This is a genomic window from Psychrobacter sp. Pi2-52 (assembly GCF_904846705.1).
GTDB lineage: Bacteria > Pseudomonadota > Gammaproteobacteria > Pseudomonadales > Moraxellaceae > Psychrobacter.
Window position 1 is genome coordinate 1 of the sequence record NZ_CAJHBS010000006.1, and the last position, 115343, is coordinate 115343.

Here is a 115343-nt window from a genome sequence, read left to right on the forward strand (position 1 = left end):
TTCAGTAATTCAGTAATTCAGTAATTCAGTAATTCAGTAATTCAGTAATTCAGTAATTCAGTAATTCAGTAATTCAGTAATTCAGCAAAAAACTAAAGTATCAGTACGCTGGCCAATCCTAAAAACGACATAAAGCCGACGATATCTGTGACGGTCGTTAGGATAACCGAAGCAGATAGAGCAGGGTCGATATTCATCCGTTTTAGCATCAGCGGTATGCTGATCCCCGAGACATTAGCCGCAGTCATGTTGATCGCAATGGCAAAACCAATGACGGCACTGATCTTAATATCATGAAACCATAACTGAGCAATAAACGCCATAATTATTGCCCAGATGATACCGTTTATCGCGCCCACCCACAGCTCTTTATTTAATAGCCAGACACGGTTAGAACCACCGATTTGCCCCATTGCCATCCCGCGGATAACGACCGTTAGCGTTTGCGAGCCAGCAATACCGCCCATACTGGCGACCACTGGCATCAATATCGCTAATGCCACAACTTGTGCTAGTACTTCTTCAAACTGTCCAATCACTGCTGCTGCCAATAGGGCAGTACATAAATTGATACCTAGCCAAACGCTACGGCTTTTAGCACTGGTTAGGATAGGGGCAAACAGCTCTTCATCTTGGCTAACACCAGCGAGGTTTTTCATGGTGCTGTCGACATCATCTTGGATAATCTCCATGATGTCCTCGCCGTTTAGTTGACCAACCAGCTCACCATGGCTATTGATGACGGGGGCAAAACGAATGTCTTCTGAACGAAAAATCGCGGCGGCATCTTGAATATCCAAGCGATCATTAATTGTAATGGCGGTATCAATCAGCTCTGAGACCAATGTATTCTGTTTATGCTTGATTAAATCCACTAGACTCAGTAGTCCCAGCAATTGCTGGCTTTGATCGACAACGAGCAGCTCTTGGCTCTCGTCATCGAGCAGGTCGTCGTTTTCACGCAGCCACTCTTGCACATCAGCTAGATAGATATCATCCCTTATCTGGATAATATCGGGATCCATATAGCTACCCACTTCCCAGTCGGCGTAAGTATCAAGCTTATTGACTTGGACCCGAGTCTCTTCGTCGAGCGTTGCCATAACTGAGGTACGTACGCTCTCAGTGACAGTGTCCAAAATCTCAGAGATATCTTGAGCATCAAGATCTTGGGTGAACAAAGAGATTTCTTGAGAAGAAATGTTCTCCATCAATGGCTGACGTGTATCGACATCTAGCTCGGCAAGCACCTCACCTTTGATATGTTCTGGGACTTGCGCCCAAATCAACAGACGGTTTTGAGTTGGGAAGGACTCTAGTAGGTTGGCAATCTCATATTCGGACTGCTTTTCCAAAAACTCTGTAATGGCCTCGTATGCTTTATCAGCAACCAAACCCTGCAGATACAGAAGCTTATATTCGGCACTATATTCAGCCGAGTTATAATCTCCTGACAGCATGGCGGTTCGTTCCTGATTGGGCGTCGGGGTAGGCATAAGTGTTCCAAGTTTTTACAGTCAGTTTTTTATAGTATATAAAGAACAATAACAATGACGATTATAACAATCGCCTTTTGCGCAGTCTAAAGCGTGTTTTCGCAAGCGTTTTACTTAGGTGTTTATTACTCAGGTGCTTAAATGTTTTGGTTAAGATCAACGCTTGCCCAGTAACGCTCGGATATTGGCCAAATATTCATCAGCAACAGCTTCTGGGTCTTTGGTCGCTTTTTTCTTTTTCGCTTTGGCAGGCCAGTCAATATGATCTTCAGGTAGCTCATCCAAAAATCTTGATTCTGAGGTAACTCGCATCTGACCACCAGCACGGCGCTGGGTCGCGAGCGTCAATGTCAGCTCACGACGCGCACGGGTAATGCCCACGTACATCAGACGGCGCTCTTCTTCGACCGTTTCACTCATGATAGAGTTGCGATGCGGCAGCATCTCTTCCTCAAGCCCCATGATATAAACAAAATCAAACTCCAAGCCCTTTGCCGCATGCAAGGTCATCAAGTTGACTTTGTTAGTGTTCTCTTCTTCTTGCTGTTGCTCAAGCATATCAAGCAGAACCAGCTTACGAATGATGGTATCAATCGTTCGGTCTTCATCTTCTTCAGCGCGATTAATCAAGGACTGAATACTGGTGTACAGCATATCGATATTATCAATACGGTTTTTTTCTTGTTGCGGCGTTTTGGCATCGCTACGGACAAAGTCAATATAACCTGTCTCATCAATCATCTGGCGTACGATCGGCACAGGGTCTGGGTGTTGATCCAGCTCACGCGTATAGTGCTCGATGAATTCACCAAACTCTTTTATCGTACCATAAGCCTTTGACGGCAATACATGAGTCAGACCAGCGTGGGTACAAGAGGCCAGTAACGATATGCTGTGCTCTTGCGCAAACAAACCAAGTTTTTCTAGCGTGGCTGGTCCCATACCGCGCTTAGGTGTATTGATAATACGCAAAAACGCACTGTCATCCTCAGGGTTCAAAATCAGACGCAAATACCCCATGATGTCTTTGATTTCACTACGCGCAAAGAATGACTGACCGCCTGATAATTTATAAGGCACTTGCAGTTGACGTAATTGTGCCTCTAGCATACGTGCCTGAAAGTTACTGCGGTACAGTACGGCATACTGTTCCCACTCATTGCCAAAACGCAGCTTATGAGTGACGATTTCTTTGGCCACGCGCTCCGATTCATCATCGTCATTACGGCAGTTAATGATGCGGATTTTTTCGCCTTGACCTTTATCTGACCACAGTTTTTTCTCGAATAAATGCTCGTTATTTAGAATGACGGCGTTGGCCGAGGTCAAAATACGCGTGGTTGAGCGGTAATTTTGCTCAAGCATAACGATTTTTAGTTTTGGAAAATCTTCTTTTAGCAGTGCCATGTTTTCAGGCTTTGCCCCGCGCCATGCATAGATAGATTGGTCATCATCACCAACCACGGTAAAGCGACCTTGCGGCCCAACCAAGTATTTAATCATTTCGTACTGGGCGGTATTGGTATCCTGATACTCATCGACCAATAGATAACGAATACGGTTTTGCCATTTGTCTCGCAGTTCTCTATTTTCACGCAATATCTTGGTTGGCAAGACGATCAAGTCATCAAAATCGACGGCATTATAAGCACGCAAGTTACGCTCATAAAGTGCATATAACGTGGCAAAAATCATGTCTTCTGGATCGTCTAACGTTTCCATCGCCTTATCAGGCTCGACCAAGTCATTTTTCCAATCCGAAATCATTTTGATGGCTTTACCCACCAACTCGCGACTTTCAGCGCCACTCAAGTTGTCACGCATCATCAGCTCCATCAGCAAGCGCTTACTGTCGTCGCTGTCCATGATGGAAAAATTGCCTTTTAGCGGAGTATGAATCAGCTCATAGCGCAAAAACTGTAAACCAAATTGGTGAAAGGTCGATACCGTTAACCCGCGCATTTTTTCGCTTGGTAGCAGTTTGCTTACCCGCGCTTTCATCTCACGTGCCGCTTTATTGGTAAAGGTTACGGCGGTGATGCGCTCAGCTGGCATGTCACATTCTTGGATTAGGTAAGCAATCTTACGCGTAATCACAGAGGTTTTGCCGGAGCCCGCACCTGCAAGGACAAGTAATGGACCAGATACGTAGAGCATGGCTTCTTGTTGTTTGGGATTGAGTTGACTCATAACGTGACCTGTAAGACAAAAGCAAAAAAGAGGGTAGCGCTGATATGACAAAGATAGATAAACGCAGCGCGCATCATCAACATTCGTATCATTGCGATATTTTAATAATCTTTATTATAAGAATAATAGAATTTAAGGTTTGATGATGGCATATCATAAAAATCTGGTGGGTCATTATAAAGCAAAAATGCTCACTTTGGGGGAGGACTTAGGTGATGAAAGTAGGGTATTTGGACACTTGATTTTTGACAAATAGCGTGGCAGTGTTTGCTCGTAGCCAAAAGTACGGATTTGGGGTTAATATAAGGTAAGGTCTATATCATAATTCATAGTAAAAAAAACACATTTTTTTTACACAGAAAGTGACCGTTCAATACAGTTAAAAACTAGCTTTTAGGCACTGATATGCGTATAGTACATAAATAATTTATGCCAGTTGTCACGTCATTGTTGACCACGTGTAATGAGCTATTAAATCAATTAAGTAAGCAGTCAGATATGATATTGATTTAATACGTTGATCTTACGTTGTTAGAAGATGCGTTGGGCGACCAGCCTTTATCCGCGCGCATACCGGAATCTCTACAGTTGGTCACGTCTGACATCGTCGTCAATAAGCTTGATAATTGGTTGTTACCAGCAAAATACCTAACATGTGACTCAATGACAGTTACTTAAACACAGTGACAGTTGCTGAAGTGCAGTGACAATTACTTAAATAAAGTCACTTTTTAAATAAAGTCACTTTGTGTTTTCGTCTGCGTTATACCTGTCGCAACATGGCCTGAGTGGGTCAGTGCTTGCGCTGTGTCTAACACTCGATTGGGTGAGGAGCACGTATTATCATGTCTGCTTTTAATTGGTCAGCCATTGCTTTTATCTTAGCCGCCATTGGGCTAGTTGTCTTTATGCTGGTCGTACCGCGCTTACTTGGCGGTCGCTCTCAAGGCTCACAAAAGGAAGAAGTATTTGAAGCGGGTGTTGTCGGATCTGGCAACGCCCGTATTCGTTTGTCTGCCAAATTTTATTTGGTCGCAATCTTCTTTGTGATTTTTGATTTAGAGGCGTTATATCTCTACGCTTATGCTGTGTCAGTACGAGAAGCAGGCTGGCTTGGCTTTGCCGCCGCTGGCACGTTTATCACTATTCTGATTATCGGTTTGATTTATGAGCTGAGCTTGGGTGCGATGAACTGGGCACCTGCTGACAAGCTACGCAAAAAAGCACGCTTATATGCGGCGCCTGCAGGCTTTAACTTAGCAGACATCACCAAGTTTGATGGTGCTCATGAGCTAATGGTCGATCCGACAGGTAAAGTACCCGCGCAGTCATCCGGTCAAATCAATGTCTCAAACAATATTGAGACCAATCGTCGTCATCTACAAAACATCGATCATATTAATACCACGGGTAACGTTACTTCTGTGGATTTTGCGACGTCTGCTCAGCAGGACAAAACTGAACGTTAATAGCAGTTGATGCTCAGCTTATAGCGTTTGTAAAAACGGGCAGAAAAGCATGAAAGCGTCAGTTCTGTTTGTATTAATGATCGCTGATGATTAGCCACTTATTAATAATAAAATTATGGTGACAGCGCGAGCAAGATGATTGCCACGCCAAGCCTAATATGAAGGTTGTATGTTATGAAATACACATTAACAAAAGCCAACCCCGATGCAGATACCTATCCTGCACAGACCAGTCAAACGGTCAATGATCCTATCGAAGATGAAGTGAATAAAAACGTCTTTATGGGTCGTCTCGAAGACCTCGTTCATTCAACAGCAAACTGGGGGCGTAAGAACTCACTTTGGCCATTTAACTTTGGTACCTCTTGCTGTTATGTTGAATACGCTACTACCTTAACCGCCGTTCATGATTTGTCACGTTTTGGGGCAGAGGTTATTCGTGCTTCGCCTCGTCAGGCGGATGTCATGATCGTCGCTGGTACTTGCTTCGTTAAGATGGCTCCTGTCATCCAGCGCCTATATGAGCAAATGCTTGAGCCAAAATGGGTTATCTCTATGGGTGCCTGTGCCAATTCGGGCGGCATGTATGATATTTATTCTGTCGTACAAGGTGTCGATAAGATTATCCCTGTTGATGTGTATGTGCCAGGTTGTCCGCCGCGTCCAGAAGCGCTTATTCAGGGTTTGATGTTGTTACAAGAATCTATTACTAAAGAGCGTCGTCCGCTGGGTATCCATGTCAATGAGCAGGGTATCTATCAGCCGCAAATGACGCCTGAGCGTGACCGCAAGCAGGCAGATCGTATTGCTGTCAAAAACTTGCGCAGCCCAGACAGTATTTAAGTTTTAACAGCATTTAGACTTGTAGCAACAGTTTCAATATTTTATGTGCTTATCATAGTTCGGTTATGATTAACATAGCTCAGTTATGGTTGACATAGTTCGGTTATGACTAACATAGTTCAGTTATGATTAATGAAGGAATACATCATTCATGGTCACGGTAGTCGAAAACATAGATCCTAAGATCAAGCCCGTCCCAGCAGTCATCACAGAGCTGGAGCAAAAGTATGCTGGTAAATTTGTCGTGCAGCAGACTGTGGATGAGATTCCAACGGTTTGGGTGGCGCGTGCTGATTTATTAGATATTCTTTTATTCTTGCGCAAACTGCCTAAACCTTACGTCATGCTATTTGACTTGTCAGCGATAGATGAGCGTTTGCGCCAGCATCGCGCGGGTTTGCCTGACAGTGACTTTACAGTGTTTTATCACTTGATGTCGCTTGAGCGCAATAGTGATGTACGTATCAAGGTCGCGCTGAGCGAAGACGATGTCAATGTACCGAGCGCCACCAATATTTGGCCAAATGCCAATTGGTATGAGCGTGAAGTGTGGGACATGTTCGGTATTGTCTTTACAGGTCATCCGCATTTGACCCGTATTTTATTGCCAAAATATTGGGAAGGTCATCCACTGCGTAAAGAGTACCATGCGCGTGCGACTGAATTTACTCCGTACTTCTTGAACACCGCTAAGCAGCAATACGAGCAAGAAAACCTGCGTTTTGTTCCAGAAGAGTGGGGCATGAAGCGTTCGGGTCGCGATGAAGACTTTATGTTCTTGAACATCGGCCCTAACCATCCCTCTGCTCATGGTGCCTTCCGTTTGGTGCTACAGCTTGACGGTGAAGAAGTCGTCGACTGTATCCCTGATATCGGCTATCACCATCGCGGTGCAGAAAAGATGGCTGAGCGCCAAACTTGGCACTCATTTATTCCCTATACCGACCGTATCGATTATCTGGGCGGCGTAATGAATGAGCTGCCGTACATCATGTCGGTCGAAAAGTTGGCTGGAATCACCATTCCACCACGTGCTGAAACCATTCGCGTAATGATGAGTGAATTTTTCCGTATCACCAATAACTTACTATTCGTCGGTACGTTCATTCAGGATGCGGGCGGTATGACCCCTGTATTCTATATGTTTACCGATCGCCAAAAAGCCTATGACGTTATCGAAGCCGTGACTGGCTATCGTATGCATCCTGCTTGGTTCCGTATCGGTGGTACGGCTGCTGATCTGCCACGTGGTTGGCAGCGTTTGGTGCGTGAGTTCTTAGATTGGATGCCAAAACGCTTGGACGAATATGTCAAAGCGGCATTGCAAAACAGCGTACTCAAAGGCCGTACCCAAGGTGTTGCTCAGTACAATGCCAAGCAAGCACTTGCTTGGGGCGTAACTGGCGCTGGTCTACGCGCTACAGGCGTTGACTTCGACCTGCGTAAAGCGCGTCCATATATGGGCTATGAGAATTACGATTTTGAAGTGCCAGTTGGCTACAATGGAGATGCTTATGATCGTTGTATGGTAAAAGTCGAAGAGATGCGTCAGTCATTGCGTATTATTCGCCAGTGCATGGATAACATGCCACAAGGCCCTTACAAAGCGGATCATCCACTAGCGGTACCACCGCCGAAAGACCGTACATTAAATGATATCGAAACGCTTATTAATCACTTTATCTCAGTATCTTGGGGTCCTGTGATGCCAGCGGGCGAATGTACGACGATCGTTGAGGCGACTAAAGGTCTGAACAGTTATTACATCACCTCAGACAAGGCCACGATGAGCTATCGTACCCGTATTCGTACGCCGACATTTGCGCATTTGCAACAGATGCCATCGGTCATCAATGGCTCGCTAGTTTCTGATGCCATTATGTACCTAGCATCGATTGATATTGTGATGGCGGATTGTGATCGTTAGAGCCGCTGCTTCATAAGTATTTGTTCATCAATATATTATTGCCTGATGGCACACCAAAATGCTGTTACTTGTCAATATAACCACAGTTTTAATCAGACTGATATTGGCTTGTGATAGAGCAGGATGAGTGAGGAAAGACAGAAGATTATGAAAATTGTTTCCGACAAAATGCCAAAAGTAGATGTGGAAAGCATTCTCACTAGTGATGAAATCGCTGCCATTCATGAGTTTATGCACCATTACCCACAGGCGCGTGCCGCCTCGCTAGATGCGCTAAAAATCGTGCAAAAGCGTAACGGCTGGGTTGATGATGCGCAAGCAAACGCCATTGCCAACATCTTAGACATCCCGATGTCAGATATGGATGGGGTTGCGACTTTCTTTAACCGTATTTATCGCCAACCTGTCGGTCGCCATGTGATTCTCATATGTGACTCAGTAGCTTGTTATTTGACAGGTTATGAAGCGCTGTCAGCTGAAATCAGATCACAGCTGGGTATTGAGTATGGTCAAACCACTGCTGATGGACGTTTTACCCTATTACCAATTTGCTGCTTGGGCAACTGCGATAAAGGGCCAGCGGTACTGATTGATGAAGACACTTACGGCCCTGTCCAGCCATCTGAGGTCGCGCAATTATTGGAGCTATACGCATGAGTTTAACGATTTCAGAGCAAATTGCTCGTCGCGGTCAAGGCCAAGCGCCAAGCCAGCTAAATGCACAGCGTGTTCCAATTTACGGTGATAAAGCGACAGCCACTAGCGAAACCAAGCCATTGACGTGGCGTTTGGCGCATCATGATGCGGTGCTTGATTTAGCCACTTATGAATCTCTAAAAGGCTTTACGGGTCTAAAAGAAGCGCTATCTAAGTCGCCTAAAGACGTCGGCAATATGATTAAAGCGGCCAATGTCCGAGGTCGCGGTGGTGCAGGCTTTAACGCTGGCCTAAAATGGTCGTTTATGTCGCCGCCGGATGGTTTGCCGCGTTATCTCATCTGTAATGCTGATGAAATGGAGCCGGGCACATTCAAAGACCGTTTGCTCATGGAGCGTCTACCGTTTCAGCTTATCGAAGGTATGCTAATTACCGCTCATGCGATTGGCGCCACTGACGGTTATATCTTTATCCGTGGAGAGTATATCTTGGCCGCTGAGCGTTTGGTCGCTGCTATCGAAGAGTGCTTGGCCAACAATCTCATGGGCGACAACATTTTAGGCTCAGATTTTAGTTTTAATCTGCATGTGCATACGGGCGCTGGACGTTATATCTGCGGTGAAGAAACAGCGCTAATTAATTGTCTAGAAGGCCGCCGTGCTAACCCACGTACCAAGCCACCATTTCCACAAATTTCTGGTGCATGGGGTCGTCCAACCGTTGTTAACAACGTTGAGACTTTGTGTAATATGCCAGCGATTTTGAATCATGGCGTTGAGTGGTATCAGTCGTTATCTGAAATCAAAGGCAAAAGTAAAACGCCGGGCACCAAACTATTTGGCTGCTCAGGATTGGTCAATGACCCAGGTCTGTGGGAATTACCGTTTGGCTATACGGCACGCGAAATCATTGAAGATTTAGCAGGTGGTATGAAAGATGGTAAAACACTGAAAGCTTGGTTACCGGGCGGCGCATCGACTGACTTTTTGACCGCAGAGCATTTAGATGTAGTGGTAGATTTTGACACCATTCAAAATGCGGGTAGCCGTATGGGTACTGGTCTGATTATGGTTGTTGATGAATCACAAGACATGGTGCCATTACTGCGTAACCTTGAGATTTTCTTTCAGCGCGAGTCATGTGGTTGGTGTACACCATGCCGTGATGGTCTGCCATGGGGCGTTAAACTGCTTACCGCCATCAATGATGGTGAAGGGCAAGTGGGCGATGTAGAAAAACTAGAAGGCCTGACGCGTGACTTATGGATTGGTAAAACATTCTGTGCGCATGCCCCAGGGGCGATGGAACCACTAATGAGTGCGATTAAATATTTCCGTCCAGAGTTTGATCAAAAAATCGCGCAGGCGGTTGGTGTCGATGTTATTGATGCTGCAGCCAACCAACAGCCAGTAGTGAAATAAGGAGAGCGGCATGGCAGTCATACATATTGATGGAACCACTGTCGAAGTAGATAGCGCAGATAACTTGCTACAAGCCTGCTTATCACTCGGCATTGATGTGCCGTATTTTTGTTATCATCCAGCCCTTGGCTCAGTAGGCTCGTGCCGTCAGTGCGCGGTCAAGCAATTCCAAAATAAAGAAGATATGGAAGCAGGTCGTGGTCGCCTCGTCATGTCATGTATGGTCGCTCCTGGCGATGACATGTACATCTCGGTCACTGATGATGAAGCCAAAGCATTCCGCAAGTCGATGGTTGAATTACTTATGACAAACCATCCACATGACTGTCCAACTTGTGAAGAGGGTGGACATTGTCATTTGCAGGACATGACTTACATGTCAGGTCATAGCCGTCGTCGCTATCGCTTTACCAAACGCACGCACCATAACCAAGAGCTTGGTCCATTCATCGCGCATGAGATGAACCGTTGTATCGCTTGCTATCGTTGTGTACGTTTTTATAAAGACTATGCGGGTGGTGAAGATTTGGGTGTTTATGGCTCAAATAATCGTGTTTACTTTGGTCGTGATAAAGATGGTCAGTTTGAAAGTGAGTTCTCAGGCAACTTAACCGAAGTTTGCCCAACCGGTGTGTTTACTGATAAAACCCACTCTGAGCGCTATAACCGTAAATGGGATATGCAGTATGCGCCAAGCATCTGTCATGGTTGCTCAGCTGGTTGTAATATTTCACCGGGCGAGCGTTATGGTGAATTGCGCCGTATCGAAAACCGTTATAACGGCGAAGTAAACCGCTATTTCTTATGTGACCGTGGCCGCTTTGGTTATGGCTATGTCAATCGTGATGATCGTCCAACCCAAGCGCTTGAACGTATCAATGATAAGCATGTCAAAATCAATATTGACTACGCACTTGATGAAACCATCAAACGTATCAAAGATAAAAAAGTCATCGGGATTGGCTCACCGCGTGCCAGTTTAGAGACCAACTTTGCGCTAAAAAATCTCGTTGGCTTTGATAACTTTTCAACAGGTCTGAATCATCAGCAGCAAGCACTGGTCAATAAATGCATCGAAGTGCTTAGCACTGAAGGCATTTATAACCCTAGCATGACCGATATCGAAACGCATGATGCAGTGCTCGTATTAGGTGAAGACATCACGCAAACTTCATCACGTGTTGCGCTGTCAGTACGTCAAGCCGCAAAAAATGAAGGCTTGAAAATGGCAGCGGCGCTGCAAACGCAACCTTGGCTTGCTGAACCAGTTAAGCGTATCGCTCAAGATGCGCTAAGCCCAGTCTATGTCATCGATGTAACGCAAACTAAGCTAGAAGATATCAGTAAAGTGAGCGTAGTGGCGACCCCTGAAGACATCACTAAGCTTGGCTTCAAGGTTGCTGATGAGATTGCTAATTTCGCTGATGATTTAGCAGACATAGCAGATCCACAAGCAGCTGAACAAGATGCTGATACAAGTACTGAAACTGACGGTATGCAAGCATTGGCGCAGCAAATCGCTTATGACTTGATTCAAGCTGATAAGCCTTTAGTTGTCTCGGGTAGTAGCTTGTCTTCTACCGCATTGATAGAAGCAGCAGCACAGATTACCCAAGCATTGACCCAAAAACGCGCAGCAATTAAAGCGACTGAGCAGCAGCAGGTCGAGGCACATAATGCCAAAGTACAGGCAGCCCAAGCAAAAGCGGCTAATGACCAGCCTGAAGAAGACCAAGATTTATCTGCTAAGCCAAACAAACCTGAAACAGGCGTAAATACAGAAGCGCAGGATGATGTCGAGCGTGAGCCTGCTGAAAACCTTGAGTTAAAAGAAGTAAATAACAAGTATCAGGCACAAGCAGGTATCTATCTAACGGTTCCTGATGCCAATAGCATGGGCGTTTGTATGCTTGGCGGTCAGTCAGTTGAAGAGCTGCTAGCCACTGATTACGATGTGGTTGTGGTTGCAGAAAACCAGCTAACAGATGCGATTGATGCCAATAAATTGACGCAGCTACTGACTGATAAAACGGTCATTGCATTAGATCATCAGCTCCTTGATTGGCATAAAGACGTTGATATTGTATTACCAGCGGCTAGCTTTGCAGAAGCAGATGGTACATTGATATCGGCTGAAGGTCGTGCGCAGCGCTTTTTCCAAGTTTACGATAACGAATACTACCATCCAATGAGCAGCATTAAAGAAGGCTGGCGCTGGATACATGCTGTGCATAGCAGCATTGAAGGTCGTGATGTCGACTGGACGCAGCTAGATGATGTTATCAATGCATTGATTGCCACCCATCCTAAACTTGCAGGTATCAAAGGCGCTGCGCCTGATGCTGATTACCGTATAACGGGTCTGAAAATCGCGCGTCAACCGCGTCGTTATTCAGGTCGTACTGCTATGCGTGCGCCAATCTCAGTGCACGAGCCAATGCAGCCGAAAGATTTGGACACTGGTCTGACCTTCTCAATGGAAGGTTATAGCGGTAAAGAAACGCCAAGCTCGATGATTCCTTTTGCCAATGTGGCAGGTTGGAACTCACCGCAAGCATGGAACAAATACCAAGACAAAGTCGGCGGTCATCTGAAAAATGGTGATCCAGGTGTGCGTTTGTTCGATCAGCTAGAGCGCCTAGCCACTCGTCAATATGTGGCGCCAGAAGCGATGTCTTCGAATACAACTGACTTGCAGCAAGGCCAAGCGAAACTGGTACCAATTCATAATATCTATGCCAGCTCAATGATGGCATCACGTAGCCCAATCGTCGCAGAGCAACTACCCGTTGCAGCATGGCGTATCGGTATAGACGATGCCAAAGACTGGAATATCGCTGCTGGTGATTACTTGGCGATTGAAATCGATAAGCAACAAATTACCTTGCCAGTACAGCTGGTCGGTTATTTGGCAGAAGGCTGTATCGGTTACCCCGTTGGGCAGGTGAGTATCATTCACCCATCAATGCCAGCATCGGTACGTAAAGTGGATGCACCAGTAACGATGATGGGTAGCATGGCTAACGATATGATTAATGATAATGACACAGCGCAAATAAACGCAGCGCCGATCACCACACAGGAGGTGTAATATGCAAGTTACCCGTATTATCCCTGATGTGCCAAGCTTTTTGGCCGGCAGTATGAGCTTTGATACTTGGTCTATTCTGTTTTTGGTGGGTCAATCGCTAGTCATCTTTTTGGTCGTGGTATTGGTTGCCGCGATGATGATTATCTATGAGCGCCGTATGTTGGCCTTATGGCAAGATCGTTATGGTCCAAACCGTGTTGGGCCTTTTGGTTCACTACAACTAGTCGCTGACATGCTCAAAATCTTTTTTAAAGAAGATTGGACACCAAACTTTACCGATAAGTTTATGTTCACCTTGGCACCTGCGGTCGCAATGTTTACTGCCTTGGCCTCATTTGCCATTATTCCTATCTCGCCAACGCTTGGCGTGGTTGATTGGGATATCGGTATTTTGTTCTTCTTTGCCATGGCTGGTATTGCTGTCTATGCGGTGATGTTCGGTGGTTGGGCGTCTGCCAATAAGTTCTCGCTACTCGGTGGTTTGCGCTCAGCTGCACAGACAATCAGTTACGAAGTGTTTTTGGGTTTGTCGTTGATGGGCGTTGTTGCCTTGACCGGCTCATTTAACTTGCGTGCCATTGTCGAAGCACAAGCAGACGGCTGGTATATCATTCCGCAGTTCTTTGGCTTTTTGACCTTTGTCGTGGCTGGTGTGGCCGTTACGCATAGACATCCATTTGACCAACCAGAAGCAGAGCAAGAACTGGCTGAAGGTTATCATGTTGAATATTCTGGCATGAAGTTTGGTATGTTCTTTATTGGTGAGTATGTCAACGTTGTCTTGATTTCTGCCTTAATGACTTGCTTGTTCTTTGGCGGTTGGCTTGCGCCGTTCAATTTAGATATTCCATTTATTCCACCAGCTTTTTGGTTCATGATTAAAACGCTGTTCTTTATGACCATGTTTGTTTTGGCTCGAGGCTCACTCATGCGTCCGCGTTATGATCAGGTGATGAACTTTGGCTGGAAAGTATGTCTGCCCGTAACCTTAATCAATCTGTTGATTACTGCTGCGGTCATTTTGATCTTTTCCCCAACGTTATAGTCATTACTAGCCATCACTGATGAACTAGGGTAAAGCTGATAAGGATAATAATCCCATGTTTACTACCATAAAAAAGACCGTCATTGGTATATTTACCATTGTCCGCAGCATGTGGATGGTCAATAGTCATGCGCTCAGACCGCGTGATACCATTCTTTATCCTGAAGAGCCGGTACCTGTACCGCCGCGTTTTCGTGGACGTATTGTCCTAACGCGTGATCCTGATGGAGACGAGCGCTGTGTCGCTTGTAACTTGTGTGCGGTGGCATGTCCGGTAGGGTGTATCTCATTACAAAAAGCTGAGCGTGAAGACGGTCGCTGGTATCCAGAGTTTTTCCGTATCAATTTCTCACGCTGTATCTTTTGTGGATTGTGTGAAGAAGCCTGTCCAACGACAGCGATTCAAATGACCCCAGATTTTGAACTGGGTGAATATAAGCGCCAAGATTTGGTCTACGAAAAAGAGCATTTGCTAATTTCAGGACCAGGTAAATACCCTGATTATAACTATTATCGTGTGACAGGTATGGCGGTAGCAGATAAACCAAAAGGCGCAGCACAAAATGAGTCTGCACCGATTGATCTAAGGAGCTTGCTACCATGATGAATATTTTGAACCATCCTGAATTGGCTGGGTTTTATTCACTGGCGGCAGTGGCGATATTTGCCAGTCTGCGCGTAGTGACCCAAGCCAATCCGGTGCATGCTATTTTATCGATGATTGTGTCGTTGTTGGCAATTGCTGGGATATTTTTTGTATTAGGTGCGCCGTTTGCGGGTGCGCTAGAGATTGTTGTTTATGCTGGTGCCATTATGGTGCTATTTGTTTTCGTTATCATGATGCTTAATTTGGGCATGAGCAATGATGAGCGCGAAGAGCGTTGGCTCGATGCTGGTACTTGGGCGATACCGACAGGATTGACGATAATCATTGCCGTTGTGCTCTATGCAATGATTGGTCTTAATCACGATGAAGCGGTCATGATGGGTGGCACGACTATCTCTGCCAAAGCAGTCGGTACGGTGTTATTTACCAAATACATTATGCTGGTTGAAGTAGCAGCATTGCTATTATTGGCAGCCTTGGTCGCCGCTTATCATTTAGGTAAAGAGACAGTCGACGATGAGGTCATCGGTAACGATAGCCAAAACTTCAAGCCAAGCGTAGGCAGTATCAAACAATACGACAATGATAGTACGCTTACACAGCATGACGGCGTAGAAATGGCTAAGCCTTACGAATATAAAGATGTTGACCCGCATGACTATGTAGGTATGAAGGTTGGCACGAAAGCAGGTGCGAATAAAGTTACGCGTAAGGAGTCAGACTAATGGTACTAGCAGCAAGCGTGGCACAAGATGTGTCAAACGTGCCGTTTGCCCACGAGGTGGCAGGCTTAGTACAGCCAGTTGCTGAGGCGCAGAATGTACTGGGTATGATACCCATGAGCCATGGACTGATTTTGGCAGGTATTTTATTTGCTATCGGTCTGTGCGGCGTCATGGTACGTCGTAACTTCTTATTTATGCTAATGAGTCTTGAGATCATGATGAACGCGGCAGCACTAGCATTTGTAGTAGCAGGCAGTCGCTGGGTCGATCCAGACGGACAGATTATGTTTATCTTTATTTTGACCTTGGCCGCGGCTGAAGCGTCAATTGGTCTGGCAATATTATTGCGTTTTTATCATCAGCGTGGGCATCTCGATGTCGATAGCGCCAATGAGATGAAAGGATGATGTCATGAGTTTATTACCATTAACCTTTATATTCCCGCTCATTGGCTTTTTGATTTTAGCCTTTATGCGCGACAAATTATCAGAAACGGTCGCAGCGATTGTTGGCGTGGGTAGCATGCTGCTCTCAGCATTATGCACGCTAGTGGTTAGCTATACCTTTTTGACCACCAACCCAGCTGGAACGGTAATTGAAGTTCCGCTGTGGACTTGGTTCCAAGTGGGCGATTTTGCCCCACATTTCGGTTTGAGCTTTGATGGTCTTGCATTGACCATGACAGGCGTTATCACTGGGATTGGCTTTTTAATTCATCTGTTTGCCTCTTGGTATATGAAAGGCGACACTGGCTTTGCTCGTTTTTTTAGCTATATGAACTTGTTTGTGGCCAGTATGTTGTTACTGGTACTCGCAGATGACTTATTTCTGCTATATCTTGGTTGGGAAGGCGTGGGTATCTGTTCGTACCTATTGATTGGTTATTATTACCATGATAGAGCCAACGGCCGTGCCGCGATGAAAGCCTTTACCGTCACACGTGTCGGCGATGTGTTCTTAGCCTTTGGTTTGTTTTTATTATTCCGCGAGTTCGGTACGCTTAATATTCAAGAGATTATTACGCGTGCGCCAGAAGTGTTTGATATTAATAATCCAACGATGATGCTTACCACGATGATGTTGGTCGGCGGCGCGATGGGTAAGTCAGCGCAGTTGCCACTACATACATGGCTTGCTGATGCGATGGCAGGTCCAACACCCGTATCGGCATTGATTCACGCGGCAACAATGGTGACGGCAGGTGTTTATTTGATTGCTCGTCTACATCCATTGTTTGAGTTGACCCCAGGTATCTTATTATATTGGGTTGGCGGCGTAGGGGCATTGACGTTGGTTGTTGCTGGATTCTGTGCACTCGCGCAAACAGACATCAAACGTATCCTTGCTTATTCGACCATGAGTCAAATTGGCTATATGTTCTTAGCGCTTGGCGTGGGCGCGTGGCAAGGGGCAATCTTCCACTTGATGACGCACGCCTTCTTTAAAGCATTGCTGTTCTTATCATCAGGTGCGGTCATCCTTGCGGTACATCATGAGCAAGATATCTTTAAGATGGGCGGTCTACGTAAAAAGATCCCATTGGTATTTTGGTGTTATATCATCGGTGGCGGTGCACTCGCTGCCATACCTTGGGTTACCGTTGGTTTTTATTCTAAAGAAGCAATTCTTTGGGAGACGTATGCGACTGGACACTTAGTACTATTCTACATGGGTGTATTCGGTGCTTTCTTAACCGCGATTTATACGTTCCGTATGATTTGGATCATCTTCTTTGGTGAAGAAAAAACCCATGCGCACAAGCTATCAGGGGTGTCGTATTGGTTGCCTTTGACCGTATTGCTAGTGCTATCTACAGCCGTTGGTGCTTGGATTACGCCACCATTAGATGGTGTATTGCCAGAGAGCGTTGGCCATCTATTAGAAGTTGCCGGTCAAGCGCATGCTAAGCACACCGCAGAGTATATCGCGATGGGTGCCATGGCAGCAGGTTTGATATTGGCAGCACTGTTGTATGTCGTCAATAAAGGTCGCTTGCTTACTAGCTTTAAGCGCTCACGTATTGGTGGGGCACTATATCACTGGTGCTACCATGGCCTAGGCTTCGACGCGCTATATGATGTAATTTTTGTAAAACCCTTTTTATTCATCGGCCGCTTATTAAAAGCCGACCCTATCGATAAAACGTGGTTGCTGTTACCTAAGCTGGCCTCAGCTGGTAATAAAGTATTGTCTGCGACACAAACAGGGTCTCTTCGAGGTTATGCCACAAGCTTTGGCTTGGGTATGGCTGTATTGCTGGTGCTGGTAATGATGACGGTGGTGTAAAGATGATTGAGTTACAACAAACGTGGATGCTACCAGCATTAATTGCAATTCCTTTTATTGCAGGATTGCTATGCTGGGTAGTAGAGCGATTTAATAAACGTCTGCCGCGCTGGATTGCCTTGATCGGTATGATGTTGACCTTTGCTTTGTCGTTGGTACTTTGGCAGCAAGGTAATTTTAGCGGTATGAGTAAGCAGGTTATCGCGCCAGACGCTGCAGTGCCTTGGGTAGCAGAATTTAGTGTGCCGTGGATACCAAGTTTTGGTATTAGCTTTCACTTAGCACTAGATGGTTTGTCACTGATGATGGTGGCTCTAACAGGTTTGCTTGGTGTGGCAGCTGTTGCTTGTTCGTGGAATGAGATTCAGCGCCGCGTTGGTTTCTTCCATTTGAATTTGCTATGGAGTTTGGGCGGCGTTATCGGGGTTTTCTTAGCGATTGACTTGTTCTTATTCTTCTTCTTTTGGGAGATGATGCTGGTTCCTATCTATTTCTTGATCGCGATTTGGGGTCATGATGTGGTTGGCAAAACCAAAGAATACGCCGCAACCAAGTTCTTTATCTATACCCAAGCGTCTGGGCTTATCATGCTCATTGGTATTTTGGTATTGGTCATTATCAGCTACGCCCAAAAAGGGGTAGTGAGCTTTAACTATAATGACTTGCTCGGTACGTCACTTGGCGGCTGGGAATATCCAATCATGCTGTGCTTCTTCATTGGCTTTGCGGTGAAGTTGCCAATCATTCCTTTCCACGGCTGGTTGCCAGATGCGCATGCGCAGGCACCAACAGCAGGTTCGGTAGATTTGGCAGGTGTTTTGATTAAAACTGCTGCATATGGCTTGATTCGTTTTGTGTTGCCGCTATTTCCAGCAGCGTCACAAGAGTTTGCGCCGATAGCAATTACCCTAGGTACGATTGGTATCTTCTACGGTGCATGGCTTGCATTTATGCAGACTGACATGAAGCGTCTGCTGGCGTATACCAGTATCTCGCACATGGGTTTTGTGGTACTAGCAATTTATGCTGGAACATTGCTCAGCTTACAAGGTCTGATGATTCAGATGCTTGCTCATGGCTTGAGTTCAGCCGCTCTATTCATCATGGCAGGACAGTTGTATGAGCGTCTGCATACACGCGATTTGACCTTGATGGGTGGTATGTGGGGACAGTTCCGCTACTACGCACCGATATTGATGTTCTTCTGTGCCGCGTTGCTTGGTATTCCAGGGACAGGTAATTTCATTGGCGAGTTCATGATTTTATTTGGCTCATTTGCTCAGTATCCAGTATTCGTTGTTTTTGCGACATTCAGTTTGGTATTAGCAGGTCTTTACTCATTGATTTTGATTCATCGCGCACTATTTGGTGAAAACAATATCGCCGCATTGGCAGAGCGAGAGACTAAGTCACATGGCTTACCTGCACGTAAACTAAAAGATTTGGGCAAGCGTGAGCTGTCATTACTACTGATGTTAGCTGCTGGTTTGGTATGGCTAGGACTGTATCCACAGCCGTTCCTTGATACCTCAAGTCACGCAATGCAGTGGATTAATAACGCATATATATACAGTCAAGTGACACAGGTAGATGCGTCGCAGCTGCTTGATGTAATGGAGGCACGTTAAGTCATGAATGATATTAAGATGAATGATTTGATAGGATTGTTGCCTTACGCGCCGATTATCGCCGTAGTGATTACGGTATTGACGGTTATGATCGCGATTACCTTTAAACGCTCGCATATGGTCACTGGTACGATTACAGTGGCAGGCTTAAACATTGGTCTATTTACCCTTATCGGGCAGATGATCGGTGTGATTGACAGCGGATCTATCGCGCCAAACGCTGAGCAACTATTTGTTATAGATAACTTTGCTCAGTTTAATATGGTGGTGATTTTTATCTGTGCCTTGGCTTGTTGTACGCTGTCTTATGCGTATCTGGCCAATCTCAAAGACAATAAAGAAGAGCTGTATTTGCTCATGCTGCTATCGACCATTGGTGCATTACTAATGGTAAGCGCGCAGCATATGGCGTCATTCTTTATGAGCTTAGAGATGCTGTCAGTACCGTTATATGGTTTGCTCGCTTATACTTACAAGCGCAACCAGTCGCTTGAGTCGGGATTGAAGTATTTGGTATTGTCGGCGACTGCATCAGCGACGTTGCTGATGGGTATGGCCTTTATCTATGCAGAAGTAGGCTCACTAGCATTTAAGCCAATCAGTATGGTACTGGGCAATATCTTTGAGTCGCCACTACTGATATTGGGCGCGGCAATGATGATGTTTGGTATCGCCTTTAAACTCTCAGCTGCTCCTTTCCATATGTGGACGCCAGATGTTTACGAAGGTGCACCAGCGCCTATCGCTACCTTTTTAGCATCAGTATCAAAAGTGGCGATGATGGCACTGGCCGTGCGTTTCTTAATCGATACTGCTTTGCTGGCATTGCCATCAGTGCAGATGCTATTGATGGTAATGGCCACTTTATCTATCTTGGTAGGTAACTTATTGGCAGTACGTCAAACTAGCCTTAAGCGTCTACTCGGTTACTCATCTATTGCCCATATGGGTTATGTGATGATCGTGATTGTCAGCATTGGCTCGGCCGCTGATAGTATCTCTAGTATGTATATGGCGGTTTATGCCTTTACCTCTATCGGTGCCTTTGGTGTAGTGACGTTGATGTCGAGTCCGTATCGCTTATCTGGTGAAGCTGATGAGTTGACGCATTATCAAGGGCTATTCTGGCGTCGTCCATTATTGACAGCTGTCATGACTATCATGATGTTGTCATTGGCTGGTATTCCGTTGACGGCAGGCTTTATCACTAAGCTATTTGCTATCTTAGCTGCGGTACAAGGCACCAACTGGTTCTTGGCTGCGATGATTATCTTGGGCAGTGCGATTGGTCTATTCTACTACTTACGTGTGTTACTCACGCTGTTCAAACGTCCTAAGCAGTTCATCGAGTTTGACGTGTCTGGGCAATGGGGTATTCGTACCGGTGGTATCATGGTCATTGCTGTGACGGCGATTATTCTATTCTTTGGTATCTTGCCAAATAGTATGATTGAGTGGGCAAGTTTGGCTCGCATTTGGTAATGTCGCTGAGTTAATACAACAGATAAGTCGCTGCGATCTATCTGTTGTTACGGTTAAAGAACCAAGATGCGCCAGCTTTATGATAAGCTTGGCGCATCTTTTTTTATGCTTACCTTTTTGGTATTTATCTTCTTTTACCTATCAAAGGTATCTTATAAAAATACAGTTTAATAAAGTATAAGTGACGAATAATTATGAGTGATAATATTCAAACCGTAACGGTGCTCAGCAAAACCACGTGGACGCCAAATTTATTTAGCTTTACCGTCAGCCGTCCTGATAGTTTTAAGTTTACAGCGGGGCAGTTTGTACGTTTAGGTGTCAATCCTAGTCAATTAAAATATTATCAACAGATTGAGGCAGGTGATGAAACTGCTGATAGTGCATTGAATGAAGATGTTTTTCGCGCGTATTCGATTGTCTCTTCACCATTTGATGAGGTAATAGAGTTTTTCTCTATCGTAATTCCTGACGGTGCATTTACCTCGCAATTGCAGCATTTACAAGTGGGTGATGAACTGCTGCTTAATACCATGCCATTTGGGTTTTTGACATTAGCACGTTACCAAAAACCATTACCAAAAGACTTATGGCTGCTAGCAACAGGGACTGGTTTAGCACCATTCTTATCGATGCTGCAAGATTTAAAGACATGGGAAGATTACGAGCACATTGTATTGGCTTATAGCGCACGTTCGCTCGATGAACTTGCTTACGTTGAAAAAATAGAGAGCCTACAAGAAGACTTCGGCACGCTGGTTGATAATCCAGCAAAGCTTATCTTTATCCCAATCGTCACTCGTGAGCCTGTCGAAGGTGCATTGTCAGAGCGTCTGCCAAAGCTACTGCTAGAGGGCACGTTGCAAGAGCGTGCGGGTATCGCATTAGATATCGATACTACGCATGTCATGCTATGCGGTAATCCAGATATGGTAGAAGATACTAAAGAGGCGTTAAAGACATTGGGACTGGTAATGAATCGCCGCGGTGAGGGTAATATTGCCGTAGAGAACTACTGGTAGTTCTCGACTTTAATAAGAAAACGCTGCATCTATAAGGCCAATAACCTCTAAGATGCAGCGTTTTCTTATGGGATAAAACGTTGTCTTATGGGATGAAACATTAGCGACTTACTCTTGGCTTGGTTCAGTCGCATCGTCTACAGGGTTAATAGGGCCTTGCATCAATTCAGGATCATCATCATCACCGATGATATCTTCGTTACTGCTGGCCGCCAGTAAATCACGATAGTTGATTTGAGCCTTCAAAATCATTTGCTCTTCTTCTAGCTCGCCATAATTTATCTGTACCTTGTGCAAAGTACTCATGATTTTCTTATTGTTTTTTAACCAACGATGGATATCGAGATAAATCACTTCGTCTTTTGCGCGAGCAATATTGACGTACGACAGAATAAATCCCAAAGGGTCTTTTTTGAGGACGCTATGATAAAACCAAATCGCAAGTTTGACGCCTTGGCGTTTCATGAAAGACTCGCAGCGCAGATTTAATATATCGGTATAAGTTTGCTGACCAAACACAAAGCGCTGCACATTGCGATCGAGCTGAACGTGAACTAGGCTAAAGTTACTTGCTACCTCGGCATAGATTCCGCCTGCATTGACAGTGCAGTACAAACGAAACCAATCCTCATGCATCTCGACACGTAGCTCTAAAATGGCTTTTACATTGTCGGTGACGAATTTTTGTAGTGCATCATTAACGTAAGTCTGTGCCACTGGCAATGACAACTCATCTTCGAACTTGTCCGTCGTCTTATTATAGATATCTTTAACCGATTGGGCGATACGCTCCCAACCACTGCCGAATGACTCGTCAAAACGATAGCCAATACTCTCGAAGAACTCATCAAAATTGTCTGAATTATTCACGTTATCAAAGTCACTCAAACTTATTATCCTTATAGGGCGCGTCATTCAATCGGTGACGTAAAAATGGCTAAACAAACTTTGCATGCTATCGTTAATTTGAACGAAAGCTAATCATCTATAATTTCTAAATATCTACGACCATTAGTAATTTTTATACTGATAGGTAGCAAAAGCGAAAAACTGACCTCTGATACTGGTGCATAGTGAATCTACATTTACTGTGCTGCTTAATCATCTGCCGTGCCTAATCAACACGATGCACAGTTTTGATTGTTGCAAAGTATCGTGCTACTAATGCTATTATGCTAAAGCAGTATATAACAAATACAGTGGCTTCAAAATGAACACATGCGTTTTATAGCAATTCATTTGGTATAGACAGTGTTTCATCTGTCCCATGGATTCTCAAATGCATGTTTTTCAATCAGCGGATAAGGTTACCAATACTGCATGGCAGATGTCAAAATGTCGTCTCAGTGCTTATACTGGCGACATAATTCTATGTCATGTTATGATAGCGCCAGTATAAATCATGCCCATCGTTACAACACTTGTTAAATAGTGCTTTGTACTGATGTGCTCACAAGCTGAGATTCATTGTGGCCTATATAAAAGACTCACAGAGCTATCATTTTTCGGCGCAAGCGCCCAAGCGCGATATAAGCTTGCCTGTCGCTATTGGCATTGCGGTGGCTGTTCATGTGCTGATTATTTTTGGGATTAGCTTTTCTATAGGAAAAGACCCAGCTGCTATGATGCAAGATGTGGCAAAGGTGCTGACCGATAACATGCAGCCCAATGAAGATGTGCACTTTATTGCCAACGCTTCACAAGAGGGCGGCGGTACAATAGAAGAGCAGCTCAGACAAGAGAACAATCAGTTAAGTGCAATGTCTGCTGAGCAAATGAGTGAGACTCAAGATATCGTTAATTTACAGCGTAAAGTACGTCAGCAGCGTTATCAAGAGAGTTATCTGCGTACGACGTTAAGTTGGCGTCAGGCCACTGTAGAGTCGGATAATGACAGCGAGCAAGCGCAAGATGATGCAATGGCGCAAGAAGAGCGGCTACGTAAGCAGATTGCCACCTTAGAAGCTCAGCTATCTCAGCGTCAGCAGGTCTACGCAACCAAATCCAAAGTCGTGACGATGGATAGTAATTCGACCACACGGGGTGCGGCAGCCGATTATATCAATACATTCCGTGAGCATGTCGAGCGAGTGGGCAACTTGCATTATCCTGTACAAGCGCGTGCTCAAGGCATTACGGGCGAAGTACGGCTAATGGTTATCATCAGTAACGACGGCAATATCAAGGCCATTCGTTTGCTTGAAAGCTCAAACTCTACGATATTGGATGAAGCGGCCAAGCAGTCGGTACGACAAGCAGCACCCTTTGGTAAGTTCACCGAAGACATGAGCGATATCGTTGAGCTGCGCTTGATACGTACTTACCGCTATAGTGATACAGTCGAAGTAACGTACTAAGGTTAATGTATTCATGCACTAAGAAGATAGGTGCTAAGAAGACAAGCACTAAGAAAAAAGCTACTGAAATTAAAGTTACTGAAATTAAAGTTACTGAAAAAATGTCACTGAAAACACAACTGTTAAGAATAACGCTTAACGCACTATTTTTTATAATCACAGATATCCAAGTTCATAACACACAGCTATAAAATAAAGAGTCAGTATGGAATTTTTAGGTTTTACCGTAGATGTCGCTACCTTAACGAGCAATGCCCTAGAGTTGGTCATTAAAGTCGCTTTAGCAATACTTATATTTATCGTTGGACGTTGGCTTGCCAAAAAAGCAGTCGCTTTTTCCGATCGCTTGATGACGCGTAGCCATCTGGACGAGACAGTTGCTAGTTTTTTAAGTCGTCTATTGTATGGCGTGCTACTGGTCGTAGTGATTTTAGCTGCACTTAGCAAAGTCGGTGTACAGACTACTTCGGTCGTCGCAATCTTAGGTGGTGCCGCTGTTGCCGTTGGTTTGTCACTAAAAGACCAGCTATCAAATTTTGCCGCTGGTATTATGATTGTGACGTTTCGCCCGTTTGTACGCGGTGATTATGTACAGATTAGTAGCTACACAGGTACGGTGACTGAGATTACCTTGGTTAATACCCATCTGACGACCATTAACAATCACGATATCATCATTCCTAATAGCGATATCACGACTTCACCTGTGGTCAATTATACAGCGCTACCCAATCGCCGCGTCGATATCACCGTCGGTATTGGCTATGATGCTGATATTAAAACGGCTAAAGACGTGATGCTAAGTCTGGCAAGAAATAACCCATTGGCTTTTACTGATCCTGAACCTATCGTACGAGTGACCAATCTAGGCGATAATTCAGTAGATCTTACCCTAAATGTCTGGACAACCAATGCCGACTGGTGGTCGATGCAATGCGAGCTACTAGAGCAATTCAAGCAAGCTCTAGATGATGAGAAGATTGAGATTCCATTCCCGCAGCGCAGTGTCCATGTTAAAGGCTTAGACCATATGATTAATCAGATGGGTCAAGCGCAAAAGTTGCCATTAACTAAAGATTAATGAGTAGCTGCTTAATAGTTAAAAGACTGTTTAATAAAGCAGTGCTAGTTTAGACATAAGGATTTGGTAGGTTTAGGCCTGCCAAAATCTCAATTTCAAAGTACTCCATCTCATCTTGCTCAGCTTGTCCGAGTTCATGATCAAAACCTAGTAGGTGTAGCACGCCATGCACTAGCAAATGGCTGATGTGCTGCGCCACTGTTTTGTCCTGTTCAGCCGCTTCACGTACCATCACTTCATGACAGATAATCAGTTCTCCAAGAGGCAGTGTTGGCATCAGCTCAATGACTGCAGCAGGTAATTCGCTTGGATAAGACAAAATATTGGTCGCATAGTCCTTGCCGCGTGCTTCTAGATTCAACGCACGACCTTCGACGTCATCAGTGATATATATATCCAATGTTTTAGACTTTTCCTGCCACAGCTCAGGATCGATATCTGCAAAATAGGGTAGGGTCAGACCATTATTAATACGACCGTCTATATAATCCAAAGTCGCCATCATGACTGATAATAAATGCTCGCGATTATAAAAAGTATCTAATATTTCATCATCAATACTGTCGGTCGCACTGATATCAAGGGCTGCTAAGCTGGCATGATTGCTAGCGATCTTGTCGTCAAAATTAGTATTGTCAGGTTGGCTCATATTGCTGTCCTTTTTATTATAAATGTGTTTCTAATGCTGCATCGTCTAGGTGATTTATTTGCCAGTTTTTTACTATAAAAGTAGTTCAATCACTGTTTATCTTATCGCTAAATTTTTGGCTAATAAATAGAGGCCAATGTATAGAATGTATAAAGGCTACTATAGCTAAGTTACTGGTGGGCGACTAGTAGCGAAAGAGCTAAATTCAATAAACTGTCGGTAAGAAAAAACCGGACTACTTTGAGTAATCCGGTTTTCTTATGCAAGATAAATGCTTATAGCAAATGATTGTAATTCAATAATTAGCTTGATTATTACAGATTGGCTGCTGCATTAGCGACGGCTTGTCTACGCTCTTGTTCTTTAATACGTTCAAACTTACGTTTTTCTTCTAAAGCCATTTGCTCTTCATCAAATACGTCATAGGCTTCAACAATTTGTTGTACCAATTGATGTCGTACGACGTCTTTTGAATCAAACTTTGTGATATGAATCTCTTCGATATCCTTTAGAATATCCATTGCTTGTGCCAAGCCTGACTTATGACCACGTGGCAAATCCACCTGAGTAATATCCCCAGTGATGACGGCACGTGAGCCAAAGCCCAAGCGGGTCAAAAACATTTTCATCTGTTCAGGCGTGGTGTTTTGCGCTTCATCTAGAATGACAAATGAGTTATTTAAAGTACGACCGCGCATATAAGCCAGCGGTGCCACTTCGATAATCTGACGCTCAATCATTTTACCGACTTTCTCAAAGCCTATCATCTCATATAGTGCATCATATAGCGGCCGTAAGTACGGATCGATTTTTTGGGTCAAATCACCTGGCAAGAAGCCCAGTTTTTCGCCAGCTTCTACCGCTGGACGCACTAGCAAAATACGCTCAATCTCATTACGCTCAAGCATATCGACGGCACATGCTACTGCTAGATACGTTTTACCCGTACCAGCTGGCCCAATACCAAATGACACATCAGAGCTCAGGACGTTTTTTACGTAACGCTGTTGATTGCCCCCACGCGGAACGATGCGACCCTTACGTGTACGTAAACTGATGGGCGTAAACTCGCTAGCCTCATCCAAGTCTTCATCATATTCCATGTCATCGTGATCTTGCTCGTCTTCTTCGATGTCTTCATCACGAGAGAGACTAGATTGGATGATAAGGTGCAGCTCTTCTGCACTGATGTCTTTGGTGTTCTGCGCTTCATCTACCATTTTGTAGATAATACGTTCACCGCGTTCGACATTGGTCACATCGCCACTCAGGCAAAAATCACCTTGGCGTTGCATGATTTTAATATCGAGGCGTTCTTGGATATATTTCATGTGATTGTTGTATTCGCCAAGCACGGTTTTTAGCTGTGCTGGGGTCAATGATTCAAACTTTATACGGCGGCTCATGGAATCAGTCAAGCGATTATCCTTTTATTGTGTACCCGACGCTATGATTTGGTTTTAATTGCGTGACGGGTTGCAGAGATAAAATAGTTAGTGGCGTTACAGTGTTTAGGTGATACAAAGATTGTAGATGATAAAAATGACGGCGATATTATTGTTGTTTTTGTGGAAAGTCGTAAATGAAAGTAATGAAAAGTCTTGCCTTCATTATGGTAGAGAATTTTTAAATTTCAAGCCATACATCAGATAGATAACGCTGTTTTTGTATGCGGATTGCAACTGTTACAGCGATTTTCTATAGATTGATTTGATGTTGCTATCAGTTTTATATAATTCATCGCTACCCATCGTATGATAGTGCTTTAATAAGATTAAGATTTTTGAGTTTTATGAATATAAACCTCGTTTATGATGAGAGTAAAGAAACGATTTGTCTACGGTTAAGACCACGGCATAATAGACAATTTGTGGTAATCTATGGGCGATACCATAGGTTGCTGCAACCCATCTAATAACAGCAGCGACATGATAAAAATTATAAAATAACGTCAGTGACGAGCGGCTATCTATCATTAATAAATTGCTTGTCCAAAAAAGTATACTAGGAAAATAACAATGCAAGATACTGATTCACATTTATCCAATGCTGGCAGCATACCTAAAAAGTTCGACAGCATCTCTAAAAACAAAGAAGCGATAACCGACCAGCAAGTGCTTATCGCAGGTGGTGGTCATGTTGGTTTGTCTTTTGCATTGCTATTGGCCCATCACGGTATTGCGAGCACCTTATTAGAAAAAAACAGCTATCCAACCATCAGTCCAACGGATGACAGTACTCGTAGCCATTATTTGGACAGTCGCAATACGGCGTTATCACGGCGCACGGTACAAATATATCAAGAGATTGGACTGTGGGATGAATTACAAAGTCATGCTTGCCGTATCGATACCGTGCAGATTAGTGAGCAAGGCAGCTTTGGGCGTGCGCAGCTGAATAAAGCAGAGGAAAAGGTCGAGTCATTTGGGCAAGTCATCGAAAACGCTTGGCTGGGGCGTAAGCTTTTATTAGCCGCACAGCAGGAGCCGTTAATTACCTTGATAGATAATGCCAATGTGACAACTGTCCAGCAGCAGACCGATAGTGTGACACTTAGCTTTAATTACAACGATGAAGCCGAAAACGAGCAGCAGCTTCAAGCTAGCGTATTAGTCGCTTGTGATGGGCGCGATTCTACAGTACGACAATTGCTAGATATCGGTACAACCATGTATGACTATCAGCAAACGGCCATCGTCGGCGTAGTAGAGACAGATACGCCACACGAGCATGCAGCGATTGAGCGTTTCAGTCCAGCTGGCCCACTTGCCGTGCTCCCACTGACCGATCCAGAGGGCGATGGCAACGATGAGTATCAACACGGTTACAGGCGCTCTGTGGTGTGGGTATGCCCAACAGGTGAAGAAATCAGGTACTTAGAAGACGACGCCCATTTCTTGCAGACGCTACAGCAAGCTTTCGGTCAACGCGCTGGCAAGTTTACCGCTGCTGGTCGCCGCGGCGCCTATCCATTGACTCGCGTACTAGCGGATAAGCAGGTAGAAGGGCGCTGCGTCATTATGGGCAATGCGGCTCATACCCTGCATCCTGTAGCAGGGCAAGGCTTCAATCTCTGTATGCGAGATGCGCATGTGCTGGCACAAATGCTAAATGCACAAGTACTTAAAGGCGCAGATATCGGTGATGCACAGTTATTAAAGCGTTATGAGAAAGCACGTCAAACCGACCAGAAGCGAGTGATTCGTTTTTGTGATGCGGTAGTACACGGCTTCACGCATCCTAACCCCGCGATTAAGCTGGCACGAAACATGGCGTTATTGGCCTTTGATAAATTGCCAAATATCAAGCCACTAGTCGCCACTTATGCGATGGGTCTAAAATCATAGCGCTATAGTTAAATCCTCTTTAAAAGAGTAACAGCGTTAACCTCGCTTGAAGTATTGCCTATACATCTGCACTGGTTGCCTTGTCTCTCTTTTAAACTGAATCAACTAACTGTAATTAAGATTGATAATAAGCATTCTAATATTGAACAATATTGAGAGACACCTTATGAAAAACAACCATACGCTGATTATCGGTAGCGGTATCGTTGGTGCAACGCTTGCTCTCAAGCTGGCGCAAGATAAAATGCCAGTGACGTTGATTGATGCTCGTCCTGAGCGTGATGAATCAGCTTGGCAACATGTACTTAGCAAACGTGATGCACGTGTCTATGCACTTAGTATGGCTAGTATTAATCTGCTCAATGACATTGGCGCTTGGCAAAAGATTGCTAGCTCTGAGCGTAAGGCTGATTACTCGCAAATGCAGGTGTGGCAACTGAACGGCATGGGTGAGTTATTATTTGGCGAAAGTGAAGATATTGGCGCCGAGAATAATAGTGGTAAAAATTATGAGCCTACATTATTAGGTAGTATGGTTGAGCCTGCTGTTATCGAGCACGCATTATGGCAACGCTTGCACGAAGCTGATGTCAGTGACTATCTGACCCTTATCGCTGGTCACAAAGTTGTCAATATGGATTGGCTAGGGGCGCAGCAAGGCTACCGTGTAACTTTAGACAATGGCGAAGCGATTGATGCGCGTCTATTAGTTGGCGCTGATGGGCGCGGTTCATTTGTCCGTCAGCAAGCAGGGATTGGCGTAGATACACTTGACTATAATCAAACTGCCATCTGCTGTGCGATTCAGACTGAGAAACCGCATCAGGCAACGGCACGTCAAGCTATGCTACCGACGGGCACACTGGCACTATTGCCATTAGCAGATATAACCGATATTGATAAGGCAAGCCCGCAGCATTGGCAGTCAATAGTATGGACATTGCCACGCAATCAAGCATTGGCATTGATAGAGGAAGAAGATCGATTTATCGCTGATAAGTTAGCAGCTGCTAGCAATTACGAGCTGGGTGCGATTAATCAGATTGAGTCTATCGCTAGTTTTCCATTAGCGGCACAGCAAGCGAAAAGCTACGTCGCTGATAACTTGGTACTTATTGGCGATGCAGCTCATGGCGTACATCCGCTGGCGGGTCAAGGGTTGAACCTCGGTATGCTGGATGTGACAGTATTATGTGAGCAGCTAAAGCATGACTTTACCCGTAGTGGCGGTACGCTTTGGGGAAGTAATCAAACGCTACGTCATTATGAGCGTTCGCGCCGTCCGCATAATAGCCTAATGATGCACAGCTTTTCTGCGCTTAACTGGTTATTTGCAGGGTCGCTTGCACAAGTGCGTCCTGTGCAGCAGATACGTAATGAAGGCATGTACCGAGTCAGTAAAATAAAACCATTGATGCGCTTGTTTGCTAAGCAGGCGAGTGGGGTATAAGTAATCGTAACTTTTATTAAATGATAAGAATATTTTGATGAAGCATATTTTAATTGATTATGAAAACATTCAGCCTAAAAGCTTCGATAATGTAGAGGTGAATGAATGCCATGTATGGCTGTTTTTGGGTATCAATCAGCAGAAGAGTTTACCTCTTGAATTGGTTGAAAACTTGCTCAGGTTTGATAATGAAAATGTGCACATTATTAAGATGCAACATGCAGGGAAGAATGCGCTAGATTTTTACTTGTCTTTTTATCTTGGCAAAATCTCTGAAATTGATCCTAGTGCTGATGTTTGTATTTTAGCAAGAGATAGTGGTTATGATATCTTGGTTGAGCATCTCAATAGTGCTTATGATGGTATGAAAATCATGCGGTTAGAAAATGCTAATCAGCTAACTGTGGCTTACGAGTCAAACATAGAAAGTGCATCAGATATAAAAAAAAGCCAACTTGTCATCGAAGATAGTCATCATGTTTTGTGTGATGACGTTACTAGCGTTGCCATGGACAATAAGAAATCTTTAGCGCAAAGCCTTGAAGAGAGCGTTCCCAAATCGGTTATACATGAGTGTTATGTATTGGTTTTTGATAGCATTGTCAATCGTAAGGTTTTTTTACCGAGCTATAAATCCAACCTATTGTACTCGATAAAGAAGTACGTTCCAGTGAAAGTACTAGAGAGATTCAATAGTACTGAGCAAGATTATATTTTTGAACAGGTTTTTGGAAAGTTTATCAAAGCAGGACTTATTAGACTTGATGAAAATGGAGAAAAACTAAGTTATAAAGTAGACAGTCAAGGAATATTAGATTTAGTCACTGATCAAGTTTTACGAAGTAAGGCAAAAGAAATTGATGGATTGAATAATGTGATAAAGCAAAAACTTGCAAGTTATCGCCAAGCAAATAGTCAGGATCAAATTGATTTAGTTGTAACGTACCTCAAAAAGAAGGACATAATAAAACAAGATAATAAAGCTATCTATTACTCACCTTTCGATAATATCAAAGGAAATTCGAGTAAACTTTCACAAGATGATAATAAGAATAGCAAAGACTCTGCTACAACATATCAACGTGCAATAGCACAGCTAAAAAGTAGACCAGCAGGTACTCGACCATCCAAAAAGTCAAGTTTAATAAACTATCTTAAAAGCTATCTACGTAATGAGGACACTAAAGCAATTGATAAGCTAGTTAAACAGATGGTTAGTAATAAAATAATCGTAATATCAAATACGAATAAGCTGATCTACAAAATATAGCTTAGCCAAGCGCCGAAAAGAACACCATCAGTACTGGCGAGACAATGTTAATCAAAAAGCCAAAGCTAATCGCTAGTGGCACGACTTTTAGACCACCTGACTGCTGAATGATAGGCAAGGTAAAGTCTAAACTGGTCGCGCCGCCAAGCCCAACCGCAGCGGAGGGGTATTTGCGCATAAATACCGGAATAAAGATTAACGCAAAGAACTCGCGTACCAAGTCATTAAACAACGCGACACTACCCCAAACCGCGCCATAAGCATCGGTCATGACAATCGCTGATAGCGAGTACCAACCAAACCCTGACGATAGTGCTAAGCCTTTCGTCCATGACACATCAGTAAATAGTAGTGCAAAGATAAGCCCACCCGCCAATACCGCTAGCGTAAAGATGACACTCATTTCTACGCCGCGTTTATTCAGTAGTACTTCTTTTAAGGTGATGCCCGATCCTTTTAAGCCTATACCGACCAGTAAAATCAAAATCATCAGCATGACAGTCATAGAGTTTTCAGGCGGCATATAATCAGCAGGCAAGAAATAGCCAATCACCATCCCGATCACCACACAAACCACTTGCGCCAAGCTACCTCGAATGCTCACCCGATGCTCTTTAGATTTTACGCTTGGTTTTTTGGCATGCCACGGGCGCAGATGATCGAACAACATCAGCCCAAATAAACCTGAACCAATCGTCAGTATCGATAATACAGTGACATATAAGGCAATTTCACCCAACTGATTACCTAGACCTTCTACCTGAGACAGCTCAATACCGATCAACGCTAGGATAATAAATACCAAGTATGATAGACCTTTGTCGGCCAATTTTGTCATAGTAGGGTTAGACGGAATGGCAAAGCCAATAAACATTGGCATTAATACCAGAACAAGGGTGACTAGGCTTTCCATGATAAAGGGCTCGCAGCATTTTTAATAAGGCGTTTTTAAGAAGCTGAAGATTGTACCATATAAGGTTAATAGTATTGATATGAGCCACTGAGATTCATTGTAAATCATCGCTCATTGTTGGCTAAACTGGAAAAACTGGACGATTATAATGATGTTAATAAATATCTTTTTCAAAATGTTTGAACGTTTTTGAGCGCTTGGTAATTCTTTACCTTATAAACTTTTGTTGCTACATTAAAGTACTGAAAATATTTGGCTAAACTCATGTCGCTATATCAGCTCAAAACTCAGTTTCAAAATCAACTACGCCCGATAAGTAATGCGCTGGTTGAGCAAAATGTTACCGCTAATCAAGTGACAGTATCCGCTGTTTTATTAAGTATCGGTACTGCCTATATCATTGCCAAACCAGCGGCTGAACAGCAGCGGCTGTGGCTTTTATTACCATCATCATTGTTTGTACGTATGGCACTCAATGCCATCGATGGCATGATGGCCCGTGAACATGGCCAGGCATCAACGCTAGGAGCCGTGTTAAACGAGGTAGGTGATATGGTTGGCGATACGGCTCTATTAGCGAGTCTGGCGCCTCATATTCTGACCCCTCATATCAATAACAAAGAACGGCAAACGGTAATAGCCAACTTACCAACGAATATATCAACTTCTCAGCACCATATCACTGCTCTGATCGCGCTTAGTATTGGCACCGAGCTGTTGGGCGTTACTAGTAATACCATGTTAGGTGTTCGTGCTAACCAAGGGCCTTTGGGCAAAAGCGATCGTGCCTTCTTATTAGGTATGCTTGGTGCATTTATGGGCATTAGAGCCAAAGCGCCAGTAAGTATTAAAGGGCAGGTGGCTTTACCTGCTATCAGAATGAGTCAATTATTTATATTAACAGAGATAATGCTACTAAAGACCTGTCTCAATCGACTACGTTATATGACAGAGTTATACTTAATGCGTAACCCACCTCAGCTGCGATCCGTACTGGGTGAGTCAACAAACAACTCACTATTTCTTACTGTTGTTTTACCAAGTACTTCTACTGATAACGCTCGCCCATTGGAGTTCAAAGAAATGCCAACCACAACCGTTGATAGTCAAAAATTCGAAGAACAGGCCAGTGTTGGTTTTGACTTGCCCGCATCTAAAATCATCAATGGTGAGAGCTGTTATAACGCTTATGATGGCACGGCTATTTATTATCGCTATTGGCTAACGATGCCTTTAGAAGACATGAAAAAATCAGCTATCAAGCAAGCCAACCAACCGTTGCGCCAAGTTATCTTATTGCACCGAGGGCATGAGCATTCGGGACGATTGGCAGAGCTGGGAGAGCAGTTTGCAAAAGCGGGCTATCAAGTATTTGCTTGGGATGCGCGCGGTAATGGGCGCTCAGGTGGTATAAAAGATCATGCAGAGAGTGTCACGGAGCTTGAGCGAGATTTAGAGGGTTTTGTGCAATTGGTGATTGGGCAAACAGGCATTGCTATCGAAGATACACTGATTGTCGCTAGCAGTATCGGCGCGGTATTGGCAGCAGCATGGGTACACGATTATGCGCCTAATATTCGCGGGATGATACTTGGAACACCTGCGCTCAGTATTCGCTTGTATTTGCCCTTTGCCATACCGTCATTGAAGGTGGCGCGTACGCTAGGTCTGATGTCACGTGTCAGCAGCTACGTTAAAGCACAAGTACTGACCCATGATAAAGACGCGCAGCAAGCCTACAATGCTGATCCGTTAATCTCCAACAGTATCTCGACCGACTTACTCATCGACACTCATGCAACGGGTCAGCGTTTACTTGATGATGCAGGTGCCATTACCGTACCGACGTTCGTCTTGTGTGCGGGCAAGGATTATGTGGTCGATAAGCAGGCTGAGCGCACGTTTTATGAAGCGATTAACACACCGATCAAACGCTGGCAGTTGTATCCAGACAGCTATCATGCAATCTTTCATGAGACCAATAAAACCGATGTATTCGCGGACTGTATTGAGTTTGCTGAGCAAGTATTTAACGCACCAGTCCAAGCACCTGATTTGAGTACCGCTCACTTAAACAGTGCTAGTAAGGATAAAGTGGATCGTTTGGCGATTAAACCATTCAATCCAAACTTTGCAATTACCCGTTTTGCGATGCAAAAGTTCGGTCATGTTAGCGATGCGATTGCCACAGGGCTGGAGCATGGATTTGATTCAGGTCATTCGCTAGATCATGTCTATTATAATAAACCCAGCGGTCAGAATAAGTTTGGACAGGCGGTCGATAAGTTTTATTTAAACAATATCGGCTGGCAAGGTATTCGTATTCGCCGTGAGCATATATTGGAGTTGGCACGTGAAGCATTAGCCGACATTAGGACTACCAAGCAAAAAAACGCTGAGCCATATCAACCGAAATTATTAGATATCGCTAGTGGGCATGGTTTTTATGCGTTTGATCTGCTGACAGAATTTACAGATTTGTATGCTGAATTGCGTGATTATGAGATGCATAATATTCAGGCACTGCAAGCAAAAGCACAGCAGTTAGTGATTGCTGATCGAGTAGTGACCAGTCAGAAGGATGCCTTTGATCCTTCCAGTTATATCAATGCACATACGAATGATACTAGTACCGATACTAAAAAATCAGATCTTGCTATTGCTTCAGGGTTATTTGAATTATTCTCTGATAATGCGCTACCAGCGACAGCTTTGGCAGGTATTCATGATAGTTTAAAATCGGGCGGTTATCTGATTTATACCAACCAACCTTGGCACCCTGAGCAGGAGTTTATCAGTAAAACATTGAACAATCACCGCGGTAGCAGTTGGGTGATGCGCTGTCGCTCGCAAGCGGAGATGGATCAACTGGTTGAGCGTGCAGGCTTTAAGAAAGTCACGATGCGTATCGATCGCTTTGGTATTTTTACCGTGTCATTAGCGATTAAAACTGCACAAACTGATGATGAGTGATAGATGAACAATGAGCAGGTTAAACCTTATGAACGTGTTCAGCTGTTTTCAGGGGGAGGGTCACGTTTCGGTTACTATTTGGGCAGTTATGCAGCCTTAGTGTCTCATGATTTAGCGCCAGATATTATCGTCGGTACTTGCGGTGGTAGTTTGTCTGCTTACTTAGTACAACTTGCGCCTGACCCCAAGGATTTGCAAGCGCTGATGTGTAGTCGTGAGTTGTATCGTGTCATCACTGCCATCAGACATGTCGCGCCAGATGAAGCCAATAAACGTCTAAAGCTGCGTTATATGACCCATGCACTCAAACGTTGGCGGTTATCAAAGCAAAAGGATAACGGACAAGGCCAACGGCAAGCAGACAGCTACGAGCGACTGTTAAATGAGCTACAGCAGTTGGCAATGTTTCGTATTGATAACGAGCAGTACTGGCTAGATGAGCTGTCGAGGTTTGCTGCTAGTGATAGTGGTAGCGCTGCTGATAAAACAACGCCAGAGATAGCTATCATTGCCAGTCGATTGTATCAAGCATCTACTGATGGCTTATATAATGAAAAAACCACACTGCAAGAGTTGTTATTTGCGCCGCCGTGCTTAGCAAATTTACCAAATTTCGCATCAGGTCTGGCCGACGGGCAAATGACATCACCTGCGCACACATTCGCAAACGGACGCATACACCCTTCTGTAAAGGTGCAGACGCAATGGGATTTTGCCCCAGTGATCCGCGCTTCTATGGCTGACATGTACTATCTACCGCCAACACATATCACAGAGCTTGGCTGGTGCTTGGGAGGTGTGATCAATCTGACACCGATTGAGCTAGCCTGTCAGTTGGGCGACAGCGTATTTGCAGAGACTAAGGCAGGTTATGACGCATGGCTAGCTGCTCCCGCGATTCAGCGTGTTTTTGGTTTTGATCCTAATAGGCGATTGGCAGCAGTACACGGTTATCAACCAGTCAGTGTGTCGGCGCTCACTGAAACCATTAATAAAAACCGTCAGCTACATTGGTTACCATTTGCCGATAATGAACAGCAGTTAGCAGGTCAAAATGTGCAAAAGCGGTTTAACCTAAAGCAAATGACTGTTGAGCTAATACACAGCGACTATGACGGTTTTGTGCAGCAAATGCAGGCGCAATGGCAATATGGCTATCAGCGTACGGTCAACTATATACAGCAACATAACTTATGAAGACTCTCGTAGAAGACACCACTAAAAACTATGCGCCGCATATCATTATCGTTGGTGGTACGAGTGGCCTTGGCTTAGCATTGGCGTTGCATCATCAGACGCTTGGCTGGCAGGTGAGCGTTGTTGGTAGTAGCGCAGCAAAGATAGCCGATATCAATAGCCAGCATCCTGCTATCGTAACTTATGTGTGTGATTTAACTGAACCAAATCAAACGCAAACGTTATTAGACAATTTGTCAGGTATTCCATTTCAAAGGCTGATCTATAGTGCTGGTAGCTATACCAATGAGCGTATCCATCACTTAAATCAAGCAGATAGCGACCAAATGCTAGCAATTAATTTACAGGCATTTGAGCAGGTTTTTAGATGGGCAAGTGATCAGTTAAAGCAGCAGTTAAAACAATCACATCAGGCGTTGGATTTGACTGGAAGTGACAGAACTAGCCTCATCTGTATTGCCTCTATCGCAGGTACGATGGATTATCCTTATGCTAGCCTTTATGCAAAAAGCAAACGTGCAATGATTGCTACGGCTAGCGCTTATCGAGCAGCACTTGCGCCTTACAACATCCAAGTGAACTGTATTGCTTCAGGCTATATCAATACTCAAGCACTACGTGATTTAAACGATGGCGATGCTAGCCATAAGCCATTTATCATGAGCACGCAAGCAGCTGTTGTTCGTATTATGCAAACGATTAACGATGATGTAGAACTAGCGATATTTCCACGCTCGATGCGCTATATTACGAGTGCCTTAAATCATTTGCCTAAGCCTGTGCTCAATTGGATATTGCGCAGTAAACTAGATAAAGCCAGATAGTATGTCTATCAATATTCTCACTAGATTTAACCAAACAACCAGTAGAGTAGGGTAAATACTGGCACTCCAATCAGCAAACTGTCTATCCGATCTAATACCCCACCATGACCAGCGAGCATCGTTCCGGTGTCTTTCACCCCGTGCTGGCGCTTAAAGGCTGATTCTAATAAGTCTCCAAATATACCGCTTACCGCCAAGCCATAGGCAGCTAATAGACAGACCCACCAAGTAAAAGGAGTGAGCCAAAGACCTAATACTGATGCCAACATTGCCGCAACTAAACTGCCAAAGACAGCACCTTCAATGCTTTTATTGGGGCTAATAATCGGCGCTAGACCTCGTTTAAACAGCTTACGTCCAAGCAGTCTTCCGCATAGATATTGGGCAATATCATTAAACTGACTGGCAAATAATACGAAGAGTAAAACACCATATTGTTCGCGTTGCCAGGTCAGTTGCTGCAAGATAATAAGGCTAATAATGAGTGAGAGGAAAGTAACACTCAGTAGCAGGTCTAAGAAGTTGAGCCGCGTATAGTGTTGAGTCAGATTGAGAGAGGTTTTCGCTAGCAGGGGAGTACTTGGCTGTAAACCTTGCCCTTGGAGTTTATAAATGAGCACGGCTTTACTGCGTAAACACCATAGGCGTTTAATCTCGTAGCTGCCGCGTAGACCAATTAATATAAAAAATAAAATGAGCAGCCATTGATAGGGATATGCTTGCGAATAAGAACCTGGCGTATCGTGCGTTATTTTTGCAATCACATAGCAAGTGCAGAGCGCGGCTAACATCAACCACCACGAGCGGGCTATCAAGTAGATTTTTGGCAAACGTTTGCGCAGACGAGGTACGGCAAGTACACTCCAAGCCAAACTGACGATTATCATTAGGGCAATCACAAACACAATATCAGAAGCCATACCGTGGACACTCAAAGAAGAGGTAATATTTTAAGCCTATCCATAATGATAGCTTAAATGCCTCTTTAACTATAGTGTTAGATATCCTCTTGATGGGTTTAGTTATTATCTGTCGTAGGCTTAAATATGGTCAGTAACAGGTATCGGATAACGCTCGTCTTCTATAACGTGCGAAAAGGAGTTAAGCGTAGCGTCTCTCCGTGGCAAAATGATACTGGTCAAAGGCGTTTCAGCTAAGTTAGGATAATCCTCACGGTAATGCCCACCGCGACTCTCAAAACGCTGATAAGCCGATTGAACAATCATCGCTGCTAACGCTAATTGCCTCGCCAATTGAAAAATGGCAAGCTCACTGTCAGTAGTAGGGGCTTTACTACTCATATCAGGTAGCATGATCTCAGTATGTTCGATTGACTCTTGCCACTGCTCAATTTGTCGCAATGCTTGCTCTAACTGTTTGGCACTACGTGTGATGCCCATATTGGCGGTCAAAAGAGCTTTCAATGCTATAGTTATCTCTGCAATAGCTACTTCAGAATGAAATGCTTTATCAGCCTTATAAATTGGGAGTGATAACTGCTTGGAAGATGGCAAGATGACAAATTGCGTGTTTTCTAGTGTCGGATATTGCCAAATATCGGCAGCTAACTGATGCAGTCCATAAGAGGCTGTCGTATGTGGCTGCGGTATTTTTTCTAAAGCTTCAGCCGTTTTCTCTAAAGCCTCTAAGTTCTTTAAGCGATCCAATTTTGTTAAGTAACATGGCAAATTAGCTGCGATGTTGCGACCAACCACCACACACTCCAACAATGAATTGCTTGCTAAGCGGTTGGCTCCATGCAGCCCTGTATAAGCAACTTCACCTGCTGCATACAGCCCTGCAATATCGGTCAATCCATTGGCATCAGTCACCACGCCGCCACAACTATAATGGGCAGTCGGAGCGACCGGAATAGGGTCTGTGGTCATATCTATGCCGAGTGCTAGCAGCGTCTGATAAATCTGCGGGAAATGCGCTTGTATGAATGCAGCTGGCAAGTGACTGACATCAAGGTGTACATAGCCAAGTCCGTTACTACTAATCTGATTGGCTATTGCTCGAGCGACGATATCGCGTGGCGCCAATTCAGCGCGCTCATCAATATCTAACATAAAGCGCGCGCCAGTCTGCGGACAATACAGTCGTCCACCTTCACCGCGTAATGCTTCAGATATCAAAAAGCTGCTGTCATCTAATGCCAGACCCGTTGGGTGAAATTGAATAAATTCTAAATTTGCCAAGCGGCAGCCTGCTTGCCATGCCATCATGACGCCATCACCAACACAGACATTAGGCGCGCTGGCACGCTTAAATAACTGACCTAAGCCACCACTAGCGAGTACGACAGCTGAACTATGAATGGTGAGTTGGCGCTTATTTACATGATCAAAGACCAACGCCCCTCGGCAATGTCTAATCTCGCTATCGTTTATGCTAAAAGAGGAGCTGCTAATCAGAAGTGAAGTCAGTAACTCTAATGCTTCATGATAAGGCAAGATAGTGATATTGGCCGCAGTCTGTGCTTTGATGTTTAATGCGTCCATCACGTGTTGACCCGTTGCATCATCCGCATGAGCCACACGTCTACAGCCATGACCGCCTTCTTTAGTCAAGTGTAAGTCACTGGTTTTTAAGACTGAAAAATCAGGTGTATTATCATTTTCTTTAGTTAAATTAGATTGAGTAAATGGCACACCTTGCTCGCATAGCCACTGCACCGCTTGCTGTCCTGCACCCAAGATACGAGCAGTATTGTCCGTCGCACACAATCCTGCACCAGCGATTAAGGTATCAGCGACATGATCAGTCACAGAGTCCGCCGTGTCTAAGCTAGCTGCGATACCACCTTGAGCGTAGTGACTTGAGCACACCTCAAGTGCGGCTTTGCTTAAAACAGTGATATTCAGTGATTTCGGCAGAGATAGCGCGGTGCTCAAGCCTGCCAGACCAGCCCCAATAATAAGAACATCAGTTTTTATCATATTACTCATATCACTGCTGCTCCTGTTATTTTCATAGCGAGTGGTGCTGGGACGATCAACTGAATGCGACTGATTCATGCTAGGCTGCCCCAACGTTAGCGAACAGCGCACGGTCTTTTACAATGTCGCCACTGGCGGCTACGCGTTGCTTTTGCGCTTCAGCAAAATCGAGCATCCGTTGTAATGGTTTCTTAGCTGCTACTGCCAGCTCAGGTGTCATTAGCACTTCACCGCTTTGATTGGTTAAGCACTGTTCAATCCCTTTTAGACCGTTCATGGCCATCCAAGGACAAAACGCGCAGCTCTTACAGCTTGCACTCTCACCAGCAGTTGGTGCGGCCAAGAATTGCTTGTTTGGTGAGCGTTTTTGCATCTCGTGCAATATGCCCAAATCAGTAGCGACGATAAAGGTATCAGCATCCATCTCATACGTTGATTGCAAAAGTTTGCTAGTCGAGCCGACCACATCAGCTAGTTCAACTACGCTATCAGGTGACTCAGGATGTACCAAGACTTTGGCCTCTGGGTGTTCCTCTTTTAATTGCAAAAGTTCAGTGGCTTTGAATTCGTTATGCACGAGGCAAGACCCTTGCCAAAGCAGCATATCTGCACCAGTCTCACGCGCGATATATTTACCCAAATGACGGTCAGGCCCCCAAATGATAGGCTCGCCTTGAGCATGTAAGTGACGGACGATATCGATACCAACGGATGAGGTCACTACCCAGTCTGCGCGTGCTTTCACGGCTGCGCTCGTATTGGCATACACCACAACGGTACGCTCAGGATGAGCATCACAAAATGCGGAAAACTCATCAGCAGGGCAGCCCAAATCAAGTGAACACTCGGCTTCCAAATCTGGCATCAGTACGGTTTTTTCCATACTCAATATTTTTGCCGATTCACCCATGAAGCGCACACCAGCGACAACCAATGTTTGGGCATCATGGGCTTGACCAAAGCGTGCCATCTCAAGCGAATCGCCGACACAGCCACCCGTTGCCAATGCCAAATCCTGTATAAAAGGATCGACATAGTAGTGTGCTACCAGTACGGCATTATTCTCTTTCAGTAGCTTCTTGATATTTTCTTCGACCACGATGCGTTCAGCGCGAGGCAAGTCTGCTGGCATTTTAGCCTTGGCATATTCAATGTTCATCTGAGTGGCGATGCGATTGTCCGTACTCATGATAGGTGCGTCGTAAGGATATTTTTTCATAATGGCAGCCTTTGTTGGTGCAATAACGATAAATGTGTGTGCTAAAAAATGGGTAATTAGACATAACAAATTTATAGGTTATCTTAATTATGCTCATTTTGAGCATAATTACAAGTGGTTTTTTATACTCAATAAGTCAAAAGATTAGGTTTTAGTGCTCAAAGCGATGTGCAATTAAGCCGTACTGAGCTTAAAAATAGTGCTAATTTATGCATCTTATGACTATTTATCGCCATTGATTTTTCATACTTACAACCACAGACTATGATAGTTTTAGATTCGAGCTATACTAAGCCATACCAAGGCTATTAACCCCAATAGCCTTTCACATTTCAGAGAAAAAGGATAATTCCCAAAGCCATGACGTTGTCTTATTCACATGCGCACCAGCAAGGTAGCGGCACGACAGAAGTGGTCGCCGTATTGGTCGCTATCACCGATCATATCGCGCGCGTTCTAACCGTTGACAAAGGTAAGCTGTTGCCAAATGGGCCACTTATGCCGCTACATCGCTCGCTACAAGCGGGCGTACGTCAGTGGGTAGAGGAGCAAACGCAGCAACCGCTTGGATATTTGGAGCAGTTATATACCTTTGTCGACACCAATAGACGCAACATCGACGGCCATGCGTTGGTGTATGTGAGTTATTTGGGTTTGGTGCAAGAGACGCAAACGCAGGCACTCCAAAGCAAAGCGCTATGGCGAGATTGGTATGATTATTTCCCGTGGGAAAATCATCTGGACGGTATGCCTAGTATTATTATGGACTTTATCGTGCCTGCGCTACTCGAATGGGCTAATACTGCCAACGACCCGATTGTTCAACAGCGCAGGCGTCAGCGCATTGGCTTATGTTGGGGGCTGGACGAAGCGTTTTTGGCAAGTGGTAAACTCACTGACAGTCAATCAGTCCACGAACACGATAATGAAAGTAGAGAATGGATTGCAGAGCATGTATTACTACGTTATGAGATGCTTTATGAAGCAGGTCTGATACCTGAAGCCCCTAATTATCCGCCTAACTATCAGGCTGTTGCTTTGCCAGAGGACTGGTCACAACGCATAGGTGTACCGATGTATTACGACCACCGCCGCGTGATTGCTACTGCTATCTCAAGACTGCGCGCGAAGATTGAATATAGACCGCTTATTTTTGGTCTGATGCCAGACGTCTTTACCTTATCGCAGTTGCAGCAGAGTGTTGAGGCGTTATCAGGCGTGCGTTTGCACAAGCAAAACTTTCGTCGATTGCTTGATTCACAAAACTTGGTAATGGAGACAGGAGAGAGTAGTACTGCTCAGCGCGGTCGTCCTGCCAAGTTATATCGCTTCCGCCATGATATTGAATTACAGAGTTTATTGATGGACAGCAAACTTCCTAAGCGCAAATAGTCGTTTCAATCCAGTCCGTTGTATCTCTAAATCGGTTTGTAAAACGAAAAATTTGTCACCTTTCCTTGCAGGGGCGCTAACTTTACGCTATATTTATGCTCATTTTGAGTTTAAATAACGAGCAGTTTCTATCAATATCATGCCTAGATAAGGGTCAAAGATGACAATTGAAAAAGAGCCAGCATTGGATGACGTATTGCTTAAACCATTGGTTGAGAATGCACTAACTGAAGATTTGGGTAGGCGTGGTGATGTAACGTCGCAAGCTACTATCCCAGCTGATATGCAAGCGCAGCTACAGATCAAGGCGCGGCAAGCAGGCGTGATATGTGGTATCGATTTGGCACGTTTGTCTTTTGCCTTAGTCGATGCACAAATCGAGTTTATTGCACAAGTACAGGATGGAGAAACAGTAGAGGCTGGCGCAGTGTTAGCAACCGTAAAAGGTAACGCGCGTCATTTATTGACTGCAGAACGCACGGCACTGAACTTTATGACCCATCTCAGTGGTATTGCGACAGCGACACGTCAAATTGTCGATAGTGTGGCGCAATATCCTGCGCAAATTACTTGTACGCGTAAGACCATTCCAGGCTTACGTATTGTACAAAAGTACGCCGTACGCTGCGGCGGCGGACGCAATCATCGCTTGGGGTTGGATGATGCGCTTTTAATTAAAGACAATCATATCGCTATTGCTGGTGATATAAAAACAGCCATTCAGCAAGCACAGAAATTTGCTGGGCATCTGATTCCTATTGAGGTCGAAGTTGATACGCTAGAGCAATTAGCACAGGCACTGGATGCAGGTGTGAGTTTAGTACTATTAGACAACATGTCGCCTGAAACGTTATCGCAAGCGGTTGCTATGTGTCAGGGGCGCGCAAAGACTGAAGCCTCAGGTGGTATTACGCCTGAAACGGTACAAGCGGCAGCAAGTACAGGGGTTGATTTTATCGCGATGGGTTATTTGACGCATAGTACGACAGCCTTAGATATTGGGCTAGATTTTAGTGCATAAGTGCAGACGTAATACAGGCTAATAGCGCTACATGCGCTCGATTTTATGACAAGGGCTATCACCGAGTTAATAGATCGGTAATTTATACTGATAGCTTGTACTAATAATCTGTTAAATGCTTGTTTTTACACTGAAGCTTTACTAAGGTGATATGTAGGCGTGACGGCGCAAAGTTAATGATTTTATTAGCTTATCTGCCTATGTTAGAATATAAGCTACAATGCTATTTTTAGTTGCCTATTGGGTCATCGTTGCACTTGCACGATGACCTTATCTTTTTGCACAAGCGGTATCAATAGACAAGCGAGCGCTCAGTGAATACTGAAATTATCAAGATAATCCTAGCCTTTATGGTATTGATCAATCCATTTAGCGCATTGACGTTATTTTTAGATTTGACTCGCGGCTATTCGATGAACAATCGACGTAAGGTCGCGCGCGTTGCTTGTCTGACCATTTTTATTACCATCAGCTTTTTTACGATTGCAGGTGAGACGCTACTAAAAACCCTTGGTATTTCTATCGGCTCGTTCCAATTGGCAGGCGGTATATTGGTGTTTTTAATTGCCCTAAATATGATGAATGGAGAGGGTAACCCTGTTAAACCTGATCAAGAGAACTTCGATGTTGATCATGTAAAAGATGCACCAGTCTCAATGGCAGCTGCTGTGGTTCCCCTAGCGATTCCGATGATGATTGGGCCTGGTGGGATCTCAACGGTTATCATTTATTCTTCACAAGTATCAGGTATTTTGCAGGTATCTGCCATTTTGATTGCTGGCTTATTTATCAGTCTGTTTTGCTATTTGGCGTTGATGGCGGCAGGTCGAATCAGTCGCTTACTAGGCGATACTGGCTTGAACATCATGAGCCGTATCATGGGTATGCTATTGGCCGCCGTTTCTATCGAGATTATCGTTAATGGACTGCGTACGCTCTTTCCTAGCTTGATGTAAATAATTAATTAATACTACCGCTAACCATATATATTTATACAGTGGTTAGCGGATATCGACGTCATTCAGTTTATTCAACACTCAGCTTATCTATCATTTCTCAGTTATACCTCTATCAGCTTTGATACAAATGCCACGCCAGATACAGCATCAGTAACCCTACTAAAGCATCCAGTATGTTCCATGCCTTAGGTTTCTCAAATAGAGGCCTGAGTAATCGCGCCCCATACCCAAGCGCAAAGAAGAAAAAGAACGAGGCGCTAATTGCACCTGCGGCAAACGTCAATTTGCTGCTTGCACCTGTAGAGACCATGCCGACGAGTACCAATGTGTCTAGATAGACGTGCGGGTTTAACCAAGTAAAACCAAAGCATAGTAGTAAGGCTTTTTTTAAGCTAGTCACGACTTGTCCTTCAACAGTCAAAGCGTGTGACACACGTATGCTGGCATACAAACTCTGTAAGCCGTACCCTAATAAAAATATAACACCTGCTATTTTTGCGATATCTATAACATGAGGATAGCGAGCCGTAACTGCACCAAAACCACCAACACCTGCTGAGATTAAAAACGCATCGCTCACCGCACAAAACAAGCAAACAAAAAATATGTGCTCGCGTTTGAGACCTTGTTTAAGTACAAAAGCGTTTTGGGAGCCAATAGCAATGATGAGAGATAACCCAAGTAGGAAACCAGAGATATAATCGGGAGCATTCATAATACGGTGCTTAACGGTTGGCGTGTAGGAATGGTGACATTTTGCTTACTGGCAGGCCAGCAAAAACCTGCTAAGATACGCTATTGAATGAATGTATGCAATATGCGCACAATGTGAGTGTAATAGACGAGGGGCAGAGCAAGTCATGGTAGTCAGTTTGACAAGAATGCTACAGTCATTTGGGCAAGCTCAAGATGACCTACCGACGTTGGCAGCAAAGAATGCTCAGGAGATGAGTATCAATCATGAACGGGATGCTGCTGCCAATAGTGATAGCAATCACGCAGTACAAGAGCGTTCTACACTGACTCCGCCTGAACGTGTAAACCGTATATGTGATGCGTTGGCACAAGTCAGTGATAGCCAATCATCCACGCCTTTGACTGATCGCTATCTGAGTAATCGTGCTCAAATGCGCCCAACCAATAGACCGCCTTTTGACCCAGATACTTTATGGTATCTCAAACATGGACGTTGTCCGATTATGACTGAGCTTGTTGATGTGGTCGATGAGGCCACCCTAAATGCCATGCCTATTGAAGCCGTTGCGATACTAGACCGTATCAACGGTAAGCTAAAGCGTTATCGTGAGTGGAGTAGTGAGCTTAACGAACAGCAACAGCAGCAACATAACGAGCGTCAGTTCGTCATCGATAAATTAGTGTCCGAAAGTATCCCTGAGGCATTGCATCATTATGAGCAGCTACAACGCTTTAGTCCGCATCGCACCAAAAATAATATGGTGCAGGGCAAGATGACGGCCGGTGATATGCTGACAGATTTGTTTTTAGAGATTGACTACGAGCTTGACGAATTATTGGATGAGTTGCATCAGACAGTTTTGAACCGCCTTGCCTCAACCCATCGTTATGTTAAGAGCCGTACGCAAAATTAAATGTTCTTTAATAATGTTTTTTTGAACACTCGCAAAGGTTACGTATTATCAAAAAACAAAATCGACCCAGTGCATAACAATATAGGGCTTTAATAGAGCCTTATTTTTTTGTTTAATGATATCAACCATAAGAAATCAGCCACGACATTCTGATAAGTAATAAGGACAATATAATGACCCAAATGACTGCGATGTTCGTAATGTTTGTTTTGTATGGGCTGTTGCCAACGGCTGGGTTATATCTAGGATACCGTGGCATTAAAAAAGTCACAGCACCCAAAATGCTCGAATATAAGGCGATGCCGCAACTGGGTTATATACCTGAAAAAAGCCTACCCGTCGACGTTAAAACTGCTCTGGAGCAAATTAATACAAAGGGTGAAAAGCTGCGTGTCATGTATGGCGATACCAATAATGATGGTAAGATTGATGACAAAGACACTGTCAACGAAACTTATATTATGATTCAAAACTTAATGGATAGGCATGTGCCACAAGCCGTCGCTGACTATCGCCGCTTACATGATTTAGATGTGACGGATAGTGCGCTTGCTGATACTACCAAAATTAGACATTCTAATGTCACTGGCAAAGAAGCGTTGTTAGATGTGCTTAAGACAATTAACACACAGTTCGATGACCTGCTCAACGCGTCATATCATCAAGACGGTCAAAAGCTACTCGCGACCAATCGCTATCTCCAAAAACGTTTTGACAATCCTACTAGCAACACAGAGTTTCAAAAGCTCGATAGCAATGCCAGTAGTAATGCCAATAATAATGCTAGCAGTGAGGTAAATATCCAAGCGATTGAAAGCCCGACTGGTGAAGATGTGAGCGCTAAAGACATTAAGCTGTAAATACAAAGTTGAATGGTAAAAGGGTAAAGAGCAAGCGTATATGAGTATCTTAATAGGCATCGGTATTGTAACGACCGTCACTACCTTTTATCTAGGTAGAAAAGGCTGGCAAGCTTTTCATAAAGCCGTCGGTATCTCACCTGGTGTACTCACGTATCAGGATTACAATGCGCCCTTGTCATTAGCCACATTAAGCTTGCAGCAGTTAACGTTAAATAAACAGTACTTAAAAACATTGTCAGAGCCGCAACTACGCCAGTTAAAACGTATCGATGAAAAAGTAAGCAGCTATCATGCTTATCAAGCAGCATTACATGCTCAACATAAGACACCAGCGATAACAGAAGCGCAGTTTGTATTAAATAAAATGCTGCAAACACGGTTACCCGAGATGCTGGCTACTCATTACCAATTAACAAATATAAATGCCAAGAATGAAAATAACGACAAGATATTGGAAGCTAGTGAGTTATTGCAGAGTGTTTTAGATAATATTGAACAGCGTTTGGATAGACTACTGGCACAAATGGACGAGGAGCAGCTAAAAGAGCTGCGAGTCATGAAGCATTATATTAATAGTCACGATAGCTGAGCCGCTATATCTATACTGAGCAACTGTGACGCCTGTAAACTGTGACGCCCATAAAGAGACACAAAAAAAGCGGTCAATGACTATTCATCATGGACCGCTTTTTTATGCTTATCCTAAACCTATTTAAGACTTAGAATAATGTTAAACCAATTTAACTAGCGCTTATCATTACGATCACGGGTGTTACGTGTACCGCGGCTGGCAGGGCTAGTGCTACTTTTAGGTTTCGCGCTGCTGTTGCGGTTATCGCTACGAGTGTCAGTGCGACGCGCTTTAAGCGGCTTGTTTCTGATACGTTCTTGTTTTTCTTTGGCTGCGCCATGTAGACCGGTGCCATAACGTGGACGCAAGCTGACCAAATCCGTCAACGTGTTGATTTCTTTTTTATCAAGCTCTAAGAAACGTCCAGTACGTAGCTCTTTTGGTAGAACAATCGTGCCATAACGCGTACGTAGTAGACGACTAACTTTTAGACCTTGTGACTCAAATAAACGACGTACTTCGCGGTTACGGCCTTCTTTTAGCTGGACGTGATACCACTTGTTGACGCCTTCGCCGCCGCCTTCTTTGATGTCTTCAAATTTGGCAAGGCCATCTTCTAGCATGACACCAGCCGTCAATGCACGAGCGATATCAGGCGTTACTTCACCCAATACACGTACGGCATATTCACGAGTAACTTCACCAGATGGATGCATCAAGCGATGCGCCATTTCGCCATCATTAGTAAATAACAATAGGCCAGTTGAGTTAATGTCCAAGCGTCCAACCATTACCCAGCGGTCATGTGTCAGCTTTGGCAAACGTTCAAAGACAGTTGGGCGACCTTCTGGATCTTTAGCCGAGCAAACTTCGCCTTCAGGCTTGTAGTAAGCGATAACACGGCGACGCTTCTCATTTTCAGAAGTGTATTTGATTTGACGGCCATCAACGCGAATCTCATCACCTTGTGAGACGCGATCACCGATGGTCGCAGGACCGTTGTTAACCGTTACGCGGCCAGATTTGATAACTTCTTCCATTTGACGGCGTGAACCAAGTCCCATACGGGCAAGTGCTTTCTGTAATTTTTCGTCTTTCATCATAATATCCTTGAGTCGGTGGGTTTACATTTCTCAATGTAAAAAATTGGATTGACTATTCTACGCTATTTTAACAAATTTAGCACGTAAACCAATAGCTTACTGGTTAATGATGTATTCACCCATAAATACGTAATACTGTTTAATTGACTTATTATGAAAATTTATCAGTGCGCAGGCTTTATCTTACGCTAGGATTTTGTAGCGTACACAGGTACAATATTACTCTTAGTCAAAGATTGACGAAGCAAAGGACAGGCATGCAAAGTATTTGCGCGCGCTGTCTTTATTTTTTTATATCGTACCCTCTATTGGAGTTACTATGTCTACTGCCCAAGAATCCGCTACCGTTTTGGACGGCAAAGCACTTGCCAAACAAATAGAACAGGATCTGCGCACGCGCGTAGATACGATTAAGGAAAAGACTGGCCGCACCCCAAGCTTAGCGACGATATTGGTTGGTGACGATCCAGCCTCTGCCACTTATGTTCGTATGAAAGGCAACGCCTGTAAGCGTGTTGGCATGGACTCTATACGCGTTGAGATGCCGAGTGCCACGACCACTGAGCAGCTCATGGCAAAGATAGATGAGTTAAATAGCAATCCAGATGTACACGGCATTTTGCTACAGCATCCGGTTCCTGAGCATATTGATGAGCGTGCTTGTTTTGAGCAGATTGACTTAGCAAAAGACGTCGATGGTGTGACTTGCCTTGGTTTTGGTCGTATGGCGATGCAGCAGTCAGCTTATGGCTCATGCACACCGCAGGGCATCATGCATTTGTTAGAGCATTATGATATCGAGCTGTCGGGTAAAGAAGCAGTAGTCGTAGGGCGTAGTGCTATCTTAGGTAAGCCAATGGCGATGATGCTATTGAATGCTAACTGTACGGTGACGATCTGCCATTCAAGAACTCAAGATTTGGCAGCGCATATCAAGCGTGCAGATATCGTGGTTGGTGCAGTAGGCGTACCTGAATTGATTAAAGCAGAGTGGATCAAAGCAGGAGCGGTTGTCGTTGATGCAGGTTTCCATCCAACAGATGATGGCGGTGTTGGTGATATCGAAATGAAAGGCATGGAAAACATTGCCAGCGCTTATACGCCAGTACCAGGCGGCGTTGGACCGATGACTATCAACACGCTTATTCGCCAAACGGTCGATGCTGCTGAAAAATCAGCGGGTTTGAATAACGGCTAAAAAAATAGTCATACGAATACTGATTGCCGATATATAAGGGGCCTGAGGTAACATAGACTCAGGCTAAATCAACCACATTTCAGTTGATAGGACCTAAACATGGCTAAAAAAAACGTAGGTGTTCATGAGCGACTACAAAGTATTGGTAGAGAGTTTGTCGATGTCTGTCATTACGTTATTTTATTTCTAATCAGTGTGGTGGTAGTCTGGACCGCAGGTAAAGAGTTTATTTATATTGTCCAAAAGGGTTCAGCGGATCTAAAAGACATATTGATGTTGTTTATTTACCTTGAGCTACTGGCTATGATAGGGATTTATTTTAAAACCCACCGACTGCCAGTACAGTTTTTGATATTTATTGCCATAACGGCCTTGTCACGACATTTGGTGGTTGATGTACAGGCAGTTTCAGACTATTTCCATTTATGGCTGCTTGCGACAATTTCTGTGGCCATCATGCTACTGAGTGGCTCTATTGTAATCCTGACTTGGACAGCAAAAACGTTTGGTCGTCCAGAGGATAATCTTGATAAGCAGCATGCAAATCTAACAGTTAAGGCGCTATTGCCTGATAATGCTCAAGCGCCCGATAGCCATACTAAGCATCGCCGTGAATAATTAGATAGCAATACAAAAAGATAGCAACATAAAAAAAGAGCGACCAGTGGTTGCTCTTTTTTATGCCTAGCGTTTGGTATTACAACCATTTCAATCTTTTAAAGTTATAGTACAGATAGCTACATAAGGCGATAATAATGACCATTATGACAAGGTAAGAGTATTTCCAATGCAGCTCAGGCATAAAGTCAAAGTTCATGCCATAGATGCCAGCGATAGCTGTTGGTACTGCTAGAATACCTGCCCACGCCGCGAGCTTACGGACGACTTCATTCTGACCCATATTGACCATCGCCATATAGGTATTCATCACCACACTCAGCATTTCATTGAGACCATTAATAGCATCTAGTGAGTGCAACAGGTGATCGTTAACATCGCGGAAATACGGCTTAGCGGCTTGAGAAAATCCAGAGACAATCTCACTTTTTTTATGATTGATAAAAAAGCTACAGATGTCCTGCACAGGTAAGATAATGGCGCGCATATGTACCAGTTGCGATTTAAGCTCATAGAGGTTTTTTAGCGTGCCTTTATCAAACTCGGAGGTAAACACATAGCGCTCTTGCTCGCGCAAGTAACGGCCCAATCGATCGGTAATCGGCATATAGTTATCAACGATAAAATCGAGGATAGCATGTAGTACAAAGATAGGCCCCATGCGTAGCTTTTCGGGGCGACGATGGCAGTGCTCACGTACTGGCGCATAAGAGTTTGACGGGCCATTGCGAATCGTAATCAGGTAGTTTTTACCCATAAATATTGCAGTAGTACCATAACGGATGACATTGTCTTCAAGCTTGGCCGTACGTAGCACCACAAAGACCATGTCATTATCGTAGTTTTCGACCTTGGCACGTTGATGATCAGCAAAGGCATCTTCAATCGCAAGCTCATGCAGGTCAAAGGCTTCTTTTACTTTAACCATGGTTTCTAAGCTTGGATCATATAACCCAAGCCAAATAAATTGACCGTTGTTCCCTAGCGTACGACTCACATCATTGAGCGCCACTCTATTAAGGTTTTCACCTGTTTTACGTGAGTAAGCGTAGCAATTGACCACTTCGCCTGCGCTCGATGAATCAATATCTTCATAGCGTTCAGAGTCAGGATCGTAGACCGTCATGGTCTCGATAGTGTCTTCAGTGGTGGCATCCACATCACCATAAATATAGCTATCATCATCGTCCAAATAGAGATGCTTGTCACTCATATTGGCATAGATATGATTCATATTGGAATCAGGCGCTATATGAGCCGTTTTTTTAATCAATTGATTATTATCATTTTCCATATACTTTCCTGTCATATAATAAAAAACTTCAATAATCCAAATATGCTGTGAACGTGGCTACGGTTTTATCGTGTGCCAATACTAACTATAGGGCATAACTTTTTAGCGTATCAATATCTACCAATGCCAATAGACTCTCGTGACACGCTTCTAGTTTGATTTGCGGTGCAATATCAAAGTCCAATGCTTCAACCCAACGTAGCGCGCAGATGCACCAGTAGTCACCAGGTTTGAGACCAGGAAAGTTGTATTCAGGTAGTGGGGTAATCAGGTCGTTACCGCGACTGGCAGAGAAGTTTAAAAACTCGCTGGTCATCTTGGCGCAGACGGTATGTTGACCGACATCATGGTTGCCAGTATGACAAAAACCATTGCGATAATAGCCAGTGATGGGATCGAAACAACAGCTGGCAAGTGCGGTGCCTAAGACATTGGTTTGGTTGATGGCAGGGTTTGGGTGGTAATCAGATGACATAAGGCTTCCGAGATAAAAATATGTGTTAGTGTATCATGAGTCTGTGCCGAAGACGCTGCCGTAATCACGCTCATTATCTTATGGTTAACAAAAAATAAACCTCTCGGCTATTCGCCCAATATTGAGCCAAATACATCAACGATGACTGTCACACCTGCTAAGCTAATAAGCGGCAATTGAACTGTAATTAGATAGTGATTGTGGCTAATTGTCACTAGGCGAACCTTGAGTGCTATGCTAAACTAAAGCATAAAGTGCCTTGATTATTTGTCGCAATTTTTTAGCGCATAAAGATACTCGTCTTATCATTCTAAATTATACTTATTATTCACCCTTTTGCGGTTACCTGGTTTGTTTATAAATAATTGGGTCAATGATGTTGCGCGTTAAAAATAAACACACACAGCGTCAATGCCCGGCAAATCACCCTTTAAGTACCGCATCAGTACCGCGTTTTTGGTAAGCGATACGCCAAACAAGGATTTATTGTGTCTGTTAGTTCTGATTCTGCAAAACCTGCCCAGCCAAATTCTACCAACGAAACAGTGTCTCAGCCTGCCGAAAACAGTGCTGCACCCAATCGCATGCCATATTTGAGTAACTTTGGCAGTGATGTTGCCAATAGTTGGCTATTGCCTGATGGGGTGGTTGATGTCCTGTTTGAAGATGCGCACAAGCAAGAAGTGCTTAGACATCAGTTAATCGAGCAGCTTATTACTCATGGTTATCAGCTGGTTTGTCCACCGATGATCGAGTTTACTGAGTCTTTACTAAGTGATGCGTCAGAAGATCTGAAACGTCAAACCTTTAAGATTATCGATCAGTTGACTGGTCGCCTAATGGGCGTACGCGCTGACATTACCCCGCAGATTTTGCGTATCGATGCACATCATGGCGGTACGGGTATTGCGCGTTATTGCTACGTTGGTGATGTGATCCATACCTTGCCATCAGGTCTATTTGGCTCACGTACGCCGCTACAGTTAGGTGCTGAGATATTTGGCTGTGCGTCGCTAGCGGCAGATATTGAGCTAATAGACGTGCTATTTACGATGGTAAACAAACTTAATATGAGTTCAGCGCTCCATATCGATTTGGGTCACGTGGCGATATTCAAACGTTTGGCTGAATTGGCTGAATTGTCAGACAGTGATACTGAGCAATTGATGTACTTATATGCTAATAAAAACCTACCAGAGCTTAAGCGTGTTTGCCGCGCTTTGCCAATGGGTGATGATTTTTATGTGTTGGCACGCTTTGGTCACGATATCGCAAACCTATTAGCCAAATTATCAGATGCAGCACAGCAAGACAGCCAAATCGCGACGGCGATCGATGAGCTACAGCGTCTGAAAAACTATTTACAAGACCAATGGCAGTGCCCAGTCAGTATTGATGTGACTGAGCTATCAGGTTACCACTATCACACTGGCATCGTCTTCAATGGTTATATTAATAGCGAAACGCAGCCACTAGTACGTGGTGGTCGTTTTGATGGTATGCAAAGCCAGACACAAGCGTTACGTGCGGCCACGGGCTTTAGTATGGATGTTAGCCGATTGCTGGCTCATACACAGTTAGATGCGCCAACCGTTGTCTTGGTTGACTTTGCCGCTTTGTCTAATGCAAATACAGATGAGATTCAGACGCTACTGCAACAAGTAGAGAGTCTACGTCAGCAAGGCTATCGCGTCACTATGCCGTTAGATGCACAGGACAGTCCAGATGATGTGACGCATCGTTTGAGCATGGCTGATGACAGTCAATGGCAGCTACAAACTGTTTAACTGTTTAACTGTTTAATAGTAGGCTATTGAATGGCTCACGCAGCCAAAAGTGTTCAGTACAAATTATGAGAACGCAAAATTATTTGTTAGATATCTCAGTGTTTCTATTTCATGAAGCACTGAGATAAAAAGATACAGCTAAGAAAATCATTTTAATTTTCAGCTTTTATTGCACACACCTCAATACATAAAGGTAAGGATTGATCATGGGTAAGAATGTTGTAGTTTTGGGTAGCCAATGGGGCGACGAAGGTAAGGGTAAAATCGTTGATTTACTTACCGAAAAAGCCTCAGCAGTAGCCCGCTTCCAAGGCGGTCATAATGCTGGTCACACGTTGGTTGTCGATGGCAAAACCACTGTCTTGCATTTGATTCCATCAGGTATCTTGCGTGAAGGCGTCACTTGCTTTATCGGTAATGGCGTGGTGTTAGCACCTGATGCACTACTCAAAGAGATGAAAGAGCTAGAAGACAACAACGTACCAGTACGTGAGCGTCTACGTATCTCTCCTAATTGCCCACTTATCATGCCTTATCATGTGGCACTTGATCAAGCTCGTGAAGCCAAGCGTGGTTCTGGTAAAATCGGTACAACAGGTCGCGGTATCGGTCCTGCATACGAAGACAAAGTAGCACGTCGTGCGATTAAACTTGCTGATTTGTTCCGTGAAGATCTAGAAGAAAAACTACGTAACCTAATCGAATATCACAACTTCCAACTGACTGAGTATTATAAAGTTGAAGCGATTGATTTTGATGAGACACTTAAGCTTTGTAAAGAGTGGAAAGAAGAGATTAAAGGTATGGTTACTGATGTAACTGAAGACCTAAATCAATTACGTCTGGCTGGCAAAAACCTAATGTTTGAAGGTGCTCAAGGCACGCTACTTGATATCGACCATGGTACTTATCCATTTGTAACCAGCTCAAGTGTAACTGCTGGTGGTGTATCAACTGGTACAGGTATCGGTCCATTGTATTTAGACTACGTACTTGGCATCACCAAAGCGTACACTACGCGCGTTGGTAGTGGTCCGTTCCCAACTGAATTGTTCGATGATGTTGGCGCTCACTTAGCCAAAGTCGGTCATGAATTTGGTGCAACGACTGGCCGTGCACGTCGTTGTGGTTGGTTCGATGCTGAAGCATTACGCCGTGCAGTAGTACTTAACTCTATGTCAGGTATTTGCTTGACCAAGCTTGACGTACTAGATGGTCTTGAAGAATTGCTAATCGGTGTGGGTTATAACCTACCTGAAACTGAGTGTGCAGGCGCGCATGATGCTGAATTCTACGAGTCAGTCACACCTAAGTACGAAACAATGCAAGGCTGGAGCGAGTCTACCGTTGGCATTACGAACTATGATGAGCTTCCAGAAAACGCTAAAAAATACATCAAACGTATCGAAGCATTGATTGGTTGCCCAGTTGATATTATCTCAACTGGTCCTGATCGCGAAGAGACTATCGTATTGCGTGATCCGTACGACGCTTAGTTTTTACTACAAACTTGATTAAATAGTTTTTAGTATTAATAAAAAACCCCAACGCTAAGCGTTGGGGTTTTTTGTGTGTGCTACTTCAAGAAATTGATTGATTACCTTGAATTTCAACAGTGTAAGAGTAGGGCTACTAGCTATAATATCATCTAAAAATATCATAAATAATGGATATACTGACATTATTTTGGCTTAATTAAGTGTAAGATATTATAGACGGATTTGGTTTTATCAACATACAAAAAGGAATTTGCTATGACAACGAATACGCTTAAATCCACGATTCGCAATACCTCTATAGCAATAGTTACATCCGCAGCTTTCATGTTGCCTATGTTTGCTTGGGGTGCAGAAAACTGTGACAAACCAAACAATGACTTTGATGGGCTATATTGCCTGACGAAAGTATACTTAGAAGCAGATAAAGAGCTTAACAACTCTTACAGTAAATTGAGTAAACTCCTAAACAAACAGCAAAAAGCCACGCTTAAACGCGGACAATTAGCGTGGATGCGCGAGCGCAACGACCAATGTAGTTATAACGATGGTGATGGTTTCTTTGTCAATATGAGCTGTGCCACCAATAAGACAGCTAATCGAGTTAATTTTTTGAATGAACGTGTGCGTGAATGCAATGCAGGTAGTTGTCGAGACAGTCGCTTAGATGATTAAATGTTTTGATTGGTAGTAGGTATTAGCAAAACTCTTAGCAAGGTGTGTTGAGGGTTTTCTAATCATTAATAATGATATAAATACTCTATAAAATCAGTCTGGTAGCTATAAGTGATAAATATGAGTAGCGATAAGGTAAGTAAGTCGATAGCTCATGCATCTGTTGTTGATGAGTACTTAACTTGGATGTAAGTAAGATACTGTTATAAATTTACTTTTATGCAAGGTATGGTCATAAATTAACCCTATCATTTATGGCCTTAATCATTATAATAGGCAGCAATCCAATGTTGTCGCTTATGGTTATACACTGATATACCATGAGTTGTGTAAAACAGTCCAAGTCAACATTGTGGCTAAAGCTAAAACAACGCATTAATTTTTCATATTTTATTGAATTTATCATTTATTAGGAGCTTCTCATGGCTAACGAACGTACTTTATCTATCATCAAACCTGACGCAGTTGCTGGCAACCACATCGGCGCTATCTATAGCCGTTTTGAACAAGCTGGTCTAAAAATCGTTGCAGCTAAAATGCTACAACTTGATGATGAAAAAGCAGGCGGTTTTTATGCTGAGCACGCTGAGCGTCCATTTTACAACGACCTAAAATCTTTTATGATGTCAGGTCCAGTATTGGTATCAGTACTAGAAGGCGAAAATGCTATCGCTCAGCATCGTGAAATCATGGGTGCAACTAACCCAAAAGAAGCTGCTGAAGGCACTATCCGTGCTGATTTCGCTAGCAGCATCGACGAAAACGCAGTACATGGTTCAGATTCAGCTGAATCAGCAGCACGTGAAATCAGCTACTTCTTCAGCGATGATGAAGTTTGTGCACGTACACGCTAATATAGTAAACCAGCTATAGGCTTTTACGGCGTTCGATTTGTTTGAGGTAACTGCTATAATAAGACAGCTACGATTTAAACTGATCTTACCGGTATAAGTTTTATACTTGATTGACTATAGACGAATTATTTACAACATTGATTGTTTATAATTGGTTTGCGAGACGGCTTATATCTTATGGGTATAGGCCGTTTTAGCTATTGTAATAATCCTATAATCAAAGAATTACTAAACTGCTATGGCGTTACCCTTCTTAGATGTACTACTTGTACAATCTGCAGTCGGCTGCCTTGTATTCGCTTTAGAGTTCTATAATTATATTATTCATTGAAATTATTAATAACTTGCCTCATTATTGTTTTTACTTAGCGTTATCAATCCCTTATCAGCATGTTTTCATTAATTCGAAGAACTGCGCTCATAGCGGATTGCTCATGCACCCATGTATGTATGGCAAAGCCCATATAAATAATTGCACCGCTTATCTAAGCTTCTGCAAAAAGGTTACCTATTATGTCAACTGTTCAAGCACCTACTCAGCACGTACCTGCTAAGATTACTGATAGCATTAAGCTAGTAGATGAGGCACATGCCAAAACCAATCTATTGGGTATGACGCAAGCGCAACTGGCTGATTACTTCAAGAGTATTGGCGAAAAGCCGTTCCGCTCAACTCAGGTGATTAAGTGGATTTATCAGCATGGCGTGACAGATTTTGAGCAAATGACTAATCTGAGTAAGTCGTTACGAGACAAGTTATCGCTTAATGCCTGTGTGATACCGCCCAAAGTAATTCATCGTCAATACAGTGATGATGGTACACGTAAGTGGGTATTTGAAGTTACTGGCGGTTCGTTGGTTGAGACAGTGCTTATCCCTGCAGATGATAGCAAGTTAAATGGCCGTAAGACATTATGCGTGTCTTCTCAAGTAGGCTGTGCACTAGACTGTAGTTTCTGTAGTACAGGCAAGCAAGGGTTCGAGCGTGACTTAAGTGCAGCTGAAATTATCGGTCAGTTATGGGTCGCTAATGCGTCATATATGACAGATGAAAATGAAAGTTTAGAAAACGTTGACCATAGCCTATGGGAAAATAACGTCACCAACGTGGTGATGATGGGCATGGGTGAGCCGCTATTGAACTATAAGCCTGTGGTAGGCTCAATGGAGTTGATGCTAAGCGATCATGCTTATGGATTGTCAAAGCGTCGCGTCACGTTATCGACTTCTGGTGTCGTCCCGAAAATGTATCAGCTAGCACAAGACATCGATGTGGCATTGGCTATCTCACTGCATGCACCAAATGATGAGCTGCGTAATGAGTTGGTGCCAATTAACAAGAAATATCCGCTAGAAGAGCTGATTGCAGCGGCAAAAAACTACGTTTATGATGTCAATCCACGTCATAAGAAGCACGTTACGATTGAGTATGTGATGCTTGATGGCGTCAATGACAGTAATGAGCATGCCCATCAGTTGGTTGCGCTATTGGAAGGGTTACCAAGTAAAATTAACCTTATTCCGTTCAACCCATTCCCACATGCACCGTATGATAAATCAAGCAATAACCGTATTCATGCATTTAGTAATATATTGAGCGAAGCGGGTTTTATTTGTACCATTCGTCAAACCCGTGGTGATGATATCGATGCCGCTTGTGGTCAGTTGGTTGGACAAGTTGCCGATCGTACTAGACGCTCAGCCGCGTGGCAGCAGAGCATCAAAGATCGTGAAAGCGTTTAGCACGTTCTCTAGAAGATAAACGTTATATTCGACTGGTATAGCGTTTTAGCTGTCTTTTGTCTGTCGCAATGGTAAGAAAATGTAGCAATGACTGTCAAGATCGCAGAACGTGGCAATTAATAACAACTAAATTGTACTTATAGGGGTTAAATCTATTAAACTGAGGCCTCGAAGATCGAACGCATTGAATCCCAGTTTTATGATGGCGGCCATGATGACTTCTAAAAATTCTTGTCAGTTCAAATATCAAAAATCATTTTCTAAATTTTATAAGCAGTCGAGTATCAGTGCTGCCCAAACCGCTTTGCCAAAGCGTGCAGTCCTGTCGGCAGTGTTCGGTGTCCTTGTATTAAGTGGCTGTCAGACCACCCCGACTAATGATTTGCTAGGTAACTCTCCTTATCAAACATCTACGCGCGCTAGCAACGATCGAAATTTAGATCAGCAGGAAATCGCCCGTGTGCGTACCTCACTTGCCGCGCAATACATCCGAAAAAATGAGCTTGATACCGCGCAGCAGCAGCTTGAAAAAGCCTTTGCTGCCGATAGCCGTTATGCGCCAGCCTATGATATGATGGGCGTTTTGTTGCAGCAAGAAGGCAGCCGTATCAATCTAGCCAAAGCTGATGAGTATTTCAAAAAAGCAATCGCGCTAGATAAAGACTTTGTACAAGCACACAATAATTATGGCGTGTATCTGTCACAGACAAAGCGCTATCGTGAAGCAGCAGAACAGTTTGAGATTGCAGGGGCGACGCTAGGCTATGAAGGCCGTATTGGCGCGCTAGAAAACCTAGGTCGTACTTATCTACAGTTGGGTGATGATAGTGCCGCTTCAAAAGCATTTTTACGGGCACTCGATGGCAATCGTAATAGTATTATTGCTCATATCGAATTGGTAGATTTATTGCTCGACCAACAGCGTGTACCGCAGGCACAGAGACTGTATGATGAGACGCTGATATTGGTGCAGGGGCAGGGTGTTAGCCCGCGCTTGCTCTTACAAGGTATCAAGCTTGCAGCAGCACAAAATAATATAACAACGCGCCAGCAATTGGCACAGCAGCTTTTATCCGCTTATCCGCTAAGTGATGAAGCAAAACAACTTAAGACTTGGCTTAACAATCCAGAGGCACCATGGAAATGATCACCCCATCATCAAACACTCAATCTAACGCTCAGGGATCATTTGGTGCCGTGTTGCAGCAAGCCCGTAAAAACAAGCAAGTAACTTTAGAAGCAGCGGCGGCTGAGCTGTTCATTCTAAAGCGTCATTTGGAGGCCTTAGAAAGCGAAAACTTCGCTGAGCTACCACAGGCTGCGTTTGCTCGTGGTTTTGCGATTAACTATGCCAAATATTTGGGCTTAGATTCAGCAAAAATCGCTAGTAGCTTCGATGCCGCCTATCCTAATGAGTTGAAGGCCAAATCAGCCAGCAATATCGACACGCCACTGCGTCCAATGGGAACTTTGCAGCGTGATACTCATAACCGCATCCGTTTTAACCCCTTATTGATCATAGGTGTTATCGGATTGATTATCTTGGCGATATTCCTATTCCGCATGGTGAGTAACGCTAGCAAAGAAAACACCCAAGAGCCTGTATCAGCTGTTGAAGACATGTCAGCAATAGAACAAGCCCAAGGTGCCGCTATCAATAGTGATGCAAGTGGCGTTGGTGCTTCTGGCTCTGCATTGAATCTAGGTGATGCTGCAGCAATGGCTACCCTGAACCTTGTATTGACAAGCGACGCTGTGGTTAGCATCACGGATGCTTCTGGAAACAGCTTAATAAACGGTTCTCAGTCTGCAGGTAACTATGACTTGTCAGGTATGCCACCGTTTAATGTGCAAATTGATAATATCGACAATGTTAGCTTGATGCTCAATCAACAACCAGTTGCGTTAGAGACGTATGCAACAGATAAGCAAGCTACTTTCGAATTGGCACCATAGTCAGTTGCATAAGCGCCAAATTTGAATAAAGCGCATATGTGTTTGCCGATTCAGCTAGTTTATATTATATGTACAAAGGCCTAGGGCTTTTCTATTTTTGATTTAAGGATTTATGTATGTCAATGCCATCGCCTATTAATCGTCGTCTGACCAAAAAAATCTATGTCGGTGATGTCGCGGTTGGTGGTGATGCACCAATTAGCGTACAGAGCATGACCAACACTGATACCTGTGATGTAGCAGCGACGGTCGCTCAAATCGAGCGTTGTGTCGAAGCAGGTGCTGATTTAATGCGCGTATCAACGCCAACGATGGATACGGTCAAAGCCTTTGGTGAAATTCGCAAACTGGTAAGCGTGCCTTTGATCGCTGACGTGCATTTTGATCATAAAATCGCTTTGGCAGTTGCAGAAGCAGGCGCTGACTGCTTACGTATCAATCCTGGTAACATTGGTAGCGATGCTAAGGTACGTGAAGTGGTCGCTTGCGCCAAATATCACAATATTCCGATTCGTATTGGCGTCAACGCTGGCTCTTTAGAAAAAGACATACAGCGTAAGTATACTGAGCCAACTGGCGAAGCGATGCTAGAGTCGGCAATGCGCCATATTGATATTTTAGAGCGTCTTAATTTTGACCAGTACAAAGTATCTGTCAAAGCCAGCAACGTGTTTTTGACATTGGATGCTTATCGTTTAATATCAGCGCAAATTGATAACCCATTACATTTGGGCGTGACGGAAGCGGGTGTCTACCGTACGGGCGCTGTTAAATCTGCTATTGCGCTAGGTGGATTATTGCTAGACGGTATTGGCGATACCATTCGTATCTCGTTAGCCGCTGAGCCTGAAGAAGAGATTAAGATTGGTTTTGATATTCTAAAATCGCTTAATATTCGCTCGAACGGTGTAAACTTTATCGCCTGTCCAAGCTGCTCGCGTCAAGAGTTTGATGTAATTAAAGTAATGACAGCGTTAGAGTCTCGCTTAGAAGATATTCGTGAACCGATGAATCTATCTGTGATCGGCTGCAAGGTAAACGGTCCAGGAGAAGCAAAAGAGGCCGATATCGGTATCGTTGGTGCTGCCCCTAGATCATTAGTCTATCGTATGGGTGAAAAAAGCCACCTTATCGATACAGGCAATTTGGTTGATGAAATAGAAGGTATGGTTCGCGCCCATGCAGAAGACTTGGCGAAAAAGCGTGAGAATGAAATCATTCGCGTAAAATAAGTCATACATTAGATTGATACGTTAAGCTATATCGTCATAGCATCAATTAGATACAACGCTTATTTAAGTACATAGAAAACAATAATAGAATACCTGTTAAATATTTAAGGATACGACCGTACCATGATCAAAGCTATCAAAGGTTTTAATGATATTTTGCCTGACCAATCAGCAAAGTGGTTGCATTTAGAAGCGATATTGGCTGATGTACTTGGTAGGTACGGTTACGAGCATATTCGCTTGCCAATCGTTGAACAAACGGATCTGTTTGCCCGTGCTATTGGTGGCGCGACTGACATCGTCGAAAAAGAGATGTACAGCTTTACTGATAAATCTGAGCCGCCAACCCCGTTAGCGCTACGTCCTGAAGGCACAGCTGGAGCAGTACGTGCAGTTATCGAGCACAACTTGCTACGTGGTGACACGCCTAAGCTTTGGTATATCGGTCCGATGTTCCGCTACGAGCGTCCGCAAAAAGGCCGTTATCGCCAGTTTCATCAGTTAGGTGTCGAGAGCTTCGGTAGTGCATTACCAGATGCTGATGCTGAGCTGATTGCGATGACTCATTTGATGTGGAAAGAGCTAGGCCTCAACAATGAGATGCGTTTGCAACTAAACAGTTTGGGTGAGCTAGATGAGCGCTATGCTTATCGCGAAGCATTGGTTACCTATTTAACTGATAAAAAAGACCAGCTAGACGAAGACAGCAAACGTCGTCTAACGACTAACCCTTTACGTATCTTGGACAGCAAAGAGGCGAGCACGCAAGCAGTATTGGCAGATGCGCCAAAGCTTGCTGACTTCTTAGGTGAAGAGAGTGTGGCGCATTTTGAGCAGGTCAAAGCCTATCTGACTGCGCTTAATATCGATTTTGAAATCAATCCGCACTTAGTACGTGGCCTTGATTATTATAATAAAACAGTATTTGAATGGGTAACAGATAAGCTTGGAAGTCAAGCTACCGTTTGTGCGGGTGGTCGTTATGATGGGCTAGTAGGGCAATTAAAATCAATCGGTACAGATGGTAGTAAACCAGTAAAGTCTGAGCCTGGTGTTGGTTTTGCGATGGGGCTTGAGCGTCTATTGTTATTGATAGAAGCGGTTGCGCCGATTTCTGATATACCTGCTTGTGATGTATTCGTTGTGGCCCATCCTGAGGTATATAGTGCTGGTATAAGCTATGCACAGAACTTGCGTCACAGTCGTCCAGATGTACGAGTAAAGATGGCCAGTGCCACGAGTCTAAAAGCGCAAATGAAGAAGGCGGACAAGTCAGGCGCGGCATTGACAGTCATCATCGCACAGCAAGAGCTGGATGATAATACGATTAGTATTAAAGACATGCAGACAGGTGAGCAAAAGACGGTCGCCCAAGATTGGCTATCAAATAAAGATAACTTTTCTCGTGGCTAGTCAATTTTTGACTAATCAGATTTGTTTGTCGCACCAGCAATTTAATGTAAATTTTATCAGGTAAATATATATGGCTCTGACACCTAATTCGCCAAATGCAGATAACTCCATGCAAGCGCTAAAGCAATATGGTAGTTATATCGTCACTGCGATTTTGTTAGCACTGGCCGCCTATTTTGGTTGGACGTACTGGCAAAACAACCATGCGCGAGTAGATACCGTCGCCGCCGATCAATATGCGGATATTCAGCAGCTAAACGAAGAGGTCAAACTGGCCTCGCAAAACCCAGATTTAGAAGCAGAAGCTCAAGAAGCACTTACCCAAAGTCGTAGCCAGCTAGACAAAGATATTGATACTTTGGTCAGTACGCACGGTGAGTCGGTTTATGCATGGCAAGCGCTAATGATAAAGGCACGTCAACAAGTAGACAATGATGACTTTGCAGCAGCGACTGAGACATTCAAAAAAGCATTGGCCATAGATTTGGGTGATGCTGGTCTAGAAGCGATTACTCGTTTACGCTATGCAAAAACGCTGTTGGCCGCAGGTGATACAGATGCTGCACTATCAGAAGCAAACAATGACATGCCAAGCTCGTTTGAAGCAAGTCAGCAGGAGCTGCTAGGAGATATTTATTTAGCACAAGACAATAAAGATTCAGCGATTAAATCTTATAGCAATGCGTGGGAGCTATTACGTAGCCGTCAAGAAACGCGTGCAGTATTGGCATTAAAGATGGAAAGCTTAGGTATCACGGCTGAGCCGATTGCTGAGCAAACCAGTCTTATTCAAGAGTCATCTGCTCCTGAGCCGTCGCTAGTGATGGACACCTCGAATGAAGTCGCTGCCGAAGCAGGGCAATAAGTCGGTAGGATAGTATTGAGAGTTGGTAATCATCCGAAGCTCTTTTTTAATATAACCTAATGATTACTAATGTGCCGTTGGCCAATTTACCAATTAATAATAATTTATCTGTAGTGAGAACATACAATGACTCAATCTATTCGCTCTAGCAAAATGTTAAACACCAAGACTATCAAAAAGACAGTCATGCATGTGGCCGTACTGGCAGTAATGAGCACGGCAGTGATTGGATGTAATCGCGGTATTAAGCCGGTCGTAAATGATCCAGTAAAATTGGTACAAATCGCTCAGCCGATTAGCGTACTACAGCCTGTATTTAGTACCGATATTGGCAACAAAAAAGCCAGCAAAAAAGATCCGCTAGATTTGCAAGTTGGCTATGCCAATGGTCAAATCGTTACTGCATCACGCGGTGGTGAACTGTCAGGGTTCAATAGTGCAGGCGAGCGCATATGGTCAATCAATGTTGATGACCAAATCACCGGCGGTGTTGCATTGGATGCATTGAGTCAGACAGCTATCGTTAGTACTCGTGGTGGCAAGGTCATGGCGTTTGATAGCACGACTGGTGCAAAGCGTTGGCAGCAGCAGTTATCAGGTTCGGTTTTGACGCCAGCACTGATTACCAATAATCGTGTGGTATTATCAGCGAATGATGGTTTCTTACATGGTCTGTCGCTGCAAACTGGACAATCGGTATGGCAGTTCGCAACTCAAGTACCTGCTATCAGCGTTCGCGGTAGCGCTGCGCCAACTTTATTAGACAATGAGACAGCGCTTTTGGCGACAGCTGATGGTCGTTTGCACGCAATTACTGTCGATAACGGTCTTCCGCTATGGTCAAGACGTGTTGGCGTAGGCGCTGGTAGTAGTGAAGTTGAGCGCATGAGTGATGTCGATGGCAAACCTATAGTAGATAAAAATCAGTTGTTTGCGATCAGCTATAGTGGTCAGCTATTAGGTATTGATTTAGCCTCGCGTCAGGTAATGTTCGTCAATGAAATTGCGAGTCTCAAATCACTAGCGGTAAATACTCAGCAAGTTATCGCTACCAGTTTAGATGGCAAAGTAGTTGCTTATGATCGCAACAGTGGCGAGACACTCTGGGAAAGTGACGAATTGGCTTACCGAGATCTTACCAATCCTGTGATGATTGGCAACTATATCGCCATTGGTGACTTTGATGGCGTAGTGCATTTGTTTAACCCTGCTACGGGTAGCATCGTTAGTCGTGTAGAGACAAAAGGTGCATTGACCAACTTGCAAGTCCAAGGTAGCCGTTTAATGACTCAAAGTACGTCAGGACAAGTTGCTATCTGGCAGTTAGTACGCTAATAACTATATAGTTAGGTGCTTATCGGTGATTAATGAAGTGTAATATTTTACTATAGCCCTTAAGCTTATTCTTGATTGTCATTTATGAAACACAAACGCTGCTTAGTCAGCGTTTAGTGCCTTGTGTAAATTGCTTGTTTAAACACAGGCTTTCGCGTACTCTATGCGACCGATGTGCTATCCATATATACTACTTATTTATGTATAATGAAGCCATCCTATATACTATTTTTAATCGTAAAATAGCCATCTATTATTTTTGCTATTGTTCTATCATTCATTTTAATTCACGGTCAATTGCAGCATATCTATTACTATTGTTATGTCACTGGTTATAAGAATAACTGTACTGCCCGTCATTGTGTCTTTCACTGAGAGTAACCCATGAGTATCAAGCCTGTGGTCGCCTTAATTGGTCGTCCAAACGTCGGTAAATCCACCTTATTTAATCAGTTCACGAAAAGTCGGCAGGCATTAGTCGCTGACCTTTCAGGATTGACTCGTGACCGTCAGTACGGTGATGCAACTTATGAAGACAAATCTTTTATCGTTGTAGATACGGGTGGTATCGGTGAAGCTGATGACGGTAGCGGTAATATTGATGACTATATGTCTGAGCAGTCGCATACAGCAATCCATGAAGCAGATATCATCGTATTCGTCGTTGACGCTCGTGCCGGTATGATTGGCGCTGATGCTGAAATTGGTAAGTTTTTGCATACATTAGGCAAGCCTGTCTATGTTGTCGCCAATAAAGTCGACGGTGTACATGATGCAGCACCTGCTGAGTTTTATGCACTAGGATTGGGCGAGCCGTATCCGATGGCAGCCAGTCATGGTCGCGGTGTGGGCAATTTGCTTGAAGTGCTAACAGCTGATATGCCTGAGCAAGAAAACATAGTAGAGCCAAGAGGCTTGAAGCTTGCCATTATCGGTCGCCCAAATGTTGGTAAATCAACGCTCGTAAACCGCCTGCTTGGCGAAGATCGAGTAGTGGTATTCGATATGCCAGGCACGACGCGTGATAGTATTTATATTCCTTATCAGCGTGAAGGTCGCGACTATGTTTTGATCGACACTGCTGGTGTACGTCGCCGTGGTAAAATCGATGAAAAAGTAGAAAAATTCTCTGTCATCAAGACCTTGCAAGCGATTGAAGATTCTAACGTAACCGTGATTGTTATTGATGCTCACGAAGGTATCGTGGATCAAGATTTGCATATGATTGGTTATGCGCTTGACGCTGGACGAGCGTTAGTCGTTGCGATCAATAAGTGGGATGGTCTAACACAAGATCAAAGAGACTATATCAAGCTTGAAATGGATCGCCGCTTTAGCTTTATTCCTTATGTAAAAATACATTTGATTTCAGCACTGCATGGTACAGGCGTTGGTAATTTATATCCTTCTATCTTACGTGCGTACAAATCTTCGATGTTCGAAGTATCGACCAACCGTTTGACCCAGATTTTGCAAGATGCAGTAACGGCCAATCCGCCACCAACTGTTGCTGGTCGTCGTATCAAGTTGCGTTATGCGCATATTGGTGGTCACAATCCACCCGTTATTGTTATTCATGGTAACCAAACCAGTGCGCTTCCTAAGAGCTATCAGCGTTATCTAGAGAATCAGTTCCGTCAAGTATTTAAGTTAGAAGGCACACCGCTCAACGTTATCTTGAAGCAAAATGACAACCCATACGCCAATAAGAGCGATACGCCAACCAAGGCAAAAGCTCAACAATTGCGTCAGCGTGAGCGTAATAGATCACAGAAATTTACTACCAAAGATAAAAAGCCTCGTTAATTCTAGTGTCTATTGGCTTATAGTTAATGTCATCCGCTTGATAGTGTGATGACATTTTTCTATTAATACTCTATAGGTTGAGCTCATAGGTATCTATCTTGCTTAGTACTTCAAAAAATACTCAAATGTTTTACTTATCACATCTTCAAAACACTTGTACTATAAACGAAAGCTACCCGCGACTTAGTAGAGTGATATGAACAAGCGTTCGTCTCAAACCATCCATATGCTTATCTGGCGTTCTGTCATACAAGCTGTCATATTGGCAGTGCTGGCAGGCTTTTTGTTGCCTTTTATTTATGGCTTAGTACATTACTATCAAGAGAAAAACCACCATATCCAACAACTGGCAGCATTACTAACGACTAGTGCATCCACTGCAGATGGGGCACAGGTTGTGGCTAAGCAAGTTAATATCTTGTTAGAGAATGAGCCCACTATTCAAAGTATTGTATTTTACTCAACCTCTGAGCCGATTGAAGATATAGATCAGTCGCTTGATGACTGGAAAAACGCTTTATTTGCGCATACTGTCAGTTTTAACTATCCAGTAGTTAGTAAGGGTATTGATGCCGGTAGTGCCGCGTCCAATGAGTCTGATACCAATCAACAGTTGGCAATGGTTCTATCGAATGTTATGAGCGAGTCATCAGCGCCAGATCAGTTGGCTGGTAAGACCACTACAAATAGTACACTAATTGGTTATATTAATATTACGATAGATGTAAAGTTGATCCGTTTATATTGGTTCCAAAATATCCTATGGTTATGGCTAACAACAGTTGTGCTGATTATTATTTTTGCTTTTTACATTTTCCGAAAACTTAATTGGCCAGTTAAAGATATTGAAGTGTTAACTGATGTTTGTGACATTGTTATAAACAACACAAATCTAGAGCAACTGCCAGTCATCCCGCAGCAATTCAATTTTCAAGAACTGACCCAAATCAAAAAAGCATTAATTGTTTTATTCAATCGTTTACAAGAAGCACGGCAAGGTTATGAAACCCTTGCAGCTTTTGAACAGCAATTGCACAATAAAGACGTGTCACTTGATGTGCAATTGCACAATTTTCAAAGCATGATTTCTCATGAGTTAAAAACGTCGTTGAATGCAATTGTAGGCGGTTTACAACTATTGGATCATGAGGCGCTAAACCGAGAGCAAAAAGACGCAGTAGAGATTATCAGTAGTGGCAGTGATAAATTGGTATTGTCTTTAGATCATATTATACAGTTGAACCAGATCCAAAAAGGTCAGATAAGAATTCATAAAAATGAGTTTAACCCATTACAGCTAATCGCTGATCTGTTAGCTAAGTTTGAAAATATGGCTACGCAAAAAGGGTTAGAGTTAATCAGTAATATTCATCATATAGACTATAGCCTATATGGTGATTCAGAAAAAATATATCAGATACTATCGATACTGCTCAATAATGCGATTAAGTTCACGCCTGTCGGGAAAGTTACGATTACGTCGCAACTGACACATTTTAATAAAAGTAATCGTTGGCAGATTAGCGTGAAAGATACGGGTATTGGTATCAATAATGAGCACCTAGACGATATATTTAATCCGTTCTTTCAGGTGGATTCGTCGCAAACTCGCCAGTACGAAGGCTCAGGGGTTGGCTTACCGATTGTTAGACAAATGGCGCAGCTTATGGGTGCTACGATTGATGTTGATAGTGTGCTTGGTGTAGGTACACAGTTTACGCTGACCATAGCGATGCCCAATCAACAGCAATCAAAACAGCAGCGCTTATTGTCTGGTCTAACGATTATTTATTATTACTATCATGAGACAGGCTCTTTATTAAATGAACTGGAATATCTAGGGGCTACGATTATTTGTTGTCAAGGTAACCAGCTCGTCATAGAGGAGATGCGTAAGCAGAAAGTTGACATGGTGATGTTTGGTGAAGATGTTTTCCCGGAAAAAGCTGCGATGCTAGCCAAACGTATCCGTCAGTATGAAAGCGATGAGGGCAGTAAGAGCGAGCATCGTGCGTTATTGGTATATTGGTATCCGCAGCATCGGGCGCGCTATGTAGGCAGCTTTGAGTATGGTTTAAAAGCAGCTGGTATTGACTATTGTCATATTGCTACTTATAAAGACAAAGCGTTAAGCGACTTATTAAAGCAATGGTTGGTTTGGACATAGTACTGTTCTATTAAATCCGTGTTCCTAATTAGGTTTATTTTGCTAGGTAGCATTTCTCATATTTTCGACTTTTCAGTAACAAAGCACTTTTAAATTAAAGTAGGCATAAAAACAAAAAAGACGCCCATTTTAAGGCGTCTTTTTTTAAACAGTGTTTAGCTAGTATTGCTTTTTAAAAGTTTCTCTTAGAGAAGATTCTTTACCCAGCGTACGATATGTTCCCACGTACGGCTCATAAAGCCTGACTGTTCGATATCATTGGTTGCGATGATAGGAACTGAGGCTACCGCTTTACCATCAATGACAGCCATCATTTTACCAACTTCCTGACCTTTTTTGATTGGTGCTTCTAAGCTCTCAGGAATATCCACCACTGTGGTGATTTTATTTTTCTGGGTTTTGCTGGTTAGAATTTGCAAGTTGTCGCCAGTTGCCAGTTCTACCTCGTCAGCTTCTCCAAACCATACTGGAAGCTTGCTAACGAACTGTCCAGCAGGCGCCTTGGTAACTGTTGTAAAGTGACCGAAACCCCAGTTAAGTAGCTCGCGTGACTGATCGGCGCGAGCTTGTTGGCTCTTGGTACCCATAATGACAGAGATTAGACGCATGCCTTCACGGTTGCTTGATGCAACCAAGCAGTAGCCTGCCGCATCAGTGTGGCCAGTCTTTAGGCCATCAACGGTTGGGTCGGTAATCAGCAGAGCATTACGGTTACCTTGGGTAATACCGTTATAAGTAAACTCTTTTTCTGCGTAGATACTATAGTAGTCGCCGCTGTTTTTGATAATAGCGCGCGCGAGTTTAGATAAATCCAAAGCAGATGCTAAATGACCTTCATCAGGCATACCAGTAGCATTGACAAAGTTAGAGTTCTCCATGCCAATTTTTTGCGCTTGTTCGTTCATCAAGATTGCAAACGAGGCTTCGCTACCAGCAATATGTTCAGCCATGGCTTTTGATGCATCATTACCTGATTGAATGATAATACCGCGTAGCATATCGATGACGCTGGCGGTTTTGTTCACAGGCACATACATACAAGATTGGCTGCTGCTACCACGGCACCATGCGTTTGGACTCATCAATACCTGTTCATCTTCTTTCAGGTCGCCTGATGCTAAGCGTTGCTCAATGATATAACTGGTCATCATCTTAGTCAGAGATGCTGGCGGCAGCGCCTCATTGGCGTTCTTTTGAGCCAAAATTTCGCCAGTGTTATAGTCCATCAACACATAGGCAGTATTGTCCATTTCAGGTGGTTGAATGGCTGCGTTTGCCACTACTGCACTCATCGAGATACTTACACCAACTACCAGCTGTACCAGCTGATTTTTTACACGCTTTACTGTCATATATCATTACACCGCATCATGGAACCAAATGTATCTATCGCTTATGTTTTGTACCTATTTCCATACATTATTTTAAGCAGCATGTCTTAGATGCAGTGTTTAAAATAATGTATCGACGAAAATAGTAACGCCTACACAATAGACATAAAATTAACGCCTTATCTTAGCAAAATGACTACCGATGGGGAATCGATAAATGCAAAAATAAGGCAAGTTTGAAAAGAAAAATGAAGGCCTATCATATATTTGTTTTGACTATCATCTGACCAGTCTTTGCAATAAAAATTTAACGCTCACAAAAAAGCCTGCTGCACTGCTTGTGAATAACAAGTAAAGTGACAGCAAGCTTTGATGCTACAGATACCTAGACAACCAGTTGATAAACTTTGCTTAACCGATGTTATAAAGAGTACATAGCTTTTATTTTATTATCGTTAATACTAATATTATTAATAAGCTAAGCAGATGACGCTAGTCGTTGAATCAAACTAACGAATCTTCTAGTAATCTGCGTTTGCCAAATCTTCACATAGTGCTTTGTTTTCTTGCTTTGAGAATCCCATCGTCCAGCTACGAATACCTTGTAGTATCTGGCGATAGTCTTGCTGTGTAGATAGGTATTGAATAGCCGCTTTTGGATCTTCTAGAGAAGGCATTAGCTCATGTAGCTGTACAGTATACGACTTATAGAACCGCTGCTTTTGCTTACCATTTAGCATTGGTGGGCATATCTCTGATAGTACCTGCATCACCGCAATTTCGTGCTTAGTAATGTTGATGCCAGACATGTCTAGCGGAATGGTAGTGCCAGAGTTATTCGCAGCATTAGAAGCTTGAGACAGCATAGCAACAGACGTTATCAGTCCTGCAATCCCAATTTTTGAGGCAGTATTTGCTATCACAGAAGCTATAGATAATATCGATTGTTTATTCATTCAGTATTACACTCGCTCGTCTTTATTTAATGGTCATATGTTAATCGGTAAAAAAACAAAAGTCACATAAAATATTGATTTATGTGTAGATATCTTGTGAGCCAAAACCATTTTTTAGCAACATATCAGTAGCATACTCTAATGACGTTACTTCAGTATCAGTGCATCGGTTTGTATTGTTGTGGGGTGTTGCTTATTGTAACGCGATGCTTAATCTACTAGTTGTTATTCGTTTGATACAGATCTTGTTACGCTACTTTCATCGTATAATTATCAGCATAAGAAGAGCATGATACTTTGCTAAAGACAGGGTTCGTGTCTTTATATTATTCAGTTATAATCGCCCATGCTATCAAAATGACTCTTTTTCTCTAGACTGAGATGTCATCTCATTGGAGAATTAGAGTATCATGTTTTCATTTTAAATATGAGCATCGTATTTTTATGCCATATCTTGAACGGATATGGCACGATAGCAGAATTACCAAATAGAGATGTAGAAAGACAGCTAATAAAACATTAACCACATACTGAGTAGAAATGAGATTTTTAATTAGTAATGATGACGGTGTGTATGCGCCAGGATTATTGGCACTATCTCAAGTATTATCGACTATCGGTGAAGTTGTCGTCGTCGCCCCGAACGATGAACAAAGCGGTTATGCCAGTGCATTAAGTGTTTCAAGACCACTGCATATGCATCAGCTGCCTTCTGGATTTGTAGCGGTAAGTGGCTCACCAGCTGACTGTGTTTATTTGGCACTGCATGAATTGTATCGTGGTAGTGACTTTGACTGCGTGATTACAGGTATCAACTCAGGGGCTAACTTGGGACAAGATGTGATGTTCTCTGGTACGTTCGGTGCTGCATTGACCGCGCAACTATCTGGTATCCCTGCTATAGCAACGTCTTTGGTAGGCGGGTGTGTCAAAAACGGCGGGCAAGAATCAGCCAGTGATTATCAAGTGGCTGCACATGAAATCGTCAAGCTGCTTACTGAAACTTCGGTTTTAGAGATGCTCAAAAGTTTGCCCTATCATGTATTAAACGTTAATATTCCTGATGTGCAGCATGCCGATGATATCAAGGGTCGAAAAATAACCTCGCTAGGCCATAAGCAGGCTGCTCAGCCAGTACGCCATATGATAGACCCACGCGGTCGAGATGCGTATTGGTTGTCTCTACGAAAAGGTAAAAATGAGCGACCATCAGAGACGTCAATCGATGCGGTACAAGCAAAGCAGGATGTGATGACAGATTATCAGGCTGTAGCGGCAGGGTATGTCAGTTTATCACCAGTACGCCTACATCATACGCCAACGGCAGCGCTGGATAGATTATCAACACTCGCGCTATAAATTCTATAAGATATAATCCATACCGGCTTATTAAACACTGACGTGTTATGAGAATATCAGAAGACTCTTGTATGGCATTAAGATCTTTTGAATGATTAAACAATGAATGAGCAACACAAAGAATAGGAACCTTGTATGAAAAAAATCATAGCTGGATCGCACCTTGTTAAAGCCGCGTTGATTGGTACTATGGCAGTCGCTACTCTATCTGTCGTCGGATGTGCAACGAAGCCTACCTATCAATCAGCAAACCAAGCAGGTCCTAAGATTATTACTAACGCGCAAGGCGTCCCTAACTATCACCGTGTACAACGCGGCGATACGGTCAGCCAGATTGCAGCGCGCTATCGTCTGAACTACCGCCAAATCGGGGCGATGAACAATCTAGATAGTAAATACACTATCTATAGTGGCCAATGGCTCAAACTATGGCAAGGCAATGCGGCAACCACTGCAAGTAACAATAGCTATAGTGCACCAGTTCGAACGCAGCCAACTTATACGCCACCTGTGACCCAATCTCAAACACCAGCTTATGAAGCCACTGCCAACTCGACCTCTGGTTATGATTATCCTACGCGCAACCCAGTAACTCGTAACATTGACCCTGCTGCGGGCAATATGGGAATGTGGTTTGCGGGCAAAGTTGGTGATCCAGTACTTGCCAGCCAATCAGGAACTGTGCTTTACTCAGGCAACGGTCTGCCAGAGTATGGCAATCTAATTATGATTCGTCATAGTGATAACTACATCACAGCTTACGCGCACAATAGCCAATTATTGGTGCAAGAGGGCGATACAGTACAGCGTGGTCAACGTATTGCTAGTATGGGCAGCAGTGGTCAGACCAATGAGGTAGGCTTAGAGTTTCAAGTTCGCTTAAATGGTAATCCTATTGACCCACGTAGCGTACTTGGGCGTTAGACTTAAATAATAGCTACGGATAGCTTGGCCACTGTGAGCCATTTTATTTATTCATGTTTGAGATTTTTTATGAGATTAAAAAAGCAATACCTCACCTTTGTGCCAGCATTAGTGATGGTCGGGTGTACAAGCCAGCAAGCAATGCAAAGTAAGCCTGTTCGTCAAGGCGGCGTTGAGATTACTCAAACCCAAACCGTTCAGGTCAAACCAACACCTGCGCCAGTCGTAAAACCGCAGCCTGCGCCAAAGCCTAGCTATGGTAGCTTTTCTGATTGGAAGTCAGACTTTTCTATGCGGGCCATATCGTCAGGCTATGATGCCCAAGTTATTGGTCGATTGCTTGATTCTGCTTATCTAAACCAGCAAGTCATCTCATTAGATTCAGGTCAGCCCGAGTTTTCCAAGATGCCGTGGGAATACGTAGATTCTGCGGTATCAAGTGGACGCGTCAGTGTAGGGAAGCGTAAATTTGCCGAGCAGCGTGCTTATTTGTCTCAGCTAGAGTCTCAGTATGGGGTCAATGCAGAGATTATCGCTGCGATATGGGGCATGGAGTCATCGTATGGCGCTGTGACCGGTAATAGTGATTTGCCAAGTTCGCTTGCCAGCCTTGCCTATGATGGTCGTCGTCAAGAGTTTGCTGAAACGCAGTTGCTATCGTTAGCGACACTGCTACAACGCGGTGATGTATCATGGTCACAGTTGGACGGTTCTTGGGCAGGTGGTATGGGACAAACCCAGTTTATCCCTGAGACTTGGCTCAAACAAGGGGTCGATGGTGATGGCAATGGACATCGCAATCCTTGGGCGACTGGTGATGCACTAGCCTCGACAGCCAACTATCTTAGCAATTCAGGTTGGGTTCGTGGCTTAGCGCCTTTTTATGAAGCAACGGTGCCAGCCTCGTTTGATTACTCAGTGGTTGGTAGTAAACAACCTGCGGCTAGATGGGCGGCGATGGGCGTCGATACGATAGCGGACGTTTACCTAGATGCCAATACTCAGATGGAGCTATGGTTACCTGCTGGTAAAGACGGTCCAGTCTTATTGCTGAGCACAAACTTTGATGTGATCAAAGTCTATAACAACTCATCAAGCTATGCATTGGGCGTTAGTCTGCTAGGCAAAACGATTAATGGACAAAGCGGGTTGCAAAAATCTTGGCCTCGTTATGAGCGTCCATTATCGACCACGCAAGTGACTAACCTACAACGTCGTTTGACTAGCATGGGTTATGATACCAAAGGCGCTGATGGTATCGTTGGTACCAATACTCGTATGGCATTCCAGCGCTGGCAAGCAGATAATGGTCAAACGCCAGACGGATTCATTACTCAAAACAGTGCGTCTTCACTAGCTGGATGGTGAGGTAGGCTGACGGTATTTATACATTGTATAAAAGCGGCTCTTTTAAATTATATTTAGCCATTATTGATTAGCCACTAGTCATCAAATGATAATTTACTTTGTTCTACAAAAAGCACCTTGCAAGGTGCTTTTTTTGTCTCAATCTATGTCTGATTTTGCTGACATCTTTAACACAATGGACCATGCAATAAATATCAAATATTAAGACCAGTGTAATCTGGCTTTATTCAAAACTTATCAGGACAAGGTTAATACAAGAAAGTTGATACTTTGAATGATAGACTCTAGATAATGTGTTTTTTAACGATGACTTTTACTCATAGTTTTTAGTGACAGTTTTCAATGACCATTTTAAATAACAGTTTCGATTACGAATAATTAGAACGACAGTAATTAGAACGACAGAAAGAGCGTGACCTTATGATTACCATGGAAGAACTACAAGCTGCGATACAGCAACGGATAGATAATTATCATATTACTGACTTTCCACTACAAAAAAGAGCCGTCAATACTCTAGAGTTGCTAGACAGCCTAAACCATATACTGGCTCAAGATATTGCTTCGCCCTTTGATGTGCCGCGGCAAAATCTATCTGCGATGGATGGCTATGCGATTGCAAAGGGAAGTGAGTTATCAGAAAGCAGTACTATCGAAATCGTTGGTGAGTCGCAAGCTGGCAGTGCTTATACTGGTGAGACAGCGGCAGGGCAAGGGGTACGTATTTTTACTGGTGCAGTCGTGCCAGATTGCTGTGATACGGTCATTATGCAAGAGAATACAAACTTTGCAGCTATCAAAGCGACCGTTGATAAATCTCGACCTTATAACATTACGCTTACGCAAACCGCCAAAGTTGACGATAATATCCGCTCACAAGGCGAAGAGATTGAGTCTGGGGAAGCCGTTTTAAAAATCGGTAAACGCCTCAATCCTGCAGATATTAGCTTACTGGCCAACCTTGGTATTAGCCAAGTTAACGTGTTCCAGCCGCTCGTTGTAGGCGTGTTGGCAACAGGTGATGAGCTCGTGGCTATTGGCAATGAGCTACAAAGTCTAGCCCAAATATATAACTCTAATACCCCAACGCTCAAAAGCTTGCTGTCAGATCTGCCTATCACTATTCGTGATTATGGCATTATCCCTGATAGCCTAGAGCAGACAACTATCGCAGTCAATGAGGCCATACAGGACTGTGATGTACTGATATCGACGGCAGGTGTCTCAGTTGGTGACTATGATTTTTTGACCAATGTGATTGAAACACTAGGTCGGATTAACCATTATAAAGTGGCGATGAAGCCTGGTAAGCCTTTTGTATTTGGTGAATTGAATAAAAATCTCGATAAGCCAGTACTGTATTTTGGCCTACCGGGCAATCCGCTATCTACGGTTGTGGGTACGTTACAGTTTGTGATTCCTGCATTGTGGCAAATGTCAGGTGCTAGCGTATCAGAGCAGCCAATGCCGCTAACTATCAAGGCCAAACTCATCAGTGATATCAGAAAATCTCCCGGCCGCAAAGACTTTCAGCGTGGCGTACTGTCACGAGATGAGACAGGTAATTATCAAGTTGAGTGCTTTTCAAGACAGCAGTCACATAGAATCAAACAGCTGAGCCGCGCTAATTGCTTTATTGTATTGGACAAAGACAGTGGTAACGTAGTAGCTGGTAATGACGTCGTTGTACAACCGTTTCCTTGGCTACATCGCTAATTCATCGTTTGCCAATTTATTGTAAGGTGGTCGCACAAATTTAAAGAGCAATCCTATAACCTTACACTGGTATGCTAAACACGAATAACAAAGTAGTGCTTATAGTAAGTAGTACTGATGGCAGTAACATATGATTGATGACAACATAGATGACAAACACAAAATAGACAGCCCGCAACTGTATTCACCGAGCTTGGCACCGGCATTATCTGATGGCCACATAGAGTCTTCCTTGATCGTGCCCACTGAGCAGATGGGTGACTATCACCAGCCGCTAACCGATGGATTTGCACGGCGTCTGACATACTTGCGTCTATCTATTACTGACTTTTGTAATTTTCGCTGTGAGTATTGCCTGCCAAATGGCTATCAAGGTAAGCGCCCTGATGATGAGCTGAGTATCTCTGAAATTGCGACCTTGGTGCGCGGCTTTGCTCAAGTAGGTACTAAAAAAGTTAGAATTACGGGCGGTGAGCCCTCTATTCGTCGTGATGTTGTCGAAATTATCGAAACGATTAAGCAGACTGACGGTATTGAGACAGTTGCGATGACCAGTAACGGCTATAAATTGGGTAAACATATAGCCAGCTGGCAAGCGGCTGGGCTTGATCAGCTCAATATTAGTATGGACAGCTTTGATGCCGCTACTTTTCATAAAGTGACAGGCTTTGATACCTTGCCACAGATATTGGCTGACATGGATATATTGTTAGAAACGACTGATATCAAACTGAAAATAAATAGTGTCTTGATGGCGGAGACTGCTTTTGAGAACTTAGTCACGGCGATCGACTATGTCAAAGATAGACAAGTGACTTATCGCTTTATCGAATTTATGCAGACCAGTGATAATAGCGATTTGTTTTTTGCTCAGCATGCCCAGTCTGATATTATCACTGATTACTTGTTAGAGAATGGGTGGCAGCCGCACGAGCGCGGTAGTGCCGATGGCCCAGCAGTAGAGTATAGCCACCCTGAATATGTCGGTCGTATCGGTATGATTGCCCCATATGCGGCGCACTTCTGTGATACCTGTAACCGTTTGCGTGTAAGCAGCCAAGGCAAGGTGCATTTGTGTCTGTTTGATCAGGGCAACTATGATATCCGTCCATACTTACAGCAAGACGATATCCAAGGACTGGTGAACACTTTACATAGTTTTATGCCGATTAAGCCTGAGCATCATCATTTGCATGACTCTAACAGTGGCATCATGCACAATCTGTCAATAATCGGCGGATAAAACATTTTGAGTCTGCAATCATGACGCTGATAGAGACTGTTTTCCAATGCAATCTTTTTTAACATAACTTTTTTGATACAACGGATCTTTAATACAATTATAAAATGACATCTATAAAGGATTATTTATGAGTAAGCCTGCTGCACAATTTACACCGCTTAATATTGCTGTATTGACTGTTTCCGATAGCCGTACGCTGGCAGAAGATACGTCAGGCCAGTACTTAGTAGATAGCTTGACCGAAGCAGGGCATCATTTAGCAGATCGTCAATTAATCACCGACGATATTTACCAGATTCGCGCAGTCATTAGTGGTTGGATTGCTAGTCCAGACGTTCATGCGGTTATCACAACTGGTGGCACAGGGTTCTTCATCAGAGATAGCATGCCAGAAGCTGTGAGTGTACTGTTTGATAAATCAATCGATGGCTTTGGTGAAATGTTCCGTTTAATCTCAAAAGATGAAATCGGTATGTCTACCGTACAATCGCGAGCAGTTGCTGGTATGGCCAATGGTACGGGTATATTCTGTCTACCAGGCTCTTCTGGTGCTTGCCGTACGGGTTGGGAAAATATCTTAAAAGATCAGTTTGATAGCCGTACTCGTCCGTGCAATTTTGTGCCGCATTTTTTGGCACAAAATCCTAGCCATGATTGAGTTGTAAATAATTGAGCCAAGATTGATATTAAATCAAAACTGATAGGTAATGGCACAATGACAGATCGCTCAAATAATCTGGATGGTTTGGCAGGTGTGGTTATCTTGGCAGGCGGAGCCTCTAGACGTATGGGAACGGCTAAGGCTATGCTGACACTACCGTCAGGTGAGCAGCTGTTAGATTATCATGTTCGCCATGCGAGTAAGTTACAAGTTCCTATATTGATTGCAGATAATGGTCGCGACTTTCAAACTGGTTTAGATGTCCATTTAGAAAGCCTCAATGTGCCTGTTATTCATATTACTGATTATGGTGCTGATCTTGACTCTAGTGAGCATGATGAGCAGATTAAAACTGGCGGCGCTTTGGTCGCTATTGAATCAGCCTTACAAACATTGAACGGTTTGATCAGCTTGAATGATTCAGGCGTATCAAAAAACGTACAAGCTTCGTGGTTACTGGTTATTAGCTGTGATAGCTTAATACCAGCAACTGACTTGTGGCAGAAATTACAATGTGAAATAAGCCTTGCTGCTGATAAGAAAGTAATTTGCTTAAAAGATGACGGTCACTTATATCCACTATTAGGACTGTATCAGCTAAGTATCGAGCCTGATTTGAAAAACTATATAGATAGCGGACAGCGTAGGGTGATGCAGTTTATTCAGCCATTAGTGCAAGCTGTACCATTTAGCAAAGAGTGGCAAAATCTAACCAACTTTAATACGCCTAAAGATTTTAAGCAGGCATGTGCTGTTCTACCAAAATAATAAAAAATATCACATAGAAAAGGTTATATAAATGAGTGACAGCGTTCAGATAAATCAGCAGTCTACTTTATCTCACTTAGATAGTGATGGTGATATTACCATGGTCGATGTCAGTGGCAAGACAGCAACGACGCGAGAAGCCAATGCTACTGGTCAGGTACGCTTTCCCAGTGAGATTTATGCGCAGATTAAAGCGGCTGATGGGATGACCAAAAAAGGCAGTATCACGCAAACGGCTCACATCGCTGGTATCATGGCGGCCAAACGCACTCATGATCTTATACCGCTTTGTCATCCACTACCGCTAGACAAGATAGGCTTAAGATTTGAGTACAACGACGCGCTCAGCAGCCTCACGGTCAGTGCGGTGGTCAAGGTCACGCACAAAACAGGGGTTGAGATGGAAGCGCTAACAGCAGTCAGTGTTGCCTGCTTAACTATCTATGATATGACCAAAGCACTATCGCATGATATCGTTATAGACGATATTCATTTGGTTAAAAAGACAGGTGGTAAGTCAGACTACAGTCATGCTTAAAGTGACAATATTGCAGAGTGCGTCATCAATCAATTAATCAATTAATAAAGATATGCTAAATGCCAAGCAAGGAAGCTTGCATAAGATGGAGAGATTTATGAGTGCTATCGATATGACAACTAATATCGAATCAACGATGAATATTAACGTCATGTATTTTGCCAGTTTGGCTGACGAGGCCAATTGTCAGCAAGAGACAGTAAGCGTACAGCAGGATACGTCATTAACTGAACTATACGAACAGCTTAGTCAAAAGCATCGCTTTAGCCGTCCGCAGTCGGAGCTACGCGTTGCAGTAAATGACTACTTTGCCAAATGGACTGACCAGATAAATAATGGTGATAGCGTGGTTTTCATCACGCCAGTCGCTGGTGGTTAGACAAGCGTTTATTAGTGTCCATTTTGTCAGTAGCTATTCAGTGGTTACAAAGAAAAAATAATAAATAGAGAAGAAAAATGACCGACAACGTCCACGATCATTCAATGAGCATCAAACGTAGTGCTGACGAGGCTTACCTTATCGCTGAGCGTGATGGTTTTGCGCTACTAGATATTGTGATTGACGAAGATAGGCTAAAAAGTACGCTAGATAATGACAGCTGCGGCGCGTTTGTTTGCTTTGAAGGGCGAGTACGCAATCATAATAACGCTACGAGCGTCGATCGCCTTACCTATTATGGTTATGAAGATTTGGCCATCAATCAAGGTCGCGCCATTATAGAAGAAGCCAAAAAGCGTTTTGAAATTACGCATGCTATTGCGATACATCGTATCGGTGCGTTAGAGATTGGCGATGTGGCTGTGTGGGTTGGGGTAGTGTCAGCGCACCGTTATCCAGCATTTGATGCGTGTCGCTGGATATTAGATACCATCAAAGCAGACATTCCTGTGTGGAAGCAAGAGTACTACGAAGACGACTCGTCTAAATGGCTCAGCAATAATGGTTAAGTCATTAGTTACTGCCTGTGTATCTGCTTGTCTGCTATTGTCACTAAATGCTTGTACGCAAGACAAAGACGCTAATACGACGCTTACTGATACTACTGAGCAATCTCATACATTGCGTATTGCTGCGGCTGCTAACTTATCTGATGTACTCCCTCATATCATTGATAGCTATCAGGCTGATAATAGCTCATCTGCCCAAAATATTTCAGGTATCTCAGATATTGAAGTTACTTATGCCTCTTCTGGTAAGTTATATGCGCACATCAAAGCAGGGGCACCGTATGATATATTCTTGTCTGCCAATCAAGATTTTCCTGCTAAATTGGCTGATGAAAATTCAGCTAGTGTTACTAACGAAGAACGTAAACTAACCAAGCCTTTTACGTATACCAGAGGTCAATTAGCACTCTATAGTGTCACCAAACCTTTAAACGATTTTACGCCAAGGTCGTTGGGTAATGTGTTTACCAGTGCTGACTTTACTCAGGACAGCAAGGTAGCTATTGCGAACCCTGACCTTGCGCCTTATGGTGCGTCTGCAAAAGCCTATCTGCAATCACAAAATATGTATGATAAGTTGAATGCTCAAAAAAGTTTGATACAGTCAGAGAATATCGGTCAGGCATTTCAATATGCGCATACGGGTAGTGTGGACTATGGGTTTGTAGCACAGTCTCAGCTTGTTGCGATTAAAGCCAAGCCTGAGCAGTTTATTACCTTATTGCCAACGTCTTATCCAGCTATCTTACAAGATGGGATAATCGTTAATAACACTGACCAAGCAGCAGACTTCACCGACTACCTGGGCTCAAAAGCAGGGCAGCAACACTTCTTACAAGCAGGCTATCTGGCCGTCCAGTAATACGTTAGACTAACCCCTCTCATCATAGAACGAGCAGTGACATTATATGATCGACCAGTCTCTTATGTCAGATATGCTCAGTCCATTTTGGGTGAGCATCAAGCTCGCTTGCGTGACTACCTTGTGCTTATTGCTATTTGCAACACCTATTGCGTACTGGTTAGCTAAGCCGAGCCGTATAAAAGCAATAGGACGTCTTAAGGTACTGCTCATGGGCATCATTGCGATGCCTCTGGTGCTACCACCTACCGTGATTGGTTTTTATCTACTGTTACTGCTCAGTCCTAGTGTGGGTATCGGTAAGTGGTTGAGCGAACATAATATTAGCCCGCTAATTTTTACCTTTGAAGGTCTGGTCATTGGTTCTATTATTTACTCATTGCCTTTTTATATACAGCCTGTCTATGCACAGTTTCTGCGTATTCCACAAAGTGTCACAGAAGTCGCTCATCTCCTAGAACCAAGTCGTATGCGACGGTTTATGAAAGTGGCTTTACCGCAAGCGCGGGTGGGTATTATTTTGGGTAGTTTGGTAAGCTTTGCTCATACCATTGGGGAGTTTGGGGTTGTACTGATGATAGGCGGCAGCATCTCAGGCGAGACTAAGGTGGTATCGATTGCTATATACGAGCAAGTAGAAGCGCTCAACTATGAGGCGGCGCACATGATGTCTGGTATTCTGATTATTATGGGTGTAATGATGGTAGCGTTAATTGCTAGCGTAAGCCGAATAAGTCAACGTCCATAGCCATAGCACTGGAACATTTGTATGCGAGTTGAGAGGTGTTAGATATCACAGTAGCTATATAAACAATGTCTAAGTAAAATATACAGACACAAAAAAACCTCAAACAATCTAATGCTTGAGGCGAAACTTGCTTAAACTCGAAAGTCTAAATTCGTTTTAAATATGGCGCAGCGGACGGGACTCGAACCCGCGACCCCCGGCGTGACAGGCCGGTATTCTAACCAACTGAACTACCGCTGCTTAGGTCTCTTAGCTTGTTTAGCCACTTGCTAAGAAGTGGTGGGTGATGACGGATTCGAACCGCCGACATTCTGCGTGTAAGGCAGACGCTCTACCAACTGAGCTAATCACCCTTCGAACAATTGCTAGGCAATTTATTCAACATTAACTGAGCTCTTAAGTTTGTCACTAAGCTCCGTTGCTGTGGGTGTGTATTATATAGATTTACAGTTGGGTGTCAAATATTATTTTAATGTTTTTAGAAAATAATTATAAATCGGACTTGTAATCTATAAAAAATAGCACTCAAAGCTATGTATTATATAGCATTTCTAAAAATACACTTATTATCATTATTTGTTGTTTAGAGGTGAAAAGCTACTATACTATGGATGCTTTATTCGTTGAACACGGTTGATGGAGGCCAATATAAACACTTTTACTATTAAAGATACTTTTACTAGCTGGACCTGGGGAGACTTAGCGGGTCTAGGTCTGGTGCTGCATATTGTACTTATGATAGTAATGACGCTGCGCGTGGTTTCTGTGCAGCGCAATATTGGCGTGTCTATCGCTTGGGTGGCTGTGCTTTACACGTTGCCAGTATTTGGTTTTGTGGCTTACATTCTGCTCGGTGAGCCGATGATTGGGCGGCGCTATCGTGAACGCGTAGATCAAGCCAGCATCTTGATGAATGATATGGCAAGGCGTGAGCATCTGATTTTTGACAAAGGGCAGGACTTATTACCAGCCAACTACCGCGGTGTTAGCCAAATAGGAACGCGCTGGACTGGGTTTGGTGTATTTCCCAACCACCAAATGCAGCTGTTGACGGATCCCGCTTCTATTTTTCAGCGTTTGATTGAAGATATTCATGCCGCCCAGCGTATTGTCCTTATGGAGTTTTATATTGTCTATCCAAAAGGACAGGTGTTAGAAGTCATAGAGGCGCTGTCTGTAGCGGCTCAGCGCGGCGTAGAGTGTCATATATTGGCCGATAGTGTGGGCAGTTTTAGCTTTATTAATAGCAGCGTGCACCGTAAATTAGAAAAAGCAGGGGTTTATGTCCATCAGTCATTGCCAGTAGGGTTGTTTAAGACATTATTTAAACGCTCTGATTTGCGCAATCATCGTAAAATGGTGGTTATCGATGAACATATTGGCTATATCGGCAGCTTCAATCTGGTTGATCCAAGGTTTTTTAAGCAAAATAAAAACGTTGGTCAATGGATTGATGTGGCGCTACGAACGACTAGCCAGCACTCAATTAGTATTAATACAGCGATGGCCAAGGTGATTGTTACCGACATCGGTGCTGAAAGTAATGACAATCTTGCTGAGCTGCATCAGCGGGTTAATAACTATACTCGTAAGTTATATGTGATGCATCCGACCATCAATGATCTAAATAGCCGGGTGAAAGTATTAACGGATACGGTTGATGATCATGAGCAGCCAGATATAGGCGCCACCTCGATTGTCGTACCAAAGATGCCTGTCGTGGACAAAGTCTTGGCGCAGCTAATACCTTCAGCACCGCAGCTAACGGCTCATGTGATTTACAATACGCTAGTTACCGTGATTCATCGTGCCAATAAGCGCATTCGTATTACCACACCTTATTTTGTCCCTGATGAGTCCCTATCGGGTGCGCTGACGATAGCAGCTAAGCGCGGCGTTGATGTGACGATTATCGTTCCTGAAAAAGTGGATTCATTTTTGGTACAGCACGCTTCTCAGGCTTATTATCAAGAGTTGTTGGATGCTGGAGTAACGATTGCATTGTTTAGAGGTGGTTTGCTACACGCAAAAACAGTGGTTATCGACGATGACTACTGTCTATTTGGCACCGTCAATATTGATATGCGCAGCTTTTATCTAAATATGGAAGTCAGCTTAGCGATTTATACGCCAGAAATGGTCGCCCAAGTAGCGGACTGTCAGGAAGTCTATTTAGAAAACTGTCGAATCTTGGATAGTGATGAGTGGCAACAGCGTCATGGATCAAAACGCTTGTTTGATAATGTCGTGCGCTTGTTCAGTCCTTTATTGTAGCACTCGGATTTTTAGGGTAAGGTAATCTACCAGTATCGTTCTATTATTTTAGTAGTATTAGCACTTTTATAGCCTATACTTTTTTGGTTTATCTATCTGTAAAGAGGTCTCGCCTGTCTATGTCTGCATCACCTTTAACGCCACTGGACTATATTGCAGAAGGCTACTGGCAAGACTTCTTGGCTGGGCGTTCTATTGCAGGCGGTATCGCCTACGAAACTGAGCTGCGCGCTTGTACGCTAGACGAGTCGCTTGAGAGTTTACAGCGTGTCGATACGCTATTATCCCAAGTGCGCCGAGATATGATTAAGAGCGGTATATGGGATGAGACGACGATGCTGGTCGATGAACGCTATCGTAATTTTATGGTGTTTTCGGCGTTTTATGCAGGTCGTGTATTGGCGCAGCAGTGGCAAAGCAAGCCACATTGGTATGGTCAGTTTGAGCTGCGTAAACGTTACCCTGAGCTAACATTGATCACCGATGATTTTTATCAGCATATGGCGGTCGGTTATGATGATAGCGGGGTTAAAGAGCGCTTGTTTTTTGCACTAGAGCCAATAGGGCTGCGTCTGTTTGGTCATATTGATCGGCAGTTTGACGCAGTACTACAAGGCGGGCAAGTAGAGAGTGGGTTGTATCAAGCGGTTAGCCTTAGACTACCAACTACTTTAAGCAACGATGTTCATTCAGTGCCTGAATTAACAGCGCATAAAGTAACAACAAGCAAAGCAACAACACATAAAGCAACCACTCATCAAACCACTGAAAGCATCGTTCCGAGCGCAGATTCAAATACGCATGTCGGTACTAGTCAATTAAATGCTCCTCTTAACAAGCCAGAGGAAGTGTCGATAGGAGCTGAGTATAATCAAGCTAATGCAGTTGTAACTGACAGTGAGAGTCGCGCAATTCAGTCTGCTATGCCTGCTACGGTAACAACTGAGTTGCAAACAAGCGTAGTGCCTCCTGAGTCTGAGAGCTTGATAAAGCCTGAGCTGACTAAAGTAACGAAGCCAACAGCCAAGCCTGCGTTACCTGTAAAAAATACATCGACGTCAGAGATGTTTACGCAACTGCTCGTAGAGTTAGATGAGATAGCGGTGCCACAACCAACTGGTGATGTTCAATATCAGCAAGCACGCAAAGTATTAGATCAGTTCGAGCAGCATATTGCCAAACAGAACAAACCTCGTCGCCAAGTTATATTTTCAGATGATCATATCGCAGCAAAAAACAAAGCGTTGCTATTACTACAAGCGGCTGCTGAAGATGGTAATACAGCGGCTATGTTACGTTTGGCCATGTATGAATTGTTAGGTGAAGGTTTGACAGCGGACAGTGACAATCAAAAAAAATCTGGCGTAGAGTGGGTCAATCAAGCCGCTAGCAAAAACGACAGCCGTGCTCAGCGTCTACTCAGTAAAATGTATTACCAAGGAGTAGGGGTATCTCAAGATATAGATAGCGGTAAGTACTGGTTAGAGCAAGCAGCGGATAATGGTCATGCAGAAGCGGCCAATCTGGTCAAGCAATGGCAGCAAGCAGATATGCTGCTGACCACACAGAAGCAAGAGCAGCATAGCACCAAGCGTTATCAGCTGTTAATCGGCGCAATCATCGCAGTCGCTTTATTGATAATAATCATTATTTAACAATCGTTATCTAATAACTATTTACTCAGTAACTTTTTAAAAGCTTATTGTTACAGCTTAAATTCAGGTAGAATTGGCGCGCTTTACCTTTACCCTTTTATTGTTTGATTCATAACTAATCTGGGCTGTTCCATGCCATCATCTAATACCCCGTCTGACCACTCTGCGAATCCAATTGACCCTGTATCATCACCTAGTCGTATGGTATACGAGACACCTTTATATTATCAGTCTCTTATTGGGCTACTAAAGCCACTATATCGTCTGCAAGTATGGCGTCGATCTCATAGAAATGACAATTATCAGCAGGAAATCGATCAGCGTTTTGGCAAGCAGTATCCACCGCGTCCAGTGGTCAATGCTGATAGCGATAAAGGGGTAATTTGGTGCCACGCAGTCTCATTAGGTGAGACCAATACGGTCGCGCCTTTACTAGATATGTTATTGGCTAATGGCTATCAGATATGGTTGAGCAATACGACTCAGACAGGTTTTGCTCGTGGGGCCAGTCGTTTTGCAGAACAGATAGCTCAAGGTCAGATGAGTCATAGCTATGTGCCAGTCGACAGCCCTGCTGTGATCGAGACTTTCTTAACGCACGTACAGCCTATCGCTGCGTTGTTTGTAGAAACAGAACTATGGGCAAATATCTTGACCAAGTTATCCCAGCACCGTATTCCAAGTATTCTAGTCAATGGTCGACTATCTGCTTCTTCTTTTCAGAGTTATCAAAAGATTGGTGCAGTCAGCGCCAGTATGATGAAAAACCTCTCCTTAATTATTGCGCAAGACAGCGACTCTGCTAAACGCTTTAGGCAACTAGGGGCCAGTAGCGCCCAAATTCGTGTGGCAGGCTCATTAAAGTGGGTAATCAATGCGTCCAAAATTGATGACAAAGCGGTAGCAGATAATAGTATTTATAATAAAAAAGCTGATCTGCGAGCAGAGTTTGGTATAGCAGATCGTCCTGTGTGGGTAGCTGCGAGTACTCATGATGGCGAAGAGGCAGCAGCGTTGTCATTGCAGCAGCAACTACTGTCTCAAGTGACATTAGCAGATACGTTGCTTGTTATTGTCCCTAGGCATCCTGAGCGTTTTGATGCAGTAGCAGATCTCATTCAGAAAACTGGGTTAAATATGGCTCGGCGCAGTGATGGGGAAGCCATTGATGCAGACACGCAAGTCTATCTAGCAGATAGCATGGGTGAGATGATGACTTGGTATACATTGGCAAATGTAGCATTTGTGGGCGGCTCGCTGGTAGATATTGGTGGGCATAATCCAGTGGAGCCTGCTAGTGTGGCAACGCCTGTACTGATGGGGGGTTACACTCAGTCTTGCCAAAGCGTAATAGACAAATTGGCTAGCGTAGGCGCTGTATATCAGCCAAGTAATGATTTTTATTGTCCAATCGAGTCAAATAGCTCAAGTAGTTCGGATGCACAGATAGTCAGTGATGATCAGTTAAAAGCGAATAAAAAATCCTCTCGTAAGAAAACAGCTTATAACTATGAAGACGCTGTGAGCATTTATACGCAGCTGGAGACTTGGCTGTGCAATTTGCCATTGGCCGCGCAGGCTGGGCAAGCTGGCGAGCAAATGACGATACAGCAGCAAGCGGTATTGACCCGCCAATTTACGATGATTGAAGACGCTATCGAGATGTCTTCCAACCAAGATAGCTTATGAACTGTATATTATTGCCCGCTGAAAACTTCTCATCAGATACAGCAAAAATCGATTCCTTGTCTCAAGTCAGCCATGTGACTAAAGTGCTGGGCGCGAAAGTCGGTGATACGCTTAAAATTGGCCAAATCGGCGGCAATCTTGGTACTGCTGTTATCGAAGATATTACCGCTGACAGCATTCAGTTAAGTAACGTTCAGCTCAATACTGTGCCGCCAGCCAAATTAGATTTGACTGTCATTTTGGCGTTACCGCGTCCTAAAGTGCTACGGCGTTTAATCATGGATATGACGGCGCTTGGTGTACGCGATATCATTCTTATCAATAGCTATCGTACTCAAAAAAGCTATTGGCAAAGCCCAATGCTTGAGCGGGTTGACGAGTTTGTATTAGAAGGTCTACAGCAGAGCATCGATACGATCGTTCCTAGTATTACGCTACAAAAACGTTTTAAGCCATTTGTTGAAGACACACTTGCAAGTCTAATGAGCAATCGAGCGATTGTCGCGCATCCTTATAGTCAACAATCTTTTTCTGAGTTTTTACAAAAGCAATCATCACGAGAGCTACCAAATATAGTCTGCATAGGTGCTGAAGGTGGCTGGATCGACTATGAGATAGAGCTGCTGTCAGCACAAGGCTGCACGCCTGTACATATAGGCTCTCGTATTTTGCGTACGGAAGCTGCGGTCAATGCAATCTTAGGACAGTGGCTGCTTTAGATGGACACTAAAACGCGTCGCTAGACCAAACTGTTGAAAGAATGGTGAAAAATAGTTCTTAAAAATCAATGCTCAAGACTCATCACTGATATATTTGCCAGTTAAACAAATGTATTGATAATTAATCTCACTTCCATTAGTATGTTGCTTTGATATATTATGGCCTGATTACTGTTAACGCTTAGCAAGTCATCGTTATAATCACTGTTATTTTGTCTCACCATCCGTCTTACTTTTTTTATAGCATTACTATGGGGAAAACCATGTTATTGAACGCTATCAGCGCTAATCTAACCTCTACGAAGCTTATCCTACCTGCAGCCGTATTTGGCATGATGTTGGGTCTGGCAGGTTGTAGTAATTCTTCAACCATAGAAGAGAGCGTAGAAGTAGAGTCAACAGAAACAAGTGCTGAGCAGCAATCAGCAACTGACGAAGCTACGACTGCTGATGGTCAGACAATTACTATCTACTCATCACGTAATGAGCAGTTAATTAAGCCATTGCTAGATCGTTATACCGAACAAACAGGTGTAAAGGTTGAGTTGGTGACGGACAGTACAGGTCCGCTCATGGCACGGTTGAAAGCAGAAGGTCAAAATACACCCGCTGACATGCTTTTGACGGTTGATGCTGGTAACTTATGGCAAGCTGCACAGCAAGGTTTGCTACAGCCAGTATCGTCTACCGTACTAGAAGCTAACGTCCCTGCAAAATACCGTGATCCAAAAGGTCAGTGGACCGGTTTGTCACTACGTGCTCGCACTATATTTTATGATCCAAGCAAAGTTAGTGCTGACCAGTTATCTACGTATGCCGATTTGGCTGATCCAAAATGGAAAGGCAAATTATGCCTACGCACGTCTAAAAAGGTTTATAACCAATCACTTGTGGCCAGTATGATGGAGCACTTGGGTGAAGAGAAAACGGAAGAAATCGTTCGTGGTTGGGTAGATAATTTAGCCACTGATGTGTTCAGTGATGATACCAGTATGCTTGAAGCCATCGCTGCTGGTCAGTGCGAAGTAGGTGTGGCGAATAGTTATTATTATGGTCGCATACTAGATGAAAAACCAGATTTTCCTGTTAATATATTCTGGGCAAACCAAGGCACAACTGGTACGCACGTAAATATCTCGGGTGCTGGTGTAGTGGCAAGCTCAGACAATCCAGATGGTACGCTTAAATTGATAGAGTGGTTGTCATCTGATGAGGCACAAGGTCTTTATGCCAGCTCAGATAAAGAATTCCCAGTTAAAGAAGGTATTGATGAGTCAGATATGCTTAGATCATGGGGTCCGTTCAATAAAGATGATATCAGTGTGCAGAAGTTTGGTGAGCTACAAACCCAAGCGATTCAATTAATGGACAAAGCAGGTTATAAATAAGGGACTGCCAATCATAGTTTTGCTAATCTCAGAATCATAACCTTTAAGCAGTAGCTCTTAAAGGTTAGTTATTGAAGATAATCTGTCCAGATAATGACGATTTTGAGTTCGGTATAAGCTTACAAGGTCTCTATACGTATGACACGGTAATGATAATATGATCACAACGCCAGACGCGTCTGTTAGTCAAAACGATACTGTCGATGATGGTATTAATGATAAGCAGACTGTCAGCCAAGACCACGCCCTTCGTAAACGTATTATCTCGAAATCAGTCTTAGGGCTGATTTCATTGTTTATGCTAGTACCGATTTTAATCGTGCTGCTGTCGTGGACTCAGCCAGTAGCAGAGATTTGGACACATATGGCAGATTATGTACTTCCGCAAGTGCTCAAAAATACGGCGATTTTATTGCTTATGGTGACTGTCGTTTCAGGCACTATTGGTACTGCTCTGGCTTGGGTTACTAGTATGTATCGTTTCCCTGGTCAGCGTTTCTTTTCGTGGGCTTTGATGTTGCCACTTGCTATTCCTGCTTATGTATTGGCATTTGTCACTATCGGCATTGTTGATTTTAGTGGGCCGCTACAGACAGCTTTACGCGACTCTGGTATAAGTACTGCCATACCTTCGATAAGGAATGTCTGGGGCGCAGGCTTGATATTATCGTTGGCGTTTTACCCTTATGTATATTTGCTAGCGCGTCAGGCATTTTTGTCACAAGGCAGACGAGCGATAGAAGCGGGTCAGATGCTAGGTTTGAGTCGTAGCCGTGTGTTCTTTCGATTGGCATTACCGCAAGCACTACCGTGGATCATTGGCGGCTTGTTGCTAGCCAGTATGGAAACCTTAGCGGATTTCGGTGCAGTATCCGTATTCAATGTCGATACTTTTACTACCGCCATTTATAAGGCGTGGTTTGGTTTTTTCAGTTTGACCACAGCGGCTCAGCTAGCAGCCTTGCTCATTGGCGTGATCTTTATCGTGGTATTGTTTGAGCAGTATTGGCAAGCGAAGCGTGGTAGCTCACTTACCCAAGGTAGCAGCCAACGCTTTGACGCTAGCAAACCTGCTAAGCTCGCCATGACACTGCTGTGTACGCTCATTTTTTTAGTTGCCTTTTTAATTCCTTTCTTGCAGCTTATCTATTGGACAGCACTGAATTTTCGCCAAGATTTTGATGCGCGTTACATTGACTTTGTCACCAATAGCCTCATGATTGCTAGTATGACCACGCTGTTTATTGCCTTTTTGGCCATTATTATTGCGTGGATTAAACGGCAGTATCCTGATAAATCGACTAAGCTCATGACCACTTTAGCCAATTTAGGCTATGTCGTACCGGGGACTGTGTTGGCGGTAGGGATATTTATACCTATTGCGTGGCTTGATAATCAAATGATTGCCTTTGGTATTACCTCACAGCAAGTGCTCTCTGGCAGTGTCATTGTTATGCTACTGGCATTATCGACGCGTTTTATGACAGTGAGTTTTCAGCCTATTGACAGACAACTGCAACGACTGACTGTCAATCAAGAAGCGGCTGCAAAATTACTTAGCGACAGTCCTTATCAGCGCTGGCGTCATGTGATGCTGCCTGTGCTTAGCCCTGGTGTATTGACCGCATTATTGATGGGTTTTGTCGAAGTGATGAAAGAGATGCCCATTACGCTAATGACACGGCGTCAAGGCTGGGACACGCTTGCAGTACGAGTGTTTGAAATGACGAGCGAAGGTATGTGGGGACGAGCCGCATTACCGAGTTTGCTAATCGTGTTAGTTGGCTTGCTTCCTGTCTGGATACTACTGCGTCAAAGCGATAAACACAGCTAATAGCAACAAAGTTAATAGCAATAATTTGGTATAAGTTTAACAGCACACTCGTAGTGTCAGCTATATTATAATTTGCTCTGTTTTATCGATGGTTTTACTTACTAATAGCGAACTGGTACCGTCTATGTACACTGATTCAATGAACGACTCTACAAATTCTAAGTCAGAAAAGGCTCGGGCTAGCCATACGCCTGTAGCAAAATCACCACTGTCACAAAATAGAACCAATCCAGTTCAGCCGAATAAAACTGTAGAACAAAGCAATACCTCACAACAAAATACTGAGAAATATATCGCCACAGATCCTTACTTTAGTGTGCAAAACCTCATCGTAGGCTATGACGATACTATCGTTGTCAATGGTCTATCGTTGGTGCTGGAACAAGGAGAGATTGGTTGCTTCTTGGGTTATAGCGGCTGCGGGAAGACCACAGCGCTACGAGCTATCGCGGGACTGGAGCAAAGTCGCGGCGGCACTATCTATCTAAATAATCAACGCCTAACTGAGAAGACAGCTCGCCAATCATTTGCAGTTGCGCCAGCCAAGCGTGGCATGGGCATGGTGTTTCAAGACTATGCTCTGTTTGGTCATTTAAGCGTGGCAAAGAACATCGCCTTTGGTCTCAATAAATGGTCAGCAGCTGACAAAAAAGCCCGTGTGGCTGAGATGCTAAGCTTAGTTGAATTGACTGAGCATGCGGATAAACGTCCTAATGAGCTTTCTGGTGGTCAGCAGCAGCGTGTGGCTCTTGCAAGAGCGCTAGCACCCAAACCAAAACTACTATTACTTGATGAGCCGTTCTCTAATCTAGATGTAGTACTGCGTGAATCACTGGCAATGAATGTCCGTGATATTCTCAAACGTACCAATACCACAGCGATTTTGGTCACTCATGATCAAAATGAAGCGTTCGCGCTAGCGGATAAAGTAGGGGTAATGGATAAAGGACGATTGGTACAATGGGCGCGACCAAGCGAGCTGTATCATGAGCCTGTCAGCCCTTTTGTCGCTGAGTTTGTGGGCGAAGGCGCGATGATAGACGGTATCATCAAAGAAGGTCGTGTGGAGACGGCGCTTGGCAATATCTATCGCCGCATGGAAGTCTATGATGAATCAGGACAACCACAGTACTGCGAATATGATTATCCAAATGGTACACCAATCAAAGTGCTCGTGCGTCCTGACGATATCATCCATGATGATGATAGTACGCAGACAGCCTTGGTGATTGGGCGAGTGTTCCGCGGTGCCAACTATTTGTACCGTCTACAGTTAGATGACGGACAGACCATATTATCACTGGTTGCTAGCCATCATAATCATGAAATTGGTTCACATATTGGTATCTTGCCGTTATTGGAGCATGTGGTCGTGTTTGACGAAAAAGAGGTCAATGCCACCACTTGGTCAGAATATGATAGATCATCGAGAATGGATGAAGAGGTTTAGTAGCCTTCATCATTCTTGGTCAATCTTCTAAATTTACCGTTTAGCCAAAATGTGTAAGTAACGCCCAAGCCATTTGTACGGCTCTAATTGTGAGTAGCGTAACTCCATTCTAATCACTGCATCTGGGTCGTTATGACCACCACGTTTGAGCGGCGTATAGTCATGAAACACCCGTAGACCACTGCTACGTACCGTCTGATAATTATGCGCTTTGAGCCAAGACTCGACCTCTTCTTTGGCTACGGGATGGTTGGGAGTGAGACTTTTCTTATTGTCCGCTTTGTAATCGTTACCATCAAGTAAGCTATCGAGTAAGTTAAAATTTCCCATGATAAGATTGCGATAATCGAAACTCGCTGGATTATAGAAGCAGACAGATAACGCGCCAACATCTGTTAAGTGCTTATCAAAAAAGTCCATGACGGCAGCGGGCTCTGCCAACCATTCGAGTAGCGCGTGCGACATAATCAAATCAAACTTTTCTGTCTCTGTCTGAGCCAGTTTTTCTTCAAGCGCTTGATAAGGGCAAATATACCAAGTGATGTCTAGCTTTTTATCGATTTTCTCTGCGCTCGCTTTTGCCTTCTCAAGCATATTTGCTGAGATGTCATTTATGACTACGTTATGACCTTGAGCAGCAAGTTCTATCGCAATTTGCGCAAGCCCTGCACCCACATCCAAGATGCGTAAAGGTCGCCCAAGCGCCTCACTCATTTGTGCGCTATATTCGAAAATATCACGGCGTAGCACAGCCAATCGAATCTCGCCTTTTAAACCACCATAGACTTTCTTTTCGAAATGATCGGCAATGGCATCGAAACTACGATCTGCTCGATCGTTTTCTGCTGGTATAGAAAGGTTTGAGTCAGGCTGGCTATCTTGATGTCTAATTGGCATAAGGTATTTAGTTCAATAAGTAAGAGGGTCAAATTAATAAAACTATTCAGTATTAACTAGCGTTTCAGGCGTCTGTTAATTACCCATTTAAAAACGACCTTCGCTAATACAATAACGACAAATACCACAATAACAAACACCCACATACCATTGCCTTGTAGATTCTCTTGATAGGCTTTTGACAAGTATGCTGATAAAGCCATCGCGGCTAAAAGTGCTCCCCAACGGACATAAGGGACAGCGCGATTGTTATGGTTAGGAAAGCTAGCCACATAATCGCTAGAAAAACTGTATAGCACCATTGCTAAAATCCAAACAATTGCAAAAATGATATCCATAATAAAAGTAGCCTGTTAGGTCGTTATGTAAGTGCTATAAAAGATGAGGTAGTGTAGCGTTTAGAAATTTTTTGTCCAGTATCACTAGAAAATAACCGCATCAAAGTGGTTTAAATCATAATGTGCTCATGAGAATAATATGACTGTTGAAAATAGTATGCTTATGAAAGAATTATGGTTGTAAAAAAAGCATGCTCATGAAAACAATCAGTTCACGTCAGAGACAGTTGTAGGTGTTGTTGTATTGGCTAAATATTCTAAGCATCCTAGTTGTTTGCCAATAGAGCTTATATGCAAACCACGTATGAGCTCTATGCTCAAGATTTTAGCGTTAAATCAAATGTCATGTTGAATTGTAAATAGAGATATAAGCATTCACTCAGTTAGTCAAAATAAATCTTGTCGAACTGTAGCTAATGAGTATAGTATTTTTCTATTTAATATCCATCAAATACGGAGAATAAACAATGAAGTTAATCAATACAGCGCTACTGGCCCTAGTATTTGCCTTTACATCTATGAGCCAAGCACAAGCTCGAAATACGCCTTGTTCAGGAAAAATGGGCGGGCTGTCTCATTGCTCAGCAGATGGTAAGTTCGTCTGTAAAAATGGCAAAATCAGCCAATCAAAAAAAACCTGCCATTAGAATTATTTTAGCGTGTGCCGATAATTCAAAATATCACTGCGAATGAACCGCCTAGCTTGATTTTAATGGTGGTCAGAACCCCCTAAATCAGCAAATTTGTGCTAAAATAGCTTCTTTTATTAAACATTAAAACTATCGCTATTTTCCTATTGTTTTGCACGTGTAGCAGTGTTTTTTTATGGTATCTATTTTGGTCATGACTGCCCATTTATGTGGCAGTATTTTTATATGATCTATGGGTGCCACAAGCGATGTGTCAACGTTAGAAAAAAATGTGAGTGAAGGAGTGTATATGAGCGAATCGGTCAGTCCTATTGGCATCGTAGATGAACTAAAGCAGTCGTATTTGGATTATGCGATGAGCGTGATCGTCTCGCGTGCGCTGCCTGATGTGCGTGATGGGTTCAAACCTGTACACCGCCGCGTGATGTATGCCATGCACGTGCTATCAAACGATTATAATAAACCGTATAAAAAGTCAGCACGTGTGGTCGGTGATGTTATCGGTAAGTACCATCCACATGGCGATAGTGCCGTCTATGATGCCATCGTCCGTATGGCGCAGGATTTTAGCTTGCGCTATCCAATGGTTGATGGTCAAGGTAACTTTGGCTCGATCGATGATGATCCTCCGGCAGCGATGCGTTATACCGAAGTACGTATGACCAAACTGACCCACCAGATGCTCGCTGATTTGGACAAAGACACGGTCGATTGGGAAGACAACTACGACGGCTCTGAGCGCATGCCAAGCGTGATGCCAGCGCGTATTCCTAACTTATTGGTCAATGGCGCGACGGGTATTGCCGTTGGTATGGCGACCAATATGGCACCCCATAACCTGACCGAAGTGATCAATGCTTGTCTAGCCTATGCTGAAAACCCACAAGTTTCAGCTGAAGAGCTGATGTCGCATATCTCAGGTCCTGATTTCCCTACGGGCGGTATTATCTATGGTCGCGCGGGCATTTTAGATGCTTATCGTACGGGTAAAGGCCGCTTGCATATTCGTGGTCGTTATCATATCGAGCCGATGAGCAATTCTGGCGTCAACCGCGATCGTGAGCGCATCGTATTCACCGAAGTACCTTATCAGGCTAACAAAGCCAAGTTGATTGAGCGTATCGCAGAGCTGGTCCGTGATAAAAAAATCGAAGGTATTAGCGAAATTCGTGATGAGTCTGATAAAGATGGTATGCGTATAGCTATTGATTTGCGTCGCGGTGAGACGGCTGAAGTTATCGTTAATAACCTATTTCTACAAACGCCGCTAGAGTCTAGCTTTAGTATCAATATGGTGGCGCTGGATAATGGTCAGCCAAAACTATTGACCTTGCGTCAGCTTATCGCTGCATTTGTCCGTCATCGTCAAGAAGTGGTGACACGTCGTACGATTTATGAATTGAACAAAGCCCGCGTTCGTGGTCATTTGCTAGAAGGTCTAACGGTTGCTCTAGCCAATATCGACGAAATTATCGCGACGATTAAAGCTTCTGCAAACCGTGGCCTAGCACGTGAAAGCTTATTAAATAACACGTGGGGTTCAGGTAGCGTCGTTGCGATGCTTAGAGCTGCTGGTAGTCAATCAGTACGTCCTGAGTTTATCGAAGGCGAAGATCCTAAGGCGCCGTTTGGTCTGATCGAAGGCGAAGAGCGCTATCGCTTGTCACTTGAGCAGGTCAATGCGATTTTAGATATGCAGTTGCATCGTTTGACGGGTCTTGAACAAGACAAGTTGACTGAAGAATACCAAGACTTACTGCGTGAAATTGCACACTTAGAGTCTATCCTTGGCGATTTTGATAAGCTGATGGCTATTATCTCTAATGAGATGATCGAGATTCGTGATAACTTTGGTGATGAGCGCCGTACCGATATCATCGATTCACGCATGGACTTTAGTCGCGAAGACCTTATCCCTGAGCAAACGGTCGTCATGACGGTGTCGCGTACTGGCTACGCTAAGACTCAGCCGATTGATGATTATGTCGCGCAAAAACGTGGCGGTAAAGGTAAGTCTGCTACGGCAATGAAAGAAGATGATGTGATCGATCATTTAGTCGTGACATCAACACATTCTACGGTACTGTGTTTCACTGATAGTGGACGTGTCTTTAGTCTACGTGGTTTTGAAGTGCCGATTGCCAGTCGCGGTGCTCGTGGTCGTCCATTGGTCAATCTAATTGGCCTAAATAGCGACGAAACCGTTACGACGATATTGCCAATTCCAAAAATTGTGGAAGATACATCAGTAGTAAGTGAAGTATCAGAAGTAATCAATGATGACGATTCGGTAGAAGATAGCAACCAAGCAGAGCCACCTTTTGTGTTCTTTGCCACTGCCAATGGTACAGTGAAGCGAGTAGAGCTGAAGCAGTTTGCCAATATCAGATCGAACGGTTTGATTGCAGTTGGATTAGAAGACGGTGATAAATTGGTCAGCGCTCGTATTACTAATGGTAGCCAAGAAGTGATGTTGTTCGCTTCAAGTGGTAAAGCCATTCGTTTTGATGAGAATGATGCGCGTGCGATGGGCCGTACGGCAAAAGGCGTCCGCGGTATGCGTTTGGCTACTGATGAATTTATCAAGTCATTGGTCGTTATCGAAGATGATGTACGTGAAATCCTGATTGCTTGTGAAAATGGCTTTGGTAAACGTACCTTTATCGATGAGTTCAATACACAAAATCGTGGCGGTGGCGGTGTGATCGCTATCAAGACCAGCGAGCGTAATGGCGCACTAGTACGAGCGACCAAGGTTGACTCTACCGACGACATTATCTTAATCTCTGATAAAGGTACGTTGGTTCGTACCCCAGTTGAGCATGTCGCTAGCTCTGGTCGTAATACGCAAGGCGTAACATTGATTCGTCTGTCAAAAGATGAAAAACTGGTTGCCATGGCGCGTGTTGAGCACGAAGAGAGCGATGACGAGCTTATCGATGCGATGAGAGAGGACGGTACGTTTGAGGTAGAAGGTCAGGAGCAGATAGGTATTGATGCGACAACTGACAATACCGCAACTACTGACGTTGATGATGTGATTGATATTGCAAACGATCATAAACCAAGTGACAATCTATAATAGACTAACTATGCATAAGAAGATGACGAGTAATAGTCTTGGTAATTAGCTTTTGAGTCTAGTCTCTTAGCATTTTTCTAGAAAAAAGCCTCTGACGTTATCGTCGGAGGCTTTTGTTTTTTAACTCTCATTTTTTCAATACTGTAAATAAGGTTCTATTTTTTAAGGCTGTTGTTATGCTTACGACCAATCAAACTTTTCAGGGAACGGTTGCTTCGGTAACATCGAGCTTTTTATTCTCGATGATGTTTTTGTTTGGACTGTTTATGCTGCCCTTAACAGGGACGCAGGTAGCGTCATGGCGTGTGCTCATGATGTTGCTCAGTTTGGTAATATTGGTCAGTTTGACTAAGCAGTGGCAACGTGTTTTTGATTATATAAAGACGCTAAAGACAGTCAAGGAATGGTTAATATTTATACTGCCTGCGCCAATCCTAGGTGGACAGATTTGGTTGTTTATGTGGGCGCCGGTCAATGGGTTTGGTCTCGATGTCACGTTGGGTTATTTCTTATTGCCGCTAGTGATGATTGTGCTTGGTCGATTCTTTTATCATGAGTATATGAGCATCTTGCAGTGGGCTGCTGCGATATTTGCAGCACTCGGTATCGGCTACGATATTGTTCAGTATGGTTCAGTCTCTTGGGTGACATTGTTTGTATGCTTGGGTTATCCACCATATTACCTGCTACGACGCACTCTCTCTGTACCGCCCATTACAGGGTTATTGTTTGATTTGACGCTGTTGACACCAGTTGTGCTCATCGTGCTCTACATGACAGGCGGTTTTGATGTTGCGGCGCAAGACGTGAAGTTCTGGTATCTACTGCCACTGCTTGGTGCTTTTAGTGCGCTTGCGATGTCGCTGACGATGATTGCCAGTAGCAAGCTGCCAGTATCACTGTTTGGAGCGCTAAGTTATATAGAGCCGATGCTGTTATTTGTGTTGTCTATCACGGTTCTGAGTCAAAGCCTTGAAGAAGGTGGTTCGCTCTTTATGTACGGGATGATTACCCTTGCGCTACTGGTCATGATGGCCGATAGCGTAAAAGGCTACCTCGTTCGTCAGCGTAATGACCGCTTGCATGGTTATAGAGAGCTTCAGATTGGCGGCTTTCCACCGCGTCGTCATTTTATCAATCAGCGTATCGATGGTGTGCTAAAAGCCCATCGTTTTCGTAAGATTCGTCGTTACCAAAAGAAGATGGATAAGATACAGCAAAAAATCGAACAACTTGATGCAAAATAAGCACTTACCTGCATTAAATTTACTCAATTTAAAAGTTTAGACACTAGATGAGCAGTGGCATTGCTTATTCATTCTGACTTTGACATAATGCCGACCATGATGTAAGCCTAATACATCAAAAGCGTTCAACTTAGATTGCGCGACGACCTTATATGCAAAAGCCTCAGACGTTCTCGTCTGAGGCTTTTGTTTTTTTTAAAAATTGCCATGGATGTGCCCCAATCTTTAAAGGCTGTTGTGATGCTGACTATTAACCAAACCTCGCAGGGTACAATCACTGCTGTCGCTGCAAATTTTTTATACTCATTGCTGTTCTTATTTGGTCTACTGCTGCAACCATTATCAGGTACGCAAGTCGCTTCGTGGCGCGTGCTAACAATGTTTTTTAGTCTCGTGCTGCTGGTCAGCGTATTAAAGCAGTGGCAGCACATTTTCGATTATCTAAAAACACTAAAGAACGCGAAAGAGTGGTTTTTATTTATACTACCCACACCGATTTTGGGCGCGCAAATCTGGATATTTATGTGGGCGCCAGTTAATGGTTTGGGACTTGAGGTAACGTTGGGTTACTTCCTATATCCGATGATTATGATTGTTGTCGGCAGGTTCTTTTACAACGAAGACATGAGCTTACTTCAGTGGGCTGCCATTGTGTGTGCAGGTCTTGATATCGCTTACGATATTTTTGAGTATGGCGCTATTTCTTGGGCGACTTTGTTTGTTTGCTTGGGTTATCCTCCTTATTATCTATTACGCCGTAAGCTTGCAGTACCGCCTATTACTGGTCTGATTTCAGACCTTGTATTGTTGTTGCCAGTGGTATTGGTCGCACTGTATATGAATGGTGGTTTTGAAGTAGCAATCACCAACCACAAGCTTTGGTATCTGCTGCCATTATTAGGCATTATTAGCACCGCTGCGATGTCACTAACGATGGTGGCCAGTCAGAAGTTGCCTGTTTCACTGTTTGGCACTCTGTGCTACCTTGAGCCAATATTCTTGTTCATATTCTCAATCGCAATTTTAGATCGTAACTTACATGATGGTGGCTCCATGCTGATGTACAGCATGATCTTTATCGCACTGCTGATTATGATTGCCGATAGCGCATTAGGTTATACGGCGCGTAAACGTGAAGACCGCTTACATGGCTACAATGAGCCACAAGTAGGCAGTTTTCCACCACGCCGTCGTCTCAAAAACCGCCGTATCAAAGGTGTACTAATCGCGCATCGATTCCGTCAGATCAAGAAGTATCAGCAAAAAATAGATAAAATGACGCGCAAGATTGAAGCATTGCATTTAGATTGATGTCAAAGAGTACGAGTACACCGTCTGAGATAGTATCGATTCGGTAGGCATAGTTTTCCATCATGTCTGCCAACTCACAGTATTAAAGAAGTACAAATTACGCTATTATCGAGAGCAGTGGTGCCACAATCGATTAAACGTATGGTGCTATATCTGAGATATTATGCTGATTTACTACAATATATAACTAGGACGGTTTATGTTACATCTTCATCATTTAGCAAACTCGCGCTCGTTTCGTATTATCTGGCTGTTGGAAGAGCTCGGCGCCGATTATAAACTGACTTGCTATGAGCGCAACAAGGCATACCGTGCTCCTGATAGCCTAAAGCAAGTGCATCCGATTGGTAATGCACCGATACTAGAAGCAGACGATCGTGTGCTGATTGAGTCAGGGTTTATCATTGAGTATTTGATTAAGCACTATGATAAAGAAAAGCAGTTCAAACCTGACGATAATAACGAAGCAGCGTGGGAAGCCTACACGTTTTGGCTACACTTTGCAGAGGCTTCATTGATGCCACTGTTGGTCATGCGTTTGGTATTCACAAAAGTAGTGTCTCAGTCGCCGATGCTAATCAAACCTATCAGCAAAAAAATCCAAGGTCAGATTGAAAAAAATATGATCAGTAGCGGTTTGGAGAAGATGCTAGATATGATGGAGCGTCACTTACATGAAAATCACTGGTTTGCAGGTAGCGAATTTAGCGCCGCTGATATTCAAATGCATCTTGCAGTCTTGGGTGCCAATGCTGGTGCAGGTTTAGATCAGAGTAAATATACCAATCTTTTGAACTGGCTCAAACGCTGCGAAGAACGAGATGCCTTTAAGCGAGCAGAAAAAAAGGGTGGCCGTCTGAATTTTTAGAGGATACTGGTATAATCATCTCTCAACGCTTAAGTAGCCATGTAGACCAAAGGCTTTGTTTATGAATAAACAAAGCCTTTTTTAGGATAATGTTATGACAGAACTAAACACCTCGAATAAAGACCATCTGAAACAAGATAGCCTAGACAAAGATGACAATCAGTCAGCAACTCAAACGTCGCTTAATAAGCAAGATATCAGTATGCAAGAAAATAATAGACAACAGATTAATAGCCAACAAGTCTCTATCAAGTCGTGGTCACAGAAGATTCTGGTAGTGATTCTGTGTGCAGCGAGCTTTTATGGTGGCTGGAAATCTTACGAATCGAATATGGTAAATGAGTGCACGGCCAATGGTGGACAAATGGTTGAAGGTCAAAAGACCATGATATGCCAACTGTCGTAGCTAGGGGACATTCTTCGCTTATCCTATTCCTGTTATTATTTTTATAATTAAGAGACGCTCTCGTACTTCTTAGCCAGTATTCCTGATAAATAAAAGGCATCATTATGCTAAAGCTAACCTTTTTGGGTACCTCTGCAGGTGTACCGACCAAACAGCGTAATGTTACCGCATTAGCAATAGAGTGTCTGAATCCGCATACCTCTGGCGTACAGCAAGGGAGTCGTCAACAGAGTAATCAGAGTAAGAAATCGCGCCCATGGGTGCTGATTGATTGCGGAGAGGGCACGCAGCAGCAATTGCTACATACTAAGCTTTCATTACATCAATTGGCTGCTATCTGCATCACTCATGTGCATGGTGACCATTGCTATGGTCTACCAGGGCTGCTAGCTAGTGCTGCCATGTCAGGACGCCGTGAACCATTAACTTTGATTGCCCCAAAAGCGATTGCTACTTTGCTCGAAGCCATTACCTTAACCACGGAATTGTATTTACCTTTTGCTCTCGATTTTATAGCGATTGAAGAGGTGTTGGCTGAGCAAGGTGATACGAACAAAGTTAATATTAGCTTAAGCGACCAACATCAGCTTGATATTGATATCACGCCGCTATCACATCGAGTTGCTTCTCATGGTTTTGGTATTACTCAGACTATTAGCCGCCGCATCCTTAATACAGATAAGCTTATGGCAGATGGTATTCCAGCAAGTGCACTGTGGGGTAAGTTGCAGCAAGGCGAAGATGTCACGACTGAGGATAATAGACAATTGCACTCAGTAGACTATGTTGATGAGGAAATACAGCGGACGCGAGTGGTGGTGGCAGGAGACAATGATACGCCAAACTGTTTGCGCAAAGCCATTATCGATGCGGATTTATTGGTGCATGAAGCCACTTATACGCATGAGGTCATGATGGCTATTCAAGCCAGAAACCCTGACTATGACCCAATGCATAGCAGTGCGCATGTGGTGGGCACATTCGCGCAAAAGATGAACCTGAAAAACATCATTTTGACCCACTTTAGCGCTCGCTATCAGAACTTTGATAATCCAGATAGCGAAACGCCAAATATGGCATATATTCGCTTAGATGCGCAAAGTGTCTATCAAGGCAATCTATGGCTGGCAGAAGATTTTGCTCAATATACAGTTGATGGGGCTACCGATTTGGCAGACAATCGAGAGGACAACCGCGTGCAGTATATAGGCTCTGCACGCAGTGATTAGACATGGCTAAGCTTAAATATGACCTAGTACTTACTGTCTTCGATAGCCAATTGTGTTTCACCACTCCAAAAGCGGCTGAACTGGTAAGCAACTCGTCCTGAGCGACCACCACGTTCAGAGGCCCAACGTAGCGCATCCTTTCTGATCTTATCAGGCATAGACTGACTTGCTAAAATGTCCTTAGCATCATTATCTATATCAGCTGAGATTTTTTGCTGCTCTAAATTCAGATAATGCTGAACGATATGCAGATAATTCTGCTGATCCATAGGATGGAAGGTGAGGGACAAACCGAATCGATCTGATAATGACACGGTTTCATCAATGGTCTCATAGGGATTGACTTCATCCGTCTGCCCATTATAGATATCGACATTGTCTTTCATCATCTGCGGTAGTAAGCGACGGCGATTACTGGTGGCGTAGACCAGTAGTTTGTCTTGCTCAGAGTCTAGCGAGCCATCGAGCACACTCTTTAGCGCACGATAGCTTTCGTCTTGACCATTAAAAGCGAGGTCATCACAGTATACGATATAGCGGCAATGACAATCTGCTGGTAGGGCATTAATGGCAGCACGAATCTTATCCAATACTTGCAGATCATCGCGCGCAACCTCAATAATACGCAAGCCTTCACTATGATAGGCTTGTAGCAAAGCGCGAATCAATGATGATTTACCGGCACCACGTGTGCCTGACATCAATACATGGTTGGCAGGGTAACCTTTAATAAACTGACGGGTGTTTTGTACCAGTTTCGACTTTTGTGTATCGATACCATGCAAGTCATCTAAGCTCAAAAACAGGTTGACCGACAAAGGCTGGAGGTGACCAGTGCGTCCACCAACCCAGCGATAAGCAAGCTGACTTGGATCGATTTCAATAGTTGGTGTGACTCGCTCTTGTAAGTATTGACTGAGTAAGTCTAACAACGGTGCAGGTAGGGCATAAGTAGGTTGGTCAGATGGCATGGTTGGGATATTTGGTTGGGACATAGTGGCTCTAGCAATTAAGGTTGTCTTTAATACCATACCCAAAAATACAATTAACGCTGCTGAAATTTCAGTGCCTACAATCTTAGTACCTAGTAATCATAGTACTTGTAATCATTATTCGCGCTATTATTATCTTTGGAAATGATACGAATGGGAAGGCAATAATCTCACTATATTATGAGAAACAATACCATGGAAAATAGTGCCAGTAATCCGTCTATTACGCAAGCCTTGCAAGCGCAGGCGATGCAGCTACTGCCTATTATTACCAAAGAACTAGACGCACAAGATTTTAGGAAAATAGTGCATCAACGTATTGCTCAGCAAAGCACAGAACAAACGCAAGATATCAAAACGCGACATGTCGACAATACTTACTTCCAAGGTTTAACACGTGCCCAGCATCCACAATTTGGTAGCGTGATGATTAAATGGCAGTTGAGTGATGGCGTTTATCCTATCGCTTCTGATTTAGCTCACGAAGCGGATATTTTAGCTGCTGTAAATGCTTCATTAAAAATCAAAGATAACGTTATCGCACCACCACTATTGGCTCATCATTGCGTGGATGTTCAGATACTATCGCAGTTGCAACGACTAGTTATAGTAGTCACACCTTATTACTCTAATGGTAGCTTGGCGAGTCAACTGACCGCTTCAAAACATCTGTCATTGAGAGCATCACAAAAGCATCATTTCATCACTCAGGCTGCATACTTGATAGCTAATTTGCATCAGGCTGGTTGGCTACATAATGATATTAAACCCAGTAATATCTTGGTTGAAGGTTCTGATGATGAGTGGCCAGTAGATACTATGAGTAATAGTCTGACCCCTAGATTATTACTCACTGATTTTGCTTTATCACAACGTATGACGATGGCTAATAGCCAACCAAATCCTGCTGGCACACCAGCATATCTCGCACCTGAGCGCTGGCAAGGTCAGGGTGCAACGGTGCAAAGTGATATCTACGCGTTTGGCGTAATGATAGTTGAAATACTAACAGGAAAACGCCCTTTTCAGATAAATGCCGACAGCCATGATAAATCAAAAGCGTGGGCGATTCAGCATTGCCAGCAACCCATTCCAACATTGTCAGCAGAATATAGTCACTATCAATATATGGTCGATAAAGCATTGGCGAAACGGGTAGAGAGACGGTATCAGGAGATGGATAAGATATTGATAGATTTAAAGTTATTAAAAAATAGCTGAATTTATTATTTTATTTTAAAAAGTGATTGTTTGTAGTATTCACATATTACCTAGTTGTTGTTTTTTATGTTTGAATGGATATTCAGACTCATTTTAAGCGAAGTCGTTATAAACTAATTTGGGTTCCCATATTTCATTACAATACAGTGAGAATATCATGGCTAAAGTACTTATCATTACCGGTGATTTTGTTGAAGACTATGAAAACATGGTTCCGTTCCAAGCACTACTAGCAATGGGGCACGAGGTTGATGCGGTATGCCCAGATAAGGTTGCAGGTGATAGCATTGCTACCTCAATACACGACTTTGAAGGTGATCAAACTTATACCGAAAAACGCGGTCATAATTTTGTCCTTAATGCGTCTTTTGCTGATATCAATGTAGAAGATTACGATGCTTTGTATTTGCCAGGTGGACGTGCACCAGAATACTTGCGCTTGAATGCTAAGGTCATTGCGATGATTCAGCATTTCGCAAATACTGATAAACCGATTGCCTCAGTTTGTCATGGGCCACAAATGCTGACAGCTGCTGGCGTATTGAAGGGTAAAAAAGTATCTGCTTATCCTGCATGTCAGCCAGAAATAGAAATGGCTGGCGCTGAGTATGTCAAGTTACCTATGGATGGCGCTATTACAGATGGCCAACTGGTAACGGCACCAGCATGGCCTGCTCACCCAGCGATGTTAAAGCAGTTTGTTGCTTTACTATAAGTATTAATTCGGGTCTGTTGAGCGTTCAATAGACCCCAGTATCGAAAGAGGATATATATGTGCCAACTTTTTATTAGTGCTGACGACAGCTTGTGGAGCTCTAGAACCAAATCGCTTCGTATTCAGGGCGTTGTAACCTCAATTCGTTTAGAAGTGTTTTTTTGGGATATATTAGAAGAGGTGTCATTTCGTGATCAAATGACGGTTAATCAACTGATCACTAAGCTATATCTTGAATCTCTCGATGCTGATCATGACATTGGCAATTTCACCTCTTTTTTAAGAGTTTGTTGTTCTCGTTATTTGTCTTTAATAGCCGATGGCGATCTTTCTCGCGAAACAAGATTACCTTTAGAAAAAGTCGATGCCAAAAATATAATTCAACGTGAAGCCCTTCGTAAAAATCAACGTAGTGCATTATTCAATGATAGTGAGGGAAACCTTTCTATTAATTAGTTCTGTCTATGGCAAGTACATCAAAGCATTGATGCCGCGGGTAGAGAGGAGCTATTAGCGTATGGATGAAGTGTTAAAAAATTTAGGAAGGATAGAAAAGTAGATTAATACTTTTAACAAGATACTTTATAGTTTTAATACCAAATTTTAGACACAAAAAAACCTGCTAAAAAGCAGGTTTTGATATTTGGTCTAAGATGTACTATCCGAAAATGGTGGGGCTGGAGAGACTCGAACTCTCACACCTTGCGGCGCCAGAACCTAAATCTGGTGCGTCTACCAATTCCGCCACAGCCCCATTTTCGTTACTCTATCATCAAAAGCGATTAAACTCAAACGCTATCTAGACAGTTAACTGATTCGGTAGTGCGTCTCAGTGGTTGGCTATTATATAGAGTTTTAATTGTTTGGCAACCCCTATTTGCAATTATTTTTAATTATTTATCATTTATTTTCGATATTGATTTTAAGTAATTGATATTAATCATAATTTAATATCATGTTTTATGCGTTTATTTATTCTTTAGTTGGTACTCTCGGGGCAGAGATATCCAATTGCTGTAATTTGCGTGTCAGAGTATTGCGTCCCCAACCAAGTAAGCTCGCTGCTTCTATTTTTTTGCCACCGCTATGATTGAGTGCTGCTGTTAATAAAACGCGCTCAAACTCAGGGGTTGCTGTTTGCAAAATATCAGTTTGACCCGTACTTAGCGACTGCTCAGCCCAATCAGCCAATGCTTGCTGCCAACTTTGGCTTTTAGGCAACGGGCTACTTCGCTCATTTTGATGACTGTTTAATGAACTGCCATTTAACACATCGCCACTTTGTACCAAATGCTCTTGAGCGTCTTCCTTTGATGAGCCATGCTCTTCATAAAGCACCGCATTAGGTGAGATGTTTTCAAGTAGCTCTGGTGGCAAGTCTGTCGCCATCACCGTATCACCAGTGGCCATCACAGTGAGCCACAAGCAGACGTTTTCTAATTGACGCACGTTACCACGCCAGTCAAACGTCTGCATAATTTGCAATGCGGCAGGATGTAGATGCTTTGGAGAGGTACTCATTTGCTCTGCGGCAGACTGCATAAAGTAGAGGGCTAATGCAGGAATGTCTTCAGGGCGTGTACGTAGTGGTGGTAGGGGTAATCTAATGACATTGAGGCGATAAAATAAGTCTTCGCGGAATCGGCTTTGTTTTACTAGCTCTTCTAAGTTTTGGTGGGTGGCTGCGATGATACGTACATCGACCTTTATCGGCTGCTGACCACCAACACGATAAAACTCACCATTGGCTAGGACGCGTAACAGCCGTGTCTGAGTGCTAAAAGGCATGTCGCCGATTTCGTCTAGAAATAGAGTACCGCCATCTGCCTGCTCAAAACGGCCTTGACGCATCGTCGTTGCACCAGTGAACGCGCCTTTTTCGTGACCAAATAGCTCAGACTCGATCAAGTCATGTGGTATGGCTGCCATATTAAGCGCAATAAACGGTTGCTGCTTACGAGGGGAGTGTTGGTGTAAAGCACTAGCAACCAACTCTTTACCCGTTCCAGACTCGCCAGTGATTAAGACGGAAATGGGGGATTGAGCCAGTCTGCCAATAGCACGAAACACCGTTTGCATGGCTGGTGACTGTCCAATGATGCCGCTAGGGTTCCCATTACTTTTGTTTTCGACGGCACCTTTGTTCCTATTGTCTTTGGTTATCTTACTGGCAGGAGCCACTTTAGGTTTTAGCAAGTTTTCAGTAGAAATGTCAGATGCTGTATTGGTATTTGGTTCATCTGAAAGGGAAGCAGTCGTTGTTTCTAAATTGGGTTGGTAATTGATGGCTTTATAAATCGTTGCAACCGCATCATCTAAGTCAAAAGGCTTGGGCAGGTATTCAAAAGCACCAGTCTGATAGCTATTGATAGCAGAGGTCAGGTCTGAGTGTGCCGTCATAATTACGATTGGCATTTTAGGGAAATGCTGATGGACCCAGTCGCTAAAAGACAATCCATCCATCATTGGCATACGAATATCGGTCAATATGACGTCTGGTAATTGCTCGGCTGACTCTTGCTGCTTTAACACATCATTAAGGCGAGTCCATGCTGCTTGGGCTTGGGTAAAACTGATAACGGTCAATCCAGCATCTTCAAACGTGTCTGCCAACACCATACGTAGAGCTGCATCGTCATCGATTAACCACAATGTTGCAGGGTGGTCGCTGGGTGCATTATTCACAGTTACTATTTGTGATTGTGTTGATTGATCATCGCTTTTAGGTTGGAGGTTCTCGCTATATTCAGTCATGTATTGGGCCTAATCAGCAATTATTGATGGTAAGTTGGGGATTGGGAGTTGAGCGTTATGAAACTTAGCAGCCTTTAATTCATAATTTGTTTTATGTCTCAATGATGGGTTGAGTAAACGGTAGATATAGCGTAAATCGGGTTTGCTTATCTTCTTGCTCTTTTGTCGAGCTCACATCAATCATACCATGATGATGACTGATAATATCTTGGACGATGGATAATCCAAGACCTGTACCGGCTGCACGGCTAGTGACCATCGGGAAAAATATTTGACCAATCAGGGCTGGATCAATACCTGAGCCATTATCGGTAATGGTAATTTGCATCACTTGCTTGTGCTGCTGTCCGACGATCGTATGCTGAAAGGCAACCCGCGTTTGAATATGCAATGTCGGTTGATAATCAGAATTGCGCTCAGTTTGTATGGTAGCTTGTGGTGATTCTTGAGACTCTGAGATTTTATTCTGTTGTAGTGTTTGTTCGAATTCAGTCATTGACTCACAAGCATTATTGATAAGGTTTAAAAACACTTGAATTAACTGATCTTTGTCAGCGCACAACTCTGGCAATGATAAATCATAATCACGCTGTAACACTACCTGTGGATACTGATTGGTCACTAAGGTTAAAACATGCTCTAAAGGCTCATGGATATTGAGCGTTTGCCAGTTTGGCAGTTGATTGGAACCCAGAAGCTGCCCAATAAGATGAGTCAATCGATCAGTCTCTGAAATAATAATGTCCGTATAGTTGCGCAGTTTTTGATTCATTTTTTGCAAATCATGCTGCGTGTCAGCGTTGGTAGTTGTCAAAGCATTGTCAGCGCTAGAGGTGTTAGTAGTAGATGCGTCGCTGAATTTAATGAACTGCCGTTGCAACAGTTGTGCTGCTCCGCGAATACCAGCAAGAGGGTTTTTTATTTCGTGCGCCACTGAGCGTAGCATATGACGGGCAACTGTATATTGCTGCTGTTGACGCTGCTCCTCAGAGATACGACTTTGACGATCTTTACCCCACATCTCTATAATAAAATAAGGCTGCTGTTCATAGATGACTGGCGTGACGCTATAGTCGACTGACAGTGATAAATTACCGTTTAGCGGTGTTTTTATGATGTGGTCATGATCGATAAAAGGCTGTTGGTAGTTTTGCGCTTGCACAAAGCGCTCGGTCAACGAGTATGCTGGCTCGCTCGAAGGCTCATTTTCATTTATATCACCACTATCATTATCTATAGATGTAGTATCTTTAATCTTTAACTCATCAGGTGCGAGCAGGGTTAAGATGGATTGATTGATTAGTCTGCCGCTACTAATGGCGAGTAACTGCTCGGCTTGAGCATTCAACCGTGTGATTGATAGCTCATCGTTAACCCATAGAATAGCGGTGAATAAATGCTGAGATATAAATGCGAGGTCAGGGGTTGTTTTGGCGGTTATAAAATCAGCGTTCATCAGTAGTACCCAAAAAAATCAGAAGTTTGAGATAATATTTAACCATAAATCAAGACTATAGAGCGGCAAAACTGGTGATTTTTGCAAAAAAAACGTACAATGCGCTCAGCCAATTTATCTCTAGCAAGGTCAGCCATGTCCAAAACTTCTACCGAGTCAGTGAATACGACAGCAACAGCTCCTCTATCTGCCGTAAAAGACACTGCCACTATCTTCAATCCTGCCGCGCCTACCATAGTACAAGAGCAGAGTCAGGCAGATGTCAGTCAAACAGATGCTAAACAACCTTACCATCATAAAGCCAACCATAACCAGAACCGTAGTGTAGCCCAAAGCAGCGATGTTACGACTGCCAATGCGACTGCTACGATGCCAGTTAGTGCAGCGCCAAAGATTGGTTTTGTGTCACTAGGTTGTCCAAAAGCATTGGTGGATAGTGAGCGTATTATCACTGAGCTAAGCCGTGATGGCTATCAAGTAGCCAGTGATTATGATGGTGCTGACTTAGTCGTGGTAAACACTTGCGGCTTTATTGAATCAGCAGTACAAGAGTCGCTTGATGCGATCGGCGAGGCCATTAGCAAAAACGGTAAAGTGATTGTCACTGGCTGTTTGGGCAAAGAAGCGGACAAAATCCGTGAGATGCATCCAGCTGTACTAGCAGTGACGGGCGCGCATGCCTATGACGAAGTGATTACGGCAGTAGCGCAGCATGTGCCTAAGCCAAATCACAGTCAGGACGCCAACTATGATCCAAAAATAGATTTGATTAATGAAGCGGGTATCAAACTGACCCCAAGTCATTATGCTTATCTAAAAATATCAGAAGGCTGTAACCATCGTTGTACGTTCTGCATTATCCCAAGCTTGCGCGGTGATTTGGTATCGCGTCCGATTGATAATGTAATGAACGAAGCACTGGCACTCAAAAAAGCTGGCGTGAAAGAATTACTTATCATCTCGCAAGATACTTCGGCATATGGTCTTGACCTAAAGTACAAGACCAGTTTTTGGAATGGTATGCCTCTTAAGTCTAAGTTTTATGACTTATGCCAAGCATTGAACGATTTGGGCATTTGGGTTCGCTTGCATTATGTCTATCCGTATCCACACGTAGACAAAGTCGTTGAGTTGATGGGTGAGAAGAAACTGCTTCCTTACCTAGATATTCCGTTCCAGCATGCCAGTCATCGCATCCTAAAAGCGATGAAACGTCCTGCGCATAGCGAAAACACTTTGGCCTGTATCAAAGCGTGGCGTGACATCTGTCCTGATATCGTCATTCGCTCGACCTTTGTGGTTGGCTTCCCTGGCGAAACAGAAGAAGATTTTCAGTGCTTGCTTGATTGGCTAGTTGAAGCACGTCTCGATCGCGTGGGCGCATTCACTTATTCAGAAGTAGAAGGCGCAGTGGCTAATGATTTGCCTGATCATGTGCCTGAAGACGTTAAGCAATCTCGTTATGAGCGTTTAATGGCGCTACAGCAAGATATTTCAGCGCAAAAGCTACAGGAAAAAGTCGGCAAGACTTTAACGGTATTGGTCGATGAAATTGATAGCGATGAAAATATTGCTATTTGCCGTAGCTATGCTGATGCACCTGAAATTGATGGTCATGTCTATGTTGATGACATCAACGCTCAAGTTAAAGTAGGGCAGTTCTTAACCGTGACTATCGATGATGCTAGCGAATATGATCTGTTCGCCAGTTATCAAGGCTAGATATCCAATAAGATATGCGAGTGAAAATTGCCCAATGGCGGGCAGTTTTTGCTACAATTAGCGCAATTTAGCCTTTTTAATACGCTTAGCTGTAAGTGTAGCGTTGTGGGCAAACTCGATTTGTATTTTACCGATAATTTTCTTTATAATTTCATGATAACAAGGTGACCTCATGTCTGACAAAAACCCGCGTTACGCTCGTATCTTGCTGAAACTCTCCGGTGAAGCCTTAGCTGGTAGTAAAGACATGGGTATTGATACCGAAGTGCTTGATAAAATGAGCTTATCTATCGCTCACTTGCGTGGACTCGGTGTCCAAGTTGGTATCGTAGTCGGCGGTGGTAACTTATATCGCGGTGCACAGTTACAAAAAGAAGGCCTGGTTGGCCGTGTTACTGGTGATCAGATGGGCATGCTAGCGACCGTTATGAACGGACTGGCAATGCGTGATGCGCTTGAGCGTCGCAACATCAAAACGCGCTTGATGTCTGCATTGCCGATTGGTGAAGTTACTGAAAGCTATAGCAGTCGTAATGCCATTCGTTATCTTAAAAACGGTGAAGTTTGTATCTTTGTCGCAGGTACAGGTAACCCATTCTTTACCACTGACACTGCTGCTTGTTTGCGCGGTATTGAGATCGAAGCTGGTTTGATTTTAAAAGCGACTAAGGTCGACGGCGTTTATGACAAAGACCCAAGCCTACATGATGATGCAGTCAAATATGACGGTCTGACCTTTGATGAAGTACTAGAGCAAAAGCTAGGCGTCATGGATTTAACGGCTATCGCATTATGTCGTGAGCATAACGTACCGCTGCAAGTGTTTGATATGACTAAGCCTAATGCATTATTGAATGTCATCATGGGTGAGAATGAAGGCACACGAGTTTTTCATTAATTGATGCAATACTGGCAACTAACGTCAGTAAATAGCTAACGATTAGCAATAAATAATTAATATCCCAATAGCAAATAAAAGATTTGTCGGTAACGATAAATAAGGATACACAATGATTAAAGAGATTAAGCAAGACGGCGAAGCACGCATGCAAAAAACATTGGAAGCGCTTGAAAGCACTTTCAGTAAAGTTCGTACTGGTCGTGCGCATCCAGGTATGTTGTCAGGTGTGATGGTCAGCTACTACGGTTCTGATACACCATTGAACCAAGTGGCAAGCGTGAACGTTGAAGACTCACGTACCTTGCTGGTTCAACCGTTTGACCGTACGATGGTACAAGCAGTAGATAAGGCCATTCGTGAAGCAGATTTGGGTCTAAACCCAATGTCTGCTGATGTGATTCGTGTGCCGATGCCAGCATTAACAGAAGATACCCGTCGCGATATGCAAAAACTTGCACGTGGTGAAGCTGAGAGCAGCCGAGTTTCTATCCGTAATATTCGCCGTGACATGATGAATGACATCAAAGACTTGGCAAAGGAAAAAGAAATCTCAGAAGATGATGAGCGCCGCGCTAGTGA

Annotated in this window: 95 protein-coding genes and 3 tRNA genes (1 of these 98 running past the window's edge); 75 read left to right on the forward strand and 23 right to left on the reverse strand. The window is 43.6% G+C overall.

What is annotated here, in order from left to right; all coding sequences use genetic code 11:
- Window positions 1-92: 92 nt before the first annotated feature.
- On the reverse strand, window positions 93-1496 hold the full coding sequence (gene mgtE, locus JMY00_RS04970) for a magnesium transporter (RefSeq protein ID WP_101206268.1): 1404 nt from the start codon (window positions 1494-1496) through the stop codon (window positions 93-95).
- 156 nt (window positions 1497-1652) lie between these two features.
- Complete coding sequence (locus JMY00_RS04975; RefSeq protein WP_114700718.1) at window positions 1653-3686, reverse strand: UvrD-helicase domain-containing protein; 2034 nt, start codon at window positions 3684-3686, stop codon at window positions 1653-1655.
- 845 nt (window positions 3687-4531) lie between these two features.
- Between JMY00_RS04975 and ndhC the strand changes: the two genes are divergently transcribed.
- From ndhC to JMY00_RS05045, 14 genes are all read left to right on the forward strand, one after another.
- Window positions 4532-5155: an NADH-quinone oxidoreductase subunit A gene (gene ndhC / locus JMY00_RS04980; protein ID WP_102091044.1), complete on the forward strand. Its 624-nt coding sequence runs from the start codon at window positions 4532-4534 to the stop codon at window positions 5153-5155.
- A gap of 174 nt (window positions 5156-5329) precedes the next feature.
- The gene (locus tag JMY00_RS04985; protein WP_101206265.1) at window positions 5330-5998 is read left to right on the forward strand and encodes an NADH-quinone oxidoreductase subunit B; all 669 of its coding nucleotides are present in this window, start codon (window positions 5330-5332) and stop codon (window positions 5996-5998) included.
- Window positions 5999-6149: 151 nt separating this feature from the next.
- On the forward strand, window positions 6150-7925 hold the full coding sequence (gene nuoC / locus JMY00_RS04990; protein ID WP_057758925.1) for an NADH-quinone oxidoreductase subunit C/D: 1776 nt from the start codon (window positions 6150-6152) through the stop codon (window positions 7923-7925).
- Between the two features lie 147 nt (window positions 7926-8072).
- A complete protein-coding gene (gene nuoE / locus JMY00_RS04995; protein ID WP_057758927.1) occupies window positions 8073-8582 on the forward strand; it encodes an NADH-quinone oxidoreductase subunit NuoE in 510 nt (169 codons plus the stop codon).
- On the forward strand, window positions 8579-10003 hold the full coding sequence (gene nuoF, locus JMY00_RS05000; protein ID WP_114700720.1) for an NADH-quinone oxidoreductase subunit NuoF: 1425 nt from the start codon (window positions 8579-8581) through the stop codon (window positions 10001-10003). Before nuoE ends, nuoF begins: the two co-directional genes overlap by 4 nt.
- Before the next feature lie 10 nt (window positions 10004-10013).
- Complete coding sequence (gene nuoG / locus JMY00_RS05005) at window positions 10014-13094, forward strand: NADH-quinone oxidoreductase subunit NuoG (RefSeq protein ID WP_201579342.1); 3081 nt, start codon at window positions 10014-10016, stop codon at window positions 13092-13094.
- 52 nt (window positions 13095-13146) lie between these two features.
- A complete protein-coding gene (gene nuoH, locus JMY00_RS05010) occupies window positions 13147-14139 on the forward strand; it encodes an NADH-quinone oxidoreductase subunit NuoH (protein WP_179798733.1) in 993 nt (330 codons plus the stop codon).
- Window positions 14140-14194: 55 nt separating this feature from the next.
- A complete protein-coding gene (nuoI, locus tag JMY00_RS05015) occupies window positions 14195-14743 on the forward strand; it encodes an NADH-quinone oxidoreductase subunit NuoI (RefSeq protein WP_010198902.1) in 549 nt (182 codons plus the stop codon).
- On the forward strand, window positions 14740-15471 hold the full coding sequence (nuoJ, locus tag JMY00_RS05020; protein ID WP_160021570.1) for an NADH-quinone oxidoreductase subunit J: 732 nt from the start codon (window positions 14740-14742) through the stop codon (window positions 15469-15471). The genes nuoI and nuoJ overlap by 4 nt, the downstream gene beginning before the upstream one ends.
- Before the next feature lie 98 nt (window positions 15472-15569).
- Window positions 15570-15878 (forward strand): NADH-quinone oxidoreductase subunit NuoK, encoded by a 309-nt coding sequence (gene nuoK / locus JMY00_RS05025; RefSeq protein WP_025653102.1) that lies wholly within the window; start codon window positions 15570-15572, stop codon window positions 15876-15878.
- Between the two features lie 4 nt (window positions 15879-15882).
- On the forward strand, window positions 15883-17757 hold the full coding sequence (nuoL, locus tag JMY00_RS05030; protein ID WP_201579343.1) for an NADH-quinone oxidoreductase subunit L: 1875 nt from the start codon (window positions 15883-15885) through the stop codon (window positions 17755-17757).
- A 2-nt stretch (window positions 17758-17759) separates the two neighbouring features.
- Window positions 17760-19385 carry an NADH-quinone oxidoreductase subunit M gene (gene nuoM, locus JMY00_RS05035; RefSeq protein WP_201547622.1) on the forward strand — a complete coding sequence of 542 codons (1626 nt, stop codon included), beginning with the start codon at window positions 17760-17762 and terminating at the stop codon, window positions 19383-19385.
- 3 nt (window positions 19386-19388) lie between these two features.
- Window positions 19389-20867, forward strand: coding sequence for an NADH-quinone oxidoreductase subunit N (locus JMY00_RS05040; RefSeq protein WP_201579344.1), 1479 nt, complete (start codon window positions 19389-19391; stop codon window positions 20865-20867).
- Between the two features lie 194 nt (window positions 20868-21061).
- On the forward strand, window positions 21062-21889 hold the full coding sequence (locus JMY00_RS05045) for a ferredoxin--NADP reductase (protein WP_201579345.1): 828 nt from the start codon (window positions 21062-21064) through the stop codon (window positions 21887-21889).
- Between the two features lie 108 nt (window positions 21890-21997).
- On the opposite strand, the gene JMY00_RS05050 is transcribed toward JMY00_RS05045, so the two are convergent.
- Window positions 21998-22777, reverse strand: coding sequence for a hypothetical protein (locus JMY00_RS05050; RefSeq protein ID WP_240990659.1), 780 nt, complete (start codon window positions 22775-22777; stop codon window positions 21998-22000).
- Between the two features lie 581 nt (window positions 22778-23358).
- Between JMY00_RS05050 and JMY00_RS05055 the strand changes: the two genes are divergently transcribed.
- Entirely contained in the window at window positions 23359-24246 is an 888-nt protein-coding gene (locus tag JMY00_RS05055; protein ID WP_201579347.1) for a TonB family protein, read from the forward strand.
- 205 nt (window positions 24247-24451) lie between these two features.
- The gene (locus tag JMY00_RS05060) at window positions 24452-25327 is read left to right on the forward strand and encodes a mechanosensitive ion channel domain-containing protein (protein ID WP_101206253.1); all 876 of its coding nucleotides are present in this window, start codon (window positions 24452-24454) and stop codon (window positions 25325-25327) included.
- Between the two features lie 49 nt (window positions 25328-25376).
- On the opposite strand, the gene ybeY is transcribed toward JMY00_RS05060, so the two are convergent.
- Window positions 25377-25976 carry an rRNA maturation RNase YbeY gene (ybeY, locus tag JMY00_RS05065; RefSeq protein WP_201579348.1) on the reverse strand — a complete coding sequence of 200 codons (600 nt, stop codon included), beginning with the start codon at window positions 25974-25976 and terminating at the stop codon, window positions 25377-25379.
- Between the two features lie 314 nt (window positions 25977-26290).
- Complete coding sequence (locus JMY00_RS05070; RefSeq protein ID WP_179798643.1) at window positions 26291-27394, reverse strand: PhoH family protein; 1104 nt, start codon at window positions 27392-27394, stop codon at window positions 26291-26293.
- Between the two features lie 600 nt (window positions 27395-27994).
- On the opposite strand from JMY00_RS05070, the gene JMY00_RS05075 reads away from it, so the two are divergent.
- The 3 genes from JMY00_RS05075 (at window position 27995) to JMY00_RS05085 (ending at window position 32043) form a co-directional block, all read left to right on the forward strand.
- Window positions 27995-29323, forward strand: coding sequence for a UbiH/UbiF/VisC/COQ6 family ubiquinone biosynthesis hydroxylase (locus tag JMY00_RS05075; RefSeq protein ID WP_201579349.1), 1329 nt, complete (start codon window positions 27995-27997; stop codon window positions 29321-29323).
- Between the two features lie 166 nt (window positions 29324-29489).
- The gene (locus JMY00_RS05080; RefSeq protein WP_201579350.1) at window positions 29490-30773 is read left to right on the forward strand and encodes an FAD-dependent monooxygenase; all 1284 of its coding nucleotides are present in this window, start codon (window positions 29490-29492) and stop codon (window positions 30771-30773) included.
- Between the two features lie 37 nt (window positions 30774-30810).
- A complete protein-coding gene (locus JMY00_RS05085; RefSeq protein ID WP_201579351.1) occupies window positions 30811-32043 on the forward strand; it encodes a PIN domain-containing protein in 1233 nt (410 codons plus the stop codon).
- A 1-nt stretch (window position 32044) separates the two neighbouring features.
- On the opposite strand, the gene JMY00_RS05090 is transcribed toward JMY00_RS05085, so the two are convergent.
- The gene (locus tag JMY00_RS05090; protein ID WP_102092960.1) at window positions 32045-32956 is read right to left on the reverse strand and encodes a lysine exporter LysO family protein; all 912 of its coding nucleotides are present in this window, start codon (window positions 32954-32956) and stop codon (window positions 32045-32047) included.
- Between the two features lie 264 nt (window positions 32957-33220).
- Between JMY00_RS05090 and JMY00_RS05095 the strand changes: the two genes are divergently transcribed.
- Genes JMY00_RS05095 through JMY00_RS05105 form a run of 3 tightly spaced genes read left to right on the forward strand, consistent with a single transcriptional unit; the run spans window position 33221 to window position 37950 of the window.
- Window positions 33221-35929 (forward strand): alpha/beta fold hydrolase, encoded by a 2709-nt coding sequence (locus JMY00_RS05095; RefSeq protein ID WP_201579352.1) that lies wholly within the window; start codon window positions 33221-33223, stop codon window positions 35927-35929.
- 3 nt (window positions 35930-35932) lie between these two features.
- Entirely contained in the window at window positions 35933-37126 is a 1194-nt protein-coding gene (locus JMY00_RS05100) for a patatin-like phospholipase family protein (protein ID WP_201579353.1), read from the forward strand.
- Window positions 37123-37950, forward strand: a complete 828-nt coding sequence (locus JMY00_RS05105) for an SDR family NAD(P)-dependent oxidoreductase (RefSeq protein WP_201579354.1) — start codon at window positions 37123-37125, stop codon at window positions 37948-37950. Before JMY00_RS05100 ends, JMY00_RS05105 begins: the two co-directional genes overlap by 4 nt.
- A 26-nt stretch (window positions 37951-37976) precedes the next feature.
- On the opposite strand, the gene JMY00_RS05110 is transcribed toward JMY00_RS05105, so the two are convergent.
- The 3 genes from JMY00_RS05110 to nadA all read right to left on the reverse strand — a co-directional run bounded on the left by JMY00_RS05110 (window position 37977) and on the right by nadA (window position 42111).
- Window positions 37977-38870: a phosphatidate cytidylyltransferase gene (locus JMY00_RS05110; protein WP_201579355.1), complete on the reverse strand. Its 894-nt coding sequence runs from the start codon at window positions 38868-38870 to the stop codon at window positions 37977-37979.
- A 120-nt stretch (window positions 38871-38990) separates the two neighbouring features.
- Window positions 38991-40901 (reverse strand): L-aspartate oxidase, encoded by a 1911-nt coding sequence (gene nadB, locus JMY00_RS05115; protein WP_201579356.1) that lies wholly within the window; start codon window positions 40899-40901, stop codon window positions 38991-38993.
- Window positions 40902-40971: 70 nt separating this feature from the next.
- Window positions 40972-42111, reverse strand: coding sequence for a quinolinate synthase NadA (nadA, locus tag JMY00_RS05120; RefSeq protein ID WP_201579357.1), 1140 nt, complete (start codon window positions 42109-42111; stop codon window positions 40972-40974).
- Between the two features lie 360 nt (window positions 42112-42471).
- On the opposite strand from nadA, the gene JMY00_RS05125 reads away from it, so the two are divergent.
- From JMY00_RS05125 to JMY00_RS05135, 3 genes are all read left to right on the forward strand, one after another.
- Complete coding sequence (locus tag JMY00_RS05125; protein ID WP_201579358.1) at window positions 42472-43503, forward strand: hypothetical protein; 1032 nt, start codon at window positions 42472-42474, stop codon at window positions 43501-43503.
- A gap of 160 nt (window positions 43504-43663) precedes the next feature.
- Window positions 43664-44524 (forward strand): carboxylating nicotinate-nucleotide diphosphorylase, encoded by an 861-nt coding sequence (gene nadC / locus JMY00_RS05130; RefSeq protein WP_201579359.1) that lies wholly within the window; start codon window positions 43664-43666, stop codon window positions 44522-44524.
- A gap of 314 nt (window positions 44525-44838) precedes the next feature.
- Window positions 44839-45480 carry a MarC family protein gene (locus tag JMY00_RS05135; RefSeq protein WP_082624565.1) on the forward strand — a complete coding sequence of 214 codons (642 nt, stop codon included), beginning with the start codon at window positions 44839-44841 and terminating at the stop codon, window positions 45478-45480.
- 115 nt (window positions 45481-45595) lie between these two features.
- Here the strand turns inward: JMY00_RS05135 and JMY00_RS05140 are convergent, their stop codons facing one another.
- Window positions 45596-46198 (reverse strand): LysE/ArgO family amino acid transporter, encoded by a 603-nt coding sequence (locus tag JMY00_RS05140; protein WP_201579360.1) that lies wholly within the window; start codon window positions 46196-46198, stop codon window positions 45596-45598.
- A gap of 166 nt (window positions 46199-46364) precedes the next feature.
- Here JMY00_RS05140 and JMY00_RS05145 point away from each other — a divergent pair, with 166 nt between their 5' ends.
- The 3 genes from JMY00_RS05145 to JMY00_RS05155 all read left to right on the forward strand — a co-directional run bounded on the left by JMY00_RS05145 (window position 46365) and on the right by JMY00_RS05155 (window position 48545).
- Window positions 46365-47093: a hypothetical protein gene (locus JMY00_RS05145; RefSeq protein WP_201579421.1), complete on the forward strand. Its 729-nt coding sequence runs from the start codon at window positions 46365-46367 to the stop codon at window positions 47091-47093.
- 173 nt (window positions 47094-47266) lie between these two features.
- Window positions 47267-47953 (forward strand): hypothetical protein, encoded by a 687-nt coding sequence (locus JMY00_RS05150; protein ID WP_201579361.1) that lies wholly within the window; start codon window positions 47267-47269, stop codon window positions 47951-47953.
- Window positions 47954-47993: 40 nt separating this feature from the next.
- Window positions 47994-48545, forward strand: a complete 552-nt coding sequence (locus JMY00_RS05155; protein ID WP_201579362.1) for a hypothetical protein — start codon at window positions 47994-47996, stop codon at window positions 48543-48545.
- Between the two features lie 155 nt (window positions 48546-48700).
- Here the strand turns inward: JMY00_RS05155 and rluB are convergent, their stop codons facing one another.
- On the reverse strand, window positions 48701-49627 hold the full coding sequence (gene rluB / locus JMY00_RS05160) for a 23S rRNA pseudouridine(2605) synthase RluB (protein WP_201579363.1): 927 nt from the start codon (window positions 49625-49627) through the stop codon (window positions 48701-48703).
- 322 nt (window positions 49628-49949) lie between these two features.
- On the opposite strand from rluB, the gene folD reads away from it, so the two are divergent.
- Together folD and JMY00_RS05170 are read left to right on the forward strand one after the other, a co-directional pair.
- On the forward strand, window positions 49950-50828 hold the full coding sequence (gene folD, locus JMY00_RS05165; protein WP_201579364.1) for a bifunctional methylenetetrahydrofolate dehydrogenase/methenyltetrahydrofolate cyclohydrolase FolD: 879 nt from the start codon (window positions 49950-49952) through the stop codon (window positions 50826-50828).
- A 99-nt stretch (window positions 50829-50927) separates the two neighbouring features.
- The gene (locus JMY00_RS05170; protein WP_057759021.1) at window positions 50928-51446 is read left to right on the forward strand and encodes a phosphate-starvation-inducible PsiE family protein; all 519 of its coding nucleotides are present in this window, start codon (window positions 50928-50930) and stop codon (window positions 51444-51446) included.
- A gap of 79 nt (window positions 51447-51525) precedes the next feature.
- Here the strand turns inward: JMY00_RS05170 and corA are convergent, their stop codons facing one another.
- Together corA and JMY00_RS05180 are read right to left on the reverse strand one after the other, a co-directional pair.
- Window positions 51526-52740: a magnesium/cobalt transporter CorA gene (corA, locus tag JMY00_RS05175; protein WP_201579365.1), complete on the reverse strand. Its 1215-nt coding sequence runs from the start codon at window positions 52738-52740 to the stop codon at window positions 51526-51528.
- An 85-nt stretch (window positions 52741-52825) separates the two neighbouring features.
- The gene (locus tag JMY00_RS05180) at window positions 52826-53215 is read right to left on the reverse strand and encodes a DUF2237 domain-containing protein (protein ID WP_057759025.1); all 390 of its coding nucleotides are present in this window, start codon (window positions 53213-53215) and stop codon (window positions 52826-52828) included.
- A 488-nt stretch (window positions 53216-53703) separates the two neighbouring features.
- Between JMY00_RS05180 and JMY00_RS05185 the strand changes: the two genes are divergently transcribed.
- From JMY00_RS05185 to JMY00_RS05245, 13 genes are all read left to right on the forward strand, one after another.
- On the forward strand, window positions 53704-55002 hold the full coding sequence (locus JMY00_RS05185) for an ATP phosphoribosyltransferase regulatory subunit (RefSeq protein ID WP_201579366.1): 1299 nt from the start codon (window positions 53704-53706) through the stop codon (window positions 55000-55002).
- A 206-nt stretch (window positions 55003-55208) separates the two neighbouring features.
- A complete protein-coding gene (locus JMY00_RS05190) occupies window positions 55209-56498 on the forward strand; it encodes an adenylosuccinate synthase (RefSeq protein ID WP_057759029.1) in 1290 nt (429 codons plus the stop codon).
- Between the two features lie 258 nt (window positions 56499-56756).
- Window positions 56757-57173 carry a lysozyme inhibitor LprI family protein gene (locus tag JMY00_RS05195; protein WP_101206216.1) on the forward strand — a complete coding sequence of 139 codons (417 nt, stop codon included), beginning with the start codon at window positions 56757-56759 and terminating at the stop codon, window positions 57171-57173.
- 422 nt (window positions 57174-57595) lie between these two features.
- Entirely contained in the window at window positions 57596-58027 is a 432-nt protein-coding gene (gene ndk, locus JMY00_RS05200) for a nucleoside-diphosphate kinase (RefSeq protein ID WP_057759031.1), read from the forward strand.
- A gap of 513 nt (window positions 58028-58540) precedes the next feature.
- Window positions 58541-59770 (forward strand): 23S rRNA (adenine(2503)-C(2))-methyltransferase RlmN, encoded by a 1230-nt coding sequence (gene rlmN / locus JMY00_RS05205; RefSeq protein WP_201579367.1) that lies wholly within the window; start codon window positions 58541-58543, stop codon window positions 59768-59770.
- A gap of 211 nt (window positions 59771-59981) precedes the next feature.
- On the forward strand, window positions 59982-60917 hold the full coding sequence (pilW, locus tag JMY00_RS05210) for a type IV pilus biogenesis/stability protein PilW (RefSeq protein ID WP_240990660.1): 936 nt from the start codon (window positions 59982-59984) through the stop codon (window positions 60915-60917).
- Complete coding sequence (locus JMY00_RS05215; protein ID WP_201579423.1) at window positions 60914-61726, forward strand: helix-turn-helix domain-containing protein; 813 nt, start codon at window positions 60914-60916, stop codon at window positions 61724-61726. Before pilW ends, JMY00_RS05215 begins: the two co-directional genes overlap by 4 nt.
- A gap of 116 nt (window positions 61727-61842) precedes the next feature.
- The gene (gene ispG, locus JMY00_RS05220; protein ID WP_057759039.1) at window positions 61843-62958 is read left to right on the forward strand and encodes a flavodoxin-dependent (E)-4-hydroxy-3-methylbut-2-enyl-diphosphate synthase; all 1116 of its coding nucleotides are present in this window, start codon (window positions 61843-61845) and stop codon (window positions 62956-62958) included.
- Between the two features lie 123 nt (window positions 62959-63081).
- Window positions 63082-64371, forward strand: a complete 1290-nt coding sequence (hisS, locus tag JMY00_RS05225; RefSeq protein ID WP_201579368.1) for a histidine--tRNA ligase — start codon at window positions 63082-63084, stop codon at window positions 64369-64371.
- Between the two features lie 70 nt (window positions 64372-64441).
- The gene (locus JMY00_RS05230; RefSeq protein ID WP_201579369.1) at window positions 64442-65236 is read left to right on the forward strand and encodes a tetratricopeptide repeat protein; all 795 of its coding nucleotides are present in this window, start codon (window positions 64442-64444) and stop codon (window positions 65234-65236) included.
- A 126-nt stretch (window positions 65237-65362) separates the two neighbouring features.
- On the forward strand, window positions 65363-66571 hold the full coding sequence (bamB, locus tag JMY00_RS05235) for an outer membrane protein assembly factor BamB (RefSeq protein WP_201579370.1): 1209 nt from the start codon (window positions 65363-65365) through the stop codon (window positions 66569-66571).
- A 384-nt stretch (window positions 66572-66955) separates the two neighbouring features.
- Complete coding sequence (gene der, locus JMY00_RS05240) at window positions 66956-68377, forward strand: ribosome biogenesis GTPase Der (protein WP_057759046.1); 1422 nt, start codon at window positions 66956-66958, stop codon at window positions 68375-68377.
- 196 nt (window positions 68378-68573) lie between these two features.
- Window positions 68574-70544 carry a HAMP domain-containing sensor histidine kinase gene (locus tag JMY00_RS05245; RefSeq protein ID WP_240990661.1) on the forward strand — a complete coding sequence of 657 codons (1971 nt, stop codon included), beginning with the start codon at window positions 68574-68576 and terminating at the stop codon, window positions 70542-70544.
- A gap of 185 nt (window positions 70545-70729) precedes the next feature.
- Here JMY00_RS05245 and JMY00_RS05250 read toward each other — a convergent pair whose 3' ends face one another.
- Both JMY00_RS05250 and JMY00_RS05255 read right to left on the reverse strand, forming a co-directional pair.
- Window positions 70730-71896 carry a D-alanyl-D-alanine carboxypeptidase family protein gene (locus JMY00_RS05250; protein ID WP_201579371.1) on the reverse strand — a complete coding sequence of 389 codons (1167 nt, stop codon included), beginning with the start codon at window positions 71894-71896 and terminating at the stop codon, window positions 70730-70732.
- 500 nt (window positions 71897-72396) lie between these two features.
- The gene (locus JMY00_RS05255) at window positions 72397-72831 is read right to left on the reverse strand and encodes a hypothetical protein (protein ID WP_201579372.1); all 435 of its coding nucleotides are present in this window, start codon (window positions 72829-72831) and stop codon (window positions 72397-72399) included.
- A 540-nt stretch (window positions 72832-73371) separates the two neighbouring features.
- Between JMY00_RS05255 and surE the strand changes: the two genes are divergently transcribed.
- From surE to modB, 12 genes are all read left to right on the forward strand, one after another.
- A complete protein-coding gene (gene surE, locus JMY00_RS05260; RefSeq protein ID WP_201579373.1) occupies window positions 73372-74190 on the forward strand; it encodes a 5'/3'-nucleotidase SurE in 819 nt (272 codons plus the stop codon).
- A gap of 135 nt (window positions 74191-74325) precedes the next feature.
- Complete coding sequence (locus JMY00_RS05265; protein WP_201579374.1) at window positions 74326-75114, forward strand: M23 family metallopeptidase; 789 nt, start codon at window positions 74326-74328, stop codon at window positions 75112-75114.
- Between the two features lie 69 nt (window positions 75115-75183).
- On the forward strand, window positions 75184-76482 hold the full coding sequence (locus JMY00_RS05270) for a lytic murein transglycosylase (RefSeq protein WP_201579375.1): 1299 nt from the start codon (window positions 75184-75186) through the stop codon (window positions 76480-76482).
- Between the two features lie 420 nt (window positions 76483-76902).
- Window positions 76903-78198, forward strand: coding sequence for a gephyrin-like molybdotransferase Glp (gene glp, locus JMY00_RS05275; RefSeq protein WP_201579376.1), 1296 nt, complete (start codon window positions 76903-76905; stop codon window positions 78196-78198).
- A 130-nt stretch (window positions 78199-78328) separates the two neighbouring features.
- Window positions 78329-79441: a GTP 3',8-cyclase MoaA gene (moaA, locus tag JMY00_RS05280; RefSeq protein ID WP_201579377.1), complete on the forward strand. Its 1113-nt coding sequence runs from the start codon at window positions 78329-78331 to the stop codon at window positions 79439-79441.
- Between the two features lie 127 nt (window positions 79442-79568).
- Complete coding sequence (moaB, locus tag JMY00_RS05285) at window positions 79569-80099, forward strand: molybdenum cofactor biosynthesis protein B (protein WP_102078147.1); 531 nt, start codon at window positions 79569-79571, stop codon at window positions 80097-80099.
- Window positions 80100-80156: 57 nt separating this feature from the next.
- Complete coding sequence (locus JMY00_RS05290) at window positions 80157-80870, forward strand: molybdenum cofactor guanylyltransferase (protein WP_201579378.1); 714 nt, start codon at window positions 80157-80159, stop codon at window positions 80868-80870.
- A 31-nt stretch (window positions 80871-80901) separates the two neighbouring features.
- The gene (gene moaC / locus JMY00_RS05295; RefSeq protein ID WP_201579379.1) at window positions 80902-81408 is read left to right on the forward strand and encodes a cyclic pyranopterin monophosphate synthase MoaC; all 507 of its coding nucleotides are present in this window, start codon (window positions 80902-80904) and stop codon (window positions 81406-81408) included.
- A gap of 97 nt (window positions 81409-81505) precedes the next feature.
- Window positions 81506-81787, forward strand: coding sequence for a MoaD/ThiS family protein (locus tag JMY00_RS05300; protein WP_160021603.1), 282 nt, complete (start codon window positions 81506-81508; stop codon window positions 81785-81787).
- Window positions 81788-81864: 77 nt separating this feature from the next.
- Entirely contained in the window at window positions 81865-82356 is a 492-nt protein-coding gene (locus tag JMY00_RS05305; protein WP_160021604.1) for a molybdenum cofactor biosynthesis protein MoaE, read from the forward strand.
- On the forward strand, window positions 82349-83218 hold the full coding sequence (gene modA, locus JMY00_RS05310; RefSeq protein ID WP_201579380.1) for a molybdate ABC transporter substrate-binding protein: 870 nt from the start codon (window positions 82349-82351) through the stop codon (window positions 83216-83218). The genes JMY00_RS05305 and modA overlap by 8 nt, the downstream gene beginning before the upstream one ends.
- Window positions 83219-83264: 46 nt before the next feature.
- Window positions 83265-83966: a molybdate ABC transporter permease subunit gene (gene modB, locus JMY00_RS05315; protein WP_201579381.1), complete on the forward strand. Its 702-nt coding sequence runs from the start codon at window positions 83265-83267 to the stop codon at window positions 83964-83966.
- 163 nt (window positions 83967-84129) lie between these two features.
- Here modB and JMY00_RS05320 read toward each other — a convergent pair.
- Both JMY00_RS05320 and JMY00_RS05325 read right to left on the reverse strand, forming a co-directional pair.
- Window positions 84130-84206: transfer RNA gene (locus JMY00_RS05320), tRNA-Asp, on the reverse strand.
- A 37-nt stretch (window positions 84207-84243) separates the two neighbouring features.
- Window positions 84244-84319, reverse strand: a tRNA-Val gene (locus JMY00_RS05325).
- A 283-nt stretch (window positions 84320-84602) separates the two neighbouring features.
- On the opposite strand from JMY00_RS05325, the gene JMY00_RS05330 reads away from it, so the two are divergent.
- The 7 genes from JMY00_RS05330 to JMY00_RS05360 all read left to right on the forward strand — a co-directional run bounded on the left by JMY00_RS05330 (window position 84603) and on the right by JMY00_RS05360 (window position 94975).
- Window positions 84603-86240: a cardiolipin synthase gene (locus JMY00_RS05330; RefSeq protein ID WP_201579382.1), complete on the forward strand. Its 1638-nt coding sequence runs from the start codon at window positions 84603-84605 to the stop codon at window positions 86238-86240.
- A 119-nt stretch (window positions 86241-86359) separates the two neighbouring features.
- Window positions 86360-87895 (forward strand): tetratricopeptide repeat protein, encoded by a 1536-nt coding sequence (locus JMY00_RS05335; RefSeq protein WP_201579383.1) that lies wholly within the window; start codon window positions 86360-86362, stop codon window positions 87893-87895.
- Between the two features lie 132 nt (window positions 87896-88027).
- The gene (locus tag JMY00_RS05340; protein WP_201579384.1) at window positions 88028-89584 is read left to right on the forward strand and encodes a 3-deoxy-D-manno-octulosonic acid transferase; all 1557 of its coding nucleotides are present in this window, start codon (window positions 88028-88030) and stop codon (window positions 89582-89584) included.
- Window positions 89581-90303: a 16S rRNA (uracil(1498)-N(3))-methyltransferase gene (locus tag JMY00_RS05345; RefSeq protein ID WP_201579385.1), complete on the forward strand. Its 723-nt coding sequence runs from the start codon at window positions 89581-89583 to the stop codon at window positions 90301-90303. The genes JMY00_RS05340 and JMY00_RS05345 overlap by 4 nt, the downstream gene beginning before the upstream one ends.
- A 263-nt stretch (window positions 90304-90566) precedes the next feature.
- Window positions 90567-91691, forward strand: a complete 1125-nt coding sequence (locus JMY00_RS05350) for an extracellular solute-binding protein (RefSeq protein ID WP_201579386.1) — start codon at window positions 90567-90569, stop codon at window positions 91689-91691.
- A gap of 157 nt (window positions 91692-91848) precedes the next feature.
- Entirely contained in the window at window positions 91849-93525 is a 1677-nt protein-coding gene (locus JMY00_RS05355) for an iron ABC transporter permease (RefSeq protein ID WP_201579387.1), read from the forward strand.
- Window positions 93526-93649: 124 nt separating this feature from the next.
- Entirely contained in the window at window positions 93650-94975 is a 1326-nt protein-coding gene (locus JMY00_RS05360; RefSeq protein ID WP_201579388.1) for an ABC transporter ATP-binding protein, read from the forward strand.
- A gap of 33 nt (window positions 94976-95008) precedes the next feature.
- Here the strand turns inward: JMY00_RS05360 and JMY00_RS05365 are convergent, their stop codons facing one another.
- Both JMY00_RS05365 and JMY00_RS05370 read right to left on the reverse strand, forming a co-directional pair.
- Window positions 95009-95872: a methyltransferase domain-containing protein gene (locus JMY00_RS05365; RefSeq protein WP_201579389.1), complete on the reverse strand. Its 864-nt coding sequence runs from the start codon at window positions 95870-95872 to the stop codon at window positions 95009-95011.
- Between the two features lie 56 nt (window positions 95873-95928).
- The gene (locus JMY00_RS05370) at window positions 95929-96210 is read right to left on the reverse strand and encodes a hypothetical protein (RefSeq protein ID WP_201579390.1); all 282 of its coding nucleotides are present in this window, start codon (window positions 96208-96210) and stop codon (window positions 95929-95931) included.
- Between the two features lie 467 nt (window positions 96211-96677).
- Between JMY00_RS05370 and JMY00_RS05375 the strand changes: the two genes are divergently transcribed.
- The 7 genes from JMY00_RS05375 to JMY00_RS05405 all read left to right on the forward strand — a co-directional run bounded on the left by JMY00_RS05375 (window position 96678) and on the right by JMY00_RS05405 (window position 105003).
- Window positions 96678-96857 (forward strand): hypothetical protein, encoded by a 180-nt coding sequence (locus JMY00_RS05375; protein ID WP_201579391.1) that lies wholly within the window; start codon window positions 96678-96680, stop codon window positions 96855-96857.
- Between the two features lie 292 nt (window positions 96858-97149).
- A complete protein-coding gene (gene gyrA, locus JMY00_RS05380) occupies window positions 97150-99942 on the forward strand; it encodes a DNA gyrase subunit A (RefSeq protein WP_201579392.1) in 2793 nt (930 codons plus the stop codon).
- A 176-nt stretch (window positions 99943-100118) separates the two neighbouring features.
- Window positions 100119-101189, forward strand: coding sequence for an EamA family transporter RarD (rarD, locus tag JMY00_RS05385; protein ID WP_201579393.1), 1071 nt, complete (start codon window positions 100119-100121; stop codon window positions 101187-101189).
- 240 nt (window positions 101190-101429) lie between these two features.
- Window positions 101430-102500, forward strand: a complete 1071-nt coding sequence (rarD, locus tag JMY00_RS05390; protein WP_201579394.1) for an EamA family transporter RarD — start codon at window positions 101430-101432, stop codon at window positions 102498-102500.
- Window positions 102501-102699: 199 nt separating this feature from the next.
- A complete protein-coding gene (locus JMY00_RS05395) occupies window positions 102700-103368 on the forward strand; it encodes a glutathione S-transferase (RefSeq protein ID WP_057759100.1) in 669 nt (222 codons plus the stop codon).
- A gap of 94 nt (window positions 103369-103462) precedes the next feature.
- Complete coding sequence (locus JMY00_RS05400) at window positions 103463-103774, forward strand: hypothetical protein (RefSeq protein ID WP_201579395.1); 312 nt, start codon at window positions 103463-103465, stop codon at window positions 103772-103774.
- 104 nt (window positions 103775-103878) lie between these two features.
- The gene (locus tag JMY00_RS05405) at window positions 103879-105003 is read left to right on the forward strand and encodes a ribonuclease Z (RefSeq protein WP_201579396.1); all 1125 of its coding nucleotides are present in this window, start codon (window positions 103879-103881) and stop codon (window positions 105001-105003) included.
- 23 nt (window positions 105004-105026) lie between these two features.
- Here JMY00_RS05405 and JMY00_RS05410 read toward each other — a convergent pair whose 3' ends face one another.
- Entirely contained in the window at window positions 105027-105974 is a 948-nt protein-coding gene (locus JMY00_RS05410; protein WP_201579425.1) for an ATP-binding protein, read from the reverse strand.
- A 216-nt stretch (window positions 105975-106190) separates the two neighbouring features.
- Here JMY00_RS05410 and JMY00_RS05415 point away from each other — a divergent pair, with 216 nt between their 5' ends.
- From JMY00_RS05415 to JMY00_RS05425, 3 genes are all read left to right on the forward strand, one after another.
- On the forward strand, window positions 106191-107216 hold the full coding sequence (locus JMY00_RS05415; protein ID WP_201579397.1) for a protein kinase: 1026 nt from the start codon (window positions 106191-106193) through the stop codon (window positions 107214-107216).
- A 154-nt stretch (window positions 107217-107370) separates the two neighbouring features.
- On the forward strand, window positions 107371-107931 hold the full coding sequence (locus tag JMY00_RS05420) for a DJ-1/PfpI family protein (protein WP_277350412.1): 561 nt from the start codon (window positions 107371-107373) through the stop codon (window positions 107929-107931).
- A 57-nt stretch (window positions 107932-107988) separates the two neighbouring features.
- Window positions 107989-108387, forward strand: a complete 399-nt coding sequence (locus JMY00_RS05425; protein WP_201579398.1) for a ribbon-helix-helix domain-containing protein — start codon at window positions 107989-107991, stop codon at window positions 108385-108387.
- A gap of 213 nt (window positions 108388-108600) precedes the next feature.
- Here the strand turns inward: JMY00_RS05425 and JMY00_RS05430 are convergent.
- The 3 genes from JMY00_RS05430 to JMY00_RS05440 all read right to left on the reverse strand — a co-directional run bounded on the left by JMY00_RS05430 (window position 108601) and on the right by JMY00_RS05440 (window position 112141).
- Window positions 108601-108685: transfer RNA gene (locus JMY00_RS05430), tRNA-Leu, on the reverse strand.
- 218 nt (window positions 108686-108903) lie between these two features.
- Window positions 108904-110685 (reverse strand): sigma 54-interacting transcriptional regulator, encoded by a 1782-nt coding sequence (locus tag JMY00_RS05435; protein WP_201579399.1) that lies wholly within the window; start codon window positions 110683-110685, stop codon window positions 108904-108906.
- A gap of 91 nt (window positions 110686-110776) precedes the next feature.
- Window positions 110777-112141, reverse strand: a complete 1365-nt coding sequence (locus tag JMY00_RS05440; protein WP_201579400.1) for an ATP-binding protein — start codon at window positions 112139-112141, stop codon at window positions 110777-110779.
- 135 nt (window positions 112142-112276) lie between these two features.
- On the opposite strand from JMY00_RS05440, the gene rimO reads away from it, so the two are divergent.
- From rimO to frr, 3 genes are all read left to right on the forward strand, one after another.
- Window positions 112277-113863, forward strand: a complete 1587-nt coding sequence (gene rimO, locus JMY00_RS05445; protein WP_201579401.1) for a 30S ribosomal protein S12 methylthiotransferase RimO — start codon at window positions 112277-112279, stop codon at window positions 113861-113863.
- A gap of 172 nt (window positions 113864-114035) precedes the next feature.
- Window positions 114036-114761 carry a UMP kinase gene (gene pyrH / locus JMY00_RS05450; protein WP_057759121.1) on the forward strand — a complete coding sequence of 242 codons (726 nt, stop codon included), beginning with the start codon at window positions 114036-114038 and terminating at the stop codon, window positions 114759-114761.
- Window positions 114762-114873: 112 nt separating this feature from the next.
- Window positions 114874-115343, forward strand: the 5' portion of a protein-coding gene (frr, locus tag JMY00_RS05455) for a ribosome recycling factor (protein WP_057759123.1). The gene runs 85 nt beyond the window's last position; only the first 470 of its 555 coding nucleotides appear in the window; the start codon lies at window positions 114874-114876; its stop codon lies beyond the right edge, outside the window.

Excerpts from the sequence above, each read along its gene's own strand:
- JMY00_RS05095 (WP_201579352.1), top strand. The coding sequence starts at position 33,221 with ATGTCGCTATATCAGCTCAAAACTCAGTTTCAAAATCAACTACGCCCG.
- nuoG (WP_201579342.1), top strand. The coding sequence starts at position 10,014 with ATGGCAGTCATACATATTGATGGAACCACTGTCGAAGTAGATAGCGCA.
- JMY00_RS05085 (WP_201579351.1), top strand. The coding sequence starts at position 30,811 with ATGAAGCATATTTTAATTGATTATGAAAACATTCAGCCTAAAAGCTTC.
- JMY00_RS05190 (WP_057759029.1), top strand. The coding sequence starts at position 55,209 with ATGGGTAAGAATGTTGTAGTTTTGGGTAGCCAATGGGGCGACGAAGGT.
- ndhC (WP_102091044.1), top strand. The coding sequence starts at position 4,532 with ATGTCTGCTTTTAATTGGTCAGCCATTGCTTTTATCTTAGCCGCCATT.
- JMY00_RS05150 (WP_201579361.1), top strand. The coding sequence starts at position 47,267 with ATGACCCAAATGACTGCGATGTTCGTAATGTTTGTTTTGTATGGGCTG.
- rarD (WP_201579394.1), top strand. The coding sequence starts at position 101,430 with ATGCTGACTATTAACCAAACCTCGCAGGGTACAATCACTGCTGTCGCT.
- nuoH (WP_179798733.1), top strand. The coding sequence starts at position 13,147 with ATGAGCTTTGATACTTGGTCTATTCTGTTTTTGGTGGGTCAATCGCTA.
- ndk (WP_057759031.1), top strand. The coding sequence starts at position 57,596 with ATGGCTAACGAACGTACTTTATCTATCATCAAACCTGACGCAGTTGCT.
- mgtE (WP_101206268.1), bottom strand. The coding sequence starts at position 1,496 with ATGCCTACCCCGACGCCCAATCAGGAACGAACCGCCATGCTGTCAGGA.
- gyrA (WP_201579392.1), top strand. The coding sequence starts at position 97,150 with ATGAGCGAATCGGTCAGTCCTATTGGCATCGTAGATGAACTAAAGCAG.
- ybeY (WP_201579348.1), bottom strand. The coding sequence starts at position 25,976 with ATGAGCCAACCTGACAATACTAATTTTGACGACAAGATCGCTAGCAAT.
- glp (WP_201579376.1), top strand. The coding sequence starts at position 76,903 with ATGATTACCATGGAAGAACTACAAGCTGCGATACAGCAACGGATAGAT.
- pyrH (WP_057759121.1), top strand. The coding sequence starts at position 114,036 with ATGTCTGACAAAAACCCGCGTTACGCTCGTATCTTGCTGAAACTCTCC.
- modB (WP_201579381.1), top strand. The coding sequence starts at position 83,265 with ATGATCGACCAGTCTCTTATGTCAGATATGCTCAGTCCATTTTGGGTG.
- JMY00_RS05110 (WP_201579355.1), bottom strand. The coding sequence starts at position 38,870 with ATGGCTTCTGATATTGTGTTTGTGATTGCCCTAATGATAATCGTCAGT.
- JMY00_RS04985 (WP_101206265.1), top strand. The coding sequence starts at position 5,330 with ATGAAATACACATTAACAAAAGCCAACCCCGATGCAGATACCTATCCT.
- JMY00_RS05040 (WP_201579344.1), top strand. The coding sequence starts at position 19,389 with ATGAATGATATTAAGATGAATGATTTGATAGGATTGTTGCCTTACGCG.
- nadA (WP_201579357.1), bottom strand. The coding sequence starts at position 42,111 with ATGAAAAAATATCCTTACGACGCACCTATCATGAGTACGGACAATCGC.
- JMY00_RS05080 (WP_201579350.1), top strand. The coding sequence starts at position 29,490 with ATGAAAAACAACCATACGCTGATTATCGGTAGCGGTATCGTTGGTGCA.
- JMY00_RS05265 (WP_201579374.1), top strand. The coding sequence starts at position 74,326 with ATGAAAAAAATCATAGCTGGATCGCACCTTGTTAAAGCCGCGTTGATT.
- nadB (WP_201579356.1), bottom strand. The coding sequence starts at position 40,901 with ATGAGTAATATGATAAAAACTGATGTTCTTATTATTGGGGCTGGTCTG.
- rimO (WP_201579401.1), top strand. The coding sequence starts at position 112,277 with ATGTCCAAAACTTCTACCGAGTCAGTGAATACGACAGCAACAGCTCCT.
- JMY00_RS05140 (WP_201579360.1), bottom strand. The coding sequence starts at position 46,198 with ATGAATGCTCCCGATTATATCTCTGGTTTCCTACTTGGGTTATCTCTC.
- JMY00_RS05395 (WP_057759100.1), top strand. The coding sequence starts at position 102,700 with ATGTTACATCTTCATCATTTAGCAAACTCGCGCTCGTTTCGTATTATC.
- JMY00_RS04975 (WP_114700718.1), bottom strand. The coding sequence starts at position 3,686 with ATGAGTCAACTCAATCCCAAACAACAAGAAGCCATGCTCTACGTATCT.
- nadC (WP_201579359.1), top strand. The coding sequence starts at position 43,664 with ATGACAATTGAAAAAGAGCCAGCATTGGATGACGTATTGCTTAAACCA.
- JMY00_RS05180 (WP_057759025.1), bottom strand. The coding sequence starts at position 53,215 with ATGTCATCTGATTACCACCCAAACCCTGCCATCAACCAAACCAATGTC.
- JMY00_RS05255 (WP_201579372.1), bottom strand. The coding sequence starts at position 72,831 with ATGAATAAACAATCGATATTATCTATAGCTTCTGTGATAGCAAATACT.
- bamB (WP_201579370.1), top strand. The coding sequence starts at position 65,363 with ATGACTCAATCTATTCGCTCTAGCAAAATGTTAAACACCAAGACTATC.
- JMY00_RS05340 (WP_201579384.1), top strand. The coding sequence starts at position 88,028 with ATGCCATCATCTAATACCCCGTCTGACCACTCTGCGAATCCAATTGAC.
- JMY00_RS05330 (WP_201579382.1), top strand. The coding sequence starts at position 84,603 with ATGGAGGCCAATATAAACACTTTTACTATTAAAGATACTTTTACTAGC.
- pilW (WP_240990660.1), top strand. The coding sequence starts at position 59,982 with ATGATGACTTCTAAAAATTCTTGTCAGTTCAAATATCAAAAATCATTT.
- JMY00_RS05170 (WP_057759021.1), top strand. The coding sequence starts at position 50,928 with ATGGCTAAAAAAAACGTAGGTGTTCATGAGCGACTACAAAGTATTGGT.
- JMY00_RS05300 (WP_160021603.1), top strand. The coding sequence starts at position 81,506 with ATGAGTGCTATCGATATGACAACTAATATCGAATCAACGATGAATATT.
- nuoM (WP_201547622.1), top strand. The coding sequence starts at position 17,760 with ATGATTGAGTTACAACAAACGTGGATGCTACCAGCATTAATTGCAATT.
- JMY00_RS05370 (WP_201579390.1), bottom strand. The coding sequence starts at position 96,210 with ATGGATATCATTTTTGCAATTGTTTGGATTTTAGCAATGGTGCTATAC.
- JMY00_RS05405 (WP_201579396.1), top strand. The coding sequence starts at position 103,879 with ATGCTAAAGCTAACCTTTTTGGGTACCTCTGCAGGTGTACCGACCAAA.
- nuoJ (WP_160021570.1), top strand. The coding sequence starts at position 14,740 with ATGATGAATATTTTGAACCATCCTGAATTGGCTGGGTTTTATTCACTG.
- moaB (WP_102078147.1), top strand. The coding sequence starts at position 79,569 with ATGAGTAAGCCTGCTGCACAATTTACACCGCTTAATATTGCTGTATTG.
- JMY00_RS05100 (WP_201579353.1), top strand. The coding sequence starts at position 35,933 with ATGAACAATGAGCAGGTTAAACCTTATGAACGTGTTCAGCTGTTTTCA.
- JMY00_RS05245 (WP_240990661.1), top strand. The coding sequence starts at position 68,574 with ATGAACAAGCGTTCGTCTCAAACCATCCATATGCTTATCTGGCGTTCT.
- hisS (WP_201579368.1), top strand. The coding sequence starts at position 63,082 with ATGATCAAAGCTATCAAAGGTTTTAATGATATTTTGCCTGACCAATCA.
- JMY00_RS05075 (WP_201579349.1), top strand. The coding sequence starts at position 27,995 with ATGCAAGATACTGATTCACATTTATCCAATGCTGGCAGCATACCTAAA.
- JMY00_RS05345 (WP_201579385.1), top strand. The coding sequence starts at position 89,581 with ATGAACTGTATATTATTGCCCGCTGAAAACTTCTCATCAGATACAGCA.
- JMY00_RS05375 (WP_201579391.1), top strand. The coding sequence starts at position 96,678 with ATGAAGTTAATCAATACAGCGCTACTGGCCCTAGTATTTGCCTTTACA.
- JMY00_RS05215 (WP_201579423.1), top strand. The coding sequence starts at position 60,914 with ATGATCACCCCATCATCAAACACTCAATCTAACGCTCAGGGATCATTT.
- rarD (WP_201579393.1), top strand. The coding sequence starts at position 100,119 with ATGCTTACGACCAATCAAACTTTTCAGGGAACGGTTGCTTCGGTAACA.
- nuoE (WP_057758927.1), top strand. The coding sequence starts at position 8,073 with ATGAAAATTGTTTCCGACAAAATGCCAAAAGTAGATGTGGAAAGCATT.
- modA (WP_201579380.1), top strand. The coding sequence starts at position 82,349 with ATGGTTAAGTCATTAGTTACTGCCTGTGTATCTGCTTGTCTGCTATTG.
- nuoF (WP_114700720.1), top strand. The coding sequence starts at position 8,579 with ATGAGTTTAACGATTTCAGAGCAAATTGCTCGTCGCGGTCAAGGCCAA.
- nuoL (WP_201579343.1), top strand. The coding sequence starts at position 15,883 with ATGAGTTTATTACCATTAACCTTTATATTCCCGCTCATTGGCTTTTTG.
- JMY00_RS05350 (WP_201579386.1), top strand. The coding sequence starts at position 90,567 with ATGTTATTGAACGCTATCAGCGCTAATCTAACCTCTACGAAGCTTATC.
- JMY00_RS05195 (WP_101206216.1), top strand. The coding sequence starts at position 56,757 with ATGACAACGAATACGCTTAAATCCACGATTCGCAATACCTCTATAGCA.
- JMY00_RS05360 (WP_201579388.1), top strand. The coding sequence starts at position 93,650 with ATGTACACTGATTCAATGAACGACTCTACAAATTCTAAGTCAGAAAAG.
- corA (WP_201579365.1), bottom strand. The coding sequence starts at position 52,740 with ATGGAAAATGATAATAATCAATTGATTAAAAAAACGGCTCATATAGCG.
- JMY00_RS05435 (WP_201579399.1), bottom strand. The coding sequence starts at position 110,685 with ATGACTGAATATAGCGAGAACCTCCAACCTAAAAGCGATGATCAATCA.
- rluB (WP_201579363.1), bottom strand. The coding sequence starts at position 49,627 with ATGAAAGACGAAAAATTACAGAAAGCACTTGCCCGTATGGGACTTGGT.
- JMY00_RS05425 (WP_201579398.1), top strand. The coding sequence starts at position 107,989 with ATGTGCCAACTTTTTATTAGTGCTGACGACAGCTTGTGGAGCTCTAGA.
- surE (WP_201579373.1), top strand. The coding sequence starts at position 73,372 with ATGAGATTTTTAATTAGTAATGATGACGGTGTGTATGCGCCAGGATTA.
- JMY00_RS05355 (WP_201579387.1), top strand. The coding sequence starts at position 91,849 with ATGATCACAACGCCAGACGCGTCTGTTAGTCAAAACGATACTGTCGAT.
- JMY00_RS05400 (WP_201579395.1), top strand. The coding sequence starts at position 103,463 with ATGACAGAACTAAACACCTCGAATAAAGACCATCTGAAACAAGATAGC.
- JMY00_RS05270 (WP_201579375.1), top strand. The coding sequence starts at position 75,184 with ATGAGATTAAAAAAGCAATACCTCACCTTTGTGCCAGCATTAGTGATG.
- JMY00_RS05105 (WP_201579354.1), top strand. The coding sequence starts at position 37,123 with ATGAAGACTCTCGTAGAAGACACCACTAAAAACTATGCGCCGCATATC.
- JMY00_RS05090 (WP_102092960.1), bottom strand. The coding sequence starts at position 32,956 with ATGGAAAGCCTAGTCACCCTTGTTCTGGTATTAATGCCAATGTTTATT.
- JMY00_RS05305 (WP_160021604.1), top strand. The coding sequence starts at position 81,865 with ATGACCGACAACGTCCACGATCATTCAATGAGCATCAAACGTAGTGCT.
- JMY00_RS05410 (WP_201579425.1), bottom strand. The coding sequence starts at position 105,974 with ATGCCATCTGACCAACCTACTTATGCCCTACCTGCACCGTTGTTAGAC.
- JMY00_RS05250 (WP_201579371.1), bottom strand. The coding sequence starts at position 71,896 with ATGACAGTAAAGCGTGTAAAAAATCAGCTGGTACAGCTGGTAGTTGGT.
- JMY00_RS05415 (WP_201579397.1), top strand. The coding sequence starts at position 106,191 with ATGGAAAATAGTGCCAGTAATCCGTCTATTACGCAAGCCTTGCAAGCG.
- nuoC (WP_057758925.1), top strand. The coding sequence starts at position 6,150 with ATGGTCACGGTAGTCGAAAACATAGATCCTAAGATCAAGCCCGTCCCA.
- JMY00_RS05335 (WP_201579383.1), top strand. The coding sequence starts at position 86,360 with ATGTCTGCATCACCTTTAACGCCACTGGACTATATTGCAGAAGGCTAC.
- JMY00_RS05365 (WP_201579389.1), bottom strand. The coding sequence starts at position 95,872 with ATGCCAATTAGACATCAAGATAGCCAGCCTGACTCAAACCTTTCTATA.
- moaA (WP_201579377.1), top strand. The coding sequence starts at position 78,329 with ATGATTGATGACAACATAGATGACAAACACAAAATAGACAGCCCGCAA.
- JMY00_RS05230 (WP_201579369.1), top strand. The coding sequence starts at position 64,442 with ATGGCTCTGACACCTAATTCGCCAAATGCAGATAACTCCATGCAAGCG.
- ispG (WP_057759039.1), top strand. The coding sequence starts at position 61,843 with ATGTCAATGCCATCGCCTATTAATCGTCGTCTGACCAAAAAAATCTAT.
- moaC (WP_201579379.1), top strand. The coding sequence starts at position 80,902 with ATGAGTGACAGCGTTCAGATAAATCAGCAGTCTACTTTATCTCACTTA.
- JMY00_RS05045 (WP_201579345.1), top strand. The coding sequence starts at position 21,062 with ATGAGTGATAATATTCAAACCGTAACGGTGCTCAGCAAAACCACGTGG.
- JMY00_RS05125 (WP_201579358.1), top strand. The coding sequence starts at position 42,472 with ATGACGTTGTCTTATTCACATGCGCACCAGCAAGGTAGCGGCACGACA.
- nuoI (WP_010198902.1), top strand. The coding sequence starts at position 14,195 with ATGTTTACTACCATAAAAAAGACCGTCATTGGTATATTTACCATTGTC.
- der (WP_057759046.1), top strand. The coding sequence starts at position 66,956 with ATGAGTATCAAGCCTGTGGTCGCCTTAATTGGTCGTCCAAACGTCGGT.
- folD (WP_201579364.1), top strand. The coding sequence starts at position 49,950 with ATGTCTACTGCCCAAGAATCCGCTACCGTTTTGGACGGCAAAGCACTT.
- JMY00_RS05440 (WP_201579400.1), bottom strand. The coding sequence starts at position 112,141 with ATGAACGCTGATTTTATAACCGCCAAAACAACCCCTGACCTCGCATTT.
- JMY00_RS05290 (WP_201579378.1), top strand. The coding sequence starts at position 80,157 with ATGACAGATCGCTCAAATAATCTGGATGGTTTGGCAGGTGTGGTTATC.
- JMY00_RS05060 (WP_101206253.1), top strand. The coding sequence starts at position 24,452 with ATGGAATTTTTAGGTTTTACCGTAGATGTCGCTACCTTAACGAGCAAT.
- JMY00_RS05155 (WP_201579362.1), top strand. The coding sequence starts at position 47,994 with ATGAGTATCTTAATAGGCATCGGTATTGTAACGACCGTCACTACCTTT.
- rlmN (WP_201579367.1), top strand. The coding sequence starts at position 58,541 with ATGTCAACTGTTCAAGCACCTACTCAGCACGTACCTGCTAAGATTACT.
- JMY00_RS05145 (WP_201579421.1), top strand. The coding sequence starts at position 46,365 with ATGCTACAGTCATTTGGGCAAGCTCAAGATGACCTACCGACGTTGGCA.